Annotated in this window: 104 protein-coding genes and 1 pseudogene (2 of these 105 only partly in view); 46 read left to right on the top strand and 59 right to left on the bottom strand. The window is 27.3% G+C overall.

The window, feature by feature from the left end; all coding sequences use genetic code 4:
- The 3 genes from U5U50_RS01895 to U5U50_RS01885 form a co-directional block, all read left to right on the top strand.
- On the top strand, nt 1-4,281 hold the final stretch of the coding sequence (locus U5U50_RS01895) for a hypothetical protein (RefSeq protein ID WP_324672260.1). It extends 8,649 nt beyond the left edge of the window; only the last 4,281 of its 12,930 coding nucleotides appear in the window; its start codon lies off the left edge, out of view; it ends in the stop codon at nt 4,279-4,281.
- 196 nt (nt 4,282-4,477) lie between these two features.
- A complete protein-coding gene (locus U5U50_RS01890; protein WP_324672258.1) occupies nt 4,478-5,245 on the top strand; it encodes an IS3 family transposase in 768 nt (255 codons plus the stop codon).
- A 71-nt stretch (nt 5,246-5,316) separates the two neighbouring features.
- The gene (locus U5U50_RS01885; RefSeq protein WP_324672256.1) at nt 5,317-5,490 is read left to right on the top strand and encodes a hypothetical protein; all 174 of its coding nucleotides are present in this window, start codon (nt 5,317-5,319) and stop codon (nt 5,488-5,490) included.
- Between the two features lie 285 nt (nt 5,491-5,775).
- On the opposite strand, the gene U5U50_RS01880 is transcribed toward U5U50_RS01885, so the two are convergent.
- The gene (locus tag U5U50_RS01880; protein ID WP_324672254.1) at nt 5,776-5,922 is read right to left on the bottom strand and encodes a hypothetical protein; all 147 of its coding nucleotides are present in this window, start codon (nt 5,920-5,922) and stop codon (nt 5,776-5,778) included.
- A 24-nt stretch (nt 5,923-5,946) separates the two neighbouring features.
- Complete coding sequence (locus tag U5U50_RS01875; RefSeq protein WP_324672252.1) at nt 5,947-6,756, bottom strand: type II toxin-antitoxin system death-on-curing family toxin; 810 nt, start codon at nt 6,754-6,756, stop codon at nt 5,947-5,949.
- Nucleotides 6,757-7,195: 439 nt separating this feature from the next.
- Between U5U50_RS01875 and U5U50_RS01870 the strand changes: the two genes are divergently transcribed.
- The 6 genes from U5U50_RS01870 to U5U50_RS01850 all read left to right on the top strand — a co-directional run bounded on the left by U5U50_RS01870 (nt 7,196) and on the right by U5U50_RS01850 (nt 11,316).
- Entirely contained in the window at nt 7,196-7,687 is a 492-nt protein-coding gene (locus U5U50_RS01870; RefSeq protein WP_324672250.1) for an IS3 family transposase, read from the top strand.
- Between the two features lie 71 nt (nt 7,688-7,758).
- Nucleotides 7,759-7,944, top strand: a complete 186-nt coding sequence (locus tag U5U50_RS01865) for a hypothetical protein (protein ID WP_324672248.1) — start codon at nt 7,759-7,761, stop codon at nt 7,942-7,944.
- A complete protein-coding gene (locus U5U50_RS03240) occupies nt 7,941-8,141 on the top strand; it encodes an IS3 family transposase (RefSeq protein ID WP_416383407.1) in 201 nt (66 codons plus the stop codon). The genes U5U50_RS01865 and U5U50_RS03240 overlap by 4 nt, the downstream gene beginning before the upstream one ends.
- 374 nt (nt 8,142-8,515) lie before the next feature.
- A complete protein-coding gene (locus U5U50_RS01860; RefSeq protein WP_324672246.1) occupies nt 8,516-8,974 on the top strand; it encodes a hypothetical protein in 459 nt (152 codons plus the stop codon).
- A 652-nt stretch (nt 8,975-9,626) separates the two neighbouring features.
- Entirely contained in the window at nt 9,627-10,376 is a 750-nt protein-coding gene (locus U5U50_RS01855) for a hypothetical protein (protein WP_324672244.1), read from the top strand.
- Between the two features lie 349 nt (nt 10,377-10,725).
- Nucleotides 10,726-11,316, top strand: coding sequence for a hypothetical protein (locus tag U5U50_RS01850; protein ID WP_324672242.1), 591 nt, complete (start codon nt 10,726-10,728; stop codon nt 11,314-11,316).
- A 181-nt stretch (nt 11,317-11,497) separates the two neighbouring features.
- Here the strand turns inward: U5U50_RS01850 and U5U50_RS01845 are convergent, their stop codons facing one another.
- The 4 genes from U5U50_RS01845 to mutM all read right to left on the bottom strand — a co-directional run bounded on the left by U5U50_RS01845 (nt 11,498) and on the right by mutM (nt 16,184).
- Nucleotides 11,498-14,251: a cation-translocating P-type ATPase gene (locus tag U5U50_RS01845; RefSeq protein ID WP_324672240.1), complete on the bottom strand. Its 2,754-nt coding sequence runs from the start codon at nt 14,249-14,251 to the stop codon at nt 11,498-11,500.
- Between the two features lie 217 nt (nt 14,252-14,468).
- Nucleotides 14,469-14,801: a Smr/MutS family protein gene (locus U5U50_RS01840; RefSeq protein ID WP_324672238.1), complete on the bottom strand. Its 333-nt coding sequence runs from the start codon at nt 14,799-14,801 to the stop codon at nt 14,469-14,471.
- Nucleotides 14,792-15,328: an isochorismatase family cysteine hydrolase gene (locus U5U50_RS01835; protein WP_324672236.1), complete on the bottom strand. Its 537-nt coding sequence runs from the start codon at nt 15,326-15,328 to the stop codon at nt 14,792-14,794. The genes U5U50_RS01840 and U5U50_RS01835 overlap by 10 nt, the downstream gene beginning before the upstream one ends.
- On the bottom strand, nt 15,321-16,184 hold the full coding sequence (gene mutM / locus U5U50_RS01830) for a bifunctional DNA-formamidopyrimidine glycosylase/DNA-(apurinic or apyrimidinic site) lyase (RefSeq protein ID WP_324672234.1): 864 nt from the start codon (nt 16,182-16,184) through the stop codon (nt 15,321-15,323). The genes U5U50_RS01835 and mutM overlap by 8 nt, the downstream gene beginning before the upstream one ends.
- Before the next feature lie 98 nt (nt 16,185-16,282).
- Between mutM and U5U50_RS01825 the strand changes: the two genes are divergently transcribed.
- The 5 genes from U5U50_RS01825 to U5U50_RS01805 all read left to right on the top strand — a co-directional run bounded on the left by U5U50_RS01825 (nt 16,283) and on the right by U5U50_RS01805 (nt 20,274).
- The gene (locus U5U50_RS01825) at nt 16,283-16,753 is read left to right on the top strand and encodes an L-threonylcarbamoyladenylate synthase (RefSeq protein ID WP_324672232.1); all 471 of its coding nucleotides are present in this window, start codon (nt 16,283-16,285) and stop codon (nt 16,751-16,753) included.
- A 277-nt stretch (nt 16,754-17,030) separates the two neighbouring features.
- On the top strand, nt 17,031-17,735 hold the full coding sequence (gene deoD / locus U5U50_RS01820; protein ID WP_324672231.1) for a purine-nucleoside phosphorylase: 705 nt from the start codon (nt 17,031-17,033) through the stop codon (nt 17,733-17,735).
- Nucleotide 17,736: 1 nt separating this feature from the next.
- Nucleotides 17,737-19,032, top strand: a complete 1,296-nt coding sequence (locus U5U50_RS01815) for a pyrimidine-nucleoside phosphorylase (RefSeq protein WP_324672229.1) — start codon at nt 17,737-17,739, stop codon at nt 19,030-19,032.
- A 48-nt stretch (nt 19,033-19,080) separates the two neighbouring features.
- A complete protein-coding gene (gene deoC / locus U5U50_RS01810; protein WP_324672226.1) occupies nt 19,081-19,743 on the top strand; it encodes a deoxyribose-phosphate aldolase in 663 nt (220 codons plus the stop codon).
- Between the two features lie 108 nt (nt 19,744-19,851).
- Complete coding sequence (locus U5U50_RS01805; RefSeq protein ID WP_324672224.1) at nt 19,852-20,274, top strand: hypothetical protein; 423 nt, start codon at nt 19,852-19,854, stop codon at nt 20,272-20,274.
- A gap of 80 nt (nt 20,275-20,354) precedes the next feature.
- Here the strand turns inward: U5U50_RS01805 and U5U50_RS01800 are convergent, their stop codons facing one another.
- Nucleotides 20,355-20,585 (bottom strand): hypothetical protein, encoded by a 231-nt coding sequence (locus U5U50_RS01800; protein ID WP_324672222.1) that lies wholly within the window; start codon nt 20,583-20,585, stop codon nt 20,355-20,357.
- Nucleotides 20,578-21,426, bottom strand: a complete 849-nt coding sequence (locus U5U50_RS01795) for a DegV family protein (RefSeq protein ID WP_324672220.1) — start codon at nt 21,424-21,426, stop codon at nt 20,578-20,580. The genes U5U50_RS01800 and U5U50_RS01795 overlap by 8 nt, the downstream gene beginning before the upstream one ends.
- 211 nt (nt 21,427-21,637) lie before the next feature.
- Here U5U50_RS01795 and U5U50_RS01790 point away from each other — a divergent pair, with 211 nt between their 5' ends.
- From U5U50_RS01790 to U5U50_RS01765, 6 genes are all read left to right on the top strand, one after another.
- Nucleotides 21,638-21,991: a PTS glucose transporter subunit IIB gene (locus U5U50_RS01790; protein WP_324672218.1), complete on the top strand. Its 354-nt coding sequence runs from the start codon at nt 21,638-21,640 to the stop codon at nt 21,989-21,991.
- Nucleotides 21,992-22,003: 12 nt separating this feature from the next.
- The gene (locus U5U50_RS01785; RefSeq protein WP_324672216.1) at nt 22,004-26,134 is read left to right on the top strand and encodes an AAA domain-containing protein; all 4,131 of its coding nucleotides are present in this window, start codon (nt 22,004-22,006) and stop codon (nt 26,132-26,134) included.
- Between the two features lie 18 nt (nt 26,135-26,152).
- Nucleotides 26,153-26,539, top strand: coding sequence for a transcriptional regulator (locus tag U5U50_RS01780; RefSeq protein ID WP_324672214.1), 387 nt, complete (start codon nt 26,153-26,155; stop codon nt 26,537-26,539).
- 1 nt (nt 26,540) lies between these two features.
- The gene (locus U5U50_RS01775) at nt 26,541-28,301 is read left to right on the top strand and encodes an ABC transporter ATP-binding protein (RefSeq protein ID WP_324672212.1); all 1,761 of its coding nucleotides are present in this window, start codon (nt 26,541-26,543) and stop codon (nt 28,299-28,301) included.
- A complete protein-coding gene (locus tag U5U50_RS01770; RefSeq protein WP_324672210.1) occupies nt 28,279-30,210 on the top strand; it encodes an ABC transporter ATP-binding protein in 1,932 nt (643 codons plus the stop codon). Before U5U50_RS01775 ends, U5U50_RS01770 begins: the two co-directional genes overlap by 23 nt.
- A gap of 384 nt (nt 30,211-30,594) precedes the next feature.
- Nucleotides 30,595-30,771 (top strand): hypothetical protein, encoded by a 177-nt coding sequence (locus U5U50_RS01765; protein WP_324672208.1) that lies wholly within the window; start codon nt 30,595-30,597, stop codon nt 30,769-30,771.
- Nucleotides 30,772-31,128: 357 nt separating this feature from the next.
- Here the strand turns inward: U5U50_RS01765 and U5U50_RS01760 are convergent, their stop codons facing one another.
- The 4 genes from U5U50_RS01760 to rbfA form a co-directional block, all read right to left on the bottom strand.
- Nucleotides 31,129-31,572 carry an NUDIX domain-containing protein gene (locus U5U50_RS01760; RefSeq protein ID WP_324672206.1) on the bottom strand — a complete coding sequence of 148 codons (444 nt, stop codon included), beginning with the start codon at nt 31,570-31,572 and terminating at the stop codon, nt 31,129-31,131.
- The gene (gene metK / locus U5U50_RS01755) at nt 31,572-32,720 is read right to left on the bottom strand and encodes a methionine adenosyltransferase (RefSeq protein ID WP_324672204.1); all 1,149 of its coding nucleotides are present in this window, start codon (nt 32,718-32,720) and stop codon (nt 31,572-31,574) included. The genes U5U50_RS01760 and metK overlap by 1 nt, the downstream gene beginning before the upstream one ends.
- A 249-nt stretch (nt 32,721-32,969) precedes the next feature.
- Complete coding sequence (locus U5U50_RS01750) at nt 32,970-34,790, bottom strand: hypothetical protein (protein WP_324672202.1); 1,821 nt, start codon at nt 34,788-34,790, stop codon at nt 32,970-32,972.
- Nucleotides 34,791-34,837: 47 nt separating this feature from the next.
- Nucleotides 34,838-35,176, bottom strand: coding sequence for a 30S ribosome-binding factor RbfA (gene rbfA / locus U5U50_RS01745; RefSeq protein ID WP_257089750.1), 339 nt, complete (start codon nt 35,174-35,176; stop codon nt 34,838-34,840).
- A gap of 168 nt (nt 35,177-35,344) precedes the next feature.
- On the opposite strand from rbfA, the gene U5U50_RS01740 reads away from it, so the two are divergent.
- From U5U50_RS01740 to U5U50_RS01690, 11 genes are read left to right on the top strand one after another with little or no spacing between them, the layout of a single operon-like run.
- Nucleotides 35,345-36,379: a DnaB-like helicase C-terminal domain-containing protein gene (locus U5U50_RS01740; protein WP_324672199.1), complete on the top strand. Its 1,035-nt coding sequence runs from the start codon at nt 35,345-35,347 to the stop codon at nt 36,377-36,379.
- On the top strand, nt 36,366-37,184 hold the full coding sequence (locus U5U50_RS01735; protein WP_324672197.1) for a hypothetical protein: 819 nt from the start codon (nt 36,366-36,368) through the stop codon (nt 37,182-37,184). The genes U5U50_RS01740 and U5U50_RS01735 overlap by 14 nt, the downstream gene beginning before the upstream one ends.
- 9 nt (nt 37,185-37,193) lie before the next feature.
- A complete protein-coding gene (locus tag U5U50_RS01730; RefSeq protein ID WP_324672195.1) occupies nt 37,194-38,873 on the top strand; it encodes a hypothetical protein in 1,680 nt (559 codons plus the stop codon).
- A complete protein-coding gene (locus tag U5U50_RS01725) occupies nt 38,860-40,065 on the top strand; it encodes a hypothetical protein (RefSeq protein WP_324672193.1) in 1,206 nt (401 codons plus the stop codon). The genes U5U50_RS01730 and U5U50_RS01725 overlap by 14 nt, the downstream gene beginning before the upstream one ends.
- The gene (locus tag U5U50_RS01720) at nt 40,052-42,199 is read left to right on the top strand and encodes a hypothetical protein (RefSeq protein WP_324672191.1); all 2,148 of its coding nucleotides are present in this window, start codon (nt 40,052-40,054) and stop codon (nt 42,197-42,199) included. Before U5U50_RS01725 ends, U5U50_RS01720 begins: the two co-directional genes overlap by 14 nt.
- A 40-nt stretch (nt 42,200-42,239) precedes the next feature.
- Nucleotides 42,240-42,755 carry a hypothetical protein gene (locus U5U50_RS01715; protein WP_323189147.1) on the top strand — a complete coding sequence of 172 codons (516 nt, stop codon included), beginning with the start codon at nt 42,240-42,242 and terminating at the stop codon, nt 42,753-42,755.
- A 14-nt stretch (nt 42,756-42,769) separates the two neighbouring features.
- The gene (locus U5U50_RS01710) at nt 42,770-43,726 is read left to right on the top strand and encodes a hypothetical protein (RefSeq protein ID WP_324672186.1); all 957 of its coding nucleotides are present in this window, start codon (nt 42,770-42,772) and stop codon (nt 43,724-43,726) included.
- A 5-nt stretch (nt 43,727-43,731) separates the two neighbouring features.
- The gene (locus U5U50_RS01705) at nt 43,732-45,063 is read left to right on the top strand and encodes a hypothetical protein (protein ID WP_324672184.1); all 1,332 of its coding nucleotides are present in this window, start codon (nt 43,732-43,734) and stop codon (nt 45,061-45,063) included.
- A complete protein-coding gene (locus U5U50_RS01700; RefSeq protein ID WP_324673334.1) occupies nt 45,063-46,649 on the top strand; it encodes a hypothetical protein in 1,587 nt (528 codons plus the stop codon). The genes U5U50_RS01705 and U5U50_RS01700 overlap by 1 nt, the downstream gene beginning before the upstream one ends.
- A 6-nt stretch (nt 46,650-46,655) precedes the next feature.
- On the top strand, nt 46,656-47,015 hold the full coding sequence (locus U5U50_RS01695) for a hypothetical protein (protein WP_324673332.1): 360 nt from the start codon (nt 46,656-46,658) through the stop codon (nt 47,013-47,015).
- Nucleotides 47,015-47,185, top strand: a complete 171-nt coding sequence (locus U5U50_RS01690; protein ID WP_324673330.1) for a hypothetical protein — start codon at nt 47,015-47,017, stop codon at nt 47,183-47,185. Before U5U50_RS01695 ends, U5U50_RS01690 begins: the two co-directional genes overlap by 1 nt.
- Here U5U50_RS01690 and U5U50_RS01685 read toward each other — a convergent pair.
- The 16 genes and pseudogenes from U5U50_RS01685 to U5U50_RS01610 all read right to left on the bottom strand — a co-directional run bounded on the left by U5U50_RS01685 (nt 47,182) and on the right by U5U50_RS01610 (nt 59,819).
- Nucleotides 47,182-47,691 carry a hypothetical protein gene (locus tag U5U50_RS01685; RefSeq protein ID WP_324673328.1) on the bottom strand — a complete coding sequence of 170 codons (510 nt, stop codon included), beginning with the start codon at nt 47,689-47,691 and terminating at the stop codon, nt 47,182-47,184. The genes U5U50_RS01690 and U5U50_RS01685 overlap by 4 nt on opposite strands.
- A 2-nt stretch (nt 47,692-47,693) precedes the next feature.
- On the bottom strand, nt 47,694-48,152 hold the full coding sequence (locus U5U50_RS01680; protein ID WP_324673326.1) for a hypothetical protein: 459 nt from the start codon (nt 48,150-48,152) through the stop codon (nt 47,694-47,696).
- Nucleotides 48,152-48,484: a hypothetical protein gene (locus U5U50_RS01675; RefSeq protein ID WP_324673324.1), complete on the bottom strand. Its 333-nt coding sequence runs from the start codon at nt 48,482-48,484 to the stop codon at nt 48,152-48,154. Before U5U50_RS01675 ends, U5U50_RS01680 begins: the two co-directional genes overlap by 1 nt.
- Nucleotides 48,471-49,505: a tyrosine-type recombinase/integrase gene (locus tag U5U50_RS01670; RefSeq protein ID WP_324673322.1), complete on the bottom strand. Its 1,035-nt coding sequence runs from the start codon at nt 49,503-49,505 to the stop codon at nt 48,471-48,473. The genes U5U50_RS01675 and U5U50_RS01670 overlap by 14 nt, the downstream gene beginning before the upstream one ends.
- Before the next feature lie 1,535 nt (nt 49,506-51,040).
- Entirely contained in the window at nt 51,041-51,580 is a 540-nt protein-coding gene (locus tag U5U50_RS01665; RefSeq protein WP_324673320.1) for a hypothetical protein, read from the bottom strand.
- 189 nt (nt 51,581-51,769) lie between these two features.
- Nucleotides 51,770-52,969 carry a phosphoglycerate kinase gene (locus tag U5U50_RS01660; RefSeq protein WP_416383403.1) on the bottom strand — a complete coding sequence of 400 codons (1,200 nt, stop codon included), beginning with the start codon at nt 52,967-52,969 and terminating at the stop codon, nt 51,770-51,772.
- 86 nt (nt 52,970-53,055) lie between these two features.
- Nucleotides 53,056-54,165: a DUF3137 domain-containing protein gene (locus U5U50_RS01655; protein WP_324673316.1), complete on the bottom strand. Its 1,110-nt coding sequence runs from the start codon at nt 54,163-54,165 to the stop codon at nt 53,056-53,058.
- A 5-nt stretch (nt 54,166-54,170) separates the two neighbouring features.
- Nucleotides 54,171-54,833, bottom strand: coding sequence for a LemA family protein (locus U5U50_RS01650; protein ID WP_324673314.1), 663 nt, complete (start codon nt 54,831-54,833; stop codon nt 54,171-54,173).
- Between the two features lie 108 nt (nt 54,834-54,941).
- A complete protein-coding gene (locus U5U50_RS01645) occupies nt 54,942-55,745 on the bottom strand; it encodes a DUF3137 domain-containing protein (RefSeq protein ID WP_324673312.1) in 804 nt (267 codons plus the stop codon).
- A 293-nt stretch (nt 55,746-56,038) separates the two neighbouring features.
- Nucleotides 56,039-56,581, bottom strand: a pseudogene (locus U5U50_RS01640) (LemA family protein).
- Nucleotides 56,560-56,700, bottom strand: a complete 141-nt coding sequence (locus U5U50_RS01635; protein ID WP_324673311.1) for a hypothetical protein — start codon at nt 56,698-56,700, stop codon at nt 56,560-56,562. The pseudogene U5U50_RS01640 and the gene U5U50_RS01635 overlap by 22 nt, the downstream one beginning before the upstream one ends.
- Before the next feature lie 210 nt (nt 56,701-56,910).
- Nucleotides 56,911-57,600, bottom strand: a complete 690-nt coding sequence (locus U5U50_RS01630) for a hypothetical protein (RefSeq protein ID WP_324673309.1) — start codon at nt 57,598-57,600, stop codon at nt 56,911-56,913.
- 149 nt (nt 57,601-57,749) lie between these two features.
- Complete coding sequence (locus U5U50_RS01625; protein ID WP_324673307.1) at nt 57,750-58,352, bottom strand: IS3 family transposase; 603 nt, start codon at nt 58,350-58,352, stop codon at nt 57,750-57,752.
- Nucleotides 58,353-58,552: 200 nt separating this feature from the next.
- The gene (locus U5U50_RS01620; RefSeq protein WP_324673305.1) at nt 58,553-58,696 is read right to left on the bottom strand and encodes a hypothetical protein; all 144 of its coding nucleotides are present in this window, start codon (nt 58,694-58,696) and stop codon (nt 58,553-58,555) included.
- Between the two features lie 434 nt (nt 58,697-59,130).
- Nucleotides 59,131-59,376: a DUF2188 domain-containing protein gene (locus tag U5U50_RS01615; protein ID WP_324673303.1), complete on the bottom strand. Its 246-nt coding sequence runs from the start codon at nt 59,374-59,376 to the stop codon at nt 59,131-59,133.
- 2 nt (nt 59,377-59,378) lie between these two features.
- A complete protein-coding gene (locus U5U50_RS01610) occupies nt 59,379-59,819 on the bottom strand; it encodes an RpiB/LacA/LacB family sugar-phosphate isomerase (protein WP_324673301.1) in 441 nt (146 codons plus the stop codon).
- Nucleotides 59,820-59,968: 149 nt separating this feature from the next.
- Between U5U50_RS01610 and U5U50_RS01605 the strand changes: the two genes are divergently transcribed.
- Both U5U50_RS01605 and U5U50_RS01600 read left to right on the top strand, forming a co-directional pair.
- Nucleotides 59,969-62,026: an Mbov_0121 family peptidase domain-containing ABC transporter gene (locus U5U50_RS01605; RefSeq protein ID WP_324673299.1), complete on the top strand. Its 2,058-nt coding sequence runs from the start codon at nt 59,969-59,971 to the stop codon at nt 62,024-62,026.
- The gene (locus U5U50_RS01600) at nt 62,010-62,393 is read left to right on the top strand and encodes an MAG1140 family protein (protein ID WP_324673297.1); all 384 of its coding nucleotides are present in this window, start codon (nt 62,010-62,012) and stop codon (nt 62,391-62,393) included. Before U5U50_RS01605 ends, U5U50_RS01600 begins: the two co-directional genes overlap by 17 nt.
- An 18-nt stretch (nt 62,394-62,411) precedes the next feature.
- Here U5U50_RS01600 and U5U50_RS01595 read toward each other — a convergent pair whose 3' ends face one another.
- From U5U50_RS01595 to topA, 3 genes are all read right to left on the bottom strand, one after another.
- The gene (locus tag U5U50_RS01595; protein ID WP_323177493.1) at nt 62,412-62,846 is read right to left on the bottom strand and encodes a 23S rRNA (pseudouridine(1915)-N(3))-methyltransferase RlmH; all 435 of its coding nucleotides are present in this window, start codon (nt 62,844-62,846) and stop codon (nt 62,412-62,414) included.
- Nucleotides 62,846-64,696, bottom strand: a complete 1,851-nt coding sequence (mnmG, locus tag U5U50_RS01590; RefSeq protein ID WP_324673294.1) for a tRNA uridine-5-carboxymethylaminomethyl(34) synthesis enzyme MnmG — start codon at nt 64,694-64,696, stop codon at nt 62,846-62,848. The genes U5U50_RS01595 and mnmG overlap by 1 nt, the downstream gene beginning before the upstream one ends.
- Nucleotides 64,697-64,862: 166 nt before the next feature.
- Entirely contained in the window at nt 64,863-66,737 is a 1,875-nt protein-coding gene (gene topA, locus U5U50_RS01585) for a type I DNA topoisomerase (RefSeq protein WP_324673291.1), read from the bottom strand.
- A 179-nt stretch (nt 66,738-66,916) separates the two neighbouring features.
- Between topA and prfA the strand changes: the two genes are divergently transcribed.
- From prfA to gpmI, 3 genes are read left to right on the top strand one after another with little or no spacing between them, the layout of a single operon-like run.
- Entirely contained in the window at nt 66,917-67,981 is a 1,065-nt protein-coding gene (gene prfA / locus U5U50_RS01580; RefSeq protein ID WP_416383406.1) for a peptide chain release factor 1, read from the top strand.
- Nucleotides 67,981-68,691 carry a peptide chain release factor N(5)-glutamine methyltransferase gene (prmC, locus tag U5U50_RS01575; protein ID WP_324673287.1) on the top strand — a complete coding sequence of 237 codons (711 nt, stop codon included), beginning with the start codon at nt 67,981-67,983 and terminating at the stop codon, nt 68,689-68,691. Before prfA ends, prmC begins: the two co-directional genes overlap by 1 nt.
- A 12-nt stretch (nt 68,692-68,703) precedes the next feature.
- Nucleotides 68,704-70,209, top strand: a complete 1,506-nt coding sequence (gpmI, locus tag U5U50_RS01570; RefSeq protein WP_324673285.1) for a 2,3-bisphosphoglycerate-independent phosphoglycerate mutase — start codon at nt 68,704-68,706, stop codon at nt 70,207-70,209.
- 221 nt (nt 70,210-70,430) lie between these two features.
- Here the strand turns inward: gpmI and U5U50_RS01565 are convergent, their stop codons facing one another.
- The 10 genes from U5U50_RS01565 to U5U50_RS01520 all read right to left on the bottom strand — a co-directional run bounded on the left by U5U50_RS01565 (nt 70,431) and on the right by U5U50_RS01520 (nt 92,622).
- Entirely contained in the window at nt 70,431-80,381 is a 9,951-nt protein-coding gene (locus U5U50_RS01565; RefSeq protein ID WP_324673283.1) for a hypothetical protein, read from the bottom strand.
- Between the two features lie 143 nt (nt 80,382-80,524).
- Nucleotides 80,525-81,787, bottom strand: coding sequence for a serine hydroxymethyltransferase (gene glyA / locus U5U50_RS01560; RefSeq protein WP_324673280.1), 1,263 nt, complete (start codon nt 81,785-81,787; stop codon nt 80,525-80,527).
- Between the two features lie 8 nt (nt 81,788-81,795).
- The gene (locus tag U5U50_RS01555) at nt 81,796-83,994 is read right to left on the bottom strand and encodes a phenylalanine--tRNA ligase subunit beta (RefSeq protein ID WP_324673279.1); all 2,199 of its coding nucleotides are present in this window, start codon (nt 83,992-83,994) and stop codon (nt 81,796-81,798) included.
- A 3-nt stretch (nt 83,995-83,997) separates the two neighbouring features.
- A complete protein-coding gene (locus tag U5U50_RS01550) occupies nt 83,998-84,669 on the bottom strand; it encodes a uracil-DNA glycosylase (protein ID WP_324673277.1) in 672 nt (223 codons plus the stop codon).
- Nucleotides 84,659-85,612 carry a phenylalanine--tRNA ligase subunit alpha gene (pheS, locus tag U5U50_RS01545; protein WP_324673275.1) on the bottom strand — a complete coding sequence of 318 codons (954 nt, stop codon included), beginning with the start codon at nt 85,610-85,612 and terminating at the stop codon, nt 84,659-84,661. Before pheS ends, U5U50_RS01550 begins: the two co-directional genes overlap by 11 nt.
- A complete protein-coding gene (locus U5U50_RS01540; RefSeq protein ID WP_324673273.1) occupies nt 85,613-86,839 on the bottom strand; it encodes a replication-associated recombination protein A in 1,227 nt (408 codons plus the stop codon).
- Nucleotides 86,840-87,018: 179 nt separating this feature from the next.
- The gene (locus tag U5U50_RS01535; protein ID WP_324673271.1) at nt 87,019-87,810 is read right to left on the bottom strand and encodes a Nif3-like dinuclear metal center hexameric protein; all 792 of its coding nucleotides are present in this window, start codon (nt 87,808-87,810) and stop codon (nt 87,019-87,021) included.
- A gap of 38 nt (nt 87,811-87,848) precedes the next feature.
- Nucleotides 87,849-89,345 carry an RNA polymerase sigma factor gene (locus U5U50_RS01530; RefSeq protein ID WP_324673270.1) on the bottom strand — a complete coding sequence of 499 codons (1,497 nt, stop codon included), beginning with the start codon at nt 89,343-89,345 and terminating at the stop codon, nt 87,849-87,851.
- 3 nt (nt 89,346-89,348) lie between these two features.
- On the bottom strand, nt 89,349-91,220 hold the full coding sequence (gene dnaG / locus U5U50_RS01525) for a DNA primase (protein WP_324673269.1): 1,872 nt from the start codon (nt 91,218-91,220) through the stop codon (nt 89,349-89,351).
- Nucleotides 91,221-91,251: 31 nt separating this feature from the next.
- On the bottom strand, nt 91,252-92,622 hold the full coding sequence (locus tag U5U50_RS01520; protein WP_324673267.1) for a glycine--tRNA ligase: 1,371 nt from the start codon (nt 92,620-92,622) through the stop codon (nt 91,252-91,254).
- Nucleotides 92,623-92,982: 360 nt separating this feature from the next.
- Between U5U50_RS01520 and U5U50_RS01515 the strand changes: the two genes are divergently transcribed.
- The 5 genes from U5U50_RS01515 (at nt 92,983) to U5U50_RS01495 (ending at nt 99,991) form a co-directional block, all read left to right on the top strand.
- Entirely contained in the window at nt 92,983-94,221 is a 1,239-nt protein-coding gene (locus U5U50_RS01515) for an MAG3090 family protein (protein ID WP_324673265.1), read from the top strand.
- Nucleotides 94,222-94,317: 96 nt separating this feature from the next.
- Nucleotides 94,318-95,328, top strand: coding sequence for a glycosyltransferase (locus U5U50_RS01510; RefSeq protein ID WP_324673263.1), 1,011 nt, complete (start codon nt 94,318-94,320; stop codon nt 95,326-95,328).
- 165 nt (nt 95,329-95,493) lie between these two features.
- Nucleotides 95,494-96,129 carry an RDD family protein gene (locus U5U50_RS01505; protein WP_324673261.1) on the top strand — a complete coding sequence of 212 codons (636 nt, stop codon included), beginning with the start codon at nt 95,494-95,496 and terminating at the stop codon, nt 96,127-96,129.
- Nucleotides 96,120-98,327, top strand: a complete 2,208-nt coding sequence (locus U5U50_RS01500) for an ATP-dependent helicase (protein WP_324673259.1) — start codon at nt 96,120-96,122, stop codon at nt 98,325-98,327. Before U5U50_RS01505 ends, U5U50_RS01500 begins: the two co-directional genes overlap by 10 nt.
- Entirely contained in the window at nt 98,327-99,991 is a 1,665-nt protein-coding gene (locus tag U5U50_RS01495; RefSeq protein ID WP_324673257.1) for an MHO_4530 family protein, read from the top strand. Before U5U50_RS01500 ends, U5U50_RS01495 begins: the two co-directional genes overlap by 1 nt.
- Nucleotides 99,992-100,050: 59 nt before the next feature.
- Here the strand turns inward: U5U50_RS01495 and U5U50_RS01490 are convergent, their stop codons facing one another.
- From U5U50_RS01490 to efp, 5 genes are read right to left on the bottom strand one after another with little or no spacing between them, the layout of a single operon-like run.
- Nucleotides 100,051-101,070 carry a nicotinate phosphoribosyltransferase gene (locus tag U5U50_RS01490; RefSeq protein WP_324673256.1) on the bottom strand — a complete coding sequence of 340 codons (1,020 nt, stop codon included), beginning with the start codon at nt 101,068-101,070 and terminating at the stop codon, nt 100,051-100,053.
- A gap of 50 nt (nt 101,071-101,120) precedes the next feature.
- Nucleotides 101,121-102,107: an MAGa3780 family membrane protein gene (locus U5U50_RS01485; protein WP_324673254.1), complete on the bottom strand. Its 987-nt coding sequence runs from the start codon at nt 102,105-102,107 to the stop codon at nt 101,121-101,123.
- Between the two features lie 15 nt (nt 102,108-102,122).
- Nucleotides 102,123-102,467 (bottom strand): hypothetical protein, encoded by a 345-nt coding sequence (locus tag U5U50_RS01480; protein ID WP_324673253.1) that lies wholly within the window; start codon nt 102,465-102,467, stop codon nt 102,123-102,125.
- Nucleotides 102,467-102,775 carry an MMB_0454 family protein gene (locus U5U50_RS01475; RefSeq protein WP_257089681.1) on the bottom strand — a complete coding sequence of 103 codons (309 nt, stop codon included), beginning with the start codon at nt 102,773-102,775 and terminating at the stop codon, nt 102,467-102,469. The genes U5U50_RS01480 and U5U50_RS01475 overlap by 1 nt, the downstream gene beginning before the upstream one ends.
- Nucleotides 102,775-103,338: an elongation factor P gene (gene efp, locus U5U50_RS01470; protein WP_324673252.1), complete on the bottom strand. Its 564-nt coding sequence runs from the start codon at nt 103,336-103,338 to the stop codon at nt 102,775-102,777. The genes U5U50_RS01475 and efp overlap by 1 nt, the downstream gene beginning before the upstream one ends.
- Nucleotides 103,339-103,615: 277 nt before the next feature.
- Here efp and rpsF point away from each other — a divergent pair, with 277 nt between their 5' ends.
- Genes rpsF through rpsR form a run of 3 tightly spaced genes read left to right on the top strand, consistent with a single transcriptional unit; the run spans nt 103,616 to nt 104,873 of the window.
- The gene (gene rpsF, locus U5U50_RS01465; protein WP_323176425.1) at nt 103,616-104,023 is read left to right on the top strand and encodes a 30S ribosomal protein S6; all 408 of its coding nucleotides are present in this window, start codon (nt 103,616-103,618) and stop codon (nt 104,021-104,023) included.
- Between the two features lie 39 nt (nt 104,024-104,062).
- Nucleotides 104,063-104,599, top strand: a complete 537-nt coding sequence (locus U5U50_RS01460) for a single-stranded DNA-binding protein (RefSeq protein ID WP_324673248.1) — start codon at nt 104,063-104,065, stop codon at nt 104,597-104,599.
- 10 nt (nt 104,600-104,609) lie between these two features.
- Nucleotides 104,610-104,873 (top strand): 30S ribosomal protein S18, encoded by a 264-nt coding sequence (gene rpsR / locus U5U50_RS01455; protein ID WP_324673246.1) that lies wholly within the window; start codon nt 104,610-104,612, stop codon nt 104,871-104,873.
- Nucleotides 104,874-104,956: 83 nt separating this feature from the next.
- On the opposite strand, the gene U5U50_RS01450 is transcribed toward rpsR, so the two are convergent.
- The 6 genes from U5U50_RS01450 to trmB form a co-directional block, all read right to left on the bottom strand.
- On the bottom strand, nt 104,957-105,814 hold the full coding sequence (locus U5U50_RS01450) for a hypothetical protein (protein ID WP_324673245.1): 858 nt from the start codon (nt 105,812-105,814) through the stop codon (nt 104,957-104,959).
- Between the two features lies 1 nt (nt 105,815).
- Entirely contained in the window at nt 105,816-106,076 is a 261-nt protein-coding gene (locus tag U5U50_RS01445) for a hypothetical protein (RefSeq protein WP_324673242.1), read from the bottom strand.
- Nucleotides 106,077-106,167: 91 nt separating this feature from the next.
- Nucleotides 106,168-106,500: an IS3 family transposase gene (locus U5U50_RS01440; protein ID WP_324672630.1), complete on the bottom strand. Its 333-nt coding sequence runs from the start codon at nt 106,498-106,500 to the stop codon at nt 106,168-106,170.
- Between the two features lie 145 nt (nt 106,501-106,645).
- Nucleotides 106,646-107,095, bottom strand: coding sequence for a transposase (locus U5U50_RS01435; protein ID WP_324673241.1), 450 nt, complete (start codon nt 107,093-107,095; stop codon nt 106,646-106,648).
- The gene (locus U5U50_RS01430) at nt 106,978-107,397 is read right to left on the bottom strand and encodes a hypothetical protein (protein ID WP_324672626.1); all 420 of its coding nucleotides are present in this window, start codon (nt 107,395-107,397) and stop codon (nt 106,978-106,980) included. Before U5U50_RS01430 ends, U5U50_RS01435 begins: the two co-directional genes overlap by 118 nt.
- A 346-nt stretch (nt 107,398-107,743) precedes the next feature.
- Nucleotides 107,744-108,355 (bottom strand): tRNA (guanosine(46)-N7)-methyltransferase TrmB, encoded by a 612-nt coding sequence (gene trmB, locus U5U50_RS01425; RefSeq protein ID WP_324673238.1) that lies wholly within the window; start codon nt 108,353-108,355, stop codon nt 107,744-107,746.
- Nucleotides 108,356-108,426: 71 nt separating this feature from the next.
- Between trmB and rsmD the strand changes: the two genes are divergently transcribed.
- A complete protein-coding gene (gene rsmD, locus U5U50_RS01420; protein ID WP_324673236.1) occupies nt 108,427-108,969 on the top strand; it encodes a 16S rRNA (guanine(966)-N(2))-methyltransferase RsmD in 543 nt (180 codons plus the stop codon).
- A complete protein-coding gene (rlmD, locus tag U5U50_RS01415; RefSeq protein ID WP_324673234.1) occupies nt 108,957-110,285 on the top strand; it encodes a 23S rRNA (uracil(1939)-C(5))-methyltransferase RlmD in 1,329 nt (442 codons plus the stop codon). Before rsmD ends, rlmD begins: the two co-directional genes overlap by 13 nt.
- A gap of 256 nt (nt 110,286-110,541) precedes the next feature.
- Here rlmD and pgsA read toward each other — a convergent pair whose 3' ends face one another.
- The 7 genes from pgsA to U5U50_RS01380 form a co-directional block, all read right to left on the bottom strand.
- A complete protein-coding gene (pgsA, locus tag U5U50_RS01410; RefSeq protein ID WP_324673232.1) occupies nt 110,542-111,342 on the bottom strand; it encodes a CDP-diacylglycerol--glycerol-3-phosphate 3-phosphatidyltransferase in 801 nt (266 codons plus the stop codon).
- A complete protein-coding gene (locus U5U50_RS01405) occupies nt 111,314-111,886 on the bottom strand; it encodes an MHJ_0274 family protein (RefSeq protein WP_324673230.1) in 573 nt (190 codons plus the stop codon). The genes pgsA and U5U50_RS01405 overlap by 29 nt, the downstream gene beginning before the upstream one ends.
- Nucleotides 111,887-111,898: 12 nt before the next feature.
- Entirely contained in the window at nt 111,899-112,231 is a 333-nt protein-coding gene (locus U5U50_RS01400) for a hypothetical protein (RefSeq protein WP_323176433.1), read from the bottom strand.
- Between the two features lie 9 nt (nt 112,232-112,240).
- The gene (gene mgtE, locus U5U50_RS01395; protein WP_324673226.1) at nt 112,241-113,710 is read right to left on the bottom strand and encodes a magnesium transporter; all 1,470 of its coding nucleotides are present in this window, start codon (nt 113,708-113,710) and stop codon (nt 112,241-112,243) included.
- 1 nt (nt 113,711) lies between these two features.
- The gene (locus U5U50_RS01390) at nt 113,712-114,302 is read right to left on the bottom strand and encodes a DNA integrity scanning protein DisA nucleotide-binding domain protein (RefSeq protein WP_324673224.1); all 591 of its coding nucleotides are present in this window, start codon (nt 114,300-114,302) and stop codon (nt 113,712-113,714) included.
- Nucleotides 114,302-114,541 carry a hypothetical protein gene (locus U5U50_RS01385; protein WP_324673222.1) on the bottom strand — a complete coding sequence of 80 codons (240 nt, stop codon included), beginning with the start codon at nt 114,539-114,541 and terminating at the stop codon, nt 114,302-114,304. Before U5U50_RS01385 ends, U5U50_RS01390 begins: the two co-directional genes overlap by 1 nt.
- A 264-nt stretch (nt 114,542-114,805) precedes the next feature.
- Nucleotides 114,806-115,343, bottom strand: partial view of a cell division protein FtsZ gene (locus U5U50_RS01380; RefSeq protein WP_324673220.1) — the 3' end only. The gene runs 722 nt beyond the window's last position; 538 of the gene's 1,260 nt are visible here — the last part of the coding sequence; its start codon lies beyond the right edge, outside the window; the stop codon is at nt 114,806-114,808.

The following is a 115,343-nucleotide window of genomic DNA, read 5'->3' as shown; positions in this document are numbered from 1 at the left end:
CAATTAAAAAATAAAGTTGATACTGCTCAATTAAATTCAAAAGTAAATGAAAAAGCTGATAAACTTATTAACGACATTGTTAATGAAGCTAAACAAAAGAACACAAATAAATCAGATGTAATCAGTTCAATTAATGCAAATGGTAATTTAACAGATAAACAAAAAGAAGCGCTTGTAAATGAAGTTAAATCACAACCGGCTGAACAAGCAAGTGCTACTCAAACAAAAGCAACTGAGTTAAACAAAGCAATGGCTGATTTAAAAACAACAATTACAAGTGAGTTAAGCCAATTAACTAATAAAACAGTTAATGACGTAAACGATACACAAGCAAAAACTGTTGAAAAATACACTTTAGCAGATTATGATAAAAAATCAGATTACGATAGCAAATTAGCTGAAGCTAAAAAAATATTTGAATCAAGTTATGCTAAAACAAATAAACAAGAAATCGAAAATGCTAAAACTCAATTAGAAACAGCTTTTGATGCTTTAAATGGTGAAGATGCTAAAAAAGCAAATGACACTAGAATAGATGCTTTAGACAAATTAACGCCAGAACAAAAACAAACATTAAAAGACAAGGTAAATAAAACACCAAATCAACAAGCAGCAAATGAATTAATTACTAAACTTGAAGAACTTAATAAAGCAGTTAAATCTCTTGAAGATTCTAAAACAGATGGTGAAACAGTTAAAACTAAATCAATTTATAATAATGAAGATTTAGGCGTTAAATCAAAATACGATCAAGCATTAACTGATGCTGCTCAATCTCTTGATGATCTAGCTTCAAATAATTTTGATAATGTTGATAATTTAGATCAAATTATTAGTGATTTAAACAGTAAAAAGACAGCTATTGATACTCAAAAAGGTCAATTAGATGGTACAAGAAAAACTGCTAATAAATTATTAGATTCATTTGTTACATTAAATTCAAATGAAATTAAACCATTCAAAGATAAAGTAGACGCTTTAGAAAAAAATGCTTCTGAAGAACAAACAAAAGAAATATTAAAAGAAGCATTTGATAAAGCTAAAGCAGATGCTAAGGTAGATATTAATAAAACTAATTTAACTGGAGAATACAAACAAGAATTAATTAAACAAATTGAATCAGCTCAAATTCAAACAAATAATACAAATACAGCTCCAGATAAACAAATTCAAGATGTATTGAATAGTGCCTTATCTAAAGATGAAGAAAAGAAAAAAGCAGTCGAAGTTATTGATGGATTAAAAACCCTAAATGACAATCAAAAAGAAGCTTTTAAAAATGAAATTTTAAGTACAGAAAATTCTAAATTAGAAGATATTAAATTAAAAGCTACTGAGTTAAATAATTTAATGTGAGAACTTAAACAAGAAGCTATTAAAGAAATTAAAGAATTAATAGGTAATACTGAAGCTACAATTGAATCATCAAATGATCCTAAAGTATCTGAAAATTACAAATATGCATCAGATGATAAAAAAGCAACTTATGATGAAGTGCTCAAAAAAGCTGTTCAAACATTAAATAAAGTATCTTCAACTGATAAAACACAAGTTAAAACATTATTAGATGATCTTAAAGATAAATATAATTCACTTGATGGTGCAACAAATCAAACAAATGCTAAATCTGAAATTTATGGATTAGAAAAACTTTCAGAACAACAAAAGAATGCAATTAAAGATTTAATTGATAAAGCTGATAATAAAGATAAAGTAGATGAAATTATCAATAGTGCAAAAGCTGTTAATGAATCTGTTAAAGAATTAGAACAAGCAAAAGCAAAAGCTGAAGCTAAAAAATCTGATTCAATTTACACAAAAGATTCACAAACAAATAAAGATGCTCTTGATAAAGCGATCGAACTTGCTGAAAAAACACTTCAAGGTGCTAAAACAAATAATTACGATTCACTTAACAAATTATTAGAATCTAAAAAAGCTTTAGAAAAAGACAAAGAAACTATTAAAGCTAAAGAAGATAATTTAGATGGTAATAGAGAAGAATTAAGAAACAAAGTAGATAACCTTGATAATTTAACACTTGCTCAAAAAGAAGAAGTTAAACAAGCAATTGATAAATTAACAAAAACTCCAAAAGAGCAAGAAAAAACCAATATTATCAATCAAGCAATTAATGAAGCTAAACAAACAGCTAAATCTGAAGTTGATAAATTACAAAATCTTTCAGATACAGAAAAACAACAAATTAAAGATAATATTAATAGTGCTCAAACTAACACAACAGCTGATGAAAAATTAGATAAAAATATTACCGATTTACTTGAAAAAGCTAAAGAGGATAATAAAGCTAAAGAAACAGTTAAATCTGAAATTGACAAATTAAATAATCTTAATAATCAACAAAAAGAATCTCTTAAAGATAAAGTTCAAAAATCAAACGCAGATCAAAAAGATTCTATTCTTTCAGAAGCTAAAGAATTAGATAAATCAATGAAAAATCTTAAAGATAAAGCAAATGAAATTGTTAAAGAATTAACAAATAATAAAGCTGATGATTATGCTTCTATTGTTGATAAAGATGCTGATCAATACAAATATGCTGATAAAGATAAAAAAGAGGCATTTGATAAGAAATTAGAAGAAGTTAAAGAAGTTCTTAATAATAAAAATGATGCTAATAAAGATAAAGCATTTATCGATAATTTAATTAAAGAACTTCAAAACGCTAAAAATGATCTTAACGGTAAACAAAACTTATCTAATTCAAAAGACTCAGCAAAAGAATTTGTTGATGGATTGACAAACTTAACAAGTGAACAAAAAACACAAATCAAACAACAAATTGATGATGCTCAAAATACAGGCGTTGTTAACACAATTAAAGAAAATGCATCTAAATTAGACGAGTTAGCTGCTAAAATAAAAGAAGCAGAAACAAAACAAAACTCAGAAGATTACACAAAAGCTGATCAAGAGAAGAAAACAGCATTTGACAATGCTAAAAAAGCTATTGAAGATGCAATTAAAAACAACATTGACAATTTAAGTAATCCTATTACTAACGCTGATGAGTTAAAACAAGCATTAGAACAAAAAGCAAACGAACTTAATGGTGATGAAAATTCATTATCTGAAACTAAAGATGATGTCAAATCAGCAATTGATGTATTAGAAAACTTAACAAAAGACCAAAAAGATCAAATCAAAAACCAAATAGATCGTGCTAAAGATAAAGGTCTTGTTGACACAATTAAAGAAAATGCATCTAAATTAGATGAGTTAACTGCTAAAGTAAAAGAAGCAGAAACAAAACAAAACTCAGATAATTACACAAAAGCTGATCAAGACAAGAAAACAGCATTTGATAATGCTAAAAAAGCTATTGAAGATGCAATTAAAAACAACATTAGCGATTTAAGTAACCCTATTACTAATGCTGATGAGCTAAAACAATCATTAGATCAAAAAGCAAAAGATCTTAACGGTGAACAAAACTTATCTAATTCAAAAGGTTCAGCAAAAGAATTTGTTGATGGATTGACAAACTTAACAAACGAACAAAAAGCACAAATCAAACAACAAATTGATGATGCTCAAAATACAGACGTTGTTGACACAATTAAAGAAAATGCATCTAAATTAGACGAGTTAGCTGCTAAAATAAAAGAAGCAGAAACAAAACAAAACTCAGATGATTACACAAAAGCTGATCAAGACAAGAAAACAGCATTTGATAATGCTAAAAAAGCTATTGAAGATGCAATTAAAAACAACATTGGCAATTTAAGTAACCATATTACTAACGCTGATGAACTAAAACAATCATTAGATCAAAAAGCAAAAGATCTTAACGGTGATGAAAATTCATTATCTAAAGCTAAAGAAGATGCTAAATCAGCAATTGATGCATTAGAAAACTTAACAAGTGAACAAAAAGCACAAATCAAACAACAAATTGATGATGCTCAAAATAAAGACCTTGTTGACACAATCAAAGAAAATGCATCTAAATTAGATGAGTTAGCTGCTAAAGTAAAAGAAGCAGAAACAAAACAAAACTCAAAAGATTACACAAAAGCTGATCAAGATAAGAAAACAGCATTTGATGAAGCTAAAAAAGCTATTGAAGATGCAATCAATAACAAGATAAATGACTTAAATACTCCTATTACAAATGTTGATGATCTAAAACAAATATTAGATCAAAAAGCAAAAGATCTTAACGGTAAGCGTACAGGAATATGACCATATGTTGTTGCGGCATCAGCTATAACATGATTAATCGGATTTGTAATGTTTATCTTTGGTAAGAAAAAATAATTAAAAATTAATCAGTACCTTTAAATTAAATGGTGCTGATTTTTTTATTTTGACATATATTAAAATAAAGAATTAAATAAAGAACAAAAGACTAATTTTAAGGTTTTTCTAAGCTTTTTAAACTAGGACAAGAAAAGTAGACAGAAAATAAAAAACCGTCTACTTTTTGTTTACAATAAGAGAAAGGATTTTACAAATGGCTAAACAATTGAAACATTATGAATGATTAGATCTATTCAAATGAATAGAAAATTGAGAATACACAAATGAATATGAATACAAATTTGCATCTTATATTTCAGAAAAATATAATAAGGATTACTTTAAAGAAAATGTTAGACGTAGAATTTGAAATAAATTTAAGGAATATCAAAAAGATGAAACTGTAATATTTTCAAAAACAGGAACGGCTCCTAAAAAAGGGAAGGGTTCTGGAAGACCTAAAAAGAAACCTATTGAAACAGATGATTCAATGATTGAAGAAATGACTGATGAGCAAAAGAATGAATTCATAAAAATTATGATTGAAATTTTCAGAGATAATAAAATGGAAATTGATTGAAGCAAAATCAAGAAATCATCTTCTGTTACAAATAAACAATTTATATATTTTTTAGGAATACCAAAATCTACTTTTTATAAGAAAATCTTGCAATTAGATAAAAAAGTCTCTAAAAAGTCTGAAAATGAAGAATTACATTCAATTCTCAAAAAGGCATTTTACGAAAATAAAGGTCGTTTTGATCGCTGAAGGTTGAGTATTTATATACTGAAAGTATATAAAATGAACATAAATTACAGAACGTTAGGAAGAATAATGAACAAATTAAATCTAATTTGTGTAGTTAGACCAAAACGTAAAGTCAGAGAAATCAAGAATACAAATGTTAAGATTAAAGATCTTGTAAATAGAGTTACAATGGAATTACAAATAATATTATTGCGACAGATGTTTTATATATAAAAACACCAAATGATATAGAAGAAAATCATGTTTATCTTTCAGTTGCAATACATCATAAAACAAAGAAAATTTTGAATCAAAACTTATCAAGAAGAAATGATACAGATTTAGTTATTTCACACATCAAGGATATCAAGTTTAAAAAATCTTGAATTCTTCATTTAGATCACGGATTTCAATATTCATATTCTAAATATCTTGATGTAGTTGCAAAAACAATGGAAATGTATCTATGAGTAGAGTAGAGATTCATTAGATAATAGGGGAGTTGAATATTTCTTTTCAAACACATCAAATCTGAGTGTTTAAACTTTGTGAATTACAAAACAATTTCCTTTGATAAACTCAAAAATAATATCATTTGATAAGATTACATTGAATGATGTAACAATGAAAGATTTGAATCTGTGTTAAATTAAAAAGCACCTCAACAATATTGAGACGCTTTGAGTTTTTTATAAATTTTCTATAAGACTTATCCTACTTTAAGTATTGAGATTTTTTGTAATTATTTTTTGAACAGAAGACGATTAGACTTTAGCAAGATTATCAAAAACTTTTTGGAATTTTTTATAATCTCCACGTTCATTCATATATTCTCACAATTTTTTATCATCTTTATTAAGAGCTTTTTCGCTTACATCCAAATCTCGAAATGATTTAATAGTATATTTCATTTGCTAACTTCCTTTTAAATTAATTTATCATATTTTACTAAATAATGTATTTTTTTGTATTCATTCTTTAATTTCATTTTTGACTTTTTCTTGTCTCTCTTTTATTAATAAATTTGAATCATTAGAATCAATAATAAGAAAGCAATTTTTTATCATATTTTGCACCTGAGAATCCTTATCAATATTTTTCGAATCTAATAATAATTTTAAATCTTCAAAATTTCGATTTGATAATCTAGTAACGAAACAAAATAAATCATTTTCTTGTCTATAGTTCATATCTGTTAAATAATAATTTTCTTCAAGATCTGAATTAAAATCGCTTGCTTTTAAATAAAATTTAAATTTAGAAAGCAAACACATTAGAAAAAAGAAAGTAAATCTTTTATTGCCGTTTCTAAATCTATGTCCCTCAAGAATTGAAATAAATATTTTTCCAATTAAATCAAAAATATCATTTAATTCATCTTTTTCATAAAAAATAATATTCTCAATTTTACTCATAATATCATCTTTACTACCAATTAAAACATAATCATCATCATATTTTTTAGGGAACTTTTTATTAATATCTTTAAATGCTGTATCTAATGCACTTTCAATTAATTTTATTAAATTATCATATCCTGCTTCATCATTTAAATCGATTTGAAAAACATCAATTTTAACTAGAATCTTTTTATTGTTATATTTAGAACAAAAATAAAGATTTTTATCATTTCCAAACTGAAGTAACTCGCCTTTATATTTTTCAATATATTCTCTTAAGAAAGTGTCTAAATCATGTTGATGATTTTCTATTTCTTTTTTTAATAACATTAATTTCAATTTCATATTTAAATCATATTAAAAAAACACAAAATATAATTGATTAAATTTCATTTTGTGTATGCTTGAGTATAATCTCAATCTAAGGATAAACTAAGACAAGAAAAGTAGACAGAAAATGAAAAAACCGTCTACTTTTTGTTTACAATAAAAGAAAGGATTTTACAAATGGCTAAACAATTGAAACATTATAAATGATTAGATCTATTCAAATGACTAGAAAAATTGAGAATACACAAATGAATATGAATACAAATTTGCATATTATATTTCAGAAAAATATAATAAGGATTACTTTAAAGAAAATGTTAGACGTAGAATTTGAAATAAATTTAAGGAATATCAAAAAGATGAAACTATAATATTTTCAAAAACAGGAACGGCTCCTAAAAAAGGGAAGGGTTCTGGAAGACCTAAAAAGAAACCTATTGAAACAGATGATTCAATGATTGAAGAAATGACTGATGAGCAAAAGAATGAATTCATAAAAATTATGATTGAAATTTTCAGAGATAATAAAATGGAAATTGATTGAAGCAAAATCAAGAAATCATCTTCTGTTACAAATAAACAATTTATATATTTTTTAGGAATACCAAAATCTACTTTTTATAAGAAAATCTTGCAATTAGATAAAAAAGTCTCTAAAAAGTCTGAAAATGAAGAATTACATTCAATTCTCAAAAAGGCATTTTACGAAAATAAAGGTCGTTTTGATCGCTGAAGGTTGAGTATTTATATACTGAAAGTATATAAAATGAACATAAATTACAGAACGTTAGGAAGAATAATGAACAAATTAAATCTAATTTGTGTAGTTAGACCAAAACGTAAAGTCAGAGAAATTAAGAATACAAATGTTAAGATTAAAGATCTTGTAAATAGAGTTACAATGGAATTACAAATAATATTATTGCGACAGATGTTTTATATATAAAAACACCAAATGATATAGAAGAAAATCATGTTTATCTTTCAGTTGCAATACATCATAAAACAAAGAAAATTTTGAATCAAAACTTATCAAGAAGAAATGATACAGATTTAGTTATTTCACACATCAAGGATATCAAGTTTAAAAAATCTTGAATTCTTCATTTAGATCACGGATTCCAATATTCATCTTCTGAATATTTTGATGTAGTTGCAAAAACAATGGAAATGTATCTATGGGTAGGGTTTAAAATTCATTAGATAATAAGGGAGTTGAATATTTTTTCTCAAACATCAAATCTGAGTGTTTAAACTTTGTAAATTACAAAACAATTTTCTTTGATAAACTTAAAAACATTATTAAAGATTACATTGAATCATATAACAATGAAAGATTTCAATCTATGTTAAATTGAAAATCATCTCAACAATATTGAGATGCTTTGAATTTTTTATAAATTGTCTAAAAGACTTGTTCTAGTTTACAAAAGCAAAAAAGCAAAATTATAATTACAGTTTCTGTTTCTCTTTCAATTTTAGCAGCAACAATATTAGGTTTTGTATTTTGAGTTAGACCTTTAAAGATAAATTAAAATAAGAAAATCAAACAGTTAATTCTGTTTGGTTTTAAACAAAAATTATTTTTTTAAAAAAATTTATAAAGAATATTTTATAAGCTAAAAAATATGCTATCATATTAATGAGTGAATTAATCACTTATACGAAAGCCGTCATAACAAGCGACCTTATCCAGGCGTATTAAAATAATAATAGGTGTATTTCTTGTTGTGCCTAGCGGTTATGCGTAGGGCACTGTTTTTTTATTCACATTATGAAAAAATCAGATACAGAATTTTATAAATTAATATCTATTTTTAATTCTATTTTTAAAGTTTTTGAAAATGAAAACAAAAAACTTAATTTTCATTTATCGAATAATAAATTATTTTATATAAATAAGGAAAATATCTATCACATAATTGGAATGCATTATATTTCTAACGCATTAGATTATTCTAAAAAACAAGACAACATTCAAAAAATCAGAAGATTTATTGATGATATTTTAAGTAAAAAACTTAATTATTACAAATTAGAACAATCATTTAGAAAAAATATCAAATCATTAACTACAGCAGAATATTTAAAGAATAGTCCTAATGCTTTTTTTAAATTAATTGTACAAAGAATAGAAACATTTGTTGAAATTTGCGTAAAAAGATTTTCAAAATGAAGAAGAAATAATGATAGGAAAATTACCAAATGAAGATATAACATACCTTTGCGTTAAAGAATTTTCTAAAGAACTCTATGGTTCTATTGGTTTTAAACAAATCACTCGTAACGGTTATTTTTATGATACTTATATCTCTCAAACAATAAAAACAATTAACAAAAAACGTATGACTTTAGAAATAGAAAAATTTAAATATAGAACTTTTAATCTTAAAACCAAGTAGTAATTTCTGCTTGACTTTTTTATTTTTTTGAAAAAATTTTAATAAAAAAGAAAAATTTGTAATATTTTTCTTCACTATAATAATATATAATTTTTTTTATAAAAATAAAGTTTATAATCAACTTATGATAAACTAGGACAAGAAAAGTAGACAGAAAATAAAAAACTGTCTACTTTTTGTTTACAATAAGAAAAAAGATTTTACAAATGTCTAAACAATCTAAACATTATTAATGATTAGATCTATTCAAATGACTAGAAAATTGAGAATACACAAATGAATATGAATACAAATTTGCATCTTATATTTCAGAAAAATATAATAAAGATTACTTTAAAGAAAATGTTAGACGTAAAATTTAAAATAAATTTATAGAATATCAAAAAGACGAAACTGTAATATTTTAAAAAAACAAGAAAAGCCTCTAAAAAAGGGAAGGGTTCTGGAAGACATAAAAAGAAATCTATTAAAACAGATGATTCAATGATTGAAGAAATGACTGACGAGCAAAAGAATGAATTCATAAAAATTATGATTGAAATTTTCAGAGACAATAAAATAGAAATTGATTGAAGCAAAATCAAGAAATCATCTTCTGTTACAAATGAACAATTTATATATTTTTTAGGAACACCAAAATCTACTTTTTATAAAAAAATCTCGCAATTAGATAAAGAAGTATCTCAAAAGTCTGAAAATGAAGAATTACATTCAATTGTCAAAAAGGACTTTTGTGAAAATAAAGTTCGTTTTGGTCGCTGAAGATTGAGTATTTATATACTAAAAGTTTATAAAATGGACATAAATTACAGAACATTAAGAAGAATAATGAAAAAATTAAATCTAATTTGTGTAGCTAGTCCAAAACGTAAAGTCAAAGAAATCAAGAATACAAATGTTAAGATTAAAGATCTTATAAATAGAGATTACAATGGAATTACAAATAATATTATCGCAACAGATGTTTTGTATATAAAAGCACCAAATGATATAGATCAAAATCACGTTTATCTTTCAGTTGCAATACATCATAAAACAAAGAAAATTTTGAATCAAAACTTATCAAGAAGAAATGATACAGATTTAGTTATTTCACATATCAAGGATATCAAGTTTAAAAAACCTTCAATTTTTCATTCAAATCACGGATTCCAATATTCATCTTCTGAATATTTTGATGTAGTTGCAAAAACAATGGAAATGTATTTATGGGTAGGGTTTAAAATTCATTAGATAATAAGGGAGTTGAATATTTTTTCTCAAACATCAAATCTGAGTGTTTGAACTTTGTGAATTACAAAACAATTTCCTTTGATAAACTCAAAAACAATATCATTTGATAAGATTACATTGAATGATATAACAATAAAAGATTTCAATCTGTGTTAAATTGAAAAACACCTCAACAATATTGAGATGCTTTGAGTATTTTGTAAATTTTCTATAAGACTTATCCTAGTTTAGGAAATCTTAAAAATCTCCTTTTCTTTGGAGATTTTATTTTTTTTATTAAATTAAAATTAATAATATTATTAGTTATATTTATGTTGTTTTTTAATAATATTTAAAAGGAGATAATAAAATGAGTGATAAAAAATACAAACTTGAAAATATTAATGCTATTATAGATAAATATTTAAACAACGAAGAAGAGTTTAAAAGGTTTAAAAATAAGTATTATTATGTTCCATTTTCGTCATTAAAACTTTCCAAGTGAGATAGAAAATTTAGGGAAATTTACCAAGATTATTTAAAAGAAATTAAAAGTGAGATTAATAATAAAGAATTCTTTATTCCTGACAGTCAAGGTTGTTTAAATAAATACAAGGTTGATAGTTTGTTTGATGAAGAAAGTAATGTATGATTTTATAAAGAAATTGCATACAAGCATAGTGAAAGTATAGACAAAGACTTTTCTAACGTAGATAAGTTTTTGTTATTAAATGACTTTTACGCAAAGGATAGTAAATATTTTGTTGAGAAAGCAGAATTCTTTAAACAAAACAAACAACTACAAGAAAAAAATGATGATGGAGAATATTATAAGTTGTATCCAGATATTAATAATTTAGCTAAAAGTTATGTATTTGATATTTATATGTGATTTTTAGAAGATATTAATAAAGGAGTGTACGATTCTTTAATGTATGATTTAAATAATAGCAAAGTTTAATATGAAGCCAGAACAACATAAAAATAAAACATATCTGTTAAAAGATATGTTTTTTATACATCTAAATTAAATATCAAAAAATAATAAAAAACTAATAAATAAACTAGAACAAAAAAAGTAGACAGAAAATAAAAACTATCTACTTTTCTTGTCCTAGTTTATTGGACTGTTTAAATATTTATTAGTTTTTGCTTATTAATTTAACTTTATTTTGTTTTTTTAAGGGTAAATAGTATTTTATCAGTTTAAATAATTCAAATGAAATTGTAAGGACAAATCCAAGTAACAATGGAACTAATCAATAAACAACTGAATATGATCATTGGGTATCACTTACAAATTCAAGAATATCAACATTTTTCAATACTGAAGCTAATCCTGGGACATATGCTGATACAACAACACAAATAAAACTAAATGTTGAAGCTAAGTAAACTAAATAATATTTTTTAATATTTGTTTTAAAAATGCTTTTTGAAGACATCAAGTTAAGTGAGTTAATACTTGAACCAATACCTAATGTAATAAATGTAGCAGTTGATGTAAGCTTTACAAATCATTCTCCTTTAATCCCTTGTGATTCAGCATATAAACCAACAAATAAGTATGAAAGTAATGATACTAATCCTAAAATTGAACTTTGGATAATTAAGCTAATACCCATTCCATTCGAAAATACACTATCATTTTTGTTAAATGGTTTGCGTTTCATAACATCTTCTTCATTTGGTACCATTCCAAGTGCAATAGCAGGAAATCCGTGTGTAAGAAGGTTAATTCATAATAATTGTGCAGCTGTAAGAACAATAAATTCAGCTGTATTAATTGCATCTTTAAAGATAAATCTAAAGATGAATAAACCAAATAACATAACAATAATTTCTGTTAATGAAGAAATAAGTAAGTTTAAGATAACTGTTTTAATTCTGTCAAATGTTTCTCTACCACTTTTTACAGCGCGCACAATGGTGTTAAAATTGTCATCAGTTAAAATAACATCAGCAGCTTGTTTAGAAACATCTGTTCCTGTAATTCCCATTGCACAACCAACGTCGGCTGCTTTAAGAGCAGGAGCATCATTAACACCGTCTCCTGTCATAGCAACAACTTGATCGTGTGCTTGTCAAGCTTTAACAATACGTAATTTATCAGATGGATTTACACGAGCATATACAGAAATGTTTTTAACTTGTTCTAATAATTGTTCATCACTCATTTCTGCTAATTGTTTTCCATCAATTGCAATATCTCCATCTTTGAAAATTGATAAGCTTTTTGCAATTGAAATAGCAGTTGTTAAGTGATCACCTGTAATCATAACTGTTTTAATTCCAGCTGCAGTAGCTTCTTCTATTGAAGCTTTAACTGAAGCTCTAGGTGGATCAATCATTCCGATTAATCCTAAGAATACTAAATCGTTTTCATCTTCAATATTAATTGAAGATGTATCAGGTTTCATTTTTTTGTATCCAACAGCAATAACTCTGATTGAATCGTTTGATCATTGTTCGTTGATGTGTGAATATTCATCAGCTTTGTTTTTTGATTTAGCTAAGATTACATCAGGAGCACCTTTTGTAATCATTACTCTACCACCTTCAGGTGTTTCGATTAATACTGACATTGTTTTTCTGTCACTATCAAATGGAAGTGAAGAAATCTTTTTGTATCTAGAATAAAAACTGTCTTTTGAATTGTTATTTTCAATTCCAAATCTTAAGATAGCTGTTTCAGTAGGGTCTCCAACTTCGTTGTAACCATTTTCAAGTTTTGTAACTTCAGCATCACAACAAGCAACAAATGATGCTAATGTTTGTGATTTAGATAAGTTTTTATTATTTAGATCAGCTGCTTCAAAGAATTTAACAACTGTCATTTTGTTTTCAGTTAATGTTCCTGTTTTATCTGAACAAATAATTGACGTAGAACCTAATGTTTCAACAACAGGGAATGCTTTGATAATTGCATTTTGTTTTGTCATTCTTGAAACACCGATTGCTAAAAGAACTGTTGTGAAAGTAATCAACCCTTCAGGAATTGCAGCTACTGCAAGCGAAATACCAATAACAACAGCGTTTGAGTACACTTGAGGTTGATTTCAAGTGTTTGAAATTGTGTTTGTTAAAACAATTTGTAAGATTGTTGTTAAGAACAATAACACAACACCAGAAATTCCGAAGATTTTACTTAATTTGTTTAATTTAATTTGTAATGGAGAAAGTTGAACTTCTTGTTCTTGTATAGATGAATTGATCTTTCCGATTTCTGTGTTAGCACCAATTGCTTTTACAAGCGCAATTGCTCTACCATTTACAACGTATGTACTTGAGTAAATTTGATTGTATCTGTCGCCCAATGATAAAGATTCAATGTTTTCAATAGTTCCAACTTTTTTATCCACAGCAAGTGATTCACCAGTTAATGATGATTCAACTACGCTAAGTGAGTAAGATTCAACTAATTCAGCATCAGCAGAGATGTAATCTCCAGCTTCAACCACAATTAAATCACCAATTGTAACTTGTGATGATGGAATAACAACTGTTTTTCCATCTCTTATAACTTTAGTCATAAGCTCATTAGATTTAGCTAATGCAGCTACAGCTTGATTACTCTTGATTTCCTGATAAGTTCCAAGCATAGAGTTAAGTGCTACAACTATTAAAATGATGAATGGTTCAATATATGAAACAACGATTTCACTAGTTGTTTTTAATCTACCATCAATGTGTTCTCAAATAGTAACACCAAAACTAAATGCAGCAGCAATTAAAAGAATGATGATCATAAAATCTTTAAATTGATTTAAGAAAATTAAAAAGATGTTATTTTTCTTTTTAGTTTCAATTGTGTTTAAACCAAATTGTTGATTTCTTTTAACTGCTTCCTCGGAACTTAAACCAAGTTTTAAATCAGTTTGTGTTAAGTTTTTCATTTTTTCTCCTTTCTTATGTAATTTAACTTATAAATAAGTTAAATAATTATACCTTTTGTTTTTGATTTGCTAAATTTAATATTTTGAAGCTACAAAGTACAAAAACCACTAGCACATAGACTTAAAAGTCTTTGACTAGTGGTCTTATTAAAGGTATTTTCTTGCTTTATTTAGATTTTGGTAATCCTGATAAATCTAAATTTAAAGCAATTTATTCTTATTCTTCTTTGTTCTTGAAGTTATTAAATAAATTATCTACATCTAATGGTGACATTGAAAATTCTTCATCATCTTCATATGAATCGTAGTCATATGTAGAATAAGGATCATTGAATCTATTTATTAAATAAGCTCCATTGTCATTAAAAATAGAGTATCTAATATTATTAGAATGTAAGTAGTTTTCTAATGTAGTTTTTAAAATGCCAGTACCTTTACCTGTGATGAATATAATTTGGTCAACTTTACCAGTTTTATAATCAAATAAATTGTTTGTAATTACAATTAGAGCTTCTTCAGCTAATAAACCGTGTAAATCAACTACTCTCATACTCTAATTTTAATTCCTGCGTTTTTCATTATGTCAAAGGCAAAGTTATGGAATTTATCTCCATTATGTTCAGGAGCATCATATGTATCAGTTGCATTTGAATAAACTATGACTTTTTTATCTGAATTTATTTTGTTCAAGTAAATTTTTAAACTTAAAGCAAGTTGCATAACACAAATATCTGTGCAGCAACCTACAAGCACAAATTCATCATATTGATCTCATAAGTTCATTGGAATATCGTAAAACCCATTTGTAGTATTTTTATAATAAACTTTTTGAACATATTCTTGTAATTCAGGAACTATTTGTGATTCTTTATCATTTGCTAAACAGTGAATTGGATAAGTTTTCATTTCCAAATCATCTTCAGAATGATGATCGCATATGAAAATATTATGCTCATAGTTTTGCAACATATCTTCTATAGTAGGAATAATGTTATTTATTCTACTTGAAGATAATTTTCCTTCTTTAGCAAAACCGTTAAGCATATCTATTACTATTAATAAACTTTTTTTATTCATCTTGTTGTTCTTTTTGACAAACAGGACAGAATGATGTTCCTCTCCCATTTGGTTTAAAGTCTAATTTAACTTTTTGAACAATTCCTTCTTTACATACTAAGCAACGTTTATTAGATCTACTATAAACTCTTAAATAGTTTTGATAATGTCCAACTACACCATTAACTGATGCATAAGTATGAACTGTGCTGCCACCTGCTTTGATGCTGTCGTCCATAATGATTTGTGCATTTTTTAAAAGTTCTTTAAGTTGTTCTTTAGTTACTTTGTTGCATTTAATCATTGGGTAAATTTTAGATGCAAATAAAGATTCATCTGCATAAATATTACCAATACCTAAAACAAGTTGTTGATCTAATAATGCAGCTTTAATTGAAATGCTTTTTCTTTGTAGTTTTTCATATAAAGTATCAATATCTACATCTTTGGGTAACTTAGCTAACTTTTTAATTTCATAAACACTTCTTTTATCAGTGTTTGCAAAGTATTCAATTGATCCAAACATTCTTGGATCAACAAAAACAAAACATAAGTTTTCAGATAAATAAAATTCAACAATTATATGATTTACAATTTTCTTTAAGTCATCTAAATGTTGTTGTTCAACAACATAAAACATTCCTGACATTCTTAAATGGATAACCATTTTAGAATTATCATCTAAATAAATTGTGATGAATTTACCATAGTTTTGAATTTGGATGATTTTCTTATTAGTAACTGATTTTACAAAATCATCTAAAGGTACATTTTTAATGATTTTAGAAACATTAATTTGTACGTTTTTGATAGTTTTGTTTAAAATTTTTTTATTTAATTGTTCTGTGATTATAGTCACTTCAGGATATTCTGGCATTTTTACCTCCATTTTTTAGGGTTAAAAGTTTTTTAAATAAATTTGAAAAAAATTTAATTTAGTATATATATTTTACTCTATAAGAGTAAAATTAAAATATGGAAAGATCAAAATATAAAGATATTTTCCTAGTATCTACAGATACTTTACCTGGACTTGGTGGTTTTGTTTCTTCTGAAATATTAGAAACACTTTATGAACTTAAACAAAGACCATTAGATAAAAAGATGGTAATTGTTGTAGGATCATTAGAACAAGCTCATGGGTTTGCACAATGAAATGAAGAAGCAAATGCATTTGCTATTCACAAATGGCCTGGAGCAAATACAATTATTGTAAATGATCAAGGTTTCAGAATGCCAGCTTGCAAAGCATTTCAAGAGTTTTTAATCAAAAATGGTCCAATGTATTTAACAAGTGCTAATCTTTCAGGACAACCAGCTACGAAAACTTTAGAAGAAGCTAAAGCACAATTCCCAATGATCCAAAATGTCATTGACTTCTGTGAAGGAACAGGAAGACCAAGTACAATTTATAATTTAGATACTAGAGAAACTATCAGACGTTAAAATGTCTATAAAAACTCAAAAATGTAACTTTTGTCAAAGTTTTGTTTTGAGTTCTATTTTATAATAACCGCTTCCATTAAATGAATTTATATATGAAATTATTTTATGAATATTTCAGTTAGTCTGCTTGACTAACTTTTTTATTTTCTTTATTAATAATATATTATTAATAATTTTTTTAACTTTTTGTTTTAAGTGTTAAAATATTTTTGACTAAAAATAGTCCACATCATACTTATATTTTGATGTTTTAAATTATTAAATTTAGGAGGAAAAAATGACACCACACATTCACGCTAAAAAAGGCGAAATAGCTAAAACAGTTATTATGCCAGGTGACCCATTAAGAGCAAAATTTATTGCTGAAACATACTTAGATAAAGGGTACAAATTAGTTAATACAGTTAGAAATATGTTTATGTACACAGGTACATACAAAGGAAGACCAATCACTGTAGCAGCTAGTGGAATGGGATGTCCTTCAATCGGAATTTACTCATACGAATTATTTAAATTTTATGATGTAGATAGAATTATTAGAATTGGTTCAGCTGGATCATACAAAGCTGACTTAGGACTTTACGAAGTTGTTTTAGCATCAGAAGCTTTTGCTGACGCTGATGCATTTAGAAGAATTGCTTTAGGAAAAGAAGGAAACATTTCATTACCTTCAGCAAAATTAAACGAAGAAATTAAAGCCATTGCTGCTTCACAAGGAACAAAAATTACAGAAGGAAGAGTACACTCATCAGACGTATTCTACTCAGTTGTTCCACTTGAACAAAGAATTGAAGAAACACAATCAGTTTGTGTTGAAATGGAATCATTTGCATTATTCACAAATGCTGAAGCTACAGGAAAAGAAGCTGCTTGTTTATTAACAATTTCAGATAACTTGATTACACACGAAGAAACATCATCTGAAGAACGTCAAACAGCATTTACAAAAATGATGGAGATTGCTTTAGAATTAGCAAAATAATATGCGTGTAGTAGATATTATTGAGAAAAAACGTTTAAACCACGAACTAACAAATGAAGAAATTGAATTTTTAATTAATTCATATGTTAGAGGTGAAACACCAGATTACCAAATGAGTGCATTCTTAATGGCAGTTATGTTCAATGGAATGAACTCAAGAGAAATTGCAACAATGACTAAATATATGATGCATTCTGGTGAAGTTATGAACTTATCAGCTATTCCTGGTATTAAAGTTGATAAACACTCAACAGGTGGAATTGGAGATAAAACAACTTTAGCAGTAGGACCAATTGTTGCTGCTTTAGGAGCTCCAGTTGCTAAAATGAGTGGTAGAGGACTTGGACACACAGGTGGAACTATCGATAAATTAGAAACAATTCCTGGTTTTACAGTTGAATTATCAGAAAAAGAATTTATCGAACAAGTTAAAGAACACGGTATTGCAGTTATTGGACAATCTGCATCACTTGTTCCAGCTGACAAAAAATTATATGCATTAAGAGATGTTACAGCAACAGTTGAATCTATTCCACTTATTGCTTCATCTATTATGTCTAAAAAATTAGCAACAGGTTCAAATGCTATCTTACTTGATGTTAAATGTGGAAATGGTGCTTTTATGAAAAATGAAAAAAGCGCTATTGCATTAGCTGAAACAATGATTAGCATTGGTAAAGAACTTAATGTAGACACAAGAGCTGAAATTACAAATATGTCAAGACCAATCGGTCGTGAAATCGGTAACAAAAACGAAGTTCTTGAAGCTATTAGAACTCTTGAAGGAAAAGGACCTGAAGATTTCAACAAATTAGTTTACTCATCTTGTGCAACAATTTTAGAACAAGCTAAAATTGCTAAATCACACGACGAAGCACTTAAAATGGTTGATGAAGTTATCAAAAATGGAAAGGCTCTTGAAAAATTCTATGAATTTGTAAAAGTGCAACACGGTGATGTAGAAGCTCTTAAATCACCTACATTCTGAAATCCTAAATACAAATTAGAAGTTATTTCAGAAGATGAAGGATACTTAGAAATCTTTGACGCTTTAATATTTGGTATTGTTTCAATGAAATTAGGTGCAGGAAGAAAAACAAAAGAAGACAGCATTGACAACGAAGCTGGAATTACATTGAATAAGAAAACAAATGAAGAAGTTAAAAAAGGTGATGTATTGTTCACATTATATTCATCAAACCCAATCGATGTTGAATTAGTTAACGAACTTAAACAAGGATACAAATTCAACAAAGAAAAAGTTGAAAATAAAATTATTATTGCTAAATTACAATAATTACATTAAACACTTAATTTAAATAGTGAAATTTAAACAAAGGATAAAATGAATTACAACAAATTAATCGATCATACTTTATTAAAAGCTGAAGCACAAAAAAAAGACATTGATAAATTAATCAATGAAGCTATTAAATATGACTTTGCTACAGTTTGTGTTAACTCAGGATGAGCAAAATACGCAGCTGAAAGATTAGCAGGAACAGGAATTGGTGTTACTGTAGTTGTTGGTTTCCCTTTAGGAGCTAACATTACAGCAGTTAAAGCACACGAAGCAAAATTAGCTATCGAACACGATGCTACAGAAATTGATATGGTTATGGCTATCGGACGTTTCAAACAAGGAGACTACGAATACGTTCTTAACGACATCAAAAAAGTTAAAGAAGCTTGTGGAGATAAAGTTCTTAAAGTTATCATCGAAACAGCTTTATTATCAGAAGAAGAAATCAGAAAAGCAACTGAAATCGTTATGAAATCAGGTGCTGAATTCATCAAAACTTCAACAGGAACAAGTTTCCGTGGTGCATCATTGGAAGATGTTAAAATTATGAAAAGCGTTTGTGGAGATAAATTACTTATCAAAGCAGCTGGTGGAATTGCAAACATTGACGATTTAATCACAATGTATGAAGCTGGTGCTACAAGATTTGGAACAAGTCGTTCAATCGCTATTGTTGAAGGAAAAACTTCTAAAGAAGGATACTAATCCTTTAAATAATTATTAGATCACTATCATAAGATGGTGATTTTTTAATGCGCTTTATTCAATTTAAGTTCAAATTTGACTAAATTTACTAAATAAGTGAGGTACAAAATGAAAAATAAAGAAAAACTTATAGATTTATTTGAAGTTCACGAAATCAGTGATGATTTATTCAACTTCTTATTTAAAAAATCAAAAATGACTGATAAATTAATTATGCCAATCTTAAAAGTGGGTAATGAATACTTATTCTGTGAGGTTAAACACAAGAAATTCAAATTAGAAACTGATATGGGTGTACTTTTATATACTGAAGATGGGTTAACTGATTATGAACTTAATGTAAACACAATATTTAAAATTAAAGAAGATATCTTATTTAAGAATTCATACAACATTAATCACGAAGTACTATATAGGAAAATTAGTGAGTTTAATGAATTAGAAATTCTACAAATCATTCACGATAAGGTTATGAACAATCTAAGAAATGTAAAAGTAATTCAAATAAATCGATTAAATAATCAAATTTAGTAAAGTTAAACACAAAAAACACTAAAATCAGATTAAAAAAACATCTTAACAACTATGTTAAGATATTTTTAATTATGTAATTATATTCATTTAAGTGCAATAGCTGTAATTAAGACAGCTACTAATGCAATTAATAGAACTAAAGAGAAAATAGCTAGTATATATGCTAGTCTGTTTTTCTTATATCTTTTAACAGACGTTTCATCCTTAACATTCTCTTCGATTACTAAATCAACTAATTGAGTATATTTTTTCACTGATCTGATTGTTGAGTAACCTTGTTTTTTAGCATTTTTCTTTTGTCTAGGCATCGTAACCTTCTTTTGGAGTTATCATAATAGCAAAAGCTTCAGGACCTGTGTGAACTGAAATAACACTTGAAGTAAGTTGCTCATTAACAAGTTTAATTGAGTGTTTTTGAGCTTGTTCTTGAACCAATTTATTAACTTTTTCATCTATACCATGCATTCAAGTGAAAACGTAATCTTCTGGTTTATCAACTACTTCCATTACTTTTTCAAATAGTTTTTTAATAGCGCTTGATGAAGTTAATTTGAATGAAACAAATGAAACTGCGTCATTTTTATCATATGAAAGGACAGGATAAATGCTTACTTTTGAAGCGATAAACTTTTTAACTGATGATAATCTACCGCCTGAAATTAAATATTTTAAGTTCATAGGGAGTAAGAATGTGTGTGATTTTTCATTTAGTTTAGCAAGACGATCAATAATAGATTGAACTTCTAAGCCTTGTTCACTTAGTTTTTTAGCATATTTAGCTGCATATAATAATTGAATACCTGAAAAATGATTATCAACTACGTGAATGTTTTTATATTCATTAGACATAGCTGCAACGTGATTTGGTGTAGAAGATAATTTAGATGAGATGCCTAAATAAATAACTTCTTGGTTTTCCTCAGCAGCTTTTTTAACTGTGCTTTGTAGCATATCTAATTTTGGTGATGAAGATTTAATATCAGTTGCAGTAGCAAGCTTCTCTAAAACTTCAAGAGGGTCTACTATACCATCTTGATAAACTTTTTTATCAATTTCTATCTGTAATGGTAAATAATAAAATCCGTGATTTTCTGCTTCGGTTTTTGAGATTCCTGAAAAGGAATCAATGATAATACCTATTTTTTTCATAAATTAAATTATATAGCAATTTATTGTAAAAAATTCTTATATATACATAAAATGTATATATAAAAATATATACATTTTTAGTAATAATTTAGTTTTATTTTTTGACTAAAATGCCTTGTGCACTATGCTAAAAGTATTTTCACACATTTATATATTTATATATGATATAAAAAATATTTAATAATAATTATATTTTAATATAATTATTACTATGACTAAACAAATAACAAAAATCATTTTTCTAACTATTATTACATTAGGTTTCATATGAATTAAATGAAACAAAGAAAAGAAAGCTAAGAATACTATTTACCAAAGTAACAAGCTTCCTTTCAAAGTTGAACAATTAGTTAGTGCTCTAGGTACTAAAGAAAATATTGATAACTTTGAAGTTAAAATAAGTAGACTAGTTATAACAGTTAAAATAAACAACAAAGTCAATACAGAAGCTTTAAAAGAATTAAAAGGTGTAAGTGGAATTTTATTATCTAGTTCTAAAGTATCTATAACACTTGGTGAGTATGCTAATGAATCATTTAGACAATTAGAACAACAAGTAAAATAATGAGGTTACAAAATGAGTAAAGAACAAAACAAATATAAGGTTATTTTAGATAACTTATTAGATGTTTCACAGACTGACTCTTCTATATTTACTAAAATACAAAATAAATATTTTTATGACTTGTATTCACTTATAGGAGATAAAAACTGAGATACGTTTTATAACAATGAAACATTTCGAATAAGTGCGCTAGACAATAATGTAATTACTTTAATTGAAAAGATTTCTAATATATCAGGGCCTGATAACTTAGTCTTATATTTAGAAAGCAAACTTGATGTATTGCATCATTTAAAAATTAAAGTTAATTTAGAAAACATACAACAAGATTGAGAATACTACAAGAACAAGATTTTAAATGACTTACAGTTGATGTTACAAAAGTCAATTACACAATGAAAATTGTTAGATGACAAAGTAACAAACATTCTTGATGAAACAAATATTTGACCTTTATATATTGGTTTCCTATTTATTTCACTTAAGAAAGATGATAAATTCATTTATGCTCCTTTATTCTTAAAACAAGCTTCAATTGATTTTGTAAATGGTAAACCAATTATTAAATCAGACGGAGATATTAAAGTTAATGAAAAACTTGTATTCTTCTTAAATAATAATGATTTCAAGATTTCTATTGACGCAAAATTTAATGACTACAAGATTTCTACTTTAATTAATAAGTTACAAGAAGATTGAAACGATTTATTTGATTTACCAGTTTTGCTTAAAAAGCCTTTTGAGAAAATCTCAAATCTTGAGGAAGAAATTACTAATGAAAACATTAAATTCCATCCAGGTGCTGTTTTAGGAATTTACCAACCTTGAGGTGGGTATGCTAGAAACAGAATGAAAGAGATTGCTCAAAAAGATGAAATTGATAACATCATCAAAGTTGAGTTTAATAAAAACATTTACAAAACTACAGTTGAGCATAATACATATAGAGATAACACAGGATTAATCAAGATAACAGATTCAAACTTATCTCAAGATAAAGCTATCGTAAGTTCAATGCTTCAAAACACTGTTATTTGAGGTCCACCTGGTACAGGTAAATCTCAAACAATAGTTAATATATTAGCTAACATCTTAGTAAGAAAGAAAACAGCAATTGTTGCTTCACAAAAGAGAGCTGCACTTGAAGTTATTAAAAATAGATTAGATGATTTATCTGTATTCTGCTTATTTATATTAAATACAAAGAATACAAACAGAAAATCATTCTATGAACCTATTAAAAAATACTTAGATATGCTTGAAAACTTTAGTGGAACAAATGGATTCCATCCTTTGAATGTTATTTCAGAAAACGAAATTAACTTTATAGATGCTGCTTCTGAATATCTAAATGATTCACTTGCAAAAGATGTTTTGTTAACTTACTACTACTTTGCATCACAAAAGCAAGATTTCGATTATTTAACAGACATAGAGTTTCTATTATCACTTCCAAAAGATGTTAAATATCCAATTGAACCAACAAACCACCAAACAGCTAAAGAATTACTTAAATTAAGTAAATATAAATATTTACCTTTTGTAAAAGAATATAGAAGACTAAAAGAATTAGGTAACTTAATTGACGAAAAATTACCTACATTCAATGGTTCATTAAATGATTTAATGAAATTTGTAAACACAATTGGATTTGAGCACATTAATTCAGAACACAGTCCATTTAAAAAACTTAATAATTTAATTACAGCTTACAAAAACATTCAACCTAGACCACAAAGAATGAGTATAGAAGAAGTCAGAAACTTTGTAGCTCACTTAATAGTGGCTAGAATTAATAAATTTGACGAAAAACTTAAAAAAGAATATAGAGAATTTTCTCAATCAGTAAGAATTCAAAACTTAGAACCTTACAGATTTGTTAAAAAATTCACTAGAATGATTAAACAATTATTCCCAATTGTAGTTGCTACACCTAATACAGATTTATCAGGTTGATCTAAAGAAGAATTTGATTATGCAATCCTTGATGAATCAAGTCAGATTTTCATTGAAAATGCCATTCCTATTCTTTATTTAGCAAAATTAAAAATCTTTGCTGGTGACACAGAGCAAATGAAACCGACTTCTTGATTCGTGCAACGTATTACAGATGATTCGATTTTTGGTAAAGTTGAATCAGTTCTAGATTATGCACTTTCACTAGGAGTTCATAATGTTATGCTTGATAAGAATTACCGTTCAAATCACGCTGAACTTATGGGATTCTCATCAAAAACCTTCTACCAAAGTAAACTTAACGTTTTAGATTCTGCCAATGCTTGAAATAATGAACCAATTGAAGTTTACCAAGTAGATGGTTCTTGAGACCAAAACAAAAATATCGTTGAAGCTAAATTAGCTATAGACAAAGTAATAGAAAATATAGATAAACATAAGAAAATAATTCTTTTATCATTTAACGTTAAACAAAGTAATTACATAACAGAATTGATTTACAATCAATATCCATTACTTGAAAAAGCAATTCACAGCAAAAAACTTTTAATCAGAAACATTGAAAACATCCAAGGGGATGAAGCTGACTTAGTCATTGCAACGATTGCTTACGATAAGAACACAAAATTATCATCTACATACGTTTCACGTCCGGGTGGTAAAAATGCTCTTAACGTTGCGATTTCACGTGCTAAAGAAAAAATGATTATCATTAAGACAATCAAGTCTGAAGATATAATTTTAACACCTGAAATATCTGATGATATTAGAGTATTCAAATCTTGACTTCAATTCTTAGAAAAAGAATCAGAACAAAGAAGAATTGAAATCAAAGAATCATTTGATCAAAACCATTATTCAATTTCAAATACTAAACTTAAGGACGACTGATTTAAAAACTTAGTATTTAATAGAATTAAAAGTGCAATTGCATATGATCCAAACTTTGAAGTGTTCAAAGATCACATAGTCGGTTCATTAGATATAGACATTGTAGTTACATACAACAAAATACCATTCAAATGTATTTCATTTGACACAATGTACTATGCAAATTCAAAAGAAAATTTCGTGTCTTTATATGATGCTGTTAAATTCTTAAAATCTAAATCATATGATGTGGAAGTTGTTACACCTATTAACTGAATTTGAATTCAAAATCAAATCGATAGTTGATTTACACCTGAAAAAACAAAAGAGTTTAAATCAACTTCAAAAGGCCAAGTAACAAATACTTACACAATTAACAAAACTGTAGAACACGAAATTGTTAAAGAACCACAAGCACAAAATCAAATTTTAACTGCGCAAATCACAATTGAACCAATTGCTGAAGAAGCAAATGAAGTTGATTTAAATATTAATGACGAACAAATAAGCAAAGGTGAAGAACAACCTGCAGATCAAGTTGTAATTCACTCAGAAGAAAAAGCTGAACCTATAACAGAAACTATTTTAAAGAAACAAATCTTTGACTTTGATTCATCTAATGAAGATGAAGTAAAAGAAGTTATGAAAACCAAAACTTCAGAAAAAATTGAAGAACAAAATGAACATGAAGAAATCAAAGACACATTTGAAGAAGAAATTGATTCAGAAGATGAATTAGTTGATGAATCAAACTCAGAAAACGATAATAAAACAGAAAATCAAAATGATTCAAATGTTTATGAAGAAATCTGAACATTTGAAGGCAATGAAGCTTCAAATGATAATATTGAAACTAAACAAATAATAGAAGATATACAAAATGAAGAAATTAATGAAGAACTTGTTGTTGTAGAAGAAACAGTAATCAAAGAAGAACAAACAACAAAAGAAGCGTTCATTAATCAAGGTGAAATTGATTCATCATTTGATGACATTTTCCAAATCAAACCAGAAAATATAGAAGAACAAATAACACAAGAATTTGTTGCAGACAATACTGAAGAACAACAAACTTCTACAGATTTACAAAAATTACAAGTAGATGACCTAGATTATAGTGATGAAGATGATGATAATTTTGTATTAAATTATGAATCATTTAACCCAAGAGCCGTTATAAAAGAAGAGCAAATGACACTTGATAAAGTTGAACAAGCCGAAGAAGTGTTAAATAAGAAAAAATCTTATATAATCCGTCCAACGATACAAGATAAAACAGAAGAATGAATTTATGATGGACAATATGATGACTTTTAATAGATAGGAGAACTTATCATGACAATCGAAAAATTTTTAACATTTATGTCTAAGGATGTTAAAAGAAATTTAATTATTCACTTATTTACTTGCCACGAAAAAGAATGTGACGTTTTAGATTTAGTTGACCTTTTAAAGGAAAAACAAGCTAATGTTTCAAAACACTTAGGTGATTTAAGAAGAGATAAAGTGGTAGCTAGAACAAAACAAGGTAAAAACTCAAAATACTACGTAACAAATGAATTTAAAAAACAATATGGTTACTTAGTTGAAGAAATTATGGAACACTCAGATCCTGCTTTACTTAACAAAATGGCTTGCAAATGTTTTGCAGATGGACACGTAATGGAAGTTGGAGAACACAATCACAACTTAAAATATGTTTCAAGCGTAAACAAAAAATAATATGCAAAAACCAATTCCAAGAATTACTTTCTGAAAATTGACAAAAGGCATTCGAATATATTGTCTTTTGTCTATTTTTACAATTTTAGTAGAAGTTTTAATGCAGGTATTTTTACCTGATGTTTCAAAAGATGTAATTAATGCATTGCAAAATAATACTGCTGATATTAATTTTGTACTACAAAAAGGAGCTATTCTAATAGCTTTTGCTATTATTGCGCTTCTAACAGGTATATTAGGTACATATTTTTCAAATATTGCATCCACTAGATATGCTCAAAACATTAGAAACGCAATAATTAAACAAGTTAATGAATTTTCATTTGAAGATATTGACCATTTTACAAATGGTTCTATCTTAAATAGACTTAATATAGATGTGAATAATGTTCAAATATCATTTGGGTTCATAATCAGAACTTTTATTAGGCTACCTATTATATTTTTATTATCACTTACAATGTCAATTAAACTATCATTAACTTTATCATCTATATTCTTAGTAACATTACCAATATTATGTAGTTTCTTTGTTTTAATCTGATTTATTAGTTTTCCTAAATTCAAATTAATGTATAAACAATATGATTTATATAATCAAAAAATTCAAGAAAACTTAAACAGCATTAGAACAATCAAATCATATGTAACTGAAATCTCAGAATACAACAAAGTTGCGTCTTTAGCTAATATACTTAAAGATACTAATATTAAAGTTAATAAGTACTTAACTTTTAACAACTTATTAATTAATGGAATAATTTATAGCTCATTTATTACACTTGCAATAGTTGGAACACAATTATATTTAGGACAAAAAATTCAAATCGGTACAATTATGGCATTTGGTTCATACATCTGAATGGTTTCAGTATCTCTAATGGGAATTATGAACGTTTTAAGTCAAATTTTAATGTCAATTCCTGCTTCAAAAAGAATTAAAGAAATTTTAAATTATGTTCCTACTATATCAGATGCAAAAGATGCACTCAAACACAATGTAATTGGGGATATTGAATTTAAGAACGTTTCATTTTCATATACAAATTCAAGTCATCAAGCACTCAAAGATATTAATCTTAGAATTCCATCTAATAGTTCATTTGGGATTATTGGGCAAACTGGTTCAGGAAAAACTACACTCATTAACTTAATTCCTAGATTTTATTCAGTTAAAGATGGAGCTATTTTAATTGATGGGATTAACATTAATAAGATTCAAAAAGATAATCTAAGACAACAGATTTGCGTTGTATTTCAAGATCCAACTTTATTTAAAGGAACTATTAGAGAAAATATGCTTCTTGCTAATCCTGATGCAACTGATGAGCAAATTTACCAAGCATTATCAGAAGCAAACATTTATGACTACGTCTATGGATTAGAAGATAAATTAGATCACGTAGTAGAACAAAGAGGGAAAAACTTCTCTGGTGGTCAAAAACAAAGATTAGCAATTGCTCAATCATTACTTAGGCAACCTAAAATCTTAATTTTAGATGACTCAACATCAGCGCTTGATTCTAAAACAGAAAATCACGTGAAAAATGCTGTGTCAAAATTAGAAAATTGCACCAAAATTATCATTGCACAAAAGATTAGTTCAATCAAAGATTGTGACAATATCATCTTGTTACAAGATGGAAAAATTCAAATTCAAGGTAATCACAAGTATTTACTTAAACATAGTAAATACTATAATGAACTATACCAATCACAACAAAATTCAGGAGGTTTAGATGAGGTTGATGCAATCATTTAAATCACCTAATCACAATCTTAATTTAAAACTAACTAAAGAAGAAAAGTTAGATTCATTTAAGAAGTTAGTTTCTTTATTATGAAAACATAATAAAGGATGATTGCTTTTAGTTTTTATTTTAATTATATTTAGTGCAATGGGTAATATATATAACCAACTATTTTTAGGATATGTAATAGTTGACAAATTATTGTTAGGAACAATTCCATTTAATGAAGATAAGTTTTACACAATTATTTGTGTATCTGCACTTATTTTCTTAACAAGTATTATTTGTGATTTCATAGCTAATAGAATAATGATATCTATTGCCTATAAAACAATGACTAAATTACGTTTGAACTTATATGAGCATATACAAACTTTACCTATTAAATACTTTGATTCTAAATCTAAAGGAAATCTAGTATCTAGATTTACTTCAGATATAGACACACTTAGAATGTTTCTATCAAGAACAATAATTACAATTATTCAATCGTTTATAACTTTAACTGTATCACTTACAATTTTATTTGTACTTAACTGATTGCTTAGTTTAATAATGATTACTTTAACAATACTAATAGCACTTAGTTCATACATTATTAGTAAAAAATCAAGTAAGTACTTTATTAATAAACAAAAAAATAATGGTCAAATAATAGGTTACGCCGAAGAAGTTATTTTAGGACTTAAAACTATTAAAATGTATGGTCAAAGTGCTAATGTAATTAAGAAGTTCTCTGATATTAATAACACACTAACTAAAAACAGTTTTAAATCTGAATTTATTTCTTCAATCATATGACCTTTATCTAAGAATTTAAGCAACATTGCTTATGCTCTTGTTATTATGATTGGAGCAATTGTTGTTATCACAAACCAATCAGGTGACGGAGTTGCTTTAGGATTAACAATCGGAATTCTTGTTTCATTTTCTCAATCAGCTAAAAATTTCTCAGGCCCAATTTCAACAATGACTCAAACAGTAAGCTCATTTATGCTTGCGTTAGCTGGTTCAAAAAGAGTTTTCGATATATTAGCTCAAAAAAGTGAAATTAATCAAGGAACTATCAAATTAGTTAAAGTAATTTATGAAAATGATAAATACACTGAAGTTAATTTAAATGATAAGGATGGTTTCTATGTTTGAAAAACACAAGTAGGAAATCAAATCATATACCAAAAAGCACAAGGGAAAATTGAATTTAAAAATGTATATTTTAAATACAATGAAAATAATGAAAAATGCACATTAAAAGATATTAGTTTTGTAGCTAATTCAGGAGATAAAATTGCATTTGTTGGACCAACTGGTGCTGGAAAAACAACAATAGTTAACTTAATAACTAGATTTTATGAAGTAACTGATGGAGTGATATTGTATGACAATATACCTATTGAAAATATTGATAAATATTCTCTTAGAAAATCTATTGGTTATGTGCTTCAAGAAACAAGATTGTTTACAGATACAATTCAAAACAATATAACATATGGTTCTGATTTATATGATGAACAAATGCTATCTGATATTTCAAAAACAACCAATTTATTTGAACATATAGAAAAACTAGATGATAAATACTCAACTATGTTAACTAATTCAAGTTCTAATTTATCTCAAGGACAAAAGCAACTTATTTCTATAGCTAGAGCTAGCTATAAAAACCCAATAGTTTTAATATTAGATGAAGCAACATCTAATATTGATACACATACAGAATTTCAAATAGAAAAAGCAACCGATAAGTTGCTTCAAAACAAAACATCATTTATCATAGCTCACAGATTAAGCACAGTTAAAAATGCTACTAAAATAATTGTTATAAATGATGGACAAATCATTGAACAAGGTTCTCACGATGAACTTATAAAAAATGAAAATTTATACGCTCAACTATGAGAATATGCTTCAAACAAATAGCAGGAAAAATTAATTTCTTGCTATTTTTATATATAAAAATAGAGAGCTTCATAAATCACAAAAAAATGTAATTTAGAGAAGTGATTTTTTAAAAAATTAAACAAGTTATTTTACTATTAATTAATCACAAGTAAGGTATTTTTACTTTTATTCATATAATTTAGACTTAAAAGTTTTAAATTATCACAATTAAATCAGTTTTGAAGACTGTTTTTTGTTGTTAAGAGTACACTAAAAATAAAAATATTTATAATATTCATAATAAATTTTTAACAATAAAATACAGTATTTATATTTTATAAATAAAAGTTTCAAGAGTAAAAATTCTTGACTTTGGAAAGGATTTTTTATGAAAAAAGTTAAAAAATATTACCTATAACTACCGTGATTGAAGAAGTTGCTGCTGCAAATGTTTCTGTTGTTTCAGCTACAGCTATTGATGCTACAGGTAAAAAAGTTTACAAACAAGAAATTAATGCCTTCACATATATGAAAAATGATCAGAGAGGTTGGGTTATTGATGCAACTGCTGATCAAGCTTTTATAGATAACATCATTTAATATGCAAGAGAAATGAAACAAGGTCATCAATTAGTTTATCGTAATCAAACTGAATATGTTGCCAATTATTTAAATGAAAAATAGATATGGCATAGCAACTAAACGTAGCGCTGTTATACAATTTATTGATTTAATATAAATATTCCGTACCGTAAAAGATTTTACGCATAAAACTTCTATAGTAGCTAAACATAGAGAGTGAGTTAAGTTTGCTTTACCAAATTTGAAATATCAATTGATAGTCTTGATGGTGATGATGTATATCAAACTACTAAAGAAGAAATAATTTAATGATTAGAAGATGAATCTAAATAATCAATTATTATCATAATATAATACAATTTTAAAATAACAAGACTATTTAATCTTGCTATTTATAATATTTAAATACTGTTTATAAGCGTGTTTTAAGAATGCTTTTGACTTGTTATATGTAAGAATATTCAAAGCTCTTTTCATAGGGTAAAAATGCACTTTTTTGACCTCTGAGAGCTGTCTCTTAGGACAAGAAGTGGTTTTAATATCTGCTAAGAAGTAAGTTACTTCTTTTCAGTTACATGTTTGACTAACAAAATATGTGTCAACATAAAATTTGTTTGGATAAATTGTTATATTTTTAATTGATGTTTCTTCAAAAACTTCGCGATGTGCTGTGTCAAGTTTTGTTTCGTTATTTTCCATATGTCCTTTAGGAAAATTTCAAACATCATTAATTTGTTTAATTAATAAAACTTTAATTTGTTTTTTGAATTGTTTGAAAACAATTGCACCACACGAATATTCAGATACTTTTTGATTCATTATTTTTGATTTTCCAATCATTGTGTAGCTAATTGTTTAAGTTTTTCAACTTTGTTAAGTTGTTCTCAAGGTAAGTGTAAATCATTTCTACCAAAGTGTCCGTAGTATGCTGTTTGTAAGAAAATAGGTTTTCTAAGACTGAGAGCTTCAATGATACCTTTAGGTGTTAAATCAAATAATTGAGTTACAAAGTCAGCAATTACACTGTCTGGAATGTTTTTAAATGTACCAAATGTTTCAATCATAATTGAAACTGGTTTAGCAACACCAATTGCATAAGCAATTTGAACTTCACATCTGTCTGCTAAGTTAGAAGCAACAATGTTTTTTGCAATTCATCTAGCAGCATATGCAGCTGATCTGTCAACTTTAGTTGAATCTTTACCTGAGAATGCTCCTCCACCGTGTCTTGCTGAACCACCATATGTATCGACAATGATTTTACGTCCTGTAAGACCTGTGTCACCAATAGGTCCACCTATAATAAATTGACCTGTTGGGTTGATTAAAATGTGTTTAGGCGCATCTAAGTTGTATTCTTTTAATACAGGTAAGATGATTTGTTCTTTAATGTATTTTTTAAACTCTTGTTCGTTGTAGTTTTTAGAATGTTGAATACTTAATAAAACTGTATCTACAAATACATTGTCTTTGTCTGTGTAATCTAATGTAACTTGAGATTTCATATCAGCTTTAGCTCATTTGAATTCTGTATTTTGTCTTAAGTTTTCAGCTCTTTTAACTAAAGCATGAGCTAATGTAATTCCTAAAGGCATATATTCAGGTGTCTCGTTAATTGCATAACCGAACATTAAACCTTGATCACCAGCACCGATTTCGTGTCCTTTTTCAACACCCATAGCGATGTCTTCACTTTGTTTTTTGATGTCTGTAATGAAACTTGTTTTTGTTGTGTAGTATCCAAGTTCTTTTAAGATATTTTTAGCAATTTCTATAACATCAATATCAGCAGATGATTTAACTTCTCCTGCTATGAAAATATTATGCCCACTTGCCATTGTTTCAATAGCAACTTTTGATGTTGGATCTAAAGCAAGGTAAGCATCTAAGATTGCATCAGAAATTTGATCACATAATTTATCTGGGTGACCTCTTCCAACTGATTCACTTGTAAAAAGTTTTCTCATTTTATCTCCTAATTTAATCAAATGTTCACTAATCATTCAGTCATTTATTTTGGGCTAATAAATTCATTGAAAAGTTAGCAAGATAATTTTACTATAAATCCATTAAATAACCTCGTGCTTGCTTTTGTTTTTCAGGACAATGAGTAAGAAAAATAAGGGAAATGAAGCAAAAATTTTGTTTTGAAAATAAGATGAAAATTGCAAAATAAAACCCACCAAAATAGTGGGTTTTAAATTGATCATTTATTATTAAGGTAATACTAATGTTTGTGTGTATTCTTTATTATTTTCGCTTGAAACTTGGTATTTAATTGTAACTGATTTGTTTTCTTGATCTAATGTTCCACTAAGAAATTTATTCTTTTTTAAAACAATGTTTGATACGTTTAAACCATCTTTAAGTGCGAATAATTTGTTGTTATCTTTATTACCACCAGATGTTATACCGAAGAATGCACCACTATTGTATGATTGTAATAAACCGTTTGTTTTAATACTTTTTTGTTTATTATCATATGTATCTTTAGCGTTAGCATATGTAGCTGTTGGTAATAGAACGAATGCATCTTTGTATGCTGATTCAACTTCTGGAGCAGATTGTTCAGATGATGTAGAACTAGTATTAGCTGATGATTCCTTCTCTGCTGGAGCTGGTGTTGTTTCTTTAGCTTTTAATCCTTTAATAAGAACTTGTGAGAATTTTCCGTTTAATGCTTCTGTTAACTCTGCAACTTGTGTTTGACCTGATTTTACAAAGTAGAATATTTTTTGTCCTTCAGTAACCATAGGAACAATTGTTTCAAATTCAAAACTAATTTTTGCACTTGTTTCAGATGTGTCATTTGGAAGAGTTTCTATTTTTGTAATTTTGAATTTAGATGCATCTTTGAAGTTGTTATCTAATACATACCCATATTCTTGACCACCAGCTTTTGGAAGGATTGTCATTGGTGTGAATTTTAATGCTGCTGTAACATTGTCAACTGTTAAGTCACTAAATGAAACTTCACTCATACTTTTTTTATTTAATACTTCTAATAATTTTGCTTCGTCAATTGTGAACGCTTTTTGAACATTGTATGTATTAACAATACCAGCAGCACTCATTGCTAAAACGGGTAATTGTGTAACTTCCACTTCATCTTCTGATGATGTAGCTTCTGTGCTTCCTGATTTGTACATAAAGATATCATTGTGTGATTTGTCATCTAAGTATAAGTATGGAATAACTTTAGTTTTTCCTTCTTTAAGATTTGAGCTTGCATCTACTACTGTAAATGCTCCTTTAACTAAATCATCACCTGTAACTGATACTTTGATTACATTTTCTAATGTTTTGTTTGTGTATGAACCAGTTAAATATCTAGCACCGGCCGAAACGCCTTTAACAGTTTGTGGTTGAATTGCAAGGTTGTTTTCTTGATCTTTATCAACCGATGTTGAAATTGTTGTTAAAACTGCTTTGAATTTTTTATATGCTTGGTCTTTTGAGATATAACCTTCAACTTCGAAGTCTTCTGATGTAGGATTTGCTTGACCTTCTTTTGTTGTTTTAACAGTAATTTTAGCTTTTCCTGCAAACAATAATTTCTTAGCAGCTATACCCTCTTCTGTATCGGTTTTTGATAATTCATACAAGTCAACTACTGATTTTTCAACAAGTGTAACACCTTCTGGAACATTAATTGTAAAGTCGTTAATATCAGCTACGTAAGCTGTTTTCTTTCCTATAGCATCTGCATTAAGTGTTACTGATACTTTTTTCTCTTCTACTAGTGGTGTTACCGGATCTGTATTAGGAGTTTCACTTTCTCCTCCGTTTCCGTTTACAGGATTCATTGATCCACCGTCTCCTGGATTAGCAGGATTACCTGTTCCCGGATTTTCTGATCCGTTCCCATCACCATCTTTAGGGTTGGTTGAAGTTCCTGGGTTTGTAGGTTGTTCTGAATCTTTTTTCTTGTCGTCTTTATTAAATTTTCCTAAAGCTGCCATAGGAATTGTAATAATAGCTGTTCCTAATGCTGCAGCTCCTAAAATAGTGAATGCAACTTTTCAAGCTCTTTTCATAATTTCTCCTTTTCAATTTCAATTTTGAAAATTGAAAAATAATTTAACTAATTTTCATTTTTAATTTGTCTAATGATTTCGTCAATTTTGTATCCATTCTTAGAAACTGTATCTAAGTGAAAATGAACTGAAGGAACCTTACGTCAATCAAGTGATTTGGATAACACTTTTTTAACATAACCTGCTGCATTGTTTAATGCTTCGATACCTTTTTCTTCGTTTTTGAATAACGATACAAACACTTTCACATGTGACAAGTCAGGCGATAGTTGAATATCCATCACTACTGGGTCTATTACATTTGAATTTGTAATATCATTAGTCACTATGTCAGCAATCAATTGATGTAATCTTGCTTCTTTTCTTTTTAAACTAATTTCGTTCATAGTTAAATTATACTTTCTTTCTTATTTGAATATATATAAATAATCTTGAGTTGCTAACATCATAAGCAAGTGATGAGTGCTAAGAAAAAAAATAGGGTCTGTGTTCATTTAATCACATCACAAAATTTCAACCAATAATCTCTTTCAAAATTGAAGGAGATTTTTTGTATGCAAAACTTTGAAAATATCAAAATCAAAGGTGTAGGTTCAGTAATTGCTGAATGAATGGAAAAACCAAACTTGAACCAAATGACTTTAAAAGGGACAGGATTTAAGTTTATAGACAATGAACTTCAGGGGTTAAGACCTTCACAATTCATTGTTTTAGGGGGAAGACCCGGAACAGGGAAAACAACCTTTTTAATTAACTTGATAAATGAACTCAACAGTTCATTAGATAAAAATGAGTGTGTGTTGTTCATTTCATTAGAACAAACTGCTTCAGAGATAACACAAAAGCTTTTATCTATGAATACGTTTTATGAATTAAAAAACTTTTATGAGTCTTTAAATATAGTTAAAGATTTAAAAGCTTTCAATAAGATGGGTTTTGATAGAGTGATTGAAAATTCAAAATGTTATTTTATAGATGATCCTGATATAAGAGCAGAACACATTAAAAACTTAATTGTATTTTTTGAACAAAGAACACAAAAGAAAGTTAGAGCCGTTTTCATAGACCATATACAAATACTTTCAACAGCTAAACATTTTTCTAGTAAGTATGAACAAATTTCATATATATCAAGAATATTAAAAAAGTTAGCTTTAGATACATCTATTCCAGTTGTTGCTCTTTCTCAAATGAGTAGAGACTGGACAGTTTCACAACAAAGAAAACCAAAAACAACAAAAAAAGTAAATGAAAAAGAACAGCAACCTAAACCAGTTGAAAAGTTAAAAGCAGAAGCACCTGTTCTTACTGATTTAAGGGACAGCGGAAGTATAGAACAAGATGCTGATATTGTGTTGTTTCTATATGAGAGAGACATTGAAGAGAACAAAGAGAGACAAAACTTTTCAATAGTTAATTTATCAATTGCTAAAAACAGAAATGGATGTATAGGGAAAGAACAAGAAATTGTATTCATTCAATCTTTAGCTTTAATGATTGAATTAACACAAGAAAATCAAGCTTGAATTGTTAGTGCTTTTAAAAATCTAGAGAAACAAAGAAAGGAAAGAGAAAATGGAAAACAATAAAACAATCAACAACACCTTTCACAAAGGTTTCTCATATTGTGAAGGTGTTGTATATGTTAAAGAAGTAGGTCAATTAATTACAAAAACAACACAAAGTGGTTTTGAAATTAAAGAATTATATGTTGATGTTCTTTATGCTGACAAATTCCATTCAGAGAACTACAGACCAACACCTGCTTCAGCTAAACTAAAATTCACAGGAAAGCAAGCAGAACAAGCGTCTAAAGAAATTCAAATGGGACACTTCTTAAATTTCTATGGAAGTGTATTAGCAAATGATTTCAATAATGAACACACCAATCATATATTTAATACATTTATGTATCTAATTTATCACTATCAGATACTTAACAAATACGTATCAGAAGTAATTGCTTACCATATAGCAGATGCATATAAAGCAGTTCAAGGAACATTTATTTTTGTAAATGCTTCAGTTGAATTATTAACTGATGAAATCAGAACAGAGAAAAACTTTGTATATTGTAAAGCTGCTATTCCATTAAAGGACAATCAAAAGAAATTTTTAACATTAATCAAAACCTTGAAAGTAAGACACCCTGCTATGATGGATGGAGCAGTTCCACCGATATATGAATCACCTTATCTAAATAAAAAAGGTTCAAGAGCATTTGTAAAGTTTGTCCCTTTAGTTCAAAAGAACTTATCAAAAGATCAAAAGACAACATATTATCAAGTGTATGGAAGTTATGAAGAACTTTCAATGGTTGAAGAACCACAAGAAAAACCAACAGAGACAAAACCAAAACACGAATCAAGTTTTGAATTTGTAGAAGAAAATTAGGAAGTTAATATGTCGTTATTTCCACTCGAAAAATTAAAAGAGATATTACACTATACAGATCTTCCAGATAATCCTGCTTTTGATGCTTTTGAAAGCTTTGAATTCTTTGAAATTCAGAGTGGAGCAAAAGGGGTTTCAAAGTCTTTCAATGGTGCTATTATCACACTTTATAGATTAGCTAATGAAATCAATTTTAACTCTGTTTGATGTAGAAATCAATACAACCATATTAAAAATACATTGATACCAATGTTTCAAAAAGCCGCAGACTTTTTAGAAACAAAACACAAAATCAACATCAAGAGATATTTAGTTTTTACACAAGATGCTATCTACTGAAGTGATGGGACTGATACTAAAACAAGTAGAAAAATTTTGTTTCAAAACTTCGAAAAAATTCAAGCATTCCAAGGTATTACATTACCAAAAGCAGATTATTATTTTGGGGAGTTAGTTATTGATGAACCAATTGAAGACCCAGAAAACACAAACTATACACCAAGTCAATTAAGAGATTTATATCAGAATCAAAGAGAAAATATACCTTTATTAATTCAAAACACCGTTTTGAGAACTAAAGCACCACAAGATACAAAATTAAAAGTTAAGTTCTTTTATAACATTTTTACAACAGAGCATTTTTTAATAACTGATTATCATAATAAGGTCATTCCATTAATTTCACATAATGGAACAACTAACATTCAAGTGTTAGATAGATTAGTTAATGATAAGTTTATTTATGAAACGTCTCCAACGTTCTCTGAAGGTTTAGGTATTAATGTAATTATGTACTCAAAACTATTCACTCCAAATAGTGAAATGAGCGAAATACAAAAAAAACAATTTGAACTTTTAAAATCAACTAACTTTAGATTGTGAGTTATTACTGTAGCAGGTTTTGCTTTTGTTAATGAAGATAAACAAAGTGCTTTTTATCTTAAAAGTTTAATCTATGATAACAACAATTTTAATAGCAATATTGAGTTCATTACAAAAGAGCAAGTATCAGAGTTTATAAGAGCAGGAAAAGTTTTAGGTGTTTTTGATGGATACGACCCCGGGAAGAGCGATAATGCTTCTTGATGTAGAACGCTGCTTTTAGATGATGGAAAGATTGTAATATTAGATGCTATAGAAGACCTTAAAAGATTCTTCAAACATAGACCAACAAGAGTTGAAGTTAATAAGTTATTAATTGATTTGATTATTAAAAGCAATATTTGAATATTTGAAGAGTTAAAAAATTCTTATCATACAAATGAATTTTTTAACTTAAACAAATTTGAGAATGTTATCTTAACGGATAATGACCATGTAAGCGATTATGTAAATCTGGAACTTCAACAATTAGTTAACAAGTTTCCAGATTTCAAAATATATTCAAGATTAGCAAATAGAAAAGATACAAGAACTGAAAAGTTCGGTATCGAAAGTAGACAAAGATGAACAGAGTGAATCTTTGGGAATAATATGGTGTATATCTTAAATACAAATGATACAACAAAGCTATTAGAAAACTTATCAAAGCAATATGTTGAACCTGGAGAAAAGAAAAGAGATGAAACTGTTTTTCCAGAGATATATGACTTAATAAATGCTTTTGAAATGTCTAACAGCTTAACATACAAAAAGCAAAAAGTGCTTTGAAATTTAGCACAGCAAGGAGAGAATTATGGCGTTAGATAATGAAGCAATTTTTAAGAAAGGAGCTATGGTTATAAATAACTCTATTATTCCAACTGAAATTGATAATGAATTCAAGATTAATTCAAGAAGCTTTTTTGAAAAGCAAGGTGCTTTGTTACAAGTTTCTGAATTAGCAACAGAACTTCCAACCTTTGAATTCAAAAATGGAAAAGAAGAGTTTTATGCTTTCTTAAAGAAAAATGACTTTCTTGCAATTATTCAACAATTAGAAAAGTTTTTATTCACAAAAGGAATTTGAGCTTTAGGAATTAGAAACAATAAAAAGGTGGTTTTAGCTCAAGTTATTGATTATGAAACAAATGATGACAATGAGTTAGTTTATTTACAAATTAACACAGGTAAGTTATCAAATGGAGTAGATGAATACGACACATTTATAACATATGATTTATTAAATAATAAAGGTTATGTTGAAAAATCAATTGTCGATAAAAACGGAAAAAGACAACCACTTTCAAGTTTATTAGGAAAAAGATATAAACAAGAAATATTCAAAGATAACTTTATTCCTTTTGTTATCTTCAAAAACAATTCAACAGGACAAGCAGAAATGGACTTGATAGACCAAGAGTTATTCTCTCTATTAGATATCAAGTTAAGTGCTTTATATTTTGATAGCTTCTTATCTGCTCCAATTCCTTTAATCAATTGAGATTTAGGAAACTCAAAATCAAACAGTGTATCTAAATCATTGTTTTCATTAGGTAAAGATAGAATTATTCAAACACATTCAATAGCACCTTATAGTGATCAAATGGTTAAACCTTTTGAAATAGCTCAATCACAAAGCACCGCACTTTCAACAATTCAATCAATTGAAAGTATTATGTATTGAATCAAACAAGCTTTAATATTCAAGAAAGACTCAACAGATGGTGGAACACATAACATTCATTCAGTTGAAGCACAACAATTAAATAGCTCATATAATCACTATATTGAAGGTAAAGCAAACTTAAGAGAAATATATTATGAAAAGTTTGCTAGATTAGTTTTAAGAGTGTTAGGTTTAGATTATTTACAAGAAATAAATGTTATAACAACAAGCTCTTCAAAATATTTAGAACAACAAGCAAAGATATTATCAACTGACCAAAACGGTGTTTTATTAAACAAAAATCAAGACATTCAAGAAACAGCAATAAGTGGGGTAAGTGATGAACTTCAATAATGAAACATCAAAGTTATATGTTTATAAGATTGAATCAGATAAACCTTTAACCTTCATCAAAAATAGTATCAATGTTATTAACTTACCGGAACCTGAAGAGTTTGAAGTTATCAAGTTAAATCACACAAAACTATCAAACACTTTATTAGATGATGGAAATGTTAGCAATGAGTTGTTTAATTCTTACACAATCACAGGAGAAAGTGATTTGTATGAATATTTAGAAGTTAAACCATCTAAAAACATATTTTATCTTTTTACTTTTGATAGTCCTTATGTGACTCAATTTAATGAGTTCTATATTATTGAAAATAAAGTTGATAATATAGAAATAAATGATGTGTTAGAAGCATATGCAGAGATATCACTAACTCAATTAGATTATTACAAAGAACTTCATAATATCGATTTTGTTATTAGAAAAAATGACCCTGTCGATTTAACAGTTGATAACTTTGTTTTAAAAATGAATAAGGGAGCTTTAATCAACTCTATTAACTTCTTAAATGATAAAGATAGATTGATTAATATGGATAACAGGTCACCGTCTCCTTATATGCTTACAATCAACCCTTTTAATGTATTTAAAAACAGATATTCTTTAAACTTTTGGAGTTTAGCAAATAACAATTTTTATCTATTTAATGAATATCGTAAAAACAATAACAAAATTCCACAAAATGAATTTTTAGATTTTATAAAAGAATTAATAAGTGCAACTAATACAGTGAAGTCAGGTTATAAAGGACTTAATGAAGAAGCTGTCAAGAAGTTTGAAGAAAAACATGGAAAAATATCAGACTTAAAGAATTGAACAGATAATGAAATCAAAACAAAATTAAATCGATATTTTGTTTCTGGAGAATTTGAAAAAACAAACATATTAAAAAACTATATATTAGCTTTTTCAAATATGCTTACAACATCATATGCGTGAAAAGGTGGTCTTAATGACGAAAACTTCCTTTATTCTCCTTTAATCTCTTGATATAACAACGGAGAGTATAAATGATTTTCTTACTTATATGATGTCGCTGCTAATGGAGATATCGTATCAAGAACAAAAAATACATTTTTAAATAATAACACTTTTATGTTTAATGGTTCAAATGTTCAACTTCCAATTTTAGAAGAAACATTAACAGAGATTGATTATTCATCAACACCTGTTGAGTTTAATGATAAGTCTTATAACTATAATTGACCTTTTTACTTATTTTTAAAACCATCAGGATTTAAGAAATTGGTTGAATATAGTGCTGCTATTAATCAAAATATAGCATCAAGCACAAGGTCAGTAATTGTCCCTTATAGAGTAATTGATGTTGTAATTAGTGAATCAAATCGACCATCAGAAAGATTCTATATTCCACCAACTGTTATTTCACAATTTATAAATAATCACCCTCAATATGGTGGAGAATCAATTTATCATTTTTATGACTTTGAAAGATATCAAAACAGTTTTCTATCAGTAAATACTGATTTAATTTATGGTGAAAGATATAACTGATATAAAAACCTTATAAAAGGAATTAAGGAATTTGAAAGTCAAGCAAGATATCATTATCATATTAGTGATGATTACGAACTTGTAGATTATAAGTTAGCATCTAAATGAATAAGGTCTGAAATTTTTACAGCACACGGTGGTCACGGTGGAGTTGCTCACGTTTCTTCACTTGGAAATATTAGACAAGATTATATTAATAAATGATTAGCAGAAGCTGATGTATCGCTTCCTGAATTTAATAAATATCCAAATATAAAATTTCCGCTCTTTGATAAACACGGAAATGAAATAAGTAAAAAACCAGGTTGAGCTGATTATCCGAAAGACTCAACAATTGGTTTAGCACAATTTGTTTTTTCAAACAAACCAAATGCAATTAAACCACATCAATTTTATGAAACACTAAACAATACAATATTTAACTCTCCTGATGAGTTTGTTAAGTCAGTAGGTTTAGTTGATGAAGATTTTCAAGACCATAACAGCATTGTTCTTCATAAAGAGAATAACGATGCTGTTAGAAGTATAGAAATCAGAGCGTTATGATTAGATTCTATTTTAATTAACGATATAGAAATCCCAATCAATAACAAACCATATAACAAAATTATTTTTTGATAAGAAAGGACAAGGAACTGCGGCCTTATAAAGACAGAACATTATGGAAATTATCAAGAAGATTTCACAAAAATTAGGTCTTTCTGACCAAGAAACTTTTCAAAAATTAGGATTGTCTGAAGATGCTAAAAGAACTCAAATTCTTAATGCTTTAGATACATATGCTATTTTTGAAACAAAAGAAGAATTAGAGAACTATATTAAAACAAAGTTATCAAATAAAGAACAAGAGATTGAAACTCTAAAATCGACTCTTTCTGAATTTGAAACAACAAAAGAACTCTATTCAAAACTTATTGAAGAGAATAAACTAGCAAAAGAAAACATTAAGTTAATTGTTGATAATACCATTGATACAATGAACTTTAAAGGAAAAGTTAACAAAGAAAAGATTGAGCTCAATAATTTAGATTTTGCTAATTTAAAAACTTCAATATTAAAACAAGCTTCTGAACTAGGTTGAGAAGTTAAAGAAGAAACACCAGAACCAACACAAAGCAAAGAACCACAACAAGAGTTCAAAGCTAAGTATTGGGGTAATGGAATAATCATAGATTAAAGGAGATAAATACGATGAATACACAAATTAAATCAATTTTAACAAGTGAAAAGAGTTTAGTTGATGCGTCAAGCTCAGACTCACCAATTACACTTTCACAAATCACAGCAACACAATTGGTTGATTACTACAAAGACAGATCACTTTTTTCAAAATACGCACAAGGAAACACAGTTTTAGAAGTATCAAAAAGAACTATTTCAGTAATGTTAAACCCTTCAACTGTATTTAAAAACAGAACTGATGCAATCGGAGCAGGAACACCTGATAAGTTCAGATTAGGAAAACAAGTTTCAGTTAGTTGAAACGAACCTTTAGTTGCTTACGAAGGACTTACAGCTCAAGAAAAGGAATTGTTACCAATTGATATTGCTTCAATTAAACTTTCAAAAATGTCTCAAGACTTTGTTAGATTAACAGAAAGAACAGCATTCAATCTTTTAGAAAATAGAGCTATTGAAGACAATAAAGTTTCAGTTATTGACTTTGAAACAAAAACACCAGCTGAATATAAAAAAGAAATTGTTAAGTTAGCAACAAAACTTACATTAACATATTCACCAGAACAAGGAATTGACCAAATAGCACCTGACGATATTTTGGTATCAATTCACCCTGTAGCATTTGACTATTTAGCAGATGCTGGAGTTGTTGGAGATAGAGCAAAAGAAACATTTGATGGTGGTCAATATTCAATTGGTTACATTGGTGGTTACAAAGTTGTTTCTAACCCTTTTCTTAACCAATTAGATGTATTAGTTGCTCCAACATTCGTTGGTTTAAGAGCAGTCAATGCTATTAAGATGTATATGGGACCAATTGATAATGCTTCAGCTGATATTGTTGTAAGAGCTGAAATTGCTAATGCTTTAGGTGTTTTATACACTGGATTAGTTTATGGTCTTGCTAAAAACTCAAAATCTAAACAAAATGAAGACAAATTTATCACTAAACCAACATCAAGAGACTAATAACTATGCTTTTAGTTTTTAAAGAACCACAAATCAAGTATCAATCAACACAAGAGAGATTATCTTATTTAAAAACTATAAGAGAAAACAAGGAGAAAAAAGATGAAACAATTTGAAACAAAATATTCAAAACTGTTTCGTCTTTTTTTATAGATATTGTTTTAGAGATAGCAATTGATGCTTTAAGTGTGGTATTACCAATTGGTGCTGTTCCTTTACAACTTATCAAGATAGGAGCAAGATTTGTTAAGAATGTAGTTGTTTCATTGGTTGAAAATAATGGAATAGTTGATTGAAGTGCTGTTGCTATATCAACTGCTATAGAAACAGCGACATTTGGTTTAGCAAAAGGACTTTCATATATTAAGAAAGTAACCAAATTTGGAAAGAGTATTGCTAAAGGTATTCAAGTAACAAAGAAAGCAGTTTCATTTATTAAACAAGGACTAACACAAAAGATTGAAACAATTACAAAGACTGCTTTTAAGTACGTTGATAAATACAAACTAATTAAAAACAATGCTATTAGAAAATATGTAAATACTACAACAATAAGCAAAGCAATTCAGACAGGAAAAGAATTTTTCTCAATTGTAAAGAACCCTTTTAGTTTAGTGACTAAATTATCAACAAAAGCACAACAATTAGTCAAAAAGAACATTAAAGACAAAATGGTTAGATTACAAGCTGCTTATTATAAAAAGCAATTACAAAAACAAATTATCAAAAAGAAAGTAATTAGTCCAAGAACGGCAAATAGATATATAAGAGCAAATAGATTAGCTAATAAAGGACAATTCTATTTTAATAGCTCATGAATTAGTGGAATTAGACTTTATGATGAAAGATATTGAGACCAAAGTAACGATGTTTCATTCTTCTTATACTTCAAGAGAGACGCGACTAAATCGAAGAACTCACCAAAAGGAAAGAGACCTTTACAATTCACTATGTCTTACCAAGAAATGTTTAACTTCTTAAAAGCTCCATCAAAAGGACAATATTATTTGGACAATTGAGCTTGAGGTTGAGATATGGGAAGAATAAGAATAGACACATCAACAGAGTTTGAAGTTGATAAGTTAGTTCAAAAAGATTTCATTAAGAGATTTAGATTAGCAGAGCATTACGCGACAGCTGATGCTTTAGATGAAACATTATTCCAAACAGACCAATATGATAAATATGTTAAAAAACATAGAACAAACAAGACACAACTATTTGCTTATCAAACCACAAATGCTAAAGGTAAAAAAATACTTAAATTTACCCCTTACATTTACGGTAGAAAATCACAAACATTTACAAAACAAGCTAAAAGAATAAGGAGAAAATAATGGACAAAAAAGAACTTTTGTTTATTCAAAATATGGGTCTATCTTTTGAAGAATTTAAGAATTCAGAATTCAATATGTTAGTCCCTTTTAAAACACCGAAAAAACTCTCTAAATTGATGTCTAATTTAGATGATGAGCAAATATATAACAAAGTAATTTATAGCGTTTATAACTCCGTTAACGCGCTTATAAACAGCGTTGTATCACTAGTTGCTAAAAAAGTTGATTACAAAGTGGAACAGTTTAAAAATGCTATTGGAGATGATAGATTTGAACTGCTTAAAAAAGCAATGTTTCACGAAGTTAATAACAGATATACAAATAACGCTATTCCAGAAGTTAATTCAAGACTTACACTTTTAGGTAATTCAACGCAATTATTAGGAACACAAAGAGAATTTGTATTTGCTGAACAACATTTGAACCCGATTGCTGCTAAATTGCTTTATGATGGGGAATGAGACAGTTTAGGTGTTGAAATTATTAAAGGTTTAGACAAGATATCAGGTTTTGCTTCATCAACTGATTTAAATAAAGTGAATGAAGATATTAAAGGGTTTAAAAATACAGTCGAAACAAAGACAGAGCAAATAGACATAGACATTAGAAACCTTAAACTATCAGCTAAAAGAATACCTTCATCAATGGAATTAGAAGAGATTAGAAAGAATATTCAAATGGACAAAGTCCAAGCAAGTCAAATTTTAGATAACAGCACTAAAATAACAAGTCTTGAAGAACAAACAACATCTATCAAAAGTGAAATACAAAAGTTAAAAGAGCAAGCAAAAGAAATTCCATCAAAGCAATTCATTGAAGAAGTTAAAAACAACATTGAATTAGACAAAATTCAAGCAGGAAAGATTTTAGATAACGACGCTAAAATAACAAATCTAGAACAAGAAACAACAACTCTCAAAAGTGAGATTCAAAAGTCCAAAGAAGAAACAAAAAAAATGGAACAGAATGTAAGTTTAGCTTTTGATAATCAAAAATTAAGAATTGATGAACTTTATGGAATCGTTACAGCAGAAGATGTTGAAGATATTGAAACAAACCCTGGATTACTACAGTTAGTTGATTTTGTAAAAAAAATAATTAAACCTTCAGTTAATATAACTGAAGAAGAGCAATTCACAGGGGAATTTTTAGAAGGTTACCCGATATATAAAAAACTAATACGAGAAAGTTATAATGATGCAGACATTGATGATAACCCGTCAGTAGTTACTTTATTTAGTGGTGTTAAAGATTTAATAAATATCGAAGGAAGTTTCGTAGTTGAGTATAAAGGTGAAAGTAAGATAATGGAGTGACCAATATTTGAATTGACTCACGCACAAACAACAATCCTTAATATAGAAAATAGAGGATGATTTAGAGTCGAAGACGGTAATCTTGTATTTGACTTAAAAGGTAAAACAAGCGACATTTTTAATAAACAAATAACAAATATAACTATTAATACAATTATTAAATATACAAAATTATCAGATGAAGGAAATAAACTATGAGACAAGAACAAAAAAGTTTCTATTTCTCCAAATGAATACATAGATGCATTGACTAAACTTCTCAATAAGTAGGAAAAAGTGAACGAGAGTATTATTACAGCAATAGCAGGAGCAGGTGGTTCTGTTTCGGTTATTGCATTAATGTATGTAGTTTATTGACTTATAACAAAACATAAACAAAATAAGCAGTCAAATAACATTAACAAATCAGCTAATAATATTAATATAACACACACAAAACAAGGAGATGAAGTGAACGCGTTAATTCATTTGATAGAACAGCAAACAAAGAAAATAGATGATATTGATAAGAAATTAAGCAATATCAAAACTTCGCAAGATAGATATAACGCTGCTTTTAAGGTATATGTTGAAAATAATGGTGTATCTAATGATGTGAAAAAAATTGTTAAGCAAATTATTAATGGGGAGAACTAATGAAAAAGATAAAAGAATTTTTTAGAAAAGTAGTTGATTTCTTTAAATGAATGAAAGTTCATTCTATTGATGCTGTTATTACAGTATTAGAAAGTGTTCCTTTAGAAGAAAAAGAACTTTTAAGATTAAAAGAAATCATCAACAAAAACGACAAACAAAAAACAGCTTAATTGCTGTTTTTTTCGTTTGTTTTTAATCTTTTAATCTTTCATATCTGATTTTGTTTAAAAGCGATGTAAGGAGTAGCAGAGTGCTTTTTAGAGTATTCTAATAAGTTAGTCAAATCATATTCATTATTATAATTATCGTGTGGTTTAACTTGTATAAATATAAGTTCATTATTTGGATTGGTTCCGTATAAATCAACTTTATATTTCATATCAACAAAAGAAGGTGTTGGTTTTATTTTGAAGTTTGATTTATTAAGCAAATTAGCAAGCTGTAGTTCTTTCCTGAAGTTTACAAAAGTCATGTACATTAAAATATGTTTATATTGTGAATATAAGTCAAGATTGATTTCTTTTTTATCCATTCACTTTATCATATGAGTTTTAAATGTTTGTGAAAATTTCGAATCAAATTCAGTAAATGAAGAAGGAAGGTTTTTTCAGAGATATTCTTTTATATCTATTCCAAGCTCTCCGAAGTTTGGAAGTTTAATTTTTTCTTTAATCATAATTATTTTAAAAATTTATCCCTTTGATATTTGTCTGGATAATGCGTTTTTAAATAATGTATTGTTGTTCTATGAACTATCTCATAAATACCTTCAAAAACTTCATTAAAGTTATTTGAATCGTTTTGGTTTTGTCTATCAATATAATCATATAATTGTCTCTTTAAGAAATCTAAAAATTCTATTTCAACGCTTCAAAATGCTTCTAATTTGGAAATAAAGGAAATCACAGAAAACTTCTTATATGTTCAGAACATTTTATCAGCAAAAGACATTTGAACCATTAACATCAAAGATTCTTTATTTGCTAGTATGGTAATCAATGAAATAACATTCTCATAGCTTTGTTTTTGTTTTCTGAAATCTCTTCATTCTCTGAAGTACCTTTTAAGCTTTTCTCATTTTCTTTCTTCTGGTTCTTTGAATAACAAAAGTTCAGACGGTATTTTTTTATTCTTCATTATTTGTCCCCTTTAGATTCTTTGAATGCTTTTATTTTTTTAACTAATTCAATACCTTCTGATTCAGTTAAGTTAGAGCATACTTTATTGGTTCATAACTTTAAAACTTCAAGGTATGAATGAAAGACTGTCCCGTCTTCTTCTATCTTACAAATATATGAGTTAAAATCATCAGAAATAGAGTTTTTGAACTTACTATCATAAACATAGTTTTGTTCCCTTACGAAGTCATTTATTTCTTTAATAGGACAAGTTATAAATTCCTCTGAAGTTAAAAATTTTGAAGTGATTTCTATTATTCTTAATATTTGTGAATGATTAATTGTTTTCATTGTTTTCCCTTTCAAGCAATTCAATTTGTTTTCTTAATTTTTCATTTTCTTTTATTAATCTTTGGTTTTCTAATCTTTCTGCTTCTAGCAATGCTAATTGTTTCTTTTCATTGATGAGAGCAATATCTTTAAAGTCTCTAAGTTGTTCTATTTCTTTCATCATTTCAGCTTGATTAATGAGTTTAAGTCTTGCTGGATCAGTAGCATCTTTAACTATCTTTGCTAACTCTTCAGGTGTTTGAATTATGTATGTATTTATTAATGTTTTTGTGTCTTTATGACCTGTTGATTTTTGAATTTTTACAATGTCTGTGTTGTTTCTATATTGATTGGTAACAAATGCTTTTCTAAATGTGTGAATTGTAATTGGTTTATCAGCAAACTCTGGTAAGTCTCTTTTTAGTTCAGCTATAAACTTTGTGAATTGATAATTCATATCTCTTGGGAATTTTGAATTATCAATGAATTCTTCATATAAAGGTCAATACTCTTTAGAGATATTGTAAGCTCTAAAATTATTGTTCTTGTTAGCTTGTGTATATGATGAATACACTTCTATTTCTTCCATATATACAAAGTTATCTTTATTAGCTAAAACATTACAAATTTCACTAAATCTAGCACCATTTTCGATAGCAAATAAGACAAACGAAGCAACACCCTTTGAATTATCATAGTTGAGTGCATATTTCTTTATTTTAAAAAGTTCAGTAACATCTGGAACATATGTTGATGCTTTAACTGTTTTGATATTCGGAATGATTGAAACATCATAAACAAACTTTTGTTCTAGTTGGTTATATTTTGTTATCAATGATTTAAGCATTGAGAAGAATGTTTGTTGTGAGCTAGGTTTTAATCTATCTCTGTAATCTTTTATTACTATTTTAAGTTCTTCATTTGATGGTTCTTGTGTTGAGAAACATTTAAAGAAGTTATCAAAGAAACATTTATATGTTTTTCTTGTTTTTGAGTTATGTAAATTGTTAACATAAATTTTTGAATATTCTTTTAAGTTCATTATGTAAATAATCAAACTTTAAACTTTTCCCTGTTGATTTTTGTGCTATACTATTCTTAAGGAAATCAACAGGGTGATGTTAAGGTTGATTTCCTTTCTTTTTTTATTTTTAAAGATTGAAGCAGTTAAGTTAATAAATAAAGTCAGAGATTAAACAAGCATCTCTGACTTCTCTTTTTTAACATACTTAAAGAATGTAACACATAAACAACTAAAAGAATAGTTGTAGGTTTCAATGTATGTTAAACAAGGGTGATGATTTGTTTAACTGCTGTAAATATTATAACACCAATTTTTTATTTTTCTTAAAATATTTTTTTATTTAACAAAATATATATTTTATTTATAAAATAAATAAAATATATGATATAATATAAATGATATTTAAGAAGATATAAATTCACTAAACAAGCATACAAAAAACTTCTTCGACTTCTTAAGTATTACTGAACTCCAAACTGCTATAAAGTGACCTTTATTTGTAGAGATAAACGTAATACAAAAGCTAAAGCAAACTCACTTTTGGAGTTCTTTTATTTTGAAGAATAAACTGATAGATAAACAACTTACAATAGTTATAGATGCTGCTAGAAACTGTGGATGTTTTTTTCATAATCATTCCTTTTTATGTTTAAGTAAATTGAAATATTAAATATATTGTATTTTCAAACTCAATTGAAAAGTTAGGTTATTACAAATAAGAATAAAGAGATTCTTTCTCCTTAAGATATTTTCAAAGAGTCAAATTGCATTCAAAGATTCAAAAGGGTAATTTTAAAACAGTGATTAACATTGCTGTTTTTTTATTGCTTTGATGTTATCAACTTACACAAAGACTACTGATAGAAATAACGTAAACATATATAGTATATTTATATACTATATATGTAATAACATAATATGTATTTAAAAATATCTTAAAATAGTTTTTAAATACATATTATGTATATATACTAATATATAAAATATATTCATTATAAATATATTTTATATATTAGGTATTAGTATATATCTTATATATACCTTATTTAATTTTTCCATTGTAGGAAGAAATTAAATAAGGTAATAAGGTATATATTTATATTTTAAAAATCATAATATTGTGTCTATATAGTTTGTTTTTCTCTGTTAAAATAATAGTAGGAAGATTATTGGTTGTTTTATGTCTTTTTAAAATATAAATAACAACACTTATTCTATTTAACTACTGAAAGACTTACTGTCCTCGTCTTGTGCTCCTGTTTGCTGACGACAAAACAAGGAGCTCAAGAACTTCGGACGGTTACTATTATGTTAGTTAAGATATCATATGTGTAGTATCAAATTCTAAAAAGACATTGATAAGACTTTATTTCTTAACACTTTTAAACTCATGATTATATCAATATAACTATTCTATACACCTTTCACCCCTAAAATGTAAGAATTTTCTTAAATTTTTCACAAAATGTGTAAAAAAATAGCATCTTTTTCACAAGATGCTAATATATTTTGGTTATTTTGATTAATTTAATTTTGAAATTTTCGTAATTTTTCTAGCTTAAAGTAAATGATTGTTCGTATACTTTGTCACCATTATCTTTGATTTTGTATTTAATTGTAAGTGTTTTTGTTTCTGGATTTCAAGTTCCATCAAAAAACTTGTTATCCGTAGTATCTTTAGTTGAAAGAAATTGGTCAATTGTAATTCCTTCTTTAGGAAGAAGAATTTTATTATCGTTTCCTTGACCACCAGATTTAATTCCTATACCATTGAAACCCTTGTAAAGTTGTAAAAGACCATATCTGCTAATTTGATTAGCTTTTTCTTGAACCTTAGCATTTACATATTGAAATGTACCAGCTGGTTGCAATACGAATGCATTTTCGTACTGGTCAACTGGAGCTGTTATAGTTTTTGGATTATCGGTTCCAGGGTTTCCTGGGTTAACAGGATCTGGTTGTTGTTTTGGATTGGTTGGTGTTTTAGGTTCTTCAGATTTTTGTTCTTCTGCAGAACATTGACCGGCAATAAGCGGCATTGATGCTACTGATAAAACACCTGTAGCAAAAAGTAAGAATTTGATTTTTTTCATTTATCCTCTTTTATTCTTTTGTCTAAAAAAGAATGTTTATTAATTTATGTAAATATATTTAATTTGAAAAAATTGAATATATTTTACTTATACACCTTTATCAAATAAAAATAAAGCAAACTCCTTAATTTTTCACAAAATGTGTAAAAAATAGCACTTTTGGTGCTATTTGTGAAAATATTCAGTTAATTATTCATTGTCTTGAATTGAATCAACACCTGGTAAGTTTTGACCTTGTAATAATTCTAAGCTTGCACCACCACCTGTTGAAACGTGTGAGAATTTATCTTCCATTCCTAATTTTTCAACAGCAGCAACTGAATCTCCACCACCAACAACTGTGTAAGCGTTTGATAATTTAGCAACAGCTTCACATACTGCTAATGTACCATTTTTGTAGTGTTCAAATTCAGCAACTCCCATAGGTCCGTTTCATACTACTGTTTTAGCTCCTTCAAGAGCTTCTTTAACGTTTTGGATTGATTTTGGTCCAAAGTCAAGTCCCATAAATCCATCTGAAATTGAATCTTCTTGAATTGTAGGCTCAACGTCTGCAAACATTTGGGCTGTAGCATGGTCAACTGGTAAGATAACTTTTTCTCAGTATTTTGCTAAGAAATCTTTAGCTAATTGAATGTAATCATTTTCAACTAATGAAATTCCAACTTTTTGTCCTTGGGCAACCATAAATGTATAAGCCATAGCTCCACCGATGATTAATTTGTCAGCAATTTCTGCTAATTTTTCTAACACTAAAATTTTGTCTGAAACTTTAGCTCCACCAACAATAGCTACATAAGGGTGTTCTGGGTTTTGTAAAACTTTAGATAATGATGAAACTTCTTTTTCCATTAAGAATCCTAAAGCTGACTCAGCAATGTTTGAAGCAATACCAACATTAGATGCGTGTGCTCTGTGAGCTGTACCGAAGGCGTCGTTTACAAATACATCACCTAATGAAGCTCAGTAAGCTCCTAAATATGGATCATTTTTAGATTCAGCTTTGTCATTTAAGTCTTCAAAACGTGTGTTTTCAACTAAAATAACGCCTCCACTTTTCATTTGTTTGATTGCAGATTCTAAAACGTTTCCACGTGTTACAGGAACAAATGTAACTGGTTTTTTAAGTAATTTAGCTAATTTAACTGCAACTGGTCTTAATGATTTGTCTTTTAAATCTTCTTCTGTTTTTATTCTTCCTAAGTGTGAAAATAAAACAACTTTTCCACCTTTTCTGATGATGTACTTAATTGTAGGAAGTGCAGCAACAATTCTTTTAGCAGATGTAATAACGCCATTTTTTAATGGTACGTTAAAGTCGACTCTAACTAAAACTGTTTTATTTTTTAAACTAAGTTCATTTAAAACTTTTTTCATTGTATCTCCCATGTAAATATAACAAATAAAATAAGGTGTATATATTATAAAGTATTAAATAAAAACACAACAATATTTATTGTTGTGAAATTTAAGGTTTAATAAAGATATACAGGTATATAACTTAAAGCCAAAATAAAGTATAAAGAGTATATATCTTTAATAACATCTTTGTAAATTGTATTGATTAATTTTTCTTTATTACCAACAAATCTAGATGAATTTATAGACATAAATCCAGATGAACATTGAAATGAAGCGTAAATTACATCATTATTAGCTCAATAACGCATACCTTTGGCCATAATGCTTGTATTTTTAATACCAAATTGGAAAAGTTTATTCATTTCTTCCATTGCTAATGGAGTAAATAATTGAAACATTTTAGTCGGATTATCAGATTTAACTTTGTAAATCTTATTAAATTCAATGTTTTCAAGTTCTACTGGTTCTAAATTAGAAAAATTATCTCCAAAGAATGTAAAGTTTGCTTGGTCTTTTTGAGAAAGTGCTCTTGCGTCGATTTTTATTAAAGCACTATAGTAATGTTCTTCGTGAATATTACCATCTTTGTCTCTGTGGAAATCGATTCAATGCGCTTCTGATATATGTGCGTGATATTTATTATCAATAGTAACTGTTTGAATTTCAGTTACATCTTTTAGTTGTGAATCATTTGGTATTCATTTAGGTTTAGTATTTAAGTATTCATCTTTTGTAAACTTATTTGTATTAGGATCAAAATTATGTTTTATAGATGTAGGTGTAAAGTTTGTGCCTTGATATTTTCATCTATCAATTAAAGCTTCAATTGCAACTCCATAAATATTTGATTTATGAAGCTGACTTATAATTTCTTTTTTAATTTTTCTGTTAATATTTCATGCTTTAATTCAAAAACCAATAGCAACAAGTATAGATATTACAAATACGAGTGCAAAAATAATTGCACAGGTAGTAAATACCGAAAGTGACCTAAAACCACCATATTCTTTTGTAGCTTCTAATCCAAGAAAAAAACCAGAAAATAAGAAAACACCTATTGATGCTAAAAACACCCTAAGTGCATATCTATTGGATCTTTTATAAGTTATATAGATTGATAATTGAGTAATTTCATTTACACGATTTTCAATGATTGGTAATATAGTTTGATTTGCTTTTTCATAGAATTTATCTATGCTAATAAAATCTTCGGCTCTTTTCATATTTTTTATAATCCTAGAGCAACCATATCAACATCTTTTCTAGCTTGAGAAGATGCTTGGAATAATCTAACTGTTGATAATCCCATATTTGCAGCAACAATGTTAGATGGAATTTCAAATAACATTCTGTTGAACATATTAGCTTGTGAATTGTAATTTCTTCTAGCAGCTGCAATTTCACGTTCAATGTATGTTGTTTCGTCCATTAATTCAGTATATAAAGCACTTGATTTAAGTTCTGGATAATTTTCTGAAATAGCCATTAAACGACCGAATACTGATTGGTTTAATTTGTCTAATTCTTCAGAATTTTCAAGTGTTCTACCTGATGAAACAAGTGAACGCATTTTTGTAACGTTTTCAAAAACTTCAACTTCATGAATTTTGAATGATTTAACTTGTTGTACTAATTTAACAAGTGTGTCATTACGTTTCTGCAATTGAACATCAATGCTTGATGCACTGTTGTTAATGTTATTTTGCATTCTGTTTAATTCGTTTTTCTTTGCAAAGTATCAAAATCAACCTAAACCTAAGGGTAAACTCATTAAAATGTACATAAAAATCTTAAGCCCTGTAGATGCTTTAGCAAGAATTTCAGCATTTGATGCTGTAGGTTCAAAACCTTTTTGGTTTTGTTCTTCATTATGTGAATATAAATTTGCCATATTTAATCTCCTTTTTTACTTATCTATAATTTTATATAAAAATAAGAAAAATATATTGAGCAAAAATAACAAAAAACACAACAATTTCTTGTTGTGCAATCGATTTGATTAATATAAGTAAACAGGAATGTAACTTAATGCTAATACAAAGTATAAAGTGTAAATATCAGTAACTACATCTTTGTAAATTTTTGCAACAAATTTGTCTTTTTTACCCACAAAAACCGGAATATCAATATCCATAAATCCGGATGGAATTAAAAATGAACAGTAAACAACATCATTGTTTGCTCAATATTCAAAATCTTTAGCATTTTTAATGTTTGTGTGTTGTAAACCTTGATTGATTAATTTAACTAGTTCTTCCATTGCAAGTGGTGTGAATAATTGATACATTTTTGTTGAATTATCACTTGCAACTTTGAAAATTTTGTTAAATTCTTTGTTTTCCATTTCTACTGGTTGAAGACCATTTTTATTATCAAAGTATGTAAAGTTTGCTCTATCTCTTTCTTTGAGTTCTCTAGCATCAATTTTAAGTAAAGCAGAATATCAAGTTCGTTTTGTTTCGTGTCCGTTTTTGCGTCTTGTAATTAAAAGTCATTCAGCAACTGAAACGTGTGCGTGATATTTATCGTCAATTGTAATTGTTTGAACTGGTGATGTGCTTTCTAATCGAGCATTTTGTGGAACAGATGCAGGTTTGAATGATTTATATTCTTTGGCTGCGAATCTTTCTGTTGAAAATTTATAGTTATGTCTCATTGAACTAGATTCAAAATCATCATTTCTATATTTTAATCTTGAATCAGATGCATTAACTGCTTTTCCATAAATGTTATTTTCTCTTAATTTGCTTTTAATAAAGCTTCTAAAAATTAAATTTCACTTTTTAGCTAATTTCGCAAACACAAATACTAATATGAAACAAATAAGAACAGCAAAGCCACAAAATCTAAAAGAACAAATAAAGCAAGTTCAGATATTTCAACTTTTGGTGCAATAAAAGATATTATCATGATTAATAAACAAGATAAAATCATACTTACTAATGAACCTTAAACTCCATATTTGATACTTTTATATTTTTTGTATAAAGATGATTTGGAGCATCATCTACTGCGTTTTGGATAATTGGAAGCACAACTTGATCAGTTTTTTCTTTGAACTGTTCTATAGTAACAAAATCTTAAACTTTTTTCATCTTATAAACCTAATTCTTGCATATCAACATCTTTTCTAGCTTGAGAAGATGTTTGCAATAATCTAACTGTTGATAATCCTATATTTACAGCAACAACTTTTGTTGAGATTGTAAATAATTCTTTATTGAATGTGTTATTTTGAGCATTGTAATTTCTTCTAGCAGCAACAATTTCACGCTCAATGTATGTTGTTTAATCCATTAATTCAATGTAAAAAGCACTTGTTTTAATTTCCGGATAGCTTTCTGAAATAGTTATTAAACGACCTAATACTGATTGATTTAAGTTTTCTATTTCGACTTAGTTTTCAATTTCTCTACCACCAGCTGCTAATGAACGCATTTTTGTAACGTTTTCAAAAACTTCAGCTTCGTGAATTTTGCATGATTTAACTTGTTGTACTAATTTAACAAGTTTATCGTTACGCTTTTGCAATTGAACATCAATGCTTGATGCACTGTTGTTAATATGGTTTTGCGTTCTATTTAAACTATTTTTTCTTTTGAAGTATCAAATTCAATCTAAAAGTAGTGGAATAGACATAATGATGTATAAAAATATTTTGCAGCTGTAGAAGCTTCAGCTGCAATTGCGACACTTGAAGTTGTTGATTCAAAACGTTTTTGGTTTTGTTCTTCATTATGTGAAAATAAATTTACCATTTTTTCTCCTAAAACGTTTGTTAATCTATTAAATACAAGTCTAATATTCATAAAATATGCAAATATTTTGTTGTATTTCAACTCTATTCTAAAAAAACGGAAGTAAAAAGTTATGAATCCTTGAATTATGTGAAAAAAAGAACACAAAAAATAGATAGAAACTAAAAAAACTGCCTACTTTTCTTATTCTAGTTTAAACCAATTATTCGTTTATATATTAAAATTATTATCTTTAAATTCCTTACCTTTGGTTGCATTTTTTATAATCTCTTCAAAAAGCGCTGTTGTATGAGGGGGTCTATTAAATATTGATAAATTTTGTTTTCACTCAGGAACGTATGGTATATCTCATTTTTTACATTGTTTTTGAACAATTTCATCTCATTCTTTTAATTCCATCATCATTAACATCCCGTGATTAGGGTAAGTTTCATTATTTAAAACTATTAGATAGTGTAATAAAGCGTGTTGCTCATATGAAACTACAATACTCAAACCATTTCTGTAAGCTTCCTTATCAGCCTTCAATTCTGCTCCACTAATATGGATTTCGTCAATATGATGTCTATGAAAAAATCATTGTTCATTTTCTTGATAGTTACTTAATTTGTATAGTTTTATGTTTTGATGTCTAAAAGGTAAAATTTTCGTATTATACTCTTTAATAATTCTGTCGCATAAATCAAAGTACATTTTCTTATATTTTGATGCTTGTCGCGATTTTTTAGTTCTGCTCATTTCAATATTTGATTTTTGTTTAAGCAGATTATCTTTAACTTTTAAAATTATTTTTTTCTTTAAAGCTTTCTTTCTATAAATTCTTCTTCAAACAAGAACAGAAATAGAAATGATATAAGAAATAATTCCGACCGCTATTAAAATTCAAACAATTGGATCCATAGTTAATTCTCCTTGATTTAGTTTTATTCAAGTGTCCAAAACTGAAGTTATATAAAATTAAATATATTTTTACTATTTTCATATTCTAAAAAAAAAAAAAAAACAGAAGTAAAAAGTCAAAATAAACTAGGACAAGTCTTATAGACAATTTATAAAAAACTCAAAACATCTCAACATTGTTGAGGTGTTTTTCAATTTAACACAGATTGAAATCTTTCATTGTTATATCATTCAATGTAATCTTTGATAATGTTTTTGAGTTTATCAAAGCAAATTGTTTTGTAATTTACAAAGTTTAAACACTCAGATTTGATGTTTGAAAAGAAATATTCAACTTCCCTATTATCTAATGAATTTCCGACCCTGCCCATAGATACATTGCCATTGTTTTTGAGAACTACATCCAGATATTTAGATGATGAATATTGAAATCCGTGATTGGAATGAAGGATTCAAAGTTTTTTAAACTTGATATCCTTGATGTGTGAAATAACTAAGTCTGTGTCATTTCTTCTTGATAAGTTTCAATTTAAAATTTTCTTTGTTTTATGATGTATTGCAACTGAAAGATAAACGTGGTTTTCACCTATATCGTTTGGTGCTTTTATATATGAAACATCTGTCGCAATAATATTATTTGTAATTCCATTGTAATCTCTATTTACAAGATCTTTAATCTCAACATTTGTATTCTTGATTTCTCTGAGTTTACGTTTTGGTCTAACTACACAAATTAGATTTAATTTCTTCATTATTCTTCCTAATGTCCTGTAATTTATGTCCATTTTATATACTTTTAGTATATAAACACTCAATCTTCAACGGCCAAAACGACCTTTATTTTCATAAAAGGCTTTTTTGACAATTGAATGTAATTCTTCATTTTCAGAATTTTGAGAGACTTCTTTGTCTAATTGCGAAATTTTCTTATAAAAAGTAGATTTTGGTATTTCTAAAAATATATAAATTGTTTATTTGTAACAGAAGATGATTTCTTGATTTTGCTTCAATCAATTTCCATTTTATTATCTCTGAAAATTTCAATCATAATTTTTATGAATTCATTCTTTTGTTCATCAGTCATTTCTTCAATCATTGAATCATCTGTTTCAATAGGTTTCTTTTTAGGTCTTCCAGAACCCTTCCCTTTTTTAGGAGCCGTTCCTGTTTTTGAAAATATTACAGTTTCATCTTTTTGATATTCCTTAAATTTATTTCAAATTCTACGTCTAACATTTTCTTTAAAGTAATCCTTATTATATTTTTCTGAAATATAAGATGCAAATTTGTATTCATATTCATTTGTGTATTCTCAATTTTTCTAGTCATTTGAATAGATCTAATCATTCATAATGTTTCAATTGTTTAGCCATTTGTAAAATCCTTTCTCTTATTGTAAACAAAAAGCAGACAGTTTTTTTATTTTCTGTCTACTTTTCTTGTCCTAGTTTAAAATTCCTGAAATTATGTGTAAAATGATGAAAAAATAGACAGATTTCACTCTGTCTATGTAAATTTAAATAACTTAAATTATTTTTCTTGGTAGTTTGATCCACCTCTGATTTTACCTTTTGTACTGTGGATTAACATTCTACCTTTGTTGTTTTTTGCTAATTCTTTAGCAAATTCGATTGCTTCTTTTTGTGTATCAAAAGTTTTAATAGCTTTTACTCCACCTTGTCTGATAACTTTTCATCCATCGTTGTGTTGTGAAACGTGTCAAACAGCGTCTAATTCTTTAACTTCTTTTTCTTGAACTTCATTTACTTTTGCCATAATTATTCGTCAAGTTCATCAATTCTAGATTGATGTCTTCCTCCTTCAAATTGTGTATTCATATATTCATTTAACATATCTTTAGCTTGTTCAAATGTTACTTGTCTTCCGCCGAATACAAGAACATTTGCATTATTGTGTTGTTTTGCTAAGTGTGCATCTTCAACAGATGTAACTCTAGCTGCACGAATGTGTTTGTGTCTGTTAAGTGCATATGAAATACCTAAACCTGTACCACAAACTGCAATACCAAAATCAGGTTGTGCTTCATCTACATAGTTAGCTAATTCCTTACCTTTTGAAGCATATGACACTGAAACTGAATCTGTTTCAGGTCCTAAGTCTACAACGTCAAATCCTTGTTCTTTTAAGTATGATGATAATTCGTCTTTTAATTTGTAACCTGCGTGGTCACTTGCAAGTGCTACTACTTTTTTACTCATTAGTCCTCCTTTTAAATTTTGAACATTAATTTATTGATAAATTAATTATACAAAGTTTTAAAAACTTTTGTATTTTCAATTTTGCAAAAACTTTAGTGGAAAAATTGTGCTTTAGTTCCTTTTTGATAAAAATTACTAAATATAATGAGATGAAGACACAAGTAGATCAAAGAGATTGCTCATTATATGTGCTAGATTATTTTCACGAGTTTTTCTACAAAGAAAATTTAGATATTAATAATTTAAAATTACAAATTCAATATAGTGTAGCAGGTATAAGTTTAGAAAACATAAAATTCCTTGCTTCAAAAGTAAATTTGGATCTTAATGCTTATGAAATTAATTGCGAACAATTGCTTTTGCTAGAAAAGCAAGTTTTTCCTATTGCGACAATTATCAAAAATAATACTACAGACCATATGATTGTAATTAGGAAAATCAAGAACAATAAATTTTATATTTATGATCCGATTGATGGTGATGTTAAATTGAGTAAAAATGAATTTAAAACTAAATTCACTAACATTATTGTTGCATTTAGCAAAAACAAAAAGCAAATTGATAATGAAGATGAAGAAAACAAGAAAAATATAAAATCGAATCCATTGATAAGTAACTCCAGAAGTTTAAAAATTTCATTATGGTCTAATTTCTCATTTTTATATTTATTTTGCTTACTCATAGAAATAAGCATCTATATTTCGTTTCCGTTCTTGAATAAAGTTATCCTAAATAATATTGCTTTAAATAAAGATGATCAAATTCTTATGTTCTTAGGAATGATTTTTAGTGTGCTATTTTTAATAAATTTCACATTCAACTTGCTGACTAGACAACTAATGTGTAAAATAGCAGCTAAATATAAAAGTGATTTAATTAATAATTTAATAAATGAATTTAAATTTAAAAATAAGCAAGTAATTAATTTACTAACTTTTGCAGATTTTAAAAACAGAATTATTGCACTTGATAATTTAAGTTTATTTAAATTATGTTTTCTTCCTGAATTAATCAGCACAGTTATTTCGATTGCTGTTTCATTTATTTTACTAATCAATATAAATTGAGTGTTGCTTTTAATAATTTTTTGTTATTCAGTAATTACATTGATTTTAAGTTTTATTAATAAAACTAATTTTGATAATAACTTCAATAAATTACTCAATAACTCAATTATGTTTGAAGATACCTTATTTAATATTTACAAGTTAAATCAAACTTCACATAATGAAAATCTGCTTAATAATTTAAATTTTAAATCTACTTATATGAATGAGAAATTACATAGTGATTCAATTATTTTCAAGAATAAACAAAGCTTAATTAATTATTTAAGTTCATTTTTAGACTTTTTAGTTCCATTATTAATTTTAATAATAGGAACTATTCAAATTTGAAATCAAAATTTAAGTGTTATCAATTTAATTTTCTTTTTAACCGGTGTTTCTTTATTCACTAAACCGATTAGAAATATAATTCCATTAATAACTAGTTATAGTCAATATAAAAAAGATTTAGATTTGATTTCATTATTAAATTTTGAAGACTTAAAAGTATCAAAAACTAACTTACAGAAGGAAAGAATAATTAAAATTCAACTTTCTAATATAAGTTATTCATACAATTCATTAAAAGTTAATAAAGATTTAGAAATCAGGGAACTATTGATTGATTCGAACATACATTTAATCGGTAAAAACGGTTCAGGAAAAAGCACACTCTGTTCTATATTGAATGGCTCGTGTGAGAGTTTATCTGGAATTATTAAAGTAAATGATCAAAAGCTCAATCCATTCTTAGATGAAACATACAAACAAAGAGTTTTATATATTTCAAATCAGATGCTGAATTTAAAGATTAGAACACTAGAATACTTATGCGTAAGTGATATTAGTATTTTCAAGTCAATTTTAGAAAACAATAAATTAGATAAATTAATTGATGAATTAAACATTAATTTAAACTCATCACTGGACCAATTATCTAGCGGTCAGGTTCAATTCGTTAATTTGCTAAATATATTTTTAAATGACTATGATTTATTGATACTAGATGAAGCTTTTGCAAATATTGATAAATCAATGTTTGAAAAACTAAAACCTATTATTAAAAATGATTTGCAAAACAAATTAGTTGTAGAAATTTCACACAATAATAGATATATTTTCGATGATTCTAAAGAAGTGAATATTGAAAACTTATCTTAAAGAACATAAGTGAAATTTCTGCATACTACTTATATTATTTTTCATTTTCGCAGCACTTATTTTAGTCTTATGTTCAACTAAAGTAAATGTATATAAAACAGTTTTAATAACTGCAGAAGGTGATGATTTATATTTATACAACTTCAACATTGATAATCAAAAACTAGATACCTGTTATGTTAGTTTTGTTTATGATAATGAATTTTATAAATTCAATATCGATATTTCTAATCAAGATCACTCTGATGTTCTTATTAAAAGTGATGAACTGAAGTTATTTGTAAATGAAAATAACATTAGACAAATTCAAGTTAATTTACTAATTGATCAAACCTTATTTATCAAATATGTCTTGGGTAGTATATAAAAAACTCCATTACAGAGTTTATTTATGATAAGTAATATTATTTCTAATTGTAAATGCTCTATAAATTTGCTCAACTAACATAACTCTAAATAATTGATGTGGAAAGGTCATTTTTGAGAAGTTAATTTTGTTAGCAAACATTTCTTCATCAACTCCATTTGAACCACCAATTACAAAAGTTACATTATCAATATCCAAAAATGTTGAACCAAACTCTTCAGAGCTTAATTGTTTTCCTTGTAATGATAAGTAAATAACTTTTGAATTTTTAGGTATCTTTTCTAAAATCATTTCAGTTTCTTTTTTAATTTTTAACTGAATGTTATCTATCTTTTGTTCTTTAATTTCAATTAAATTAATCTTTGCAAAGAAGTTAATTTTCTTAACATAATCATCATATAAAACTTGAAAATCTTTTGTTAATGAACCTACTGCAACTATATTTAGTTTCATTATTTGTTTTTTCTAGTTTCAATATGGAACATAAGCATTTGAATGTCAGCCGGGTTAATTCCACTAATTCTTGATGCTTGTCCAATTGTTAAAGGTCTAATTTTTTCAAGTTTTTGCTTAGCTTCTGTAGCTATGTTTTGAACTTTTGAATAATCGATATCTTCAGGTATTTTAAAGTTTTCTAATTTATTCATTTTTTGAGCATCAGATTTTTGTTTCTTAATGTATCCTTCAAGTCTTACCATAATAGTTAATTCATTTTTGTAAGGGAAGTCACCTAAAACATCAACCGGATCAACATCTGGTCTAGCTAAAACTCTTAGCATTGAAACTCCATTTTCTACTCCAAGTTTTTTAGCTAATTCTGATTTAGATGATAAGTATGTGTTTTCTAATTCATTGATTTTTTCATCAATCATTTGGTATTTATTAATTATGTTTTGGTAATCTACATCAGAAACTAAACCAACTTCATTTCCATATTTTGCAAGTCTAATATCAGGATTATCATTTCTTAATAATAAACGATATTCAGCTCTTGAAGTTAACATTCTGTATGGTTCTTTAGTCCCTTTTGTAACTAAATCATCGACTAAAACACCAATGTAAGCATCGTGTCTTTTAAGAATCAATGGTTCTTTAGCTTCAAGTTTTCTTCCTGCATTAATCCCAGCAATAAGACCTTGAGCTGCTGCTTCTTCATATCCACTTGTTCCATTAATTTGACCAGCTGTAAAGATGTTTTTGATAACTTTAGATTCTAATGTAGGTGTAATTTGCAATGGATTTAATGCATCATATTCAATTGCATATCCTCATTTTTGAACCCTCATATTTTCTAAACCAGGAATTGTTCTTAACATTAAATCTTGAACTTCAACAGGCATTGATGTAGACATTCCGTTTACATAAATAATTGAACCATCAGCAGTTTCTGGTTCAAAGAAAACTTGATGTCTTTCTTTATCGGCAAATCTCATAACTTTATCTTCGACACTTGGACAGTATCTTGGACCGATCCCTTCGATAAGTCCTGAATACATAGCTGATTTATCAATGTTATTTCTAATAATTTCGTGTGTTTTCTCGTTTGTGTAAGTTAAATAACAAGAAATTTGCTTATCAAGTTTAACATTTGAACGCGATGAGAAAGCTAAATAAGTATCATTAAGTTCTTCTTTTTCAACTTTTGAAAAGTTAATTGAATCAGCATAAACTCTAGCAGGTGTTCCAGTTTTTAATCTTTGTAAATCAAAACCTAACTTAGCAAGTGATTGTGATAATTTTGGTGTTGTTTTTTGATTATCAGGTCCTGAAATTTTAATTTCATCACCTCTAAGAATTCTTGAGTTCATATACGTTCCAGTTGTGATAACTAAAACTTTAGCATCCAAAATTAAACCATCTTCCATTTTGATCGCTTTAAATTGATTATTATCATCAACAAGAATATCCTCAGCAACTCCTTCAATTAAAATAACATTTTTATGATTTTGTAATGCTTCTAAAATAAGTGCTGAATATTTTTCTTTATCAATTTGAGCTCTCATTGCTCTAACTGCAGGACCTTTTGATTCATTAAGCATCTTAATTTGAATCATTGCTAAATCGGAAAAGTAACCTTGAACTCCACCAAGTGCATCAATTTCACGTGTAATAATCCCTTTAGCAGGTCCACCAATTGATGGGTTGCAAGGCATCATAGCAACTTTTGAAAGATCAAAAGTGATAAGAGCTACTTTGTGACCCATATTTGCTAAAGCAAAAGTCGCTTCAACACCAGCGTGACCTCCACCTATAACTATTGCTTCAAATTCTTTTTTGTTCTCTAAAATACCTTTATTATTCATAGTTTCATAATTTTAATTTATTTTTTAATTTTTAAAAATCATAAAATTAGCTTATTTTATGGTCTAAATTGATGTTTTTGAATAAATAGCACAATTAAAATAACAAAATTAATTAAAAAATGAGCAGACTTTTAAATCTGTTCATCTAAATAATAATTTTAATTAATTAATCATCATACTCATCGATGATTTCTTCATCATCTGATTCACTTGGAAAATCATCTGGCTCGATGTTTCTTGTGAATTTACAGTTAGGGAAGTTTTTGCAAGCAATGAATGGTTGATTTTTCTTGTTATATCTTTTAACTAAGATGCCATCATCTTCAGGACAAGTTGTGTCCAATTGTTCTAATTTGAATGTGTAAGGTGTAATTTTACCTTGCGCATTATCAAATTCAACAAGGAAGTTATCCCAGAAATCTTGCATAACTTCATTTTTAGTGATTTCATCTTCAGCAATTTGGTCTAATTCTTGTTCAACGTGTGCTGTATAACTTTCATTAATAATATTAGGAAAAGCTGCGATTAAGTTTTGTAAGATAATTTCACCAAATTCAGTAGGATGTAATGCACCATTGTTTAATTCAACAAAACGTCTGTCTTTAACAATTTGAACTGTTGAAGCAAATGTTGATGGGCGACCAACTTTGATATTATCAAGCGCTTCAATAAGTGTTCCGTCATTATATCTTGGTGCTGGTTTTGTTTCGTGATAACATAAGATAAACTCATCAACTTTAACTTTTTGATCAATTTCGTAATTTGGATCGACTTGTTCAGATTCTTTACCTGTTACAACATAGTAACCATTAAATTTAATTGTTGAATAAGAATTTTTAAATGTGTATTTATCATTTACATAAGTATATTGAACACTTGTTCTAATTGGTTGTTTAATTAAAGCTTGAAGTGTTGTATCATAGATTAATTTATAAATTCTTACATCATTATCTTCCATTTTTGGATAGTGAATTTGAACTTGTTCAGGCGTTAATGAAACATCTGATGGTCTAATGGCCTCGTGGGCATTTTGATCTCCACTAAATCCTTTAATTTCATCAGCAATATAATCTTCACCTCACTTATTTTTGATAAATTTATGTGCATCGTCAATAAATGATTGAGATAAACGTGTTGAATCTGTTCTCGGGTAAGTAATTAAACCGTTTTCGAAAAGTTTTTTAAGAATGGTTGTTGTTGAATTAGATGAAAATGGTGACTTTTTATATAAAACAGCTTGTTTGAATGGTTGAATTGCACCAACTTTTCTATCAGAAACTTTTTTGTTAGTTACTTTTAAAACTTTAGGAGCTGATTCAAAGTATTCTTTGATTACATCAACTTCTGAACTGTAAATTCAGTTTTTTCTATCTGATTCATTAGCTTCATTGTAATATGTAGCTAAAACAGGATTGTTATTTAATTTAGCATCAAGAGTAAAGTATTTTTCAGGAATAAATGCTCTGATTTCTCTTTCTCTATCAACAATTAATTTAAGAGCAATTGATTGAACTCTTCCTGCTGTAGGTTGACCTGGTGTATTTTTGAATTTATATCTTAATAAATAAGATAATCTAAATCCAATAATTCTGTCAAGCATTCTACGACTCTTTTGAGCATCAACAAGAGCATCATCAATACCTGTTGGATTATCTAAGGCTCTCAAAATAGCATCTTTAGTAATCTCATTATATTTAATACGTGAGTATTTTTCTTTGGGTATTTTTAAATAATCAACTAATTGGTACCCTATAGCTTCTCCTTCACGGTCAGGGTCAGTTGCTATATAAACGTGTTCTGCTTCTTTTGTTGCTTTTTTAAGTTCGTTGATAATATTTTTCTTTGTATTATCAGCTGTATAAAGAGGTTCTCAAGTATCAAAATCGATACCTAACGAATAAAGACCAGAAATCTTCATTCTAAGGAAATGACCTACAGATGCAATAACACTGTATTCATCTCCAACATATTTTTGAATTGTCTTAACCTTTGTAGGTGACTCGACAATAATTAATTTTTTCTTCAAGGTTGTTGCACTCATATTGGTAAATATATACTTTTTTTAGAAAATCAAAAGCATTTAAATTATTCTGCTTATATTAATTATTAATATTTTAATAATTAGGAAATGTAAAAATTTTTACTTCACACAACAATAGAGCAATCTTTTAAAACTTTAGATTTTTTATATGTTAAAATATACTAACTATGGAATTAACTATGTATAACTCTTTAATGCAAATTAAAAATAAACACGATGAATTAGAAAAATCTTTACAAGATCAGGAAATAATTTCTGACATTAAAAAATACACAAAAATTAACAAAGAAATTAACTCAATTAAAGATATTGTCGAAGCATTTGATAAATACCTCGAAGCCGAAGCTAACTTAGCAAATGCAAAAGAAATGTTAGGTGAATCAGATGAAGAATTGGTTGCTCTTGCAAAAATGGAAATTAATGAAGCCGAAAAAACAATGGAAGCTTTATCTGAAGATCTTAAAATCTTAATTCTTCCTAAAGATGAAAACGATGAAAAAGACGTTATTGTTGAAATTCGTGGAGCAGCCGGTGGTGATGAAGCCAACATTTTTGCAGGTGACTTATATAGAATGTACACAAAATGAGCTTCACAAAATGATATGAAAATCACACTTTTAGATGCATCAGCATCTGAAGCTGGTGGATTTACTTTGGTTACATTTGCTGTAAAAGGTGACAGACCATATTCAAAACTTAAATTTGAATCAGGTGTTCACAGAGTTCAAAGAATTCCAGCAACTGAGACTAAAGGTAGAGTTCATACTTCAACAGCAACAGTTACAGTTATGCCTGAAATTGATGATGATATTCAAGTTGAAATTAAATCTGAAGATATCAGAATTGACGTTTACCGTTCATCAGGAAACGGTGGTCAATCAGTTAACACAACTGACTCAGCAGTTCGTATTACACACTTCCCAACAGGAATTGTTGTAACTTGTCAAGAAGGTAAAAACCAAATTCAAAACAGAGAAATTGCTATGAGGGTTCTTAAATCAAAACTTTACGACATTGAGTTACAAAAAAAACAAGCAGAAGAATCAGGTTACAGAAAATTAGCTGGTTCTGGTGCTAGAAGCGAAAAAATCAGAACATATAACTATCCTCAAGATAGAGTTACAGACCATAGAATTTCATACTCTACAAGTTTACTTGCTGTTATGGAAGGAAAACTTAATCCTATTATTGATGCATTACTTACAGAAGAACAAAACGAAAAAATCAAAGAAGCTGGAATTTAATGCCTACAAGAGAAGATTTATTATTAGAAAAAAGAAGATATGGTTTAGAACAAACTGTATCTTCTTTTGAATTAGAACAACTTCAAAAAGGAATGCCAGTTCAAAAAATAATGGGTTATGTTGAATTAGCAGATGTAACTATTGATGTTTCTAAAAAAGTTTTAATCCCTAGATACGAAACAGAAGAACTAGTTATATTAGTCAATTCAGAAAATAAAAAACAAAATTTAAATGTTTTAGACTTATGTACTGGTTCAGGTTTTATTGCAATTGCTCTAAAAAAAGAAAATCCAACTTGGAATATAATTGCATCAGATATAGATTCTGAAGCAATTGAGCAAACTAAAATAAATGCACAAAAAAATGATGTTACAATTAGCATCATTCAATCAGATATGTTTGAAAACATCAATCAAAAATTTGATTTAATTGTTTCAAATCCACCTTACATTCAGGAAACTGAAATATTAGATAAATCAGTCACTGATTGAGAACCACTTCACGCATTATATGCAAAAGATGATGGATTTTATTTTTATGATTTAATAATTAACAATGCAGAAAACTACTTAAAACCAGGTGGAAAAATCTATTTTGAAATCAATCCATTTCACATTAAATATTGAGAAAAAATACAAGAAAAATATAAAATTACTATACATAAAGATATGAGTTCTAAAAACAGATTTGCTGTTATAGAATTTGACTAAAAGGAGAAAAAAATGAAAAAAACAGTATTAATTGTTATTGATGGTTTAGGTTTAAGAGAACAAACACAAGGTAATGCATTTGCTTTAGCTAACACACCAACATTTGATAACTTATTTGCAAATTATCCAAATTCACTTATTCAAGCTTCAGGTCAATATGTAGGATTGCCAGCAGGACAAATGGGAAATTCTGAAGTAGGACACTTAAACATTGGAGCTGGAACAGTTGTTTACACAGGACTTTCATTAATTCAAAAAGCTCTTGATGATAATACATTTAAATCAAATGAAGCTTTTGAAACTGCATTTGATGATGTTAAGAAAAATAACTCAACATTACACTTAATGGGGCTTTTATCACCTGGTGGAGTTCACTCACTTGAAAACCACTTATTTGAATTAATTGAAGCAGCACACGAACATGGAGTTAAAAATGTTTTAGTTCACGTTTTTGGAGATGGTAGAGATGTTGCTCCTAAATCAATTATTTCTTCACTTGAAAAATTAGTTGCATTATGTGACAAATATGGATACCACATCGCATCTATTTCAGGAAGATTTTATGCAATGGATAGAGACTCAATGTTTGACAGAGTTGATAAAGCATACGATGCTATTTTAGGTTTATCAGATGTTAAATTTAACAATGTAATTGATTATGTAAACAAACAATATGCAGAAGGAATTACAGATGAATTCTTTGTACCAGCTATTAATGAAACACTTCCAAAAAGTTACTTTGTAAAAGATCACGATTCAATTATCTTCTTTAACTTCAGACCTGACAGAGCAAGACAATTAACACACTTATTTATTGGTTCACCATTATATCCGAACAAACCAGCTCATCTAGTTGTAATTAACAAATTTGTTTCAATGATGAAATATGAAGGAATTGACACAATTGTTGCATTCAAAGAAATGGAAATCAATATGCCAATTGGTAGAGTTTTAGAATTAGCTAACTTAAATCAATTAAGAATTGCCGAAACTCAAAAATATGCTCACGTTACATACTTTATGGATGGTGGAAATGATATTGAATTCAAAAATTCAAAACGTATTATGGTTGATTCACTTAAAGTTGAATCATATGCTGACGCACCAGAAATGTCTGCAGAAGGAATAACAGATAAATTATTAGAAAATGGATTAAATTACGATGTTACAATTATGAATTACGCTAACCCAGATATGGTTGGACACACAGGTAATTTAAAATCAACAATTAAAGCAGTTGAATTTTTGGATTCACAAATTAAAAGAGTTCTTGAATGAGCTGAAGCTAATGATGTTACAATTTTTATCACAGCTGATCACGGAAACGCTGAAATAACTGAAGATGAAAACGGAAAATCAGCTACAAAACATACATCTAGTCCTGTTATGTTAATTTGTACAGACAAAAATGTTAAAGTAAAAAATGGAAAGTTAGCTAACATAGCACCAACTGTTTTAGACTACATCAATATTGCTAAACCAAAAGAAATGGATGAAGAATCTTTATTATTGAAATAACAAAATTAATAAATTAAGCTAAGATAATATAAATTAAAAGCGCATTTACTTCAAATTTGAATAAGTAAATGCGCTTTTTATTTAATTAAATTACTCAACAGAGCGTAAAAAAACTATCATATTAGTATATGATAGTTTTTTGCATATAAAATGTATAGGAACTTATAAAAGATATTTAATTTTCTCTTTTAATTAACTTTAACTGATTAAATAATTTTTATTTATTTACGTTTTTTCTTAATAAATCAACCAACAACTGAGCTAATTGCAACACCTATACCAACTATAATCCCTATAACTCACATTGGGAATTTAGAATTATTTTTTATTTCAGTTGGCATATTTTTATCATTTTGAACATGGGATCTTTTTGCTTCTTCTAAAACTTTATTTACATCAATAATTGAAACTTTTGAATTAATTTTATCCTTTGCTTCTTGTTTTTGTTCTTTAGATAAGTTTTCTAATGCATCAATTTGAGCATTTGCATCTTTTTTAGATCTAGCTAAATTGGCATCCCCGTTTAATGATTTTTTAGCTTCTATAACAGCATTAACTTTTCTGTTTAGGTCTTTAGAACTATTATTAAAGTCTAATTCATTGATTAATTTATTTGAATATGTTAAAGCATTATCTAATGCTTCTTTTTTATCATTATCAGCTTCTGTATAGTTAGGAGTAGATTTTACTTTTTGTGTTTCACCAAACACTTTTAGTACATTATTAACATTTTTTGCATTTCCAAGAACTTTTTCAACATCAATAACTGATGTTTCAAAATTTGCTAATTCTTTAGCTTTTGCTTTTTCAATATCTGATAAGTTGATTAAATTATCAATAGCAGTATTAACTTTTGTTTTTGCATCAGCTAATACTTTGTCTCCATCTAAATTGTTCAAAGCATCTTTTAATATATTTAATTTTTCATCAAGTCTATCAACTGATGTACTAAAGGCATTTTTTGCTTTAAGTTTTTGTAAAATCTCAAGTGCATTTACAAATGCAGTTTGTTTTTCTTGCGAAGCTTCTTTAAATTGAGTTGTATTTTTTGTTGCTTCTGCATTATTTACAACAACAAGTGCATTATTAATTTCTTGAAGATTTTCTTCAATTTTGTTAATCATAGAAATTTCATTTTGACTATTTATTTGATTTAAAGCATATTCTTTTTGTGGTTCTGATAAATTAGTTAATTTATTAATCTTATCTTTTGCATTAGCAATAGAATCAGATAAATTATTTTCGCCATTTAAAGCATCTTTAGCTTCATTAACTTTAAGAAGTTTATTATTTAAGTTATCTAATGAGTTTTCAAAATCTAACTTTTCATTTAGTAATGTATATAAACTTTCTAATTCTGAATTAAATCTATTTTTGATTTCTTGGTTTGATTCTTTATATTTAACTTCAGATTTTACTTTTTGAAGTTCTTTTAATGAACTTAAGACATCATCTACTTCTTTAGAGTTTAAAACAATACTATCTAATGTTCTGGTTGAATTTGCAGAGTCTATTGATTTTTTTGCTGCATCTTTTTGTTCTTTAGATAAGTTTTTTAATACATCAATTTGAGAATTTGCATCATTTTTAGCTTGTTTTAAACTGAAATTTCCATTAAGAGTAACGATTGCGTTTTCTAAATCGTTGATTAATGTTTCAAGATTTTCGATTGGATTAATAAAATCGTTTTGATCTTTTATTGTTTCTAATTTTGATTTTGCTAAACTAAAATTTTGTTTATTTTGAATTGACGCTTCAGAATAATTATTTGTTAATTGTTCATTATTTGCATTTTGCAATGTTTTTAATGCTAAATTAATTAAAATTGCATTATTTATTATGTTATTAATAATTAAAATTTCATTTTGAGTATTAATTTGATTTAAAGCAGATTCTTTTTGTGGTTTTGTTAAATTGGTTAATTTATTAATTTTATCTTTTGCATTAGCAATAGAATCAGATAAATTATTTTCACCATTTAAAGCATCTTTAGCTTCGTTAACTTTAAGAAGTTTATTATTTGAGTTATCTAATGAGTTTTCAAAATCTAACTTTTCATTTAGTAATGTATATAAACTTTCTAATTCTGAATTAAATCTATTTTTGATTTCTTGGTTTGATTCTTTATATTTAACTTCAGATTTTACTTTTCGAAGTTCTTTTAATGAACTTAAGACATCATCTACTTCTTTAGAGTTTAAAACAATACTATCTAATGTTCTGGTTGAATTTGCAGAGTCTATTGATTTTTTTGCTGCATCTTTTTGTTCTTTAGATAAATAAGATAACTGATCTATAGCTTTTTTAGCATCTTCTTTAGCTTTAGCTAATTTTTCTTCACCGTTTAAGTTATTTTCTTTTTCAGAAAAATTATCGATAAGTTTTTTCATATCAACTGATATTGAATTAAAGTCCAGCGTGTCTTTAAAATCAATCAGTTTATCTAATGAATTATTAAAATCAACTTTTTTAAGTTCATCAGCTTCTAAATAAGCTACTGTTGATTTTTTAGATTCAGATTCTTCTATTTTTTGAATAAGCATATCAATTAATTTAACGTTATTTTGAATGATTGCAACGCTATTTTTGATCGTTGATCTTTCAATTTCTTGAATTGCATTATTTTTTTGAGTATTTGTTAAAAAACTTAAGTTATTAACAAATTCTTTAGCTGATATTTTAGTTTCTTCTAAGTTTTTGTCACCATCAAGATTTTTAATAGCTAATTTTAAATCATCAATAAAAGCATCGATATTATCTATTTGCGCAGCAGGGTTTTCTGAATTTTTGACTGCATCAATGTTTGATTTTGCTTTATCAAATGTTTCTTTTCTAATTACTGAAGCTTCTAAATATGATTGTTCATTTAATTTAGAATCAGACTGAATTGATAATTCAACTGCTGTATTTAATTTTTGAATATTTTCTTTTGAAGTTTGAATGTCTCCTATTGTTGTTTTATTATCAATAGTTTCTTTAGCCTTTTCTTTTTGAGTTTTTGATAAATTTTTCATTTCATCAACAAATTTAATTGCTTGAGCTTTTTCGTTTTGCAATCTTGTATCACCATCAAGTGATTTTATAGCATTTTTAAGCTCTTCAATATCTTGAGCTATGTTTGTAGGTAACTCTTTGAAATCGTCAATTTCTCTTAACTTATCTAAGTTTGAAAATTTATCAGCAACTTTTTTATTTAAGTTTTGTGTAGCTTCTGTATATTGAGATGTTTTTTTGATTTTTCCTAAAAAATCAATTTGTTCAAAAGTTCTGTTTAAAGCAATTGCGTTATTTATGATTTGTTCTGTTTTTTGGATTGTAATTACATCGTTAATTTGTTTTTTTGCTTTTGCTATTTGTTTACTTGATAAGAAAGATAAATCAACAAGTTTTTTATTAGCTTCTGATTTGGCATTGTCTAAATTTATTTTTCCATCAAGAGAATTTGTAGCATTATTTAAATTAGTAATTAATTGTTCCACATCTTGAATTAGAACATCAAAATCTTGTTTTGTTTTAATATTATCTATTGCTAATTTAGCAGCATCAAATGATTCTTTAGTTTCTTTTGATGCTTCTGAATAATCTATTGAAAGCATTTTTTCATTCGCTTCTTTAGATTTTAAAATTAATAAATCAACATTTGATACAGTAGATTTAATATTAATAATATCTGAAACTTTATTTTTTGTATTTATTTGACTTACAGCCTTAGTTTTTTGGGACTCTTCTAAATTTTGTAATAAATTAATCTCATCAATTGCGTTAGATTTTGCTTTATTTAATAGAACATCTCCATCAAGATTATTTATCTGAGTTTCCAAGTTATTTATTAATTGATCGATATTTTCAACCGATAAATCAATAAAATCGTCAGTTTCTTTAATCAAATCAACATTATTTCTAACTTCATTAAATTTTGCTTTTTTCTCAGAGTTTGCTTCTAAATAATTAGGTGTAGATAATTGATTATTTGCTTTTATTAAAATATCTAAAGATTTATTAAACTTAATTGCCTTATCTTTGATATTAGCTATATCGTTAATTGATGATGAAATACCAATTAATCTTTTAACTTCATCTTTTTGTGTTGAGATTAAATTATTTAATAGATCAATTTCTGAATATGCTTCATTTTTTGAAGAATTTAATTTTTCTTCTCCATCTAATTTAGCTATAGCTGTTTGTAAATCATTATTTAATTTATCCTTATTATCAACCACTATAGTAGGATTATTTTCAATAGAATTTATTATCTGTTCAATATTTGATTTTGCTGTGTCAAATAATTTTTGTTTTTCTAGATCAGAACATAAGTAATTAACACTTGTTTTTACAGATTTAATATCTTCTATTTCATGGATAAATTCACTCAAAATATTTGAATTATTTGTAATATTTTCTATCTCTTGTCTATTATTGGCTGATTGTATTGCAGATTTTATATTATCTTTTTGAGTATTTGTTAAATTAGTTAAATTTTTGACAGCTTTTTTAGCATTATCTTTTATTTCTTGAAATCTTTGTACTCCATCTAATTCATTTTTTGTTGATTCAATTGTTTGTAATTTTTCATTTAAATTAACATATGAATTTTTAAAATCTTTTTTTGTTTTTAAATCATCAATACTATCTAATGCATTATCAAACTGAATCTTCTTAGAATTTGTTGCTTCTATATATTTGACTTCTGATTTAAGATTATTTGCACTTTTTACTTTCCCTAATGCTAAATCGACATCATTAGCAATTGTCTCAATAGATTTAATTTTATTTATTTCATCTGATGTTTTAAGATCTGATATAACCGCTTGTTTTTGTTCTTCAGAAAGATTTGATAATGAATCAATGATCTTTAAAACTCTTGTTATTTCAGAAGATATCCTTTGATCTCCATCTAATTCTTGAGTATCATGAATTAAATCATTTAGCAACTGATCTAGTCCATCAATTGGGTTTATAAAATCATTGTGATTTTTATAATGATTAATTAATGTTACTGATATTTCGAATGCTGTTCTCTTATAATCTGAGGATTCTATATATTTGCCCTTAGTTCTAATCTTTTCAGCCTCTTCTAATTTGACAAATAGATTATTTAAATTATTAGCATTTGTTTTTATTGTTTCAATTAATTCTAGATCAATTGCTGAATTAATAGAATTTTCTGCAGATTGTTTTTGTTCTTCTGATAAATTATTTAATTTTTTAATTTCTTCTATTGCAGCACTTTTTGAAGATTTCAATCTGTTTTCACCATCAAGAGAATTATTAGCAAGTAATAATTTATCTTTTAACTCATCTATATTTATTAAGTCGTCAGAAAAATTGGTAATTGTTAAATAATTTTCTGCAGTTGATTTTACAAAATCAAAATTATTTTTTATTTCTGTTGAAGCTAATGAGTAATTAATAGTATTTGTTGATTTTTTAACTTCTTTAAGTGATGACAATAATTCATCAACACTAGTTGTGTTATTTTTGATTTTACTTAAAAGTTCTTTTGTTTCAGCTGTATTGACTTGGTTTTTTGCTGATTCTTTTTGAGTATTTGATAAATTTGTCAAGCTATCAATGTGATTTAAAATATCTTTTTTTGCTTGTAAAAGCACATTATCACCATCTAAATCATTAATTGCTGATGATAATTTATCAATTAATTTATCGATGTTTTCAATAGATCTATTAAAATCATTTACATTTTTAATAACTTCAATAACTTGTTTTGCATTATTGAACGCATCTTTTTTATCAGTTGAAGCTAATTTGTAATTAATTGTTTCTTGAACTTTAATCGCTTGGTTAAATATATTAATTACATCATTTAGTTTAGTTATGTAATTTTGGATATTTTTTATATTTTCAATCGATTGTTCTGCTCTAATAGTTTCTTTAGCTAATTCTTTTTTAAATTGATCTAACATTGAATTTTCTATCAAATCATTTGCATCACTTTTAACTTTTAATAATTTTGAATAGTTTTCTAATTCAGATATAGCATTATCTAACATTTGAATTTTAGAATCTAAATTAGGATCTATATCTGTGGAAATTATTTGATCTTCTAAATTAAATAATTTTAATTGATTAATAGCTTCATTTAAAGGGTTTTGTATAGTTTGGTCAGCTTGTGAATAATCATCTGTTAATTTTAAAGATTCTGCTTGTTTGATTTTTTCAATAGCATTATTTATAGTTTGTGCATTATCTTTTATTTTATTAATTGATTCAATGTCGTTTAAAGAATCAATTTGTATTTTAATTAATGTTGTTTGAAAGTTATCTAAACAACTCATATTTTCAATTGTACTAATAGCATTAGTTTTAGCAACTTTCAATCTTGAAGCCCCATCAAGATCGTTTGTAGCTTTAGTCAAATTAGATGATATTTTTTCTATTTGATCAATCGGTTTTTCAAAATTAGTTTCAGATTTTATTTCATTTAGCTTCGCCAATGCTTGTTCAAAGTTTTGTTTTATTTCTTTTGAAGATTGTAAATGATCAATTGTTCTTAATTTTAAATTAGCTGTTGATAAAACAGTTAATGCATCATCAAGCTTTGTTGCATTATCTTTGATATTAGTAACTGAATTTATTGAAGCGCTATTATCAATGTATCTGTATGCTGATTTTTTTTGTTCAACTGATAATGAATTTAGTAATTCAATAGATAATTTTGCTGCTACTTTAGCATCATTAAGTCTTTTAGAACCATCTAAATTTGCGATTGCTTTTTCTAAGTTAGATTTTAATGTATCAACATTTGGGACAGGTCTGTTAAAGTCTGATCAATCTTTTATTTTATTCATTTCTGATCTAGATAAATTAAATGAATTTCTTTCCGGATCTAAAGCATACAAATATTCATCTGTATTTACTGTGTTGTTAGCAATTGTTAAAACAGATAATGCATTATTGAATGATGTAGTATTATCTTTAATATTAGTAACTGAATTTATTGAAGTGCTATTATCAATGTATCTGTATGCTGATTTTTTTTGTTCAACTGATAATGAATTTAATGATGCAACATATGTTTTTGCTGCTACTTTAGCATCATTAAGTCTTTTAGAACCATCTAAATTTGTGATTGCTTTTTCTAAGTTAGATTTCAATGTAGAAATATTTGGAATAGCTCTACTAAAATCTGATCATTCTTTTATTTTATCTATTTCTGATCTAGATAAGTTAAGTTGGTCTTGGAATGTTTTTGTTGATTCTAAATAATTAGGTGTGATTAATTGATCATTTGCATTTTTTAATTGTTCTAAAGCTTTGTTTAAATCAGTTGCATTGTTTAACATTGAATCAATAGAATTCATAGAATCAAGTTTATTTATTTTTGTTTTAATATTAACTTTTTGACTATTAGATAAAAATAATAAATTATCAACATCTCTTTTAGATTGTGTTTTTTTATTAGATAAATTATTTTGACCATCAAGATTATTATTAGCCAAAATTAAATTATTTAATACTTGATCAAGATTTTTAACTGATGTATTAAAAGTATTTGTAACTTTTAATTTATTGGCGGCATCTCAAGCATTATTATATTTTTCTTGCAATCCTGAAGATGCATAAATATAATTTATTGTTGATTTTGTAGATTCAAATCTTTTTATTTCAGTATTGAATTTATTTAATTTAGTTGCATTTTCTATAATTAAATTAATTTGCTCTCTATTTTTAAGTTGTTCAATGGTTGATCTAATATTTTCTTTTTGCGGTTTATTTGATAAGTTGACTAAACCATTTATCATTTCATTAATCTTTTGATGTTCTGAATTATTTAATTGTAAAACTTCTGCTTCTAAAGCTTTTGCTTCTGAAAAAGAAGTTTTATTTGCAAGATCTGAAAGTTTTTGATTTAGGATATTTTGCTGAATATATTTTGAAGACGAAATAGATTTTTTAATTTTTTCTAAATTAGACTCACCATTTAATATATCTATTGCAGATTCAATACGTTCTTCTATATTTGAAACTTTTGCTTCTGTTATGTTTGAGGATAATAATTCTTGATTTATTTCTTTAATTAATTGAAGTATTTGATTTGCACCATTACTATTATCGAATAAATAATTTATTGAAACTTTTTGGCTTTCTGATTTTTTTAATGCTGCTTTTAATCTTTCTTTATATAACTCTTGTTCTTTTTGCTTTTTAAGTTCAACTAAAGAATCAATGATTCTAGTGCAATTGTTGTAAAAATTTTCCAATCTACTTTGTGTGCTTATAAAATCAATGCTTGAATCATTATTAATTACTTCTTTAATTAAATCTTGAATTGATTTGATGTTTTCATCTAACTGAATTTTTTTATCTTGATAATTAACTTGGAGGCTATTTAAATTTAATTCAACTACTTTTTTTTCAAATAAATCAGAGTAATCTGAAAGACCATTTAGAACAGTTTTGAAACCATCTAGTTTCTTTTTCTTGTTAGTATAAAAGTCAATAGCGTCTTGATATCCTGTTAATTCTGGAATTGATTTAATTGGTTTTTGAAAAATTTCATAATTATCGAATGATAATTTTTCTTTAAGATCGCTTGTAATAAAAGTTAATTGAGGATTATCAAATGATACAGACGAATTAAAAGTATTAATTTCTGATTTTAATTTATCATCATAAATTGTCTTCAAGATATTTATTTTTCTAAAAAGATCCTCTTTATTATTGTTATATAAGTTAGCTCATTTTTCATTCTCACTTGTCATTGGTTGATTAAGAATGGTATTAGACTTTCTTATAACAAGATTTATTTGATTTTTGATAAGGTTTTGATAAGTTGTGTTTTTAAGCTGTTTTAAAAATTTAGAATATTCTTCGTTAATACTACGTATTTTTTTTACATATTCTTCATTTGGAGAAACTGTATAAGTGTTTTGAACAGTTAAAATTCTTTTTGCTGTTGGGTAATAAATATTTGTTGGTGTTTCTTTGTAAAAAACTAATTTTATTTTGTCATTCAATACAAAATTATTATTTAGTTTTATTTTAGTGTTTGTGTCATTTATTTTAATTTTTTCTTGAAATTTATCGTTCTTATATACCTCTAAGAAATATCCCTGCATAGGCTGTGTTAATTGAATGGTTGATGAATTATCAATTAATTTTTCAATAGGAACGCTACTTAATTGTTTTCCTAAAATTCCACGATTAATTGTTCTTTGACTATACATATAGTTTTTACGAACAATAGCAAGCGTTAAACTATCTCCAGGTGCATCTAAGGGCACAATACCGAGCTGTTCTCACTTATTATCTTTTTCTTTAAGTTTGTTAAGAAATCAAGGATTTAATTGTTTAGATGTTCATCAAGGTTGCTCCCCGTTTGCACGAGAAAGAAAATTGATTAATGAATAATATTCATAATCATCGTTTTGGAAGTTGTCCAACATATTTTCAAACCATTTCTTTTTTTCTTCTTCTTTAGTATTATATTCGTCTTGTCTAACTCAATATATATCACCATTTCGTCAAAAAATACCGTAACTGTTATCAGTTGAAATTTTATGATGGAAATTGTTGATTACAAATACTTTACCTCTAAGTTCATTCAACGTAGGATTAATTCTATTAGTTCCTGTAGTGTTTGAATACAAAATATCTCTATATTCACTTAATTGTTTGTTTATTAGTTTTCTTCAATTTTCACATTGAGCTTCTGATAAACTACTTGCACTAACATTTTCATCTTTAATACGCATTAAAACAGTTTCATTTGGGTGGTTTCTTAAAAAGGTTCTAAATTCACTTAAAACACTTCTTAAAGATACATTATTTGAATATGCACTACCATGTATAACAAAATTTTCTTGATTTAAACGAATATCAAAAAAACGAATACCCATTTTTAATTGATTTTTAAAATTTTTATATTGAGTTCTTGCTCATGCTTTACCAAAAGTTCATGCAGGACCTTTACCATCAAACATAGCACTATCATGCGTTCCAGGAATTGAAAGATCAGATAAAAGCTTATTCCCATCAACATCAGCCATTCAGTCTTCTAATCTAAGACTAGTATTTGGATCATCTATCGAAGAAGCTTTATTAACATCTGTTCATGACACACTTTGTTGAACTATCGCTGAAACAGTACCTAAAGATAGTGTTGATCCAGCTAATAATCCCAAAATCATTAACATTTTTCTATTTTTTTTCATAATCACAACTTTCTATTAGATTTAATCTAATTTAATTTAAGCTTATCTAAAGTCTAATAAAAATATATAAATAGCTTTTTATAAATTCATAAAGTTTAATTTTAAATTAATTTTATATTCACCTATGTTATAGATTTAATGTTTTATAGATACGTTTTTTTAATAGGGAATTTTTTTATTAAATCTAAAACAATTTGTTTTAGTTCATCTAGTTTATTTTTTCCTAATTCTGAACTTAACTCTTGATAATTTCTGAGTGTATAATCAATTATCTCGGCTAATTTGTCTCATTCAGTAAAACCTCTACTTGTCATAGCTGCTGTACCAATTCTTATACCACTTGTAATAAATGGTGAAAGAGTATCAAATGGAATTGTGTTTTTATTTAATGTAATATTAATTTTTTCTAATATTTCTTCAGCTTGTTTTCCATTGATATTGTAAGTTGATAAAACATCAATCATAAATAAGTGATTATCGGTTCCACCTGAAACAATTTTTGCACCTTTGTTAATAAAATTGTTGCATAACTTAGCTGCATTTAAACGAATGTTTCTAGCGTATTCTTTAAACATTGGTTGCATAGCTTCATAAAAACTTACAGCTTTTCCTGCTATTGCGTGAAATAATGGACCACCTTGGTAACCAGGGAATACTCATCTGTCGATTTTTTTTGCGATTTCTTCATCATTAGTCATTATAATTCCGCCTCTTCCACCACGTAATGTTTTATGTGTTGTAGAAGTAATGATATCTGCATAACCTACAGGTGAAGGGTGCTCGCCTGCCGCTACAAGGCCTGCAATATGTGCTATATCAGCAAGTAATTTTGCACCACATTTATCAGCGATTTCTCTGAATTTAGCAAAGTTAATTGTTCTTGAATAAGCTGAATAACCACAAATTATTAAATGTGGTTTTTCTTTTAAAGCAAGCTCTAAAATTGCATCATAATCTAAAATTCCATCCTTACCTAAATCATATGAAACTGATTCATAGAAAATTCCACTAAAACTGATTTTATAACCATGTGTTAAATGTCCACCAGAGCTAAGTGAAAGTCCCATAATTTTTCCACCACTAGGTACAACCGATGCAATAGCAGCAGCGTTTGCAACTGAACCAGAATATGGTTGGACGTTAGCAAATTTAACTCCAAATATGGTTTTTAATCTATCAATAGCAGCTTGTTCTACTATATCAACATTTTCACAACCTCCATAGTATCTTTTGCATGGATAACCTTCACCATATTTATTTGTTAAAATACTCCCTTGAGCTTTAAGCACATCTTCTGAAACGTAGTTTTCACTAGCAATTAATTCAATATGATCTTCTTGTCTTTTTAATTCGTTATTAATCGCATCTTGAACTAGTTTATCTTTTAAACTAATATCTGAATACATATCGCCTCCTAGTTGTTAAAATATGAATCTATCTTTTCAATTTGTTCACTTGAACCTGTAATTCTAAGCGTTACGTTATGAGAATTTTCTTTTTTATAATCATCAATTTGCTCAATACTATAACAATTTGAAACTGATTTAATTTGGTTAATTTTATCTTGAATATAATCTTGGTTTGCAAGTTCGAATGTAAGATCAAGTGTTTTGAATGGTTCAGTGTTGACTGATTGGAATTTAGTTGAAGTTTTATTATTTTTAATGTTTTTAATTACATCTGTGAATAATTCAGCATAAAAAGCATTTGACTTATCAATTGAGGGGTGAATTTTACCTAATCATCCTATTTCAAATTCTACACCTGTATTTTGATCAATATAAATAATTTTGGCAGATGCATTTGGGTGTAGTAATTGATTTTCTTTTAAAGGAATAAATTCTAAGTCCAATTTAGCAAAATTAATAATATCTTGTTTTATTTCCAATAATGATTTAGTAGTTGATCCAAGACCTAAAACTTCATTAGAGTTTCCAATCATTCCTACTTCAAAAATATTAATTGAGTTTAATTTGCGTTTTTGATTGTATTCAACAACTTCTTGTAATGATACAATGATTGAATTACGTATATATTCTCTTTCCTTTGAAACAAAAGTTAATAATGGATCAACTGTTTCTTTTAAATTTAAAACTTTAAAGTCTGCTTTTTCTTTTGAAACAAGCGTGAATGTTCTAACTTCTGAATAACCCATTCCACTGATAATGTTTTTAGTTTTATCTTTAGATTGAGTAATTAATGGAACATTTTTAACAACTTCTTCATTAAAGTTACTGTATGAATAAAATCTGAACAATTCTTCCATAACATCTTCAAATAAATTAATATCATATCTATAATTTGGAACTTTAACAAAATCTTTATCAAAAACAAAACCTAGTTTACTTAATTCTTCTTTAGCTTTGTCAAATTCGACTAATTCATTGTCTGATTTATTTGAGTAAATCTTTAATTTTTCATTATCGATTTTAATTTGTTTATGACTATCAAATTCAATTTGACCAATCGTGTTAGAAACTTGTAAATCGTTGCAATATGATCTTATAAAATTAATTGCTAAACTAGCTAACTCAGGCGAAATTGTTCTTGCTCCTTGAGCTGCTGAATTTGAAATTAATTTAAGCTCTTTTGATGAATGTCTAACATCAGTTGATTTAAAAACTCCAACTTCAAATAAATAATTGTTTGTTTGTTCTGTAGCTTTAGTGTTTTCTAATCCCATAGAACAAGCGATTGAGATAGGTTTGTTATTAGAAAAAATTGTTAAAACATTATTTAATTCAACTTCTTTGTTTCCTAAAATGATTAATTTTCCTGAATAATAATCTGCACTTAAATTGTTTTCTAATTTTGTAGCATCATAAACGTGTGCAGGAACTCCATAGTTAATTAATGTTAAGTTTGTTAAATTAACTGCTCAGTCAAATTTTGTATCAATACCGTGTTTTGCAAGTAACATTTTTTCATATAAAGTTGTTTCTTTTTTACCTTTAACTTCTGTAAATGATAAATGTTGCGCTTTGTTTTTATTAATTGTAAATTGTGTTGTAAATGAACTTGACGTTTCTTTTAATACGTTTATAAAGTCAGTATCAAAATATGAAGCTAATTCTCTAGCTAAAACATAATATGAGTTTGCATCATTTCTGTTTGCCGTTACTGAAATTTCAATAAGTGTGTCATTAAGACCTAAAAGTTCCATTGCATCATCTTCAAGTGAAGCAAAATCATTTGGTAAAACTAAAATTGAGTCAGTATATGATAAAAGTGAATTATCATATCCAATTTCAGATCACGCACCAAACATTCCTTGTGATAAAACACCTTTAATTTCTTTGTCTGTGAAAACAAAATCACTTTTTGATGCACCTGTTGGGAAGCAAATTGTAAGGTCACCTGGTTTCAAAATTCTATTATTTGTTTGAATTGTGTATTCACCTTGTTTTGTTAAAACTTTAACTACATCTAATTTGTCTGAATTAGGGTTAACCGAAACTTCTAAAACTTTTGCAAATACTAAACCTTTAACATCAGAGAAAGGTGAAACTGATTCAACTTCTAAACCTAAGTTGTTTAATGCTTTTTCTACTTCTTTTGCATCCAACTTAATATTTGGTAAATATTTATTTAAATGTTTTAAAGATAAAATCATAAATTACTTTTCTCCTTTAGTTAAATCTCATTTGATTGGTTTTACATTGTTTTGTTCAAGTTTTTTATTAATAGTTTTAAATAAGTGTGAATCTGCAAAACCTTTGTTATAACTATATGGACTTGGGTGTGCAAGTTCAACTAAGTTCTTAGGATTAATTGGTATATCTTTAATGAATTGTTGTGCTTTTTTACCTAATGCAACTACCATAACATTAGGGTTTTGCGCAACTACTTCCTCAACTACTTTATGTGTGAAAGTTTCTCATCCTATTCCGAAGTGTGAAGCAGGCTTGTTTTGAGCAACTGTTAAAACTGTATTTAATAATAAAACACCTTGTTTAGCTCAAGAAACAAGTGAAGTTGTTTCTAATTTTGTTTTAGGATAATCTTTTTTAAGTTCCTTAAACATATTATTTAGTGATGGAGCAAATTTATCATCGTATGTTGAAAATGCTAATCCATCAGCTAAACCTAATGTGTGGTATGGATCTTGACCTAAGATAATAACTTTAGTTTCATTAACTTGGAAGAATTCAAACGGTTTAAATAAATCCATTTGGTGTGGAAAAACTTTAACTCCATTTGTTTCTTCTTCTTTTAATTTATCTAAAATTTTTGTAAAGTATGGTTTTTGACCTTCTGACTGTAATATTTTTAAAAAACTATCTTTCATTTTTAAATTGCTCCATTATTCTTAAATCATTTCTGTATAAATCTCTTATATCTGTAAAACCATATTTAATCATTGTGATACGTTCAATTCCAATACCAGCTGCAAAACCATTAAATGATGAATCAAAACCAGCCATTTCTAACACACTTGGATGAAGCATACCGGCACCTAAAATTTCAATTCATCTATTTTTATAAAATACATCAACTTCAACACTTGGCTCAGTGAATGGGAAGTAACTTGGTCTTAATCTGATTTCAACATTTTCTTCTAAAACATATGAAAGTAAATCTTTAAGAGTTCAAATTAAGTTAGAGAATGAAACTTTTCCAACTGTAACAAAGTCAATTTGAGTAAATTGGTGTGAGTGAGTTGCATCGTCTTCATCATTTCTGTAAACTTTACCAATAGCAAAAGTTGAAAATTCCTTATTAGGATTTTCTTCAAGAACTTTTGCAGTGATACCTGTATTATGTGTTCTTAATAAAGTTTGTTTTGTAATGTAAAGTGAGTCATGCATTCCTCTAGCAGGATGATCATCTGGAATATTTAAACGTTTAAAATTATATTCATCAGATACAATTTCACCGTCTTTACGTTCATAGTATCCGTGTTGGAAAAATCAATCTCTTAATCTTTCTTCAACAAGTGTGATCGGGTGTAATACTCCATGTTTTAAAACAGGAATTGTTACGTCAATAAATTCTGAATTAATTTTCTTTTCAATTTCAAGTTTTTGAATTCTTTCTTCAGCTAACTTAAAGAAATCTTCATATTCTTTTTTAAGAACTGTAATTTTTTGTCCAATTTCTTTCTTTTGTTCAATTGGAGCTGTTTTTAATTCTTGTTGAAGTTTGTAAATTTCTCCTTCATTTGAAAATACAGTTGCTTTTGCTACTTTAAGATCTTCTAATGAATTAATGTTTTCTAATTTTAAATTCATTTAATCCTCCTTAATTGCTTCCTTGATTTTTTGTCAATATTTTTTGTATTTTTGTTCGTTTTCATTTAATCCAGCAAAATAAAATTCTGCTTTAGATAATTCTTTTGGTAAATATTGTTGATTAACATAATTATTTCAGTAGTTATGTGGATATTTGTAATCAACTCCATCACCTAATTTTGTCGCTGATGCATAATGTGAATCTTTTAAATGTTTTGGTATTTGATAAATTTGTCCTGAATCTAAGATTTGCTCTGTGTTTTCGATTGCAATGTATGTTGAGTTACTTTTTGGTGCTAGTGCAATATCAATAATTGCAAAAGCAATTGGCAATTTACCTTCAGGCATTCCAAGTCGCTCAAAAGCTTCAATTGCATTTAGCACTCTTAAACTTACATTCGGTGAAGCGTGACCAATATCTTCATATGATGCACAAATCATTCTCCTGAATAATCCATCAACATCTCCACTTTTTAAAATTAACATCCCATAATACAGTGCAGCATTTACATCTGAACCTCTAAGTGATTTGTGAAACGCAGATAAATTGTTGTAATGTGCACTTGAATTTAAATCACTATAGAAGTTAATATTTGGAATAACTTGTTTCAGTTGCTCTTTGGTAATTTCTACACCTGGATCAGAACATAAAATGAGCATATGTAAATTGTTAATACTTAATCTTAAGTCTCCTGAAGAAAATCTAGCTAAGTTTTTTAGAACATCCATGCTAATTAAATAGTTAGGAAAACTTTCTTTAACAATTTGATTAAGTTTCTCTGCGATTTCATCTTCTGAAATCTTAAAAAACTGCACAATTTGCATTCTACTTCTTAAAGCAGGCACAACTTTAAAGTAAGGGTTTTCTGTTGTAGTTGCATAAACAATAATCTTGTCAAATTCAAGATAAGATAACAAAATGTCTTGCTTATCTTTATTTAATCTATGTATTTCATCGATGATGATTACATCATTATTTTTTAAAATATTAATTAATTTATCTTTATTATCAACTGATGCGTTAAATAAATCATACTTAAAACCTAATTGGTTAGCCAAAATCATTGCACTTGTTGTCTTACCGGTTCCTGATTCACCAAAGAAAATAAAACTTGTTGTTATTTTATTTGCAACAACTTTTTCAAGTAATTTAACAACGTGCTTTTGTCCGACAATGTTTTCTAATTTAGTTGGTCTGATTAGATTTGCTAGATTTTTATTGTTCATAACACCCTTTTAGTTAATTAATAAAATTAATTTTATTAATTATACATTTTTATTTTTTTAAAGATTACACTTTATTGTTTAGTTTATAGTAATAAAAGTTTAAATTAACAAAACTTTTAAAGCTTGCACACTATTATAAAAATAAAAATAACTGCTTTGTAGCAGTTAAATTTAGTCAATTACATATTGTGATATGGCACTTTAGTTTTAACAAAAATAAATTTATGATTTGGAAGCATTTCTTGAAGTTGTCCATACATATCAAGCGCAAATACTTCTTCATCTAAGTGTGGAACTTCTAAAATGTTTGTGTTTGTTTGGTCAAATACGATTCAGTCACTTCATCTAAAGTCACTTGAAATGATTAAGTCACATTTTGTAGCTAAATCATTAATTTGTCCAATGTATCCACTTCCACTTAAGATTGCAACTGTTTTGAATTTTTTATCGTAGTTTTCAGGGGCAACATTAGTTCTAAATGAGTGCAATCCTAATCTTTTTTCTAATAATTCTTTAATTTGGTTTAATGATAAATTAGCATCAACAACCGATGAGAATTTTTGTGTTAATTCTTCATTTTGTTTTGCTTCTATACCCATATATCTTACAATTTGGTATGAAGTACCTTTTGGATCGCAGTCGTAATTTGTGTGTATTGAGAATGCTGTAATTTGGTGTTTTCTAAGTAAATTTAAGATTTCTCTTTTGTATGGTGCTTTGTAATCTTCATCAATTCATCTTCTTTCGAATTTGAATGGGTGGTGCGTTAAGATAACGTTGCAATCATTATCAATTGCTTCTTGAAGCACTTCTTTTGTAAGGTCAATTGCTAAAACTGCACCTTTAAATTTTTTAGCTTGAACCGTTTTAACTGAGTACCCTGATGGATCTCAAATTTCTTTGTTTTCTAATGGGTACATTTTGTTTAATAATTCAATAAAATCTTTAATTTTTAAACTTTTTTCTCTCATAATATCACAATTTTCCTAATTTTGTTTAATTGTTGTTTTTAATTTCTAATAAAGTCTTTTAAGTTTTTACCGTGTTTTGGATCTGATTTAAGTTTACGTAAGATTTTGTTTTCAATTTGTCTTACACGTTCTTTAGAAACTCCACCACGGTCTAGTGCTAATTCTTCTAATGAGTGCACTCTGTATTTATTTCCGTTTTCATCAACACCGATACCAAAACGTTTACAAATAAGTTTTTTATCTTCTGGATCAAGGTTGTTAACCATATCTAATAAGATTTCTTCTAATTCTTCTTGTGAAGCATAATCAACTGGCGAAACAATGTTGTCATCTTTAACAAAGTCACTGAATGACGAATCGTTTTCTTTACCGACTTGTTTATCTAATGAAATAGGATCGATATTAATTTTTCTAATGTATCTAACTTTAGCAGCATCATATCCATTTTGGTATCTTTCTGCAATTTCCTCATCAGATGGCTCTCTTCCTAATTCTTGTTGTAATTCACGTTCAATTTTTGAAATTTTGTTAATTGTTTCAACCATATGAACAGGCACACGAATTGTTCTAGCTTGGTCAGCAACAGCTCTTGTGATAGCTTGTCTAATTCATCAAGTAGCATATGTTGAGAATTTGAACCCTTTATTAACGTCATATTTTTGAACAGCTTTTAAGATACCTGAGTTACCTTCAGAAATTAAGTCAATAAATGTAAGCCCTCTGTTTTTGTATTTTTTAGCATTGTTAATAACTAAACGTAAGTTTCTTTGGATAAGTTTGTCTCTTGCTCTTTTTCCTCTGAAACCACCTTTTTCCATTAATTTAGCTAAGTGTTTTTCTTCTTCTAAAGTTAATAATTCTCCATATTTACCGATTCAACGCATATATCATTTAACAATGTCATTTGTTTCAGTAAGTTTGTTTGATAAGTTGTATTTGATTTTTGTATCGTCAACTAATTCGATTGGTTCATCGTAAGTTTCAAAAACTAAATCCATATCATCAAAACCTGAATCAATTCCTGCATCATCAAAGAATTCATCGCTTAATCTTTGAACTTCAGGTTCTTTTTCTTCGTCTTCCTCTTCTTCTTCATCAGTTTCTATTTCTTCATCTGGAATTGTGTAGTAATCTTCGTTTTCATCATCTTCATAATACTCATCATCATCATCATCCATATCATCAGAATCAAATCCACCGTCAAAGTCAGGTTCTTCATGATCAAGATCAGTTAATTTTTCAAAGTCATAGTCATCTAGACTTTTTTCTTTTGTTTTCTTAGATTTTTTTGATTTTGCAGATGCTACGTCTTCAAAATCAGCTTCTGTATAGTCATCATTGTCACCAAAATCAACATCATCAATAATAATATTGTTATCTTTTAATTCTGACATAAAATCATCAATAGTATCTTCATTGATAGATAAACCTTTTGAGCTTAAGATATCAAAGACTTCTTCTTGGGTTAAGTAATCTTTGTGGTGCTTTTTAAGCTCTCTTTTCATATAATTAATAATTTCTTCAAATTTATACATAAATTATCTTCCTATCTTCTTATCAAGTCTATTTGAGTTAAGTTTTTTCAAGTTATTTATTGTGTCAACAAGATATGGTGGCAATGCATCTCCCTTAGGTAAATCTGCAATTGTTTGTTGTATAAATGGTTCTTGTTCTACTATATATGAATTGAATGAAAGCATACTTGTCTCTGTAAAGAAAGTTGTTTCTTCATATAACTCGTGTAAATAATTTTCAATAATTTCTGAGTTAACTTCAGCTTCAGTCATTCCACAATTTTTAAGTAAATATTGCTTGAATATGTCTAAATAATTTTCATTTAAATATTGAGTAGTGTTTTTTGTGACTTCTTTGTATAGTTTACCAATTTGAATTGGATAACTAAAAACAGCACCCATATGTTCAGTTTGTTTTAAGATATCCAAAATATGAGGGTTCATCATAGCTTGAGTTAATATTTTTAATCTATTTTGAATACCTAAAGTAGTGAGCTTGCTGTAAAAATCTTTTTCATCAAACCTAACATTGTTAAGTGCTTGAACAAATCCATCATATGGATCAATAGGTGCATAGGGGTCATTTGCAAGAAATTCATCATACTTGAGTTGTTCTTGGATTTGTCTTTTAGGAACAATTTTTAGTTCGTAATTAAATTCTCTTTGTAATTGTGATTTTAAATATTGTTGTTCTTTTTCACTAAATAAATCAAGGTATTTATTTAGTTCAATGATAAATAAGTTAAAGTGATTAAAATCATAATTATCACTGCTGATTTGATGTTTGATTTTTAAATGATTGTAAAGAAAGTCAATAGCAGATATTTGCGAATTATTGATCAAGTCAACTAAAGTTTGTGCACCGTATTCGTTTAAAATTTCGTCAGGGTCTTTTGAATAAGTGTTATTGATAATAGAAACATCAAAATTATGTTCTAATAATCTACTTAAACTTCTAAATGTTGCTTCAATTCCTGCTTTATCATTATCAAGGAACATTAAAACTTTTGTGTTTTTGATAAGCGCTAAATGTTCTTTAGTAAGTGCAGTCCCCATAATTGCAACTACGTTTTCAATTCCTGCTTTATAACAAGCGATAACATCCATATAACCTTCAACAATTACAACTTGTTTTTTAGTTCTAATTGAATCTTTAGCATTATGGTAGTTATACAAAATTCTAGATTTGTTAAATGCAATAGTTTCTGGAGAGTTAATGTATTTAGGTGAATTAGGATCGTTGTTATTTAGTTTTCTTCCACTAAATCCAACAATGTGTCCGTGTTCATTAGCAATACCAAAAGTTACTCTATCTCAGAATAACTCGTGCATATCTCCATTAACTAATCCAGCTTGTTGCATTTGAAGCGTTGAATAATTTAAATTAGTTAAATAATTAACCAAAACATTTTTAGGTGCATAACCAATGTTGAATTTTTCTCTAATTTGATTGTCAATTTTACGTTTAGCTAAATATTCTTTAGCAACTTGATTGGTTAAATATTGAACTTTGTAAAATGAGTTAACAATGTCTAAAACATCAGTTATTTCAATTACTTCTTGAGAATAATTTGTTGTTTCAGTTTGCTTATATTGTTCAAAATCAAGATCAATATTTGCTCTTTTAGCTAAATATTCTAATGTGTTTACATAAGAAATGCTTTTGTATCTTTTCACAAACTCAATTACGTCACCAGCGGTTTCACAAACAAAGCATTTGAAAATTTGTTTAGCTTGAACAACACTTAAACTAGGTTTAGTATCTTGGTGAAAAGGACATAGTCCAACATAACTATTTCCCTTTTTATGTAATTGAATAAATTCAGAAATAACATCAACAATATCATTTGCATGCTTAATTTGATTTATTATTTCAGAAGTTAATCTTGCTGACATTATTTCCTCCTTTGAATTAATTTAGTTAGTTTTATTTTTGAATAAATGAAATTACTTGGTCAATTGATACTCTGACTTGTTCCATAGTATCTATGTTTCTTAAAGTAACTGCATTATCTTCTAATGTGTCATAGTCAATTGTTAAACATCAAGGTGTTCCAATTGCATCTTGACGACGATATCTTTTTCCAATTGAACCAGATTCATCATAAGTTACTGAAATTCCAGCAGCAACTAAATTGTTGAATATTTCTTTTGATTTTTCATTTAACTTTTTAACAAGTGGCATAACAGCAACTTTGTAAGGCGCAATTTCGTAAGGGAAACGTAAAACAATTCTTGAATCATTATTTTCTAATTCTTCTACATTATAAGCACTTGTAATTACGGCTAACATTAAACGATCTAATCCGATGCTTGGTTCAATAACATATGGAATAACTTTTGTATTAGTTTCAGGATCTAAGTAATCAAGTGATTCTCCTGTTGCATTCATATGTGACTTAAGATCGTAATCTGTTCTGTTAGCAACCCCAAGTAATTCACCTCAACCAAAAGCAAAATTAAATTCAATATCACTTGTTGCTGTTGAATAGTGAGCTAACTCTTCTTGATCGTGAGCTCTAACTCTGATTAAGTCTTTTGAAATTCCTAATTGTTGCACAAAATTATAAGCTTTGTTTACATAGTAGTCAAATCATTGTTGTGCTTCTTCAGGTTTTGTGAAGAATTCAAGTTCCATTTGTTCAAATTCCCTTGTTCTGAAAATGAAGTTTCCTGGCGTAACTTCATTTCTAAAGCTTTTTCCTACTTGTGCCACACCAAATGGTAATTTAGCTCTCATTGTTCTTTGAACGTTTTTAAAGTTAATAAAAATACCTTGTGCTGTTTCAGGTCTTAAGTAAACTTTTGATTTAGCACCCTCAACAACTCCTTGAGAAGTTTCGAACATTAAGTTAAATTTCTTAATGTCTGATCAATCTGTTTTATCTCCCTCATATTCTTTGATGTGCTCTCTTACAAAAACAACCATTTCATCAAAGCTCATTTTTTCAGGAATTAAATCAGGATTTACTTCTTGAATTAATTTGTCTGCTCTATATCTTTTTCCATTAACTTTGTTTTCGATTAGAGGGTCGGAGAAGTTAGAAACGTGACCACTTGTTACTCAAACTTGTGGGTTCATTAAAATTTTTGAGTCGATTAAGTAGTTGTTAGTTTCTTTAATAACAAATTCACGTTTTCAAGCTTGCTCAATGTTATCTTTTAAAAGTGAACCAAGTGGTCCGTAATCTCAAGTATTTGACAATCCTCCATAAATTTCACTTCCTTGAAAAACAAATCCAGAGTTCTTCAAGTGATTAACAATATCATTCATTTTATTTTCTCTATTATTTAGCATAATTGTAATTTTATCACTAAACGCTTAATAAAAAATTTATTTTTTATTATCATAATTTGATGAAATTCAAAGAAAAAATCAAAAATTTTTGAATTTTGTAACACATTTGATTTTTACAACTTTACTATTAAGTTGAAAATATGTTTATGCCTTACACACTATGGAAAACATCAAAAAATAGTTATTTTTTCTTAATTTTTTTGAAAAAATAGCAAAAAAATACCGTTTTTCCTTAAATTATAGGGATAGAAGTAGACAAATATATCATCATTATTTATAAAAAGCATTTATAATTAAGAGGAACGAAAGTTTATTTTATATAACGTTATACAAAATTACTTATTTAAACAAAGGAGATATATGAAACGTTTACAATGTTTATATAGACCTAACAAGGATAAAAACTACCCTTGAGCTCTTAAACACCCAAAAGTTGAAAATCCTTTAGCTCTATTCAAAACTCGTAAAGACGCTATGACCTGATTCTTATCATTAGGTTATGAATGTGCAACTTGATTCCAAACAGATAAAAAAATCTGAGGAGGGATCGTTATTGAATTTAATGATAAAGATTCAAAAGGAAATATCATTCCTGAATTCGAACTTAACGTTGATAAATTCGACGGTGGTTTAGATTACGAAGAAACAGTAGAAGAATTAGCTATTGATCCAAAATCAATGAAACGTGATGATAAAGCAGCTAAAAGAAACTTCAAAGAAGTAGTTGATTTCAAAATCATTAACGATCACGAAACATACTTCCCAGCTGATGATGATTACGTTTACGAAAGAAAAAAATCTGCTAAAGACTTAGAAATTGAAAAATTACAAAGTGAATTAAGCAAAAAAGAACAATTAGAAAAAGAAGTTAACGAACTTCAAGAAAAATTAGCTAACTCAGTTACAAAAGAAGTTTTAGTTGAAAAATTTGTAGAAAAAGAAGTTGAAGTTTTACCAGTGTGTGAAGATAAAATTACAGAATATACATACATCAGAGACTTAATGATTTCTGAACAAATCAAAGTATTAGCAATCTACGCTAGAAAACTTCGTTTAACAGCTGCTTCATTACCAGAAACATTAACATCATTAGAAGATATCAAACGTATTGAAACAAACTTTGAAAACGTTTTAAAAGCTGCTAAAGCTCTTAAAAAAGATGTTAAAGGTAATGAAGAATACAAAGAATTATTAGCTGCTATTGTTGCCACTATTTCTAAAGCAATGCAAGAATTTGCTGATAAAGTTAAAGGAAGCGAAGAAATCGAATTCAATGCTGAAACAGAAGTTTATTCAGTATGTGAATTAGTTGGAAACATTACTTTAGCACAAAAAACTTCATACGTATTATTGAACAACTTACACGTTGGATTTGTTAAAAAAGACAGCTACGACTACTCAATCTTCTTAGGTGAAGAATCTCAAAGACAACACTTCTTAGTATTTGAATCTGTATTATCAGATGTTGTTGTTTCAGATGAAAGTCAAGTTGTTAAAACACATTCAAGAATTAGACTTTTATCAATTTTCTTAATTGCTTTAGGATTCTCAATCTTAATCGTGTTAGTAATCTTATTAGGATTAGGATACATCGTTTAATTTTGATCCAATGCGCAGGGCTTAACGCCTTGTTTTTTTATTCTTTGAATGTGTTAAAATTTATATAAATATAAATTTAATACAAGAAGGTGTAAAATGAGACTATCATTAATTTCATTAAAAAATAACTCAGTTGAAAAAGTAAGAGAATACTTAGAAAGATTAAAAGATCAAAGTGCACAAAACTTTGAAGTTATTCTTTGTTTAACTGAAAACTCAAAAGCAATCTTCAAAGTTGCTAAAGATTACTACCAATTTTTCGGTAACAGACTTATTATGATTTTTAACACAAAAAGCACTTCATATCAACACAATTTAATTAGTGCATTTAGAGTTGCAAAAGGTAAATTTATTACTGTTTTAAATTCAGATTCGACATTTAAAGATAGTTATGTTGAAAACATTTTAGAACAAGCACAACGTTGAAATGTTGATGTTTTAGAATTCAAACCAAAACTAATTGGTTCAGTTAGATTCAAACCAAAAGAAAGAACTGAAATGAGCCAAATGTTTGATTTAACTAAAAATTCATTACCATTAGCATATAGTTTTCCTTTCATCTTCGACAAAGTTTTCAAGAAATCATTAATTAAAAAATTCATTAAATATAGACCTCAAATTTCAAACGATTCAATTATGTGTATTGAAGTTACATACACTCTTTTAATGAACGCTAAAAAATATAAATACCTTGACTATAGGGTTAAAAGAGATTTTATTTCATCAGATATTTGATTGAACACACAAAATTATGTTAAATCATTTGACATAATTAAACAAATAGCAAAGAATCAGAATTTAAAAATTAACGAAGAATTAGAATACGCAAAATACTACTTCTTAAAATTACTTCTTTCAGGTTTTTTAAAAGCAAACTACTTCTTTTATAAATTATTCAATGTTCAAGATGATGAAGTTAGTGAAAAACGTAGTTCATTCCTAAATGATAAGCACGCTGAAATAATTAAGAAAATTGAAGATACAGCAGATTTCCAAACGTTTTTAACAACCAACTATTATGTTTTACTTGATAATGATGAAACTAAATTACTAAAAACTAAATTTTCTAAATTAAAAGCAGATAAATTATTAAAAGGACTTGAATAATTAACTTTCCATATGAGCTTTTTCATATGGTTTTTTAATGTAAAAACTCAAAAATACACCATAAAATTACTAAAAATTTTATTTATCAATAGATGTGCTAAAATTTATATATATTAAAAATATATATAAAGGAGAATTTACAATTCAAATTGTAATCAAGTACAAATGTATAAAAATGCATCTTTTTTCAAGAGATTTTTTTCAAATGTCTTCGACAACTTTTTGTTTATAGCATTTTCTGCTGTTATCTTCTTGATAATGCTAGATCACGCTAATCAAACATTAACTCACAGAATTGTTTCTGTCGTCTTAGTTTGCGTTTGAACGAATGTTTATTTCTTGATTTTACCTTTATCACTAAAAGGCAAAACACTTGGAATGAAACTGTTTAAACTCAAGCTCATAGGTACAAATTCAAAGCAGTTTAGTTGTAAATTCATTTTCAAAAGAAACATAATAGGAATATTTATGTTGGAAGTTATCTTCTTACTCACAATTATTCCAATGTGTCTTCAAAAAGAAATGACAATCAAGGAATTTGAAAAAACAAATGAATTTAAATCGTCCAGTGCATTTATATCTGCACTAATGACTGCGTGATTAGCAATTCACACAATAGGTTACACAATGTTAATTTTTTACAATAAAAAACTAACATTAGTTGACTTAATGTTTAATACAAGGATTGTTGAAGATAAGCAAATACAACAAGTGCTTGAAGAAGAAATTGTGCTTTTACCTTTCTATAATAAAGGGCGTAAATATCGTTACGTTAATAAGGAGAAGAATTTATGGGATTAATTAAACCTGATTTATTAAGTGACTTAAATGAACAACAACGTGAAGCTGTTGAATACTTTGACTCACCTTTAAGAATTATCGCAGGTGCTGGTTCAGGTAAAACTAGAGTTCTTACAAGAAAAATAGCTTACTTAATTAATGACTTAGGTATAAGCTACAAAAATATTTTAGCTTTAACATTTACAAATAAAGCTGCAAATGAAATGAAAGAACGTGTTTTACAATATTGTTCAAAATCAGTTGATAGCGATCAACTTAAAATCTCAACATTCCACTCATTTTGTGCAAAATTATTAAGAAGAAAAAGTAAATTAATTGGATTTAGAGAAAACTTTATTATCGTAGATGACCCTGACAAAATTCAAATACTTCAAGGTATTTATGAAAAAAGAGGAATCTCATCTCATGATATTAGTTATAAAACAATGATTGAGTACATTTCTTGAGCTAAAAACTTCCGAATTCAATCAGGACCTGAATTAGCAAAAATGCTAAACAAGTCGCCTCAACACATCCTTGCAGTTGTATATCAAGATTACTTAAACGAATTAACTTCAAAAGGTGCTGTTGACTTTGACGACTTAATCATCTTTACAAAACTTTTATTCGATACACATCCTGAAGTAGTTGAAGAACTTAAGAAATTATTTGAATATATACTTGTTGATGAGTTTCAAGATACATCAAAACTTCAATATGAAGTTATTAAACAAATCATTGGTTCAAATACACACTTTACAATTGTTGGAGACCCTGACCAAACAATTTACAACTGACGTGGTGCTGATGTTAACTTAATCTTAGACTTTGATAAAGATTTTGAAAACGTTAAAACAATAGTACTTGATACAAATTACAGATCAAGTAAAAAAATATTAAATGCAGCTAACAATCTTATTATTCATAACTCAAACCGTGTCCATAAAAATTTAATTACAGAAAACGAAGAAGGTTTAGAAATTGAGTACTACCACGGATTCAATTCAGAAGCTGAAGCTAGATGAGTAGTTCAAAAAATTAATGAACTTAAAAAACAAAAACAACAATTAAAATCAATTGCAATCTTATATCGTGCAAACTACTTATCAAGACCAATTGAAGATGCACTTATTGCAGAAAACATTAACTACAAAATCTTTAATGGAATTAAATTCTTCCAACGTGCTGAAGTTAAAGATGCACTTGCATTCTTGAAAGTTTTAGCAAACCCTAATGATGATATTTCATTCGAACGTGTTATTAATGTTCCTAATAGAGGAATTGGTCCTGCCACTCTTAAAAAACTTAAAGACCACACACAAAACATTCACGATAGTTTATTCAACATAATGATTAGAGATATTAAAATTCTACCTATCTCAAAAGAATTAATTGTTAAATCAATCTTCCCATTCTTATCAACTATTCGTAAATATCAAAAAGCTTTATTAACAAATAAAATAAGTTTAACTTTAAATAAATTCCTTGAAGAAATCAAATACTATGAACACATTGAAATGAATAAAAATCTTAGAGGTTCAGCTATTGATAACGTTAAGGAATTAATTAATTCAATTCAAAACTGAGAAAGCAACAATCCAGATAAGTCTGCTATTGACTACTTAAACGAAGTTGGGCTAACATCAGTTGAGGATGAATATGATAACGTTTCTAACTACGTTTCACTTATGACAATTCACTCTGCTAAAGGATTAGAATTTGATAACGTTTTTGTTATCGGCATGTCTGAAGGAGTTTTCCCTAACAAGCGTGCTTTAGATAGAGAGAAAAATAAAAAACAATTATCATCTCCATTAATTGATAAATACAACGATACATTAGAAGATGAAAGACGTTTAGCTTATGTTGCAATAACCAGAGCAAAACAACGTTTATTCCTAAGTGACTCGCGTGGAAAACTTATTTCATCTGATATTGATAAGAAACCTTCAAGATTTATTGGAGAAATGGGGGTTGATATTTCAGACTTTATTATCAACTACCACGGAAGAAAATTTGATGATTCTACATTTTCACCTGATGATAAAACACCTACAAACAATAATGTTGTAGTTGGAGATATTATTTCTCACGTTATGTTCGGTGAAGGTGAAGTTGTTGAAGTTAAAGGAACGGAAATTGTTATTGACTTCATTAAAGATAGAAAAATAAGAACCCTTAATAAAAATCACCCTTCAATCAAAGTAATTACAAGATAATGAATTTAATAGCTATTATTGTAATTTCAATAATCTCATTAATATTACTCTTTGTATTATTAATGGGATTTTGATTAATTATTTACTTATATTACATAAGATCAACAGCTGGAATAATTTTGTTTGAAATTGATTCAGTTAATAAAAAAGTTCTTAGATTTTCAAAAAGAAATCAAGCATTATCAACTTTATTTGATGCTAAAAAATTAGGTTTCAGAACATTTAATTTCATTACATTACAAACCTTTTTTAGCTTCCTTGATGAAGGAAGTAGAAAAAAACTAAACGAATTCTTTGACTTAGTTAGTGGTTCAGTTAAAACTTCTTTTGAAATTAAACTTAATCCAGAATTTAACATATCAAACCTTACGTTATTTGAAAAAATAGCTTACTTGCTTGATAAATCAAATAAAAGACTTAATTCATCATATATTCTTAAAATCAAACCTGTTGAAAATAAAAAATTCATTTGTACTATTAAGTGGGAAAAAAATCAACTTAAATACAAATTTAATCATCATAATTCAGAGCAATCATTAAAAGAATTCGAACAAAAAAACTTCAAAAGTAACAAACATTCTGTTTTAGCTTTTGCATTTAAACCTTACTTTATAAACAAGGAATTTGACAGCATCCAAATTAAATCAATTTTTGATAACTTAAACATTTCAATATCAAAAACACCTTTCTATATTATTGATGGAATTCTGTTTATTGTTAAGAATAAATTATGAAAATTTAGACATAAAAAGTATCTTAAAATGATTAATGAAATTAATGATAATAGGATGATTAACAAATTTTTCTTATGTGCTTCGTTAATTAGTGAAAATAAACTAAATAATAGAGCTGATAAAATTAAATTAATCAATAAAGTCAAATACTCATTATTTAATTTAATGATTAATCCTAAAACAAAATCAACATATTCAAATATTCCTGCAACAATTTCTCATGATCTTAAATTCACAGAATTTGTTAAGAGATTAAATGAATATGTCCAATGAAACAATACTTTAAGTTCTAAAAATGCAACAATTAAGAGCACAAATATCTTTGTTTATGAAACTAAAAAAGCTTCAAACATTGTAATCAACTCATTACAAAAAATAACTAAAGACGACCAAGACAAATATTGAACTGACTTCTTTCGAAAAATCCCACATTTAAATTACTTATATGAAAAAAAATGATACAACTTCATCATACAAAATACCGAAAAACTCAATGAAATTGGTAATGTTAAAAATATGCAGAGATTGATAAAAATATCCCAAGAGACATTTTTACAACATAGCTTCATTCTTGAAGAAAAGAAACCAATTTGTCTTATTTATGCATACAATAACACATTTGATACATATCATTTAAAACAAAAAATCAGTGACAACTACAAGAAAAAAATACCTACAGCTTTATACATTGACACCATTGATAAATCTCTTATCAATATCATCAACGACACAAAATTGCAAGCTATTGTAATTGGAGAAAAGATTTCAAAACAATTAAACAATACAAAGGTATTTTTAAACTGTTTTAATATTGTGAACTTAGCTACAAATAATAACATTAAGACTATTTATGAAGGTGCACCTGATTATTTAGACCCACTTACAATTAAAAAGGCTAATGTTAAAATTTCATATAAGAATGATAATTAAAAATATCCTGATCAGGGATATTTTTTGTATAAAAAAAATCAGCTTTTAAAGCTGATAAATTATTTATCTGACTTGTACACTATTAAATTAGGATTTTCTCTGTACCTTCTTCCTTCTTTAGCTTCAGGATTTCCATTTAAAATAGTTGCGTCAGCTGAGAAAGAATTGTTAAGTTTGAAAATGCTTTGACCAACTCCATAATAGTCTACAGGGACATTTAATGATTCAAATAATTCTATTTTTTCTGCATTAAATCCGGATGAAACAACTATTTTATAGTCAGTTGCTCCAACTTTATCCAATGCTTCACGTAACCTTTTAATTTGTTCTGGATTAACTCCATTTTGCTTTTCTTCATCATTATCAAACATATGGTCAATCATATTCTTTGAAGTGTCAATTCTAACACCTCAAACAAGATTTCTAAGTTCATTTCAAACTTTAAGAGATTCACTAATAATATCATTATGATAGTCCACAAGAGCTATAAGTTTATTTTTAGGGAAAAGTTTATGATAAGCCTTAGTTGCAGCGACTGTATCGCCTGCAAAACCTTGAATTAAAACGTGAGGCATACTTCCAAAAACATTTTCATCATCAACTTCGTTTTGATTTTTTTGAGCTAATGTAGAAACAGCTTTAATCCCACCAACTCTAACTGCATAACCATCCATTTCTTGATTAATGTAATGGTCTGCTCTATCTCCCATAAAGATAACTTGTTTATCTTTTGCAGCTTGCACACAGTGGTAAGCGTTTGTGGCAATTGACGTATTTCTAGCTAAAATACCGTCAATCATACCTTCTCAAATACCAAAATCTTGATAGTGTCCTTCTAATTGTAAAACAACATCTAAATTATTAATTTTTGAACCTTCAGGTAAGTATTTAATTGTGTATTTTGATGTGTCTGTTTGTTCTTCTAAAAGAGCAAGAACTTCATTAATTCCACATAAAATTGAGTTGTTTTTTCTTTGAAAAAATTGCATAACAATCTTGTTGTTAGGTTTAAAAGTTTCTAAGATTTGTTTAGTTTTTTCAAAGTAAGATGCAATATAGGATTTTTTATCTTTGCGCATTTTTACCACCTGTATAATAAAACAAACTACAGCAAATAGTTTGTTGTAAATTATTTTTGCTTATTAAGTTTTTGTTCTTTTCTTAGTTGTTTTATTTTTTGTTTTTCAGCTTTGCATTCTTCTCTTTGTTTGTTTAAATGTAATTTTTTAAGTCTAATTGCTTCACGTACTTTTGGAGAAATAAAGTAAATTTTAGGAAGCACTTTTTGACCTGGTTTTAGGATTCTGAGCACTTTTCTTAAGAAGAATCCTAAAGCAGGTGCTGAAAACATAGCAAAAAGTAAAAGCATAATGTCTAAAACTACAATAACTAATGTTGAATTACCTTTGTAGTTAAATGGATGTAAATATGAAACAACTGAATAAATAACAACACCACGTTCTAATTCAGTTCCTCCAAATTTCATAAATTTGTGTCCAAATGCATAAATTGCAAATGTGAAAAATAAGTAAGCAATTGGATAAATCATAAAACTTCAAATTGACACATTTGAAATTCTGATACGTTTTCTTTCTCATCCAACAAGAGTTAAAAGTCCCAAGAATGGAGCAGCACCGTGCATAATTGATGTTTTAACTCATTCAAAAGTTTGTGAGTCACTCGTTAGTGTTGGATCAGTTGCTACACCACATCAATAAACTGCAACTACAATAATAATATAGACCATTGAAGCAAAGTAAAATCTTTGTGCTTTTTTAGATGTTCTATAAAAAGGATATAAGAACATTGTTACACCCATAAGTACATTAGACATAAATGTAAATCAGTAAGTTGATCCACCTCAGAAAAGTAATGTTGCATTAGGGTAAATTAATTTTTGAAGCTTAGCACTATCAACATTAGATTCATCTAATGTCCCTTTAACTTCTAAGAATGCTTTTTCAACTGCAATACTTCTGAAGTGTCATTCAAGTAAGGTTACAACTAAATAAGTAAGAATTAAAGTTAAACCTATTGAAAATGTAATTCAATCTTTTCAATCAAATAAATTAAATTTTGCCTTTAGAGTTCTAAAAGACTTTTTCAATCCAATCACGACAGCTCCTTAAAGTTAAATTATTTTAAATGCAGCTAGTAGAATAATACCTATAATAAATAGAACAAAACTAATTCCAACGAGAACAAATCATTTTGAATATTTATTCATTAAATATTTTTTCTTTAGTCTATTGAACACAAATCTATTTTCAGGTAAATATCGATCTGGAATTTTGTCTGTTTCTAATTCCTTCAGTAATTTGTTTAATTTTAAAAAATATTCAATAGTGTACTTGTTTTTTTTCTCATATGACTTGACGTTTTGTTTTTTATTTAATTCAGCACGAACTTCATTAATAAAAACTCTTCTGTATATTGCATAAGAGTTTTTATTCAAATCTTTATAAGTTTTTCTCATTAATAAAAATCTAATAACACTACTTGAACGTTTTTAGGTTTCTTGTCAATTAAAGATTTCACACCATTTTCAATTTGTGTGATTAATTCTTTGATTGTTGAATATGGTTCTTTATTTTTTTGGTTTTTAATTTTAATATCTACATAAATTTCAACGTTTGAATGTTTATCGTCAAAACTTAATCTAATTGAGTTTGAAGCTTTAATATTTTTGTATGAACTAAGCGCAATGTTTACAACGTCTAAAATTGCACTTTCTTGAACTATGTAATTTTGATTTGAATTGTAAGATACATTAATTCAATTCATTATTTATTTGCTTTTCCAACATATTTTCCAGTTTCTGTTGAAACAGAAATAATGTCATTTTCTTTAATAAACATAGGTGTTTCTAATTCAAAACCAGTTTCCACAGTTACTTTTTTCTGAGGGTTTGTTGTAGTATTGCCTTTAACTGCATCAGGTGCTTCTGTAACTAATAAATCAACGTGAGCAGGTAATTCGATATCTAAAACTTCTGATTCAAATTTTCTAATTTGAACTTCTGAACCTTCTTTTAAGAAGTTCAATTCTCATTCAACTGCTGTAACAGGAATTTCAACTTGTTCATATGTTTCATTATCCATTAAGATAATGTTTTCTCCATCTGAGTATAAGAAATTCATTTTTCTTTTATCGATGTGAGCTGGTTTAACTTTGTCTCCACCTGTGTATGATTTTATAGTCGTTGAACCTGTTCTTAAGTTTTTAACTTTAGCTTTAACGTTTGCTTGTCCACGTCCTTGTTTTGAGTGTTGAGCATCTAAAACTACAAAAATGTCACCTTCATCTTGGAAAGTAATACCTGGTTTAAATTCATTAACATTAATCATAAAATTCTCCTTAGTAAATTATTTGTTTAATTATATTAAATAATTAAAAAATTGTATTTAAATAGTTCAAAAATTCAAATTTTGCTTAATTTCACATAAAAAACTAAAATTTACTAAATTGGTTAGTGTGCTAGATGTAAAAAATATTTTTAAAGGTGTGTAATAGTCTTAAAAATTTTTGGTTAGATTTTGACACTCTTGTATAATATACAAGAGTATATAAAGATACTCCTTGGCTATAAGATTTTTAGCCCAGAAACGACCATAAGGAGAGAAAATGCAAAAATACGAAATTATGTCAATCGTTAGTCCAAAAGCAGACGTTCAAGTTTTAGTTGACTTATTAAACGAAGTTTTTGGAAAAGAAAACATTTCTAAAGTTGAAAAACTTGAAAGAAATGAATTAGCTTACGAAATCAACAAGTCAAAACACGGACAATACGTTTTAGCGTTTGTTAATGCTAAAGGTTCAGACATCGCTGAATTTACACGTCGTTCAAACATTATTAAAGATATCTGAAGAGCTTTAGTAATTAATTTAGACACAGAAAAAGGTCTTAACGGAAAAGAATCTGTTAAAGAAACTAAAAAACCAGTACGTAGAACAAGAAAATCAGCTGCATCAGCAGAAGAAAAAGTTTCAAAACCTCGTACAAGAACAGTTAAAGCGAAAGCATCTGAATAATTAAATGCTTAAAAGTTTAGTTATTCACAGGGAGGGATTATGTTTAATAAAATTACAATAGTAGGCCGTATAACATCAGATAATGCGATAGCGCATACATCACAAGGTGTTCCATACGTACGTTTCACAGTGGCAGTTAATAGAAGAAGCTTTTCATCACAACAAAATGAAGTTACTGACTTTATCCCGGTTGTTGCTTGAAGATCAAATGCCGAGTTCGTAGCGAGATATTTAAATAAAGGGTCTCTTGTTTTAGTTGAAGGGTCTTTACATTCAAATCAATATCACAGTAACCAAACAAACCAAATAGTAAGAACGTTAGATGTTACTGCAGATCAAATCGTCGCTCTAGAGTCAAAAAGTGTCAGAGAAGCTCGTGCTGGTTCTTTAAACGCAACTCTTTCTCCGGTGTCGTCTGCACCCCAAACGTATACTCCGACTTATAAAGCATCACAAAGTGATGTGAATCGTAATGAACCTGCGAATGCTACATTTGAAAATACTAATCCAAAAACGAGTGCTACTAAATTACACGATTTAGAAGATCTTTTCGCAGCACCTGAGGATTTAAATTAAGGAGATAAGAATGGCTTTTTACAAAAACAAAAAAGGTTTTATTAACAGAAGAAGATCATGTGAATTCTGTGATAACAAAATGACATATGTTGATTACAAAAACATTGATTTATTACACAAATATATAACAGCAACAGGGCAAATTAAACCTAAGGCTTCAACAGGAACATGTGCTAAACACCAAAGAAAAGTTGCTAACGCAATTAAAAGAGCACGTTTCATCGCTTTAATGCCTTACCACGTTGTTCGTCCACGTATTCAAAAATCAAACTAATTTATATACTATTACACCACTTGTGAAAGCAAGTGGTTTTCTTTTACCAAAAACAAAAAACACCACTCCCGTGGTGCTTAAGGTTAAATTGAATTAGATTTTATCTTTATTTTTTTATTACGTTTTTCTTCAATTTCATTAATGTAGTAATAGTATATATCTTTATAAATTTCTTTATTTTCATTTCCTACAAATTCTTCAATGTCATCAAAGTTATACAAGAAATAACCTATGTCTTCTGCATTCTTATAAATGCGTCACGTATTATTTATGTAAAAATACTTTTTCTTGGTTTTCTTTTTATTTTCAAAATTAATATCACTTAGATCTACATCTCATGATGGAATTATTTTTAACTTCTCTAATTTGATATCAATTTTATTTTTTATTTTTAAATTGTTATTTTTTTTAAATAACTCACATTCATAAGTTCAATTTATATCTTTAAAATTATTGGTTATTTGTTTTAAAAAATCATTTCAATAACTAGAATATTTTATGAAAAAATAACGTTTTCTAGAGATACTGAAACAACTTCCAAATGGTATAGATGATACAACAAACCATACAAGAGGAAATGGGAAACCGATATATGCTTCCTCTTTTTTAAGAAAATTACTAGGAGGATAGATTCATGCAAAAAAGAATGATAAAGAGATTAGAAAATAAATTAAGCTAAAAAACGAAAGAATTGACAATGATGTTTCATATCTTTTGTATAAGGTTCTTAATGCTATAAAACCATCTAAATACTTTTTATTAACTGTTGCATTATTGCGATTTCAATATTTTAATTGCTTTCACCTGCAGTTCTCGATTTTGCTAAAATTTCTATCTATTGGTAAATAGAAACAGTAAAATAAAATCAGAGAAGATAGAGTTGATAAAGCCCCAATAACAATTCATAGAATAAAAATTGTTCAAATCCCTATTAAGTCCATTTTAACCTAAGTTATGAATTTTATTATTGTTAGGTAGTATTTTAATATATCAACCATTTCTCTTGTCATAGACTTTCATTAAACCTGATTTTTTAAGAACTTTATTATTTAACCTCTCAACAGCTTTCATATCTATTTGATTTAATTTTGTTCAATTTTCTCCAGAAATATTAACATTTGTTGAAACATTCACTAGTGTCAGATTCATAACATTTGTTACTGAAGAAAATAACATTCTTGCATTAAGTAAATTATTTTTCATTTCTACCTCTTTTTTAAGAGTAATTATCTATTTATTATTAAAATTATATTCTTAAAACAATAAACTGGGACACTAAAAATGGACAGAAGGTTTAATTAGACATAATAACACCTCAATGTTGTTGGGGTGTTTTTCAATCTAATTTTGATTGAATTCTTTCATTATTGTATCAAAAAATAAACTCATTAATTATTTTGCTAAGATCATCAAAAGTTATCTGGGTTATATCAATTAATTTTAAACATTCAGACTTTAAAATGGAAAAGAAATATTCTGCTTCTCTGTTGTCTAGAGAGTTGCCAACTCTCCCCATTGAAACAATGCCATTATTTTTAGATATTGTTTGCAAATAATCTTTAGATGAATATTGGAAACCATGGTCTGAATGTGCTATTCATTGTTTGTTCAATTTTATTTTTGACATGTGTTTCATAACTAAATCTAAATCATTTATTTTTGACAAATTGTAATTTACAATAAATTTACTTTTGTGGTCAATGTCAATTGACAAAAAACAAAATTGTTTTCACAATCTTTTGGTGCTGTAATATATGTAACATCTGTTGCGATTATTTGGTTGGTTTTCCGCTGTAATCACGTTTTACAAGGTCTACAAATTTAACATTTGTGTTTTTTCTTTCTCTATCTTTTTTCTTTCTTCTAATTAAACAATATAATTGCAATCTATTCATAATTCTGCCAATAGTCCTATAATTAAGCAAAATCTGATATTTTTGTTTGATGTAATTTTCTAATCTTTTTCTTCCAAATATACATTTATTCTTTTTAAAAGCTTCTAATATTAATTCATCATTTTTATGATCAATTTTTTTGGTTTTAGATTTTTGCTCTTTGCTTTTTCAATTATGAATTGTTGATTTTGATCTGTTAAATATAATCGCTAATTTTCTAGTTGAAACAGAAGTTTTTTTGATTTTAGATATATCAACATCAAAGTTATTCCTATCGAATGAATCTTTAAAAATTTCCAAAATTTCAATCAATTGTTCTTTTGGCATTTTTTCTCATTCTTTTTAACAATATCCATTGGTGTAATTTTTAATTTTTTAGGTCTCCCAGATCCTTTGCCTTTTTTAGGAGATTTACCTGTTTGTGATATTAGATTTGTCATTCCTAAATTATATCTTTTATATTTCTCTAAAAAATTCCTCTTCGAATATATAAATTTTTTGTCAAAAAAGCTAACACCTCTTATCGCTCGATATTTAATTTCAAAATCATTTTTTGACATTAAACTCTTCTTATAATCATCATAGTCTGAAAAAAGTTCTAGTCATTGTTCTTGTTTTAGTTGTTTCATAATAACTCCTTAATATAAAAAACACAAAATACGGTTTTGTCCATATTTTGTGTCCCAGTTTACAATAACCGTTTTTTATTTTTGAAAAAATCTTTCACTATGTAACAATAAAGAAATTCCAAAAATAATTCAAAAAATAAGAATTATTGTCATCCCTGTAGAATTCATTGTCATTAACCTTGATTAAAAATATAATTTTATTTTTTATTTGCTGTTCTTCTATTATTCTTCATCAATATCTCTAATTTAATTTAAATTACTTATGTATTAAATTACAAAACTAAAAAGCTTACTTTAATAAAATGATAAAAAATGAATACTATTATAGTATTCATAATTTTAAACATTATTTATTTGGCTTAGCGATTAAGAAATTAATGTTTTTACCAAGTGAAGATCATTTTTGCTCATATCCTGTTTGAACATTAGTTTCATTATATTTTGACGAATGTAAATCAGTTGTCATATCAATGATATTTCAATTATTTTCATTCAATGATTCTATTGAAAATTGAAATAACTTATCATTATCAGTTTTAAAGTATAAGCAACCTTTTTCAGATAATAATTGTTTATATTGGTCTAAAAATGTTTTGTATGTTAATCTTCTTTTTTCGTGAGCTTTTTTAGGTCACGGATCTGAAAAAGTTAATCAAATTGTGTCTATTTTACCTGTAAATAATTCAGTTAAATTACTTGCGTCTTTAGCGATAATGAAAAGATTTTTAAAATTAAGTTCATTAATCTTCTTAAGAATTTTATTAGCTACTGTTGGGTATTTTTCAAAAGCATAATATGTAATATTAGGATTTTGAAGAGCTAATTGAGCAATCATTTCACCTTTACCTGCTCCAATTTCTAAAACATCATTTTCTTTTAAATTAACTGGAAATTCTTTAATTAAAAAGTCAGAATTTGTTAAATTTGCTTCAGCATTTTTATCATATCTCAATCTCATGGTTTTATTATAATGTATAATTTAAAAATCACTATATGAATAGTTAAAAAGAATTTTTATAAGGAGCTAAAATGAGAATAATAGCAGGTAAATTACGTCACTTAATAATAGAACAACCAGATTCAAAATTCACTAGACCTACAGGAGATAAAGTCAGAGAAGCTGTCTTTTCATCAATTCAATTTGAAATTGAAGACACAACTTGTTTAGACTTGTTTTCAGGTTCAGGAGCTTGAGCTATTGAGGCTATCAGCAGAGGTGCAAAACACGTTGATGCAGTTGAAAAACAAAGACGAGTTTTTACTGTAACTAAAGGAAATGTTGCTAAAACTAAAACAGATAATCAAATAAGTTTATTTAATGAAGATGCTTTACATTTTTTAAGTAAGACAAGCAAAACTTATGATTTTATATTTATTGATGCTCCATTTGTTGAATATGAATTAGTCAACAATTCACTTTTAACAATTTCACAAAAAAGCTTACTAAATGAAAATGGTGAAATTATTTTAGAAACTGATAAACCTAATTTAATTGTCTTGCCTGACAATTTGCAAGTTTATAAAGAAAAACAATATGGAAAGGTTTATATCTTAAAAATATGCCTAAAATAAACAAATATGCCTTGCAACAAGAGTTAAAAGTTAAATGCAGTGAAATTAGTTACGAAGGTTATGGTGTTTATAGAGATGAAAATAACTTTCCTATTTTCATAAGTGATTTATTACCTAATGAAGAAGCAATTATCAAGATAACAAACTTATATAAAAATTATGCATTTGGATGCATTGTTAAACATTTAACTTTTTCTTATGATAGAAACTCTGAATTTAAATGAACTCCATCAGCACCATTAGTCACTTTAAAATATCCTGCTCAAATCAAATTTAAAAATAACTATTTCTATAATTTGCTTAAAAGAAACTTGCGAAACATAAATTTATATGAAGTTTATTCTCAATTTACTCAATCTTTAATTCAATTTGAATATAGAAATAAAGTTTCTTATAAATTAAGCGTTCAAAATAATCAGTTGACTATCAATGAAATTAATCAAAAATCTAATGAAATAACAGATGCTAATAATTTATTTTTAGTTAAACCAATCATAAAAGAAACAATCAGTAACATTTTAGATACAATTCAAACATTTCTGAAAAACACTAGCAAATTAAAAAACTTGAAAATGTTTGAAAAAATCACATTAAGAGCAAATTCAAAAAATCAAATTGATGTTTGTTTATCAATTCACTCTGATTATGATTTACCTAATAAATTAGTTAAATTACTTAATGAAATTACACAAGTTATTTCACTAAGCATCAACAAAAAGCATAGTGTACAAGTTTTATTTGAAAAAGAACAATTCAAAATGCAGTTGAATGATAAAGAGTTCATTTGTAGCATTCAATCTTTCTTTCAAGTAAATGATATTGTTGCATCGATGATGTTTACTAAGATAAAAGAGTATGTAAATAGCAAAAACAATATTAAAACTATTTTAGATGCATATTGTGGAGTTGGTACAATTGGTCAAATTGTTGCAAACAAAAATAATTATGTATATGGTTCTGACATTGTCTCAAGTGCAATTAAAAATGCAAATAATAACAAGTTTTTAAACTCTGTTAGTGGTGAATATAAAACAATATCTTCTGATATTTATTTTACTAATAATGTTTCTAATTTAGAGGACAGCATTTTAATTTTAGACCCACCACGTAGTGGAATAAGTAAAGAATTCATTGATTGAATAATTGAAAAACAAATCAAAAATATTGTTTATATGTCTTGTGATGTTAAGACATTAACAAGAGATTTACAATTAATTTTAGAATCTAATTATTATAAAATAACTTACATTCAAGGTTTTGATATGTTTCCTAATACACCACATATTGAGGCGCTTGTTTTCATCGAAAAAAAATAGTCTTGCGACTATTTTTATTTTTCTATTGCATATATTCCGGAAAATATCATTGAAATAAAAATATATGTTGAAGCAACAATTCCTGTATGAAATAAGTTTTTATGGCAAATCTTTTTATGTAACTGCTAAAAACTCTGAAACAAATAGTTCTCATAAAATTTCTTTGTTAATATAAATTCCACTGTAAACCTTAATATGTTAACTGATATCTGATTTAAGTTTATTCAAATTAAATTATTGTTTATTTACTTATTTTTTAATTGTTCAATTTGTTCTGGTTGTTTTGTTCAACTACTTTTGTTTGTGTTGTTGCAACTGTTTCTGTTGTTGTAACTAATTTAACAGCTTTAAATGCTTTTCTTACATAGAGAATCCCTGAAAGAATTGCAAATACTAAAGCTACGTAAATTGGGATGTTTAAAATGTATCTAACCATTTGTTGGTGTGATGCTATATTTAATGTTGCGTAATGCAACCCAACTGTAACAGATAATGTGATTGTAAGTCCGATAGCTAAAACAAAAGTTTTAATTTTTCCTCATTTACCTGCTGATACATCGTATCCTTTTGATGCTAAAAATACTCTAACACCATCAACAATAATATCTCTTAATAAGAAAAGCGCCATAGCTCAGAAAGGTAAAACATTAATTACAGCTAAATAAACAAGTGTTAAGTTAACCATTAGTTTATCTGCAATTGGATCTCAAACTTTTCCAAACACAGATACTAAATTACGTTTTCTTGCGATTGTTCCATCAAAGTAATCTGTGATCATAGCTCCAATGAAAATTGCAAGGATTAATAAATTAATAATTGTAAGTGTAATTTTGTATCCTAGACCGCTACCTGAATTTGATAAAGTTTCTAATGCAAAATATGATGCGCCAGTTTGGTAAGTTCCTAAGTAAATTAATAAAATGCTAATTGACATTAATAGAAGCATTGGAACAACTAAAATAATTCTAATTAATGTAAGTAAGTTTGGTAAACTGATTTTTTTCTTTTCTTTTACAACTTTTGCTTTTTTAATTTTCTTTTCCTTTGTTGAACTCATTTTTAAAAATCTCCTCTATTTTGCTGTGTAATTCAGCTTCTTCTTTATAAATTTGATTAATTGAGGCTTCATTGTATTTTTTAACTTCTGCAAAAGCTTTTTCTTGGTTTGTATTAAAGTATTCTAAAACGTTAGGGATTTTTTTAACTCATAAGTTTGAATTGCAATCTCTAAGTTGTTCTAAGTTTTTAATAAAAATTTCATGAGCAGGGTTTTTAAATAAGAATTCTCTAAATTCAGGTGATTTAAAGACTTTAACAAGAACATTTCTAGTGTTATTGTTAATTTCTGACATTGTGTATTCACCAATTGATGGTACAAATTCATCGTGTTTTACTTTGTTAAGTTTGATTAATTTGTTAACCATAACGTTAAGTTCATAAACATACGCGATTGCTTCTTGTGTAAATTCAAAGTGCGCTTGTCTTTGTTTTTTCTTTGCAATTTTGTCCTTAATGAACTGGTATAAGATGTATGATGCTAAAGCAAGTAAAACAACACCAAGGATAATTCAAATTGCTATATTTAATTTATTGTCAGGCATAACATCTCCTTTCTATTTTGTAGTTATTTTTAATTTTCATTTAGGTTCTTTTGCTACTACATATTCTTTGATTAAATCATCTAATTCTTCAGGTGTAAAAGTTCTTCCTTCTAACATCGATTGATGTAAGAAGTTTCCATATCCTCTGTAGTCAAATGAATTAGCAGGTTGATATAGTACGTATGAAATTTTTCCACCAGTTGACAGTGTTCTTGAAATTTCGATGTCTACATCTTTTAGTTCTTCTTTGATTAATTTTAAGTTTTCATTTGCTTCTTTTTTAGCATTCACATAGTTTTCTGCTAATAAAACGATTTTTTCAATATCGATTGTTTCGTGTTGCATAAATTCTCCTTAAATTCAATGAGCACTGTGTGCTATAAAAAGAACTAAAATGTTAAGACCAAAGAAAATCAATGTTGATAAAGCATCTGATAATGTAGCTAAAATTGGAGCAGACATAACAGCTGGGTCTTTTTTAAATTTAATAGCTACAAGAGGAATAATTGTTCCTAAGAATTTAGCAAAGATAACTACAAAAAATAGTGATAATGAGCTTGCTAAAATAACAAATGTAAGAACTCCTCAACTTGCTGTTTTACCATCGCTTTCTCTAAATGATGGAATTGCAAAGTAAATATAAAGTCTGACTACATTAACTACAAACATAATCGCACCAATAATAGCGCCAATGGATACTTCACGACCAACTACTTTTCACATATCTTTAGTTCCAATTTCACCTAAAGATGTTGCACGAGTAATTGTTGTGGAAGATTGAGAACCTGCGTTTCCAGCAGCCCCTGAAATAATCGGAATAAGCCCAACTAAGATAGCAGAAGAAATTGCAACATTAATTCCGTTAACAAACCCTTCTGAAACATCAGTGAATTTTTGAATAATAAATTGAGATAAAGTAGCTGAAATCATTAAGATAATTAATCACAAAACACGAGATTTAACAATTTGCATAATTCTTGTTTTAAGATAACTTTCTTCAGCAGCTTCAGGATTAATTCCGGCAAGCTTATACATATCCTCTGTTGCTGAATCTTGAATAACATCAATAACATCATCAGCTGTAATCATACCGATAAGATGTCCATCAGCTGTAGTTACTGGAAGCGTTGATCTATCGTGGTCAGCAAATATGTTAGCTGCATTTTCTTTTTTATCATTTGGGTGAACTGTTGCAACAACGTTGTAAAGTTCATCTAAAGTTTCTTTTTCATCATCTGCAAAGACTAATTCTTCAAGCGTGATGTCTCCAAGTAATTTCTTTTGGTCATCTACAACATAGAAGTTGTGTGTAAGTTCAATGTTGTTTCTATAATCTTTTTTGATTTTTGAAATAGCCTTTTTAACTGTTCAACCAGATTTAAGAATAGACATATCAACGCTCATAATACTTCCGATGCTATCGTCATCGTAAGATAAAATGTTATTTAATTTTTGTCTTTTTTCTGCATCTGTTTTAGACAAAATGTATTTTGTAATGTTAGCTGGTAATTCTTCGAGAACGTCGGCTAACTCGTCAGTTTGAAGTTCTTGTAAAACTTCCATACCTCAATCTTTAGTAAACGATTGAGCTAAATTAACTTTTGTATCATCATCTAAATAAGCAAAAACGTCAGCAGCATCTCCGGTTTTAAGCACCCTTAAAATATAAAGTTGCTCATTGATTGTTAATTCACCAAGTGCCTCAGCAAAGTCTGCAAGAGGATATTTTTCAAGCAACAATCTGACGTCTTTAATTTTTTTAGCAGCAATGAGAGTTCTTAAATTTTGTATTAACTCTAATTTTTGTTTTTCTGTGAAGTTCATATTACTCACTTAAGTACTTAATTAAATCTTCTTGGAAATGATCTAATCCAGTATCTATCATTGCCCCGTTTTTAATGATTTTAATTTGTCCATTTTCTTCTGAAACTACAATTGTAGTTGCATCTGATTGTTCAGAAATTCCCAAAGCAGCTCTATGTCTTGAGCCATAATTAGCTTCAAAACTTCTTTTTGTGATTTTGTAAAATGTAGCTGCATAGTAGATTTTGTTATCTCTAATAACCACAGCACCATCATGCAATGGAGATGTTTTATTAAAAATCGAAATAAGCAAACTACTTGAAATGTTTGCGTTAACAACAACACCATCAGTTCTTAAATTATCAATGTTGTCATTGTTTTCGATCGTAATAAGAGCACCAATTTTGTTTTTTGATAAGTAATCAACTGTTTCTCTTAATTGGTTAATTAAACGAATTTGACTACTTTTTCCTAATTTTTCATATTTTGATTTTCTGATTTTATTTCCAACAAATGTAGAAATAGTTGGTTTTAAGAAATAACCTAAAAGTCCTAGGGTTGCTATCAAAGTTAAGCAACCTATAACTAATGAAATGATTACAACAACATCCATTATGCACCTTTAACAAAATATGCGATTAGGATGATTAGCACCATTACAAGTAATGTAAAAACTATTCCAAGAATGTTAAAAGTTAAATCTTTTTTGTATCAAGGAAGAGCTTTTTGTGATTTTTTGCGTTCTAATACTTCATTTTCTGCTTGCGCTTTAACACGAGCGTTATTTATCTCATTTTTTCTAAATTCAACTAAGTCAATGAATTTTCTTTTTTCTTTAGTTTTCTTATCCATATTGACTCCTTTTTATATTTACTTTTTTAATTTATATAATTTTAAATTGTTTTTTTTAAAAATAAAATTTTTAAACTAGTTAAATAAGCATTGCAGAAAGTGGTTTTAGTTAATCGACAAATTAATTTTTCATTTTGATATCAGCAAAATTAGTTAATTTTAAATTATGCAATTGCGAAAATTGCATAAAAAAACAGTTCTTTAGAACTGTGAAAAATTAGCATAATTTTGTGATTAAAATATTCTTCAAAGACATCGATTATTTTAATTAAATCATACCTTTGTTTTTGAATCATCTACTTCGTTTTCATTTGGAATATTAAAGTAGTTTAATAATTCTATAGAAGGATTTTCTTTTGATGTATCTGCAGCATCTTCTTCAACTTTAAGAATTTCTGTATCTTGAGTTTGTGACTTGATTTCTTGTTCAATAATACCTTGGATATCTTCAACAATAATTGTGTCTTGTTTGATGTTTTCTAGTTCATTGATTTGTTCTATAACTTCAACTTTTTCTTCTTGTACATAGACGTTTTTGTAAACTTGCTCATATTCGCCTGAACCAATTACAGTGATTTTGAAAAATCCTGCATTGTGTGGCGTATTGATAATTTCTTGACCTATTTTGATAGCTTCTGATTCATTAGCTTCATTGATGTTTAGTTTTTTGTAAACACCCATAATTGCTTCTTGAATTTGAGTTGATGTCGTATTCTGGTCATATTGCAAGTTAATTAATAATCTTGAAGGTGAAAATAATGGATAATCATAATAGTTTGGTTCAAAAAGCTTGTTAAGTGCT

The organism is Mycoplasma sp. 888 (assembly GCF_035609225.1).
Taxonomy (GTDB): domain Bacteria; phylum Bacillota_I; class Bacilli_A; order Mycoplasmatales; family Metamycoplasmataceae; genus Mycoplasmopsis.
This window is presented reverse-complemented; position numbering and strand designations above follow the sequence as displayed.